Annotated in this window: 117 protein-coding genes and 1 pseudogene (1 of these 118 running past the window's edge); 67 read left to right on the forward strand and 51 right to left on the reverse strand. The window is 62.3% G+C overall.

All coding sequences use genetic code 11. From position 1 onward, the window contains the following. Positions 1-361 precede the first annotated feature (361 nt). Positions 362-1849 carry a lipopolysaccharide biosynthesis protein gene (locus ACLBWL_RS00005; protein ID WP_447791905.1) on the forward strand — a complete coding sequence of 496 codons (1488 nt, stop codon included), beginning with the start codon at positions 362-364 and terminating at the stop codon, positions 1847-1849. Between the two features lie 15 nt (positions 1850-1864). On the opposite strand, the gene ACLBWL_RS00010 is transcribed toward ACLBWL_RS00005, so the two are convergent. Next, a complete protein-coding gene (locus ACLBWL_RS00010; protein ID WP_447789089.1) occupies positions 1865-2293 on the reverse strand; it encodes a CBS domain-containing protein in 429 nt (142 codons plus the stop codon). Between the two features lie 71 nt (positions 2294-2364). Between ACLBWL_RS00010 and ACLBWL_RS00015 the strand changes: the two genes are divergently transcribed. Next, complete coding sequence (locus ACLBWL_RS00015) at positions 2365-2655, forward strand: hypothetical protein (protein ID WP_447789091.1); 291 nt, start codon at positions 2365-2367, stop codon at positions 2653-2655. A 118-nt stretch (positions 2656-2773) separates the two neighbouring features. Here the strand turns inward: ACLBWL_RS00015 and ACLBWL_RS00020 are convergent, their stop codons facing one another. From ACLBWL_RS00020 to hisS, 4 genes are all read right to left on the reverse strand, one after another. Continuing rightward, positions 2774-3982, reverse strand: coding sequence for a DUF4167 domain-containing protein (locus tag ACLBWL_RS00020; protein WP_447789092.1), 1209 nt, complete (start codon positions 3980-3982; stop codon positions 2774-2776). A gap of 242 nt (positions 3983-4224) precedes the next feature. Beyond that, entirely contained in the window at positions 4225-5085 is an 861-nt protein-coding gene (gene prmC, locus ACLBWL_RS00025) for a peptide chain release factor N(5)-glutamine methyltransferase (RefSeq protein ID WP_447789094.1), read from the reverse strand. Between the two features lie 84 nt (positions 5086-5169). Next, positions 5170-6243, reverse strand: a complete 1074-nt coding sequence (gene prfA, locus ACLBWL_RS00030) for a peptide chain release factor 1 (protein ID WP_132742440.1) — start codon at positions 6241-6243, stop codon at positions 5170-5172. A gap of 145 nt (positions 6244-6388) precedes the next feature. Then, on the reverse strand, positions 6389-7624 hold the full coding sequence (gene hisS / locus ACLBWL_RS00035) for a histidine--tRNA ligase (RefSeq protein ID WP_447789096.1): 1236 nt from the start codon (positions 7622-7624) through the stop codon (positions 6389-6391). A 49-nt stretch (positions 7625-7673) separates the two neighbouring features. On the opposite strand from hisS, the gene ACLBWL_RS00040 reads away from it, so the two are divergent. The 3 genes from ACLBWL_RS00040 to ppa all read left to right on the forward strand — a co-directional run bounded on the left by ACLBWL_RS00040 (position 7674) and on the right by ppa (position 11119). Then, the gene (locus ACLBWL_RS00040) at positions 7674-8327 is read left to right on the forward strand and encodes a DUF1345 domain-containing protein (protein WP_447789098.1); all 654 of its coding nucleotides are present in this window, start codon (positions 7674-7676) and stop codon (positions 8325-8327) included. Positions 8328-8540: 213 nt separating this feature from the next. Then, the gene (locus ACLBWL_RS00045; RefSeq protein WP_447789100.1) at positions 8541-10466 is read left to right on the forward strand and encodes a M61 family metallopeptidase; all 1926 of its coding nucleotides are present in this window, start codon (positions 8541-8543) and stop codon (positions 10464-10466) included. 74 nt (positions 10467-10540) lie between these two features. Beyond that, entirely contained in the window at positions 10541-11119 is a 579-nt protein-coding gene (gene ppa / locus ACLBWL_RS00050; protein WP_332797076.1) for an inorganic diphosphatase, read from the forward strand. Positions 11120-11293: 174 nt separating this feature from the next. Here the strand turns inward: ppa and ACLBWL_RS00055 are convergent, their stop codons facing one another. The 4 genes from ACLBWL_RS00055 to ispG form a co-directional block, all read right to left on the reverse strand. Beyond that, positions 11294-11770 (reverse strand): N-acetyltransferase family protein, encoded by a 477-nt coding sequence (locus ACLBWL_RS00055; RefSeq protein WP_447789102.1) that lies wholly within the window; start codon positions 11768-11770, stop codon positions 11294-11296. Next, on the reverse strand, positions 11767-12666 hold the full coding sequence (locus tag ACLBWL_RS00060) for a DMT family transporter (protein ID WP_447789104.1): 900 nt from the start codon (positions 12664-12666) through the stop codon (positions 11767-11769). Before ACLBWL_RS00060 ends, ACLBWL_RS00055 begins: the two co-directional genes overlap by 4 nt. 15 nt (positions 12667-12681) lie before the next feature. After that, a complete protein-coding gene (locus ACLBWL_RS00065; protein ID WP_447789106.1) occupies positions 12682-13008 on the reverse strand; it encodes a hypothetical protein in 327 nt (108 codons plus the stop codon). A gap of 435 nt (positions 13009-13443) precedes the next feature. Beyond that, positions 13444-14580: a flavodoxin-dependent (E)-4-hydroxy-3-methylbut-2-enyl-diphosphate synthase gene (ispG, locus tag ACLBWL_RS00070; protein ID WP_447789107.1), complete on the reverse strand. Its 1137-nt coding sequence runs from the start codon at positions 14578-14580 to the stop codon at positions 13444-13446. Positions 14581-14697: 117 nt separating this feature from the next. Here ispG and ACLBWL_RS00075 point away from each other — a divergent pair, with 117 nt between their 5' ends. The 4 genes from ACLBWL_RS00075 to ACLBWL_RS00090 all read left to right on the forward strand — a co-directional run bounded on the left by ACLBWL_RS00075 (position 14698) and on the right by ACLBWL_RS00090 (position 18206). Next, positions 14698-15219, forward strand: coding sequence for a DUF1993 domain-containing protein (locus ACLBWL_RS00075; protein WP_447789109.1), 522 nt, complete (start codon positions 14698-14700; stop codon positions 15217-15219). A gap of 82 nt (positions 15220-15301) precedes the next feature. Further along, complete coding sequence (locus tag ACLBWL_RS00080) at positions 15302-16441, forward strand: acyltransferase family protein (protein ID WP_447789111.1); 1140 nt, start codon at positions 15302-15304, stop codon at positions 16439-16441. After that, the gene (locus ACLBWL_RS00085) at positions 16438-17358 is read left to right on the forward strand and encodes an isoaspartyl peptidase/L-asparaginase family protein (RefSeq protein WP_447789113.1); all 921 of its coding nucleotides are present in this window, start codon (positions 16438-16440) and stop codon (positions 17356-17358) included. The genes ACLBWL_RS00080 and ACLBWL_RS00085 overlap by 4 nt, the downstream gene beginning before the upstream one ends. Further along, the gene (locus ACLBWL_RS00090; RefSeq protein WP_447789115.1) at positions 17355-18206 is read left to right on the forward strand and encodes a S1/P1 nuclease; all 852 of its coding nucleotides are present in this window, start codon (positions 17355-17357) and stop codon (positions 18204-18206) included. The genes ACLBWL_RS00085 and ACLBWL_RS00090 overlap by 4 nt, the downstream gene beginning before the upstream one ends. 169 nt (positions 18207-18375) lie before the next feature. Here the strand turns inward: ACLBWL_RS00090 and pal are convergent, their stop codons facing one another. The 9 genes from pal to ACLBWL_RS00135 form a co-directional block, all read right to left on the reverse strand. Continuing rightward, positions 18376-18903, reverse strand: coding sequence for a peptidoglycan-associated lipoprotein Pal (gene pal / locus ACLBWL_RS00095; protein WP_447789117.1), 528 nt, complete (start codon positions 18901-18903; stop codon positions 18376-18378). Between the two features lie 52 nt (positions 18904-18955). After that, on the reverse strand, positions 18956-20443 hold the full coding sequence (gene tolB, locus ACLBWL_RS00100) for a Tol-Pal system beta propeller repeat protein TolB (RefSeq protein WP_447789119.1): 1488 nt from the start codon (positions 20441-20443) through the stop codon (positions 18956-18958). 131 nt (positions 20444-20574) lie between these two features. Further along, positions 20575-21609 carry a cell envelope biogenesis protein TolA gene (locus ACLBWL_RS00105; protein ID WP_447789121.1) on the reverse strand — a complete coding sequence of 345 codons (1035 nt, stop codon included), beginning with the start codon at positions 21607-21609 and terminating at the stop codon, positions 20575-20577. Between the two features lie 13 nt (positions 21610-21622). Continuing rightward, the gene (gene tolR / locus ACLBWL_RS00110) at positions 21623-22060 is read right to left on the reverse strand and encodes a protein TolR (RefSeq protein WP_121886293.1); all 438 of its coding nucleotides are present in this window, start codon (positions 22058-22060) and stop codon (positions 21623-21625) included. A gap of 135 nt (positions 22061-22195) precedes the next feature. Then, positions 22196-22888 (reverse strand): protein TolQ, encoded by a 693-nt coding sequence (gene tolQ / locus ACLBWL_RS00115; RefSeq protein WP_447789123.1) that lies wholly within the window; start codon positions 22886-22888, stop codon positions 22196-22198. Further along, the gene (locus ACLBWL_RS00120) at positions 22885-23343 is read right to left on the reverse strand and encodes a YbgC/FadM family acyl-CoA thioesterase (RefSeq protein WP_447789125.1); all 459 of its coding nucleotides are present in this window, start codon (positions 23341-23343) and stop codon (positions 22885-22887) included. The genes tolQ and ACLBWL_RS00120 overlap by 4 nt, the downstream gene beginning before the upstream one ends. Positions 23344-23433: 90 nt before the next feature. Continuing rightward, positions 23434-24207: a hypothetical protein gene (locus ACLBWL_RS00125; protein ID WP_447789127.1), complete on the reverse strand. Its 774-nt coding sequence runs from the start codon at positions 24205-24207 to the stop codon at positions 23434-23436. Positions 24208-24510: 303 nt separating this feature from the next. After that, positions 24511-25497, reverse strand: coding sequence for an NAD(P)H-dependent flavin oxidoreductase (locus ACLBWL_RS00130; protein ID WP_447791907.1), 987 nt, complete (start codon positions 25495-25497; stop codon positions 24511-24513). Between the two features lie 136 nt (positions 25498-25633). Next, a complete protein-coding gene (locus ACLBWL_RS00135) occupies positions 25634-26887 on the reverse strand; it encodes an aspartate kinase (protein WP_447791909.1) in 1254 nt (417 codons plus the stop codon). Positions 26888-26939: 52 nt separating this feature from the next. Between ACLBWL_RS00135 and ubiG the strand changes: the two genes are divergently transcribed. Together ubiG and ACLBWL_RS00145 are read left to right on the forward strand one after the other, a co-directional pair. Next, a complete protein-coding gene (ubiG, locus tag ACLBWL_RS00140) occupies positions 26940-27680 on the forward strand; it encodes a bifunctional 2-polyprenyl-6-hydroxyphenol methylase/3-demethylubiquinol 3-O-methyltransferase UbiG (RefSeq protein WP_447789128.1) in 741 nt (246 codons plus the stop codon). Positions 27681-27913: 233 nt separating this feature from the next. Next, complete coding sequence (locus ACLBWL_RS00145) at positions 27914-29308, forward strand: DUF2029 domain-containing protein (RefSeq protein WP_447789130.1); 1395 nt, start codon at positions 27914-27916, stop codon at positions 29306-29308. Positions 29309-29331: 23 nt separating this feature from the next. Here ACLBWL_RS00145 and ACLBWL_RS00150 read toward each other — a convergent pair whose 3' ends face one another. Both ACLBWL_RS00150 and ACLBWL_RS00155 read right to left on the reverse strand, forming a co-directional pair. Next, complete coding sequence (locus tag ACLBWL_RS00150; protein WP_447789132.1) at positions 29332-29847, reverse strand: DUF2141 domain-containing protein; 516 nt, start codon at positions 29845-29847, stop codon at positions 29332-29334. Then, a complete protein-coding gene (locus ACLBWL_RS00155; protein ID WP_447789134.1) occupies positions 29844-30797 on the reverse strand; it encodes a hypothetical protein in 954 nt (317 codons plus the stop codon). The genes ACLBWL_RS00150 and ACLBWL_RS00155 overlap by 4 nt, the downstream gene beginning before the upstream one ends. Positions 30798-30979: 182 nt before the next feature. Between ACLBWL_RS00155 and ACLBWL_RS00160 the strand changes: the two genes are divergently transcribed. Next, positions 30980-32029, forward strand: coding sequence for a glycosyltransferase (locus ACLBWL_RS00160; protein ID WP_447789136.1), 1050 nt, complete (start codon positions 30980-30982; stop codon positions 32027-32029). A gap of 170 nt (positions 32030-32199) precedes the next feature. Here the strand turns inward: ACLBWL_RS00160 and ACLBWL_RS00165 are convergent, their stop codons facing one another. The 5 genes from ACLBWL_RS00165 to pyrE form a co-directional block, all read right to left on the reverse strand. After that, positions 32200-33234 (reverse strand): AI-2E family transporter, encoded by a 1035-nt coding sequence (locus ACLBWL_RS00165; RefSeq protein ID WP_447791911.1) that lies wholly within the window; start codon positions 33232-33234, stop codon positions 32200-32202. Between the two features lie 43 nt (positions 33235-33277). Next, entirely contained in the window at positions 33278-34273 is a 996-nt protein-coding gene (gene lepB / locus ACLBWL_RS00170; RefSeq protein WP_447789138.1) for a signal peptidase I, read from the reverse strand. Beyond that, complete coding sequence (gene acpS / locus ACLBWL_RS00175) at positions 34270-34704, reverse strand: holo-ACP synthase (protein ID WP_447789140.1); 435 nt, start codon at positions 34702-34704, stop codon at positions 34270-34272. Before acpS ends, lepB begins: the two co-directional genes overlap by 4 nt. A gap of 177 nt (positions 34705-34881) precedes the next feature. After that, positions 34882-35610 (reverse strand): pyridoxine 5'-phosphate synthase, encoded by a 729-nt coding sequence (locus tag ACLBWL_RS00180; protein ID WP_447789142.1) that lies wholly within the window; start codon positions 35608-35610, stop codon positions 34882-34884. Next, entirely contained in the window at positions 35607-36191 is a 585-nt protein-coding gene (gene pyrE, locus ACLBWL_RS00185; RefSeq protein WP_447789144.1) for an orotate phosphoribosyltransferase, read from the reverse strand. The genes ACLBWL_RS00180 and pyrE overlap by 4 nt, the downstream gene beginning before the upstream one ends. 344 nt (positions 36192-36535) lie before the next feature. On the opposite strand from pyrE, the gene coxB reads away from it, so the two are divergent. From coxB to ACLBWL_RS00240, 11 genes are all read left to right on the forward strand, one after another. Further along, positions 36536-37675 carry a cytochrome c oxidase subunit II gene (gene coxB, locus ACLBWL_RS00190; protein ID WP_447789145.1) on the forward strand — a complete coding sequence of 380 codons (1140 nt, stop codon included), beginning with the start codon at positions 36536-36538 and terminating at the stop codon, positions 37673-37675. A 1-nt stretch (position 37676) separates the two neighbouring features. Continuing rightward, entirely contained in the window at positions 37677-39341 is a 1665-nt protein-coding gene (gene ctaD, locus ACLBWL_RS00195) for a cytochrome c oxidase subunit I (RefSeq protein WP_447789147.1), read from the forward strand. Positions 39342-39760: 419 nt separating this feature from the next. Next, positions 39761-41233, forward strand: a complete 1473-nt coding sequence (locus ACLBWL_RS00200; RefSeq protein ID WP_447789149.1) for a hypothetical protein — start codon at positions 39761-39763, stop codon at positions 41231-41233. 54 nt (positions 41234-41287) lie between these two features. After that, positions 41288-42187, forward strand: a complete 900-nt coding sequence (locus ACLBWL_RS00205) for a heme o synthase (protein ID WP_447789151.1) — start codon at positions 41288-41290, stop codon at positions 42185-42187. Continuing rightward, positions 42184-42321 (forward strand): hypothetical protein, encoded by a 138-nt coding sequence (locus ACLBWL_RS00210; RefSeq protein ID WP_165886435.1) that lies wholly within the window; start codon positions 42184-42186, stop codon positions 42319-42321. The genes ACLBWL_RS00205 and ACLBWL_RS00210 overlap by 4 nt, the downstream gene beginning before the upstream one ends. Next, positions 42321-42872, forward strand: a complete 552-nt coding sequence (locus ACLBWL_RS00215) for a cytochrome c oxidase assembly protein (protein ID WP_447789153.1) — start codon at positions 42321-42323, stop codon at positions 42870-42872. The genes ACLBWL_RS00210 and ACLBWL_RS00215 overlap by 1 nt, the downstream gene beginning before the upstream one ends. A 29-nt stretch (positions 42873-42901) precedes the next feature. Then, a complete protein-coding gene (locus ACLBWL_RS00220) occupies positions 42902-43828 on the forward strand; it encodes a cytochrome c oxidase subunit 3 (protein WP_447789155.1) in 927 nt (308 codons plus the stop codon). A 233-nt stretch (positions 43829-44061) separates the two neighbouring features. After that, complete coding sequence (locus ACLBWL_RS00225) at positions 44062-44445, forward strand: DUF983 domain-containing protein (protein ID WP_447789157.1); 384 nt, start codon at positions 44062-44064, stop codon at positions 44443-44445. Continuing rightward, a complete protein-coding gene (locus tag ACLBWL_RS00230; RefSeq protein WP_447789159.1) occupies positions 44442-45062 on the forward strand; it encodes an SURF1 family cytochrome oxidase biogenesis protein in 621 nt (206 codons plus the stop codon). The genes ACLBWL_RS00225 and ACLBWL_RS00230 overlap by 4 nt, the downstream gene beginning before the upstream one ends. Before the next feature lie 167 nt (positions 45063-45229). Continuing rightward, complete coding sequence (gene thrC / locus ACLBWL_RS00235; RefSeq protein WP_447789161.1) at positions 45230-46630, forward strand: threonine synthase; 1401 nt, start codon at positions 45230-45232, stop codon at positions 46628-46630. After that, a complete protein-coding gene (locus ACLBWL_RS00240) occupies positions 46627-47496 on the forward strand; it encodes a class I SAM-dependent methyltransferase (protein ID WP_447789163.1) in 870 nt (289 codons plus the stop codon). Before thrC ends, ACLBWL_RS00240 begins: the two co-directional genes overlap by 4 nt. Positions 47497-47657: 161 nt before the next feature. Here the strand turns inward: ACLBWL_RS00240 and ACLBWL_RS00245 are convergent, their stop codons facing one another. From ACLBWL_RS00245 to ACLBWL_RS00260, 4 genes are all read right to left on the reverse strand, one after another. Beyond that, a complete protein-coding gene (locus tag ACLBWL_RS00245) occupies positions 47658-48632 on the reverse strand; it encodes an agmatine deiminase family protein (protein ID WP_447789165.1) in 975 nt (324 codons plus the stop codon). Next, positions 48633-50264 (reverse strand): M28 family peptidase, encoded by a 1632-nt coding sequence (locus ACLBWL_RS00250; protein ID WP_447789167.1) that lies wholly within the window; start codon positions 50262-50264, stop codon positions 48633-48635. It lies immediately after the preceding gene. Positions 50265-50451: 187 nt separating this feature from the next. Next, positions 50452-51066 carry a 30S ribosomal protein S4 gene (rpsD, locus tag ACLBWL_RS00255; protein WP_447789169.1) on the reverse strand — a complete coding sequence of 205 codons (615 nt, stop codon included), beginning with the start codon at positions 51064-51066 and terminating at the stop codon, positions 50452-50454. 206 nt (positions 51067-51272) lie between these two features. Beyond that, positions 51273-51527: a hypothetical protein gene (locus ACLBWL_RS00260; protein ID WP_447789171.1), complete on the reverse strand. Its 255-nt coding sequence runs from the start codon at positions 51525-51527 to the stop codon at positions 51273-51275. A 254-nt stretch (positions 51528-51781) separates the two neighbouring features. Here ACLBWL_RS00260 and ACLBWL_RS00265 point away from each other — a divergent pair, with 254 nt between their 5' ends. Further along, positions 51782-52048, forward strand: coding sequence for a chorismate mutase (locus tag ACLBWL_RS00265; RefSeq protein WP_447791913.1), 267 nt, complete (start codon positions 51782-51784; stop codon positions 52046-52048). Here ACLBWL_RS00265 and ACLBWL_RS00270 read toward each other — a convergent pair whose 3' ends face one another. From ACLBWL_RS00270 to rpiB, 6 genes are all read right to left on the reverse strand, one after another. Further along, on the reverse strand, positions 52049-52510 hold the full coding sequence (locus ACLBWL_RS00270; RefSeq protein ID WP_447789173.1) for a hypothetical protein: 462 nt from the start codon (positions 52508-52510) through the stop codon (positions 52049-52051). A gap of 145 nt (positions 52511-52655) precedes the next feature. Then, positions 52656-53840 (reverse strand): TrmH family RNA methyltransferase, encoded by a 1185-nt coding sequence (locus tag ACLBWL_RS00275; protein WP_447789175.1) that lies wholly within the window; start codon positions 53838-53840, stop codon positions 52656-52658. A gap of 174 nt (positions 53841-54014) precedes the next feature. Further along, positions 54015-54494, reverse strand: a complete 480-nt coding sequence (gene nrdR / locus ACLBWL_RS00280) for a transcriptional regulator NrdR (RefSeq protein ID WP_447789177.1) — start codon at positions 54492-54494, stop codon at positions 54015-54017. Beyond that, on the reverse strand, positions 54495-54674 hold the full coding sequence (locus ACLBWL_RS00285; protein ID WP_107964462.1) for a hypothetical protein: 180 nt from the start codon (positions 54672-54674) through the stop codon (positions 54495-54497). Between the two features lie 4 nt (positions 54675-54678). After that, entirely contained in the window at positions 54679-55989 is a 1311-nt protein-coding gene (gene glyA, locus ACLBWL_RS00290; protein WP_447789180.1) for a serine hydroxymethyltransferase, read from the reverse strand. Continuing rightward, positions 55986-56423: a ribose 5-phosphate isomerase B gene (rpiB, locus tag ACLBWL_RS00295; RefSeq protein WP_447791915.1), complete on the reverse strand. Its 438-nt coding sequence runs from the start codon at positions 56421-56423 to the stop codon at positions 55986-55988. Before rpiB ends, glyA begins: the two co-directional genes overlap by 4 nt. 216 nt (positions 56424-56639) lie before the next feature. Between rpiB and ACLBWL_RS00300 the strand changes: the two genes are divergently transcribed. From ACLBWL_RS00300 to ACLBWL_RS00320, 5 genes are read left to right on the forward strand one after another with little or no spacing between them, the layout of a single operon-like run. Further along, entirely contained in the window at positions 56640-57062 is a 423-nt protein-coding gene (locus ACLBWL_RS00300) for a hypothetical protein (RefSeq protein WP_447789182.1), read from the forward strand. Between the two features lie 10 nt (positions 57063-57072). Next, positions 57073-57642, forward strand: a complete 570-nt coding sequence (locus ACLBWL_RS00305; RefSeq protein ID WP_447789184.1) for a sigma-70 family RNA polymerase sigma factor — start codon at positions 57073-57075, stop codon at positions 57640-57642. Continuing rightward, positions 57635-58345 carry an anti-sigma factor gene (locus ACLBWL_RS00310; RefSeq protein WP_447789186.1) on the forward strand — a complete coding sequence of 237 codons (711 nt, stop codon included), beginning with the start codon at positions 57635-57637 and terminating at the stop codon, positions 58343-58345. The genes ACLBWL_RS00305 and ACLBWL_RS00310 overlap by 8 nt, the downstream gene beginning before the upstream one ends. A gap of 10 nt (positions 58346-58355) precedes the next feature. Beyond that, complete coding sequence (locus ACLBWL_RS00315; RefSeq protein WP_447789188.1) at positions 58356-58820, forward strand: DUF3429 domain-containing protein; 465 nt, start codon at positions 58356-58358, stop codon at positions 58818-58820. A 31-nt stretch (positions 58821-58851) separates the two neighbouring features. Beyond that, positions 58852-59424 carry a Uma2 family endonuclease gene (locus tag ACLBWL_RS00320; protein ID WP_447789190.1) on the forward strand — a complete coding sequence of 191 codons (573 nt, stop codon included), beginning with the start codon at positions 58852-58854 and terminating at the stop codon, positions 59422-59424. 3 nt (positions 59425-59427) lie between these two features. Here ACLBWL_RS00320 and hemA read toward each other — a convergent pair whose 3' ends face one another. Continuing rightward, a complete protein-coding gene (gene hemA, locus ACLBWL_RS00325; RefSeq protein ID WP_447789191.1) occupies positions 59428-60690 on the reverse strand; it encodes a 5-aminolevulinate synthase in 1263 nt (420 codons plus the stop codon). 136 nt (positions 60691-60826) lie between these two features. Then, positions 60827-61615, reverse strand: coding sequence for a glutamate racemase (gene murI / locus ACLBWL_RS00330; RefSeq protein ID WP_447789193.1), 789 nt, complete (start codon positions 61613-61615; stop codon positions 60827-60829). A 300-nt stretch (positions 61616-61915) separates the two neighbouring features. Here murI and plsY point away from each other — a divergent pair, with 300 nt between their 5' ends. From plsY to ACLBWL_RS00350, 4 genes and pseudogenes are all read left to right on the forward strand, one after another. Continuing rightward, the gene (plsY, locus tag ACLBWL_RS00335; RefSeq protein ID WP_447789195.1) at positions 61916-62545 is read left to right on the forward strand and encodes a glycerol-3-phosphate 1-O-acyltransferase PlsY; all 630 of its coding nucleotides are present in this window, start codon (positions 61916-61918) and stop codon (positions 62543-62545) included. Continuing rightward, entirely contained in the window at positions 62538-63512 is a 975-nt protein-coding gene (dprA, locus tag ACLBWL_RS00340; protein WP_447789197.1) for a DNA-processing protein DprA, read from the forward strand. Before plsY ends, dprA begins: the two co-directional genes overlap by 8 nt. Continuing rightward, positions 63457-64263: pseudogene (locus tag ACLBWL_RS00345) on the forward strand (recombinase family protein); the annotation flags it as partial. The gene dprA and the pseudogene ACLBWL_RS00345, both read left to right, overlap by 56 nt. Then, positions 64246-65163, forward strand: a complete 918-nt coding sequence (locus ACLBWL_RS00350) for a recombinase zinc beta ribbon domain-containing protein (protein ID WP_447791917.1) — start codon at positions 64246-64248, stop codon at positions 65161-65163. The pseudogene ACLBWL_RS00345 and the gene ACLBWL_RS00350, both read left to right, overlap by 18 nt. A gap of 203 nt (positions 65164-65366) precedes the next feature. Here the strand turns inward: ACLBWL_RS00350 and ACLBWL_RS00355 are convergent, their stop codons facing one another. Continuing rightward, positions 65367-65552, reverse strand: coding sequence for a hypothetical protein (locus tag ACLBWL_RS00355; protein WP_447789199.1), 186 nt, complete (start codon positions 65550-65552; stop codon positions 65367-65369). Between the two features lie 167 nt (positions 65553-65719). Between ACLBWL_RS00355 and ACLBWL_RS00360 the strand changes: the two genes are divergently transcribed. Continuing rightward, positions 65720-66079, forward strand: a complete 360-nt coding sequence (locus ACLBWL_RS00360) for a DUF2958 domain-containing protein (RefSeq protein ID WP_447789201.1) — start codon at positions 65720-65722, stop codon at positions 66077-66079. A 96-nt stretch (positions 66080-66175) separates the two neighbouring features. Here the strand turns inward: ACLBWL_RS00360 and ACLBWL_RS00365 are convergent, their stop codons facing one another. From ACLBWL_RS00365 to ACLBWL_RS00375, 3 genes are all read right to left on the reverse strand, one after another. Next, on the reverse strand, positions 66176-66796 hold the full coding sequence (locus ACLBWL_RS00365) for a hypothetical protein (protein WP_447789203.1): 621 nt from the start codon (positions 66794-66796) through the stop codon (positions 66176-66178). A gap of 110 nt (positions 66797-66906) precedes the next feature. Next, entirely contained in the window at positions 66907-67317 is a 411-nt protein-coding gene (locus ACLBWL_RS00370; protein WP_447789205.1) for a hypothetical protein, read from the reverse strand. A 78-nt stretch (positions 67318-67395) separates the two neighbouring features. Continuing rightward, positions 67396-67947 (reverse strand): tyrosine-type recombinase/integrase, encoded by a 552-nt coding sequence (locus tag ACLBWL_RS00375; RefSeq protein WP_447789207.1) that lies wholly within the window; start codon positions 67945-67947, stop codon positions 67396-67398. A gap of 158 nt (positions 67948-68105) precedes the next feature. On the opposite strand from ACLBWL_RS00375, the gene ACLBWL_RS00380 reads away from it, so the two are divergent. Further along, the gene (locus ACLBWL_RS00380) at positions 68106-68342 is read left to right on the forward strand and encodes a hypothetical protein (RefSeq protein WP_447789209.1); all 237 of its coding nucleotides are present in this window, start codon (positions 68106-68108) and stop codon (positions 68340-68342) included. On the opposite strand, the gene ACLBWL_RS00385 is transcribed toward ACLBWL_RS00380, so the two are convergent. Next, on the reverse strand, positions 68339-69187 hold the full coding sequence (locus ACLBWL_RS00385; protein WP_447789211.1) for a hypothetical protein: 849 nt from the start codon (positions 69185-69187) through the stop codon (positions 68339-68341). The genes ACLBWL_RS00380 and ACLBWL_RS00385 overlap by 4 nt on opposite strands. Before the next feature lie 263 nt (positions 69188-69450). On the opposite strand from ACLBWL_RS00385, the gene ACLBWL_RS00390 reads away from it, so the two are divergent. The 4 genes from ACLBWL_RS00390 to ACLBWL_RS00405 all read left to right on the forward strand — a co-directional run bounded on the left by ACLBWL_RS00390 (position 69451) and on the right by ACLBWL_RS00405 (position 72680). Beyond that, on the forward strand, positions 69451-69795 hold the full coding sequence (locus ACLBWL_RS00390; protein WP_447791919.1) for an HNH endonuclease: 345 nt from the start codon (positions 69451-69453) through the stop codon (positions 69793-69795). A gap of 65 nt (positions 69796-69860) precedes the next feature. Beyond that, complete coding sequence (locus ACLBWL_RS00395) at positions 69861-70361, forward strand: MucR family transcriptional regulator (protein ID WP_447789213.1); 501 nt, start codon at positions 69861-69863, stop codon at positions 70359-70361. Positions 70362-70434: 73 nt separating this feature from the next. Continuing rightward, complete coding sequence (locus ACLBWL_RS00400; RefSeq protein ID WP_447789215.1) at positions 70435-71079, forward strand: hypothetical protein; 645 nt, start codon at positions 70435-70437, stop codon at positions 71077-71079. 74 nt (positions 71080-71153) lie between these two features. Further along, positions 71154-72680 (forward strand): Shedu immune nuclease family protein, encoded by a 1527-nt coding sequence (locus tag ACLBWL_RS00405; RefSeq protein WP_447789217.1) that lies wholly within the window; start codon positions 71154-71156, stop codon positions 72678-72680. Between the two features lie 5 nt (positions 72681-72685). On the opposite strand, the gene ACLBWL_RS00410 is transcribed toward ACLBWL_RS00405, so the two are convergent. Then, positions 72686-73609 carry an STM4504/CBY_0614 family protein gene (locus ACLBWL_RS00410; protein ID WP_447789219.1) on the reverse strand — a complete coding sequence of 308 codons (924 nt, stop codon included), beginning with the start codon at positions 73607-73609 and terminating at the stop codon, positions 72686-72688. A 44-nt stretch (positions 73610-73653) separates the two neighbouring features. Here ACLBWL_RS00410 and ACLBWL_RS00415 point away from each other — a divergent pair, with 44 nt between their 5' ends. From ACLBWL_RS00415 to ACLBWL_RS00425, 3 genes are all read left to right on the forward strand, one after another. Continuing rightward, positions 73654-74199 (forward strand): terminase small subunit-like protein, encoded by a 546-nt coding sequence (locus tag ACLBWL_RS00415; protein ID WP_447789221.1) that lies wholly within the window; start codon positions 73654-73656, stop codon positions 74197-74199. A 72-nt stretch (positions 74200-74271) separates the two neighbouring features. Continuing rightward, positions 74272-74451, forward strand: a complete 180-nt coding sequence (locus tag ACLBWL_RS00420) for a hypothetical protein (RefSeq protein WP_447789223.1) — start codon at positions 74272-74274, stop codon at positions 74449-74451. 831 nt (positions 74452-75282) lie between these two features. Next, entirely contained in the window at positions 75283-76272 is a 990-nt protein-coding gene (locus tag ACLBWL_RS00425; RefSeq protein WP_447789225.1) for an HNH endonuclease, read from the forward strand. A 79-nt stretch (positions 76273-76351) separates the two neighbouring features. Here ACLBWL_RS00425 and ACLBWL_RS00430 read toward each other — a convergent pair whose 3' ends face one another. From ACLBWL_RS00430 to ACLBWL_RS00440, 3 genes are read right to left on the reverse strand one after another with little or no spacing between them, the layout of a single operon-like run. Continuing rightward, on the reverse strand, positions 76352-77611 hold the full coding sequence (locus tag ACLBWL_RS00430; protein ID WP_447789227.1) for an STAS-like domain-containing protein: 1260 nt from the start codon (positions 77609-77611) through the stop codon (positions 76352-76354). A gap of 52 nt (positions 77612-77663) precedes the next feature. After that, complete coding sequence (locus tag ACLBWL_RS00435; RefSeq protein WP_447789228.1) at positions 77664-78533, reverse strand: hypothetical protein; 870 nt, start codon at positions 78531-78533, stop codon at positions 77664-77666. After that, entirely contained in the window at positions 78530-78832 is a 303-nt protein-coding gene (locus ACLBWL_RS00440; RefSeq protein WP_447789230.1) for a hypothetical protein, read from the reverse strand. The genes ACLBWL_RS00435 and ACLBWL_RS00440 overlap by 4 nt, the downstream gene beginning before the upstream one ends. Positions 78833-79127: 295 nt before the next feature. Between ACLBWL_RS00440 and ACLBWL_RS00445 the strand changes: the two genes are divergently transcribed. The 15 genes from ACLBWL_RS00445 to ACLBWL_RS00515 all read left to right on the forward strand — a co-directional run bounded on the left by ACLBWL_RS00445 (position 79128) and on the right by ACLBWL_RS00515 (position 93450). Then, positions 79128-79637: a hypothetical protein gene (locus ACLBWL_RS00445; RefSeq protein ID WP_447789232.1), complete on the forward strand. Its 510-nt coding sequence runs from the start codon at positions 79128-79130 to the stop codon at positions 79635-79637. A gap of 370 nt (positions 79638-80007) precedes the next feature. Continuing rightward, positions 80008-81513 carry a phage terminase large subunit gene (locus ACLBWL_RS00450; protein WP_447789234.1) on the forward strand — a complete coding sequence of 502 codons (1506 nt, stop codon included), beginning with the start codon at positions 80008-80010 and terminating at the stop codon, positions 81511-81513. A 38-nt stretch (positions 81514-81551) separates the two neighbouring features. Next, positions 81552-82946: a DUF4055 domain-containing protein gene (locus tag ACLBWL_RS00455; protein ID WP_447789236.1), complete on the forward strand. Its 1395-nt coding sequence runs from the start codon at positions 81552-81554 to the stop codon at positions 82944-82946. A gap of 35 nt (positions 82947-82981) precedes the next feature. Further along, positions 82982-83674, forward strand: coding sequence for a kinesin (locus ACLBWL_RS00460; protein ID WP_447789238.1), 693 nt, complete (start codon positions 82982-82984; stop codon positions 83672-83674). A gap of 95 nt (positions 83675-83769) precedes the next feature. Continuing rightward, positions 83770-84723 carry a hypothetical protein gene (locus ACLBWL_RS00465; RefSeq protein WP_447789240.1) on the forward strand — a complete coding sequence of 318 codons (954 nt, stop codon included), beginning with the start codon at positions 83770-83772 and terminating at the stop codon, positions 84721-84723. A gap of 9 nt (positions 84724-84732) precedes the next feature. Then, on the forward strand, positions 84733-85185 hold the full coding sequence (locus ACLBWL_RS00470; protein ID WP_447789242.1) for a hypothetical protein: 453 nt from the start codon (positions 84733-84735) through the stop codon (positions 85183-85185). Further along, positions 85185-85532, forward strand: coding sequence for a hypothetical protein (locus ACLBWL_RS00475; protein WP_447789244.1), 348 nt, complete (start codon positions 85185-85187; stop codon positions 85530-85532). Before ACLBWL_RS00470 ends, ACLBWL_RS00475 begins: the two co-directional genes overlap by 1 nt. Next, a complete protein-coding gene (locus tag ACLBWL_RS00480; protein WP_447789246.1) occupies positions 85532-85933 on the forward strand; it encodes a hypothetical protein in 402 nt (133 codons plus the stop codon). Before ACLBWL_RS00475 ends, ACLBWL_RS00480 begins: the two co-directional genes overlap by 1 nt. Further along, positions 85933-86346 (forward strand): hypothetical protein, encoded by a 414-nt coding sequence (locus ACLBWL_RS00485; RefSeq protein ID WP_447789248.1) that lies wholly within the window; start codon positions 85933-85935, stop codon positions 86344-86346. Before ACLBWL_RS00480 ends, ACLBWL_RS00485 begins: the two co-directional genes overlap by 1 nt. Before the next feature lie 76 nt (positions 86347-86422). Then, entirely contained in the window at positions 86423-87370 is a 948-nt protein-coding gene (locus tag ACLBWL_RS00490; RefSeq protein ID WP_447789250.1) for a phage tail tube protein, read from the forward strand. 116 nt (positions 87371-87486) lie between these two features. Continuing rightward, positions 87487-87918 (forward strand): hypothetical protein, encoded by a 432-nt coding sequence (locus ACLBWL_RS00495; RefSeq protein WP_447789252.1) that lies wholly within the window; start codon positions 87487-87489, stop codon positions 87916-87918. A gap of 41 nt (positions 87919-87959) precedes the next feature. Further along, positions 87960-88286, forward strand: a complete 327-nt coding sequence (locus ACLBWL_RS00500) for a phage tail assembly chaperone (protein ID WP_447789254.1) — start codon at positions 87960-87962, stop codon at positions 88284-88286. Positions 88287-88323: 37 nt separating this feature from the next. Next, on the forward strand, positions 88324-92280 hold the full coding sequence (locus ACLBWL_RS00505) for a tape measure protein (RefSeq protein WP_447789256.1): 3957 nt from the start codon (positions 88324-88326) through the stop codon (positions 92278-92280). 19 nt (positions 92281-92299) lie between these two features. Further along, positions 92300-92671 carry a hypothetical protein gene (locus ACLBWL_RS00510; protein WP_447789258.1) on the forward strand — a complete coding sequence of 124 codons (372 nt, stop codon included), beginning with the start codon at positions 92300-92302 and terminating at the stop codon, positions 92669-92671. After that, positions 92668-93450, forward strand: coding sequence for a hypothetical protein (locus ACLBWL_RS00515; RefSeq protein WP_447789260.1), 783 nt, complete (start codon positions 92668-92670; stop codon positions 93448-93450). Before ACLBWL_RS00510 ends, ACLBWL_RS00515 begins: the two co-directional genes overlap by 4 nt. Before the next feature lie 29 nt (positions 93451-93479). Here the strand turns inward: ACLBWL_RS00515 and ACLBWL_RS00520 are convergent, their stop codons facing one another. Next, positions 93480-93926, reverse strand: a complete 447-nt coding sequence (locus ACLBWL_RS00520) for a hypothetical protein (RefSeq protein WP_447789262.1) — start codon at positions 93924-93926, stop codon at positions 93480-93482. 192 nt (positions 93927-94118) lie between these two features. Here ACLBWL_RS00520 and ACLBWL_RS00525 point away from each other — a divergent pair, with 192 nt between their 5' ends. The 7 genes from ACLBWL_RS00525 (at position 94119) to ACLBWL_RS00555 (ending at position 104254) form a co-directional block, all read left to right on the forward strand. Next, positions 94119-96833, forward strand: a complete 2715-nt coding sequence (locus ACLBWL_RS00525; protein WP_447789264.1) for a gp53-like domain-containing protein — start codon at positions 94119-94121, stop codon at positions 96831-96833. Between the two features lie 53 nt (positions 96834-96886). Continuing rightward, positions 96887-100669 (forward strand): hypothetical protein, encoded by a 3783-nt coding sequence (locus tag ACLBWL_RS00530; protein WP_447789266.1) that lies wholly within the window; start codon positions 96887-96889, stop codon positions 100667-100669. A 46-nt stretch (positions 100670-100715) separates the two neighbouring features. Beyond that, complete coding sequence (locus ACLBWL_RS00535; protein ID WP_447789268.1) at positions 100716-101069, forward strand: hypothetical protein; 354 nt, start codon at positions 100716-100718, stop codon at positions 101067-101069. Positions 101070-101071: 2 nt separating this feature from the next. Next, positions 101072-102829, forward strand: coding sequence for a hypothetical protein (locus ACLBWL_RS00540; RefSeq protein ID WP_447789270.1), 1758 nt, complete (start codon positions 101072-101074; stop codon positions 102827-102829). A 218-nt stretch (positions 102830-103047) separates the two neighbouring features. Continuing rightward, entirely contained in the window at positions 103048-103485 is a 438-nt protein-coding gene (locus ACLBWL_RS00545) for a hypothetical protein (RefSeq protein ID WP_447789272.1), read from the forward strand. A gap of 8 nt (positions 103486-103493) precedes the next feature. After that, entirely contained in the window at positions 103494-103892 is a 399-nt protein-coding gene (locus ACLBWL_RS00550; RefSeq protein WP_447789274.1) for a hypothetical protein, read from the forward strand. A 161-nt stretch (positions 103893-104053) separates the two neighbouring features. Continuing rightward, entirely contained in the window at positions 104054-104254 is a 201-nt protein-coding gene (locus ACLBWL_RS00555; protein WP_447789276.1) for a hypothetical protein, read from the forward strand. Positions 104255-104304: 50 nt separating this feature from the next. On the opposite strand, the gene ACLBWL_RS00560 is transcribed toward ACLBWL_RS00555, so the two are convergent. Both ACLBWL_RS00560 and ACLBWL_RS00565 read right to left on the reverse strand, forming a co-directional pair. After that, positions 104305-104688 carry a hypothetical protein gene (locus tag ACLBWL_RS00560; protein WP_447789278.1) on the reverse strand — a complete coding sequence of 128 codons (384 nt, stop codon included), beginning with the start codon at positions 104686-104688 and terminating at the stop codon, positions 104305-104307. Beyond that, complete coding sequence (locus ACLBWL_RS00565) at positions 104685-105260, reverse strand: NUMOD3 domain-containing DNA-binding protein (RefSeq protein WP_447789280.1); 576 nt, start codon at positions 105258-105260, stop codon at positions 104685-104687. Before ACLBWL_RS00565 ends, ACLBWL_RS00560 begins: the two co-directional genes overlap by 4 nt. 848 nt (positions 105261-106108) lie before the next feature. Between ACLBWL_RS00565 and ACLBWL_RS00570 the strand changes: the two genes are divergently transcribed. After that, positions 106109-106882, forward strand: coding sequence for a hypothetical protein (locus tag ACLBWL_RS00570; RefSeq protein WP_447789282.1), 774 nt, complete (start codon positions 106109-106111; stop codon positions 106880-106882). A gap of 89 nt (positions 106883-106971) precedes the next feature. On the opposite strand, the gene ACLBWL_RS00575 is transcribed toward ACLBWL_RS00570, so the two are convergent. Then, positions 106972-107403 (reverse strand): lysozyme, encoded by a 432-nt coding sequence (locus ACLBWL_RS00575; RefSeq protein ID WP_447789284.1) that lies wholly within the window; start codon positions 107401-107403, stop codon positions 106972-106974. Positions 107404-107515: 112 nt separating this feature from the next. Between ACLBWL_RS00575 and ACLBWL_RS00580 the strand changes: the two genes are divergently transcribed. Continuing rightward, complete coding sequence (locus ACLBWL_RS00580) at positions 107516-108259, forward strand: hypothetical protein (RefSeq protein ID WP_447789286.1); 744 nt, start codon at positions 107516-107518, stop codon at positions 108257-108259. 58 nt (positions 108260-108317) lie between these two features. Here the strand turns inward: ACLBWL_RS00580 and ACLBWL_RS00585 are convergent, their stop codons facing one another. Next, entirely contained in the window at positions 108318-108686 is a 369-nt protein-coding gene (locus ACLBWL_RS00585) for a hypothetical protein (protein WP_447789288.1), read from the reverse strand. A gap of 379 nt (positions 108687-109065) precedes the next feature. Here ACLBWL_RS00585 and ACLBWL_RS00590 point away from each other — a divergent pair, with 379 nt between their 5' ends. Continuing rightward, positions 109066-109256, forward strand: the 5' portion of a protein-coding gene (locus ACLBWL_RS00590) for a hypothetical protein (RefSeq protein ID WP_447789290.1). 31 nt of this gene lie beyond the right edge of the window; only the first 191 of its 222 coding nucleotides appear in the window; its start codon is at positions 109066-109068; the stop codon falls past the right edge of the window.

Genomic DNA, 109256 nt, shown 5'->3' on the forward strand with positions numbered 1-109256 from the left:
TTCATCTTAACCTACAATGTCAAAGAGCCGACAAAAATACCGACACTCGCATAACCTCCTCGGTAGAAGAAGCTTGCAGCATCTGGTTTTTTGCGACCGCCGCGGTAGCCGTTAAGGCCGTCCGCTGCGGTGACACCTCTCTAGGCGGCGTTCGCAGAACCGTCAAACACAATCTTTCATATTTGTGGCAATTTTTGCGGATTGGCGCGTTTAGGACGCCCTTGGGCCGATGGCACGCGCTTGGCAGTGCCTTGCGAATGAGCTGGTTCTGCCGTGACTTAGCTTGGCTCAGGTCACATTGCCATTTTAAGGCCTCGCCTTAATCCGTTGTGAAGGGGCATATCGCTACATGCCCGAGACGATGGATACCGTGCCCCCCGCCCCCGTGCCTGCAAACGACCAGCCTTCGCTTGCACGGCAGGTGCGTAGCGCGCTGATCTGGCGCTCGGGCAGCCAGATCGTCGCGCAACTGGTGCAGTGGAGCGCCACCTTCCTGGTGATCCGGATCCTGGCACCCGCGGACTACGGCCTGTTCGCGATGTGCCAGGTGATTCTCACCTTCATGGCGATGCTCAACGGCTATGGGCTGGCAAGTGGGCTGATCCAGCAAAAGGAGATCAGTCGCCGTGAAGTACGCCAGCTGTTCGGAATGCTGATCGTGCTTAACGTCGCGCTTGCGATCGCGCAGCTCTCGCTCGCGCCGCTCGCCGCGGCCTATTACCGCCAGCCGATCGTCGGCGACATGCTGCGGGTCCAGGCGCTGCTGTATCTGACGACTCCGTTCATCGCGCTCCCCTATGCGCTGCTGTCGCGAGCGATGGATTTCCGCCATCAGGCCAAGGCCAACATCACGGCATCGATCGCCTCGGCCAGCGCGGCACTCGGCGGCGCGCTGTACGGTTTCGGCGTCTGGACGCTGGTGCTTGCGCCGATCGTCCTGTTCAGCGTGCGCGGCGCGATGATGACCTGGTCGGCGCGCTCGCTCGTCTGGCCAAGCTTCGACTTTCGCGGCGCCGGGACGATCGCACGCTATGGCGGTGTGATGGCCGCGAGCCAGCTGTTCTGGTTCCTGCAAAGCCAGGCCGACGTGTTCATCGCCGGGCGCAGCTTTTCCCCGCACACGCTCGGCATCTACACGACCAGCCTGTTTCTGACGCAGATCTTCGTCTCGAAGTTCGTGCCGCCGCTGAACGAGGTCGCCTTCTCTGCCTATGCGCGGATGCAGCACGATCCGGCCGCGATCGGCCGCGCGTTCGTGCGCGGCGTGCGGATGGTGATGATTGTCGCGATGCCATTCTATATGGGACTGGCGGCGACGTCCGAACCGCTCGTGCTGACAATGCTGGGCGAGAAATGGCGCGAGACCGCCCCGGTCGTACACCTGCTCGCGCTCGCGATGCCGTTCATGACGCTGCAGGTACTGTTCACGCCGGCGTCGGACGCGCGAGGTCGCCCCGGAATCGGCGTGCGCAACGGCGCGACCGGCGCGATCATCCTGGCGTCCGCGTTCCTGGTCGGCGTCCACTGGGGCCCGACCGGCATGGCGACCGCGTGGATCATCGCCTATCCGCTGTATCTGGCGATCAGCGCGTGGCGGACGCTACCGGTGATCGGCGTGCGTTCGCGCGACGTGGCGTCGGCGGTCGCAGCGCCGGTCTTTGCAGGGATCGCGATGGCGCTGGTGGTCGGACTGGTCGACCGCAACCTCCCCCCGCTCGACGCGCACTGGCGGCTGGCGATCCTCGTGCCGATCGGCGCGGCGGTCTATGTCGGCTGGATGCTGGCCTTCGCGCGCGCGACAATCCGCGAGGTGATCGCGATCGCCCGGAAACAGCCGCTCCCCGCCTAGTCTGGCGGGCCTACGCTACGCCGACTGAATATACTCGCGCATCGCCGCGGCGTCCGCCTCGATCCGGTCGATGCGGTATTTGACGAGATCGCCGATCGAGACGAACCCGACCAGCGTATCGCCATCGATCACCGGCAAATGGCGGATCCGACGCTGGGTCATCAACGACAGCGCGCCGATCGCTGACTCGGTCGGGCCGACCGACTTCACTGCGGTGGTCATCACCGCACCGATCCGCCGGTCCAGCGCCGCGGCACCGTCCGATTGCAGACAGTGGATGACGTCGCGTTCGGAGAAGATGCCGACCACGCGGTCGCCGTCGAGCACCGGCGCCGCGCCGATCCGCTTCTCGGCGAGCAAAGCCACCGCCTCCGCCACAGTCGAGTCCGGGTGGAGCGACTCTATGCCGCCCTTTCGGTCCTTCAGGATCGCCGCGATCGTCATCTTCGCCTCTCCTCATATGCGTCTGGTGCGCGTGGCTTGAGGAAACCATGTTTGCGCGGCAATGTGAAGCGATGACCGATCGACTGCCTGAACCACCGGCCGGGTTGGACGACCCGCAGTATGCGGCGTTCGCATGGGCGCGGTTTCGTGCGATCATGGCGTGGATGGTGCTGGCGGCGGCGATCTGCGTCGCGGCGGTGATCGCGGCGATGGCGCATCTGCAGGGGCCGCTGCATCTGGTGACGATGCTGGCCGTGATCGGCGGGGTCGGCGGATCGGTGATGATGGCCGGGCTGCTGATGGGACTCGCGTTCCTCAGTTCGGGAAGCGGGCATGACGAGGATGTCGCGCGGATCGATTGAGCGGACGCCGATCATGACGCCGATCAGACGTCGAACATGAAAAAGGCCGGTGTCGCGTGACGCGGCACCGGCCTTTTCAGGTCTCAGCTATGCCCCGGACCAGTCCGGGATGACGGCTTCAGCCTGCGACCTCGTCCGGTACCGCACGAACGCGGCGACGGCGGGGTTTTTCTTCCGGCGCCGCGTCGGTAGCGGTCGCTTCGGTCGCCGGCGTTGGCGCGGGCGTTATGGCCGAGATGCCGAGCGATGGCGGCAGGCGGTCCGCATTGAATGCGGTGGGTGCTGCATCTTCGGTCGCAACGGGTGCGTCGAGGCTGCGATCGCGGCGCGGACGACCGCGACGGCGGGGCTGCTCCTCGGTGGCGGCGGCGACAGGCGTCGTCGTCTCGACGCCTTCGATCGGCTGGGCAACCTGCTCCGGGGCTTCGGTTACCGAACGGACCGCGTCGGCTTCCGAATCCTGGTTGGCGTTGGCGACCTGGACGCTGGCGCGCGGCGTACGACGGATCGTCTCACGCTGCCGCGCATCGCGGTAGTCGGAGCGCGGCTCGCGGACCTGCTCGTCGCGGGGCTGGGTCTCGCGCGCCTGGTTGTCACGGGCCTGGGCCTCGCGCGCCTGACCCTGCTCTTCGCCGCTACGCTCGTCGCGCTGCTGCGTATCGCGGGGAGCGTTGCGCTGGTTGCGCTGGCCTTCGCCACGGACGCGGTCTTCGCGCTGACCTTCGTTACGCGACTGGCCCTCGTTACGCTGGCCCTCGTTACGCTGGCCCTCATAGCGGGTGTTCTCGTACCGCGGGCGCTCTTCGCGCTGGGGCCGGTCGTCGCGCTGCGGACGATCTTCGCGGTTCTGCGTGTCGCGATTCTGCCGGGGCGCGTTCTGGTACTGGCCGTTCTGGCCGCCATTCTGCTCAGCCGAAGCTTGCCCCTGCTGCTCGCCCGAGCGGATCGGTTCGCCCTCGTCGCCGTAATCGTCGTCGCCGTCGAGATCGAACGGCTGCTGGCGACGCGGTTGCTGCTGCGCCTGCGGCTGGCTCTCTTCGAAGCGGGCGCGGGTTTCGCTCAGGACACGGAAATAATGATCCGCGAACTGGAGGTAATATTCGATGTTGACGCGGTCGCCCTGCTGCTGCGCGTCGCGCGCGAGGTTCTTGTACTTCTCGTACAGCTGGCTCGCGTTGCCGCGCGCGCGGCTGTCGATGCGGTTGCCGGTATCGCGACCACCCTGGCCACCGCCGCCGCCCTGGCGTTGACCGCCACCACCGCCACCGCCGCCATTATTATTGTTGCCACGACCGCGACGGCGGCCGGCTTGCCGGTTGTTGATCAAGCTTGTGTCCTCAGTCGTCGAACCAAAATCTGGTCGTGCTCCGAAATGCGGTGCAAACCCCCCGCCGCGCACCGACGATCTAAACGAGATCGGTGCGTCGAACTTGCCAGGGCCGCCGGACTGCAGCGACCTCAAAGCGAAGGATGCGGGTCATCGCTCTAAACCGACCAATCGTCGAGAGTGCGTGCCCCTGCCCGCGTGATAGCGGGCGGAAAGGCCATACTACAAGCGAAAACTACGAGTTAGCGCCGTATTCCTGTCGTCGCGACCAGCGCACGCGGGTTGTTTCCATGGTCGTGGTGGAGCGCGACGTGCAAACCCTGCGCTTCGAGCAGCGCGGTCACGGGTATGGCTTGCGTCGATCCGATCTCGATGACGGCCGCGCCACCGGGGGCGATCAGCGCGGGAAGTTGCTCGGCGACGATGCGGTAGTCGTCGAGGCCGTCGCTGCCGGCGAACAGCGCGGCATGCGGTTCGTGGTCATGGACTTCGGGCGGGAGCATCTCGTCGGTGGCGATGTAGGGCGGGTTGGCGAGGATCAGGTCGAACTGGCCGACGATCGCGCTGGCCCAGCTCCCGCGGATGAAGCGGGCGCGGTCGGTCATGCCGAGGGTGGCCGCGTTGGTGCGGGCGTAACCGAGCGCTTGGGCAGAATAGTCGACGCCGAGGCCTTGTGCGGGCCATTCGTCGAGCGCGGCGAGGAGCAATGTGCCGGGGCCGGTGCCGAGGTCGAGCACCGTCGTGGGGGCGCGGCCGGCGAAGTGCGCTTGCGCGGCGATCAGGAGGGTCTCGCTGTCGGCGCGGGGGACGAGTGCGCCGGGGCCGACTGCGAGGTCGATCGACCAGAAGCCGCGGGTGCCGGTGATGTAAGCGATCGGTTCGTGGCGGAGACGGCGTTCGACGAGCGCGGCGAAGGTCTCGGGGACGTCGTAGCGGGTCGGGTCGAGGAGGATCGCGTTGCGCTCGACGCCGAGTGCGTGCGCCATGAGGAGTTCCGCGTCGAGGCGCGGGGTGGCGGAGAAGCCGAACTGCGCGGCGGCGGTGACGATGGCGGCACTTACTGCTCCCCTTCCGCTTGCGGGAGGGGTCGGGGGAGGGGCCATCACCGGGCGATGCCCTTAGCGGGAAGCCCCTCCCCTAACCCCTCCCGCAAGCGGAAGGGGAATGCCGTCGCGGCTGGGGAGGGCTCAGCCATCCAGCTGCGCCAGGCGGTCGGCTTCGTCCTGCGCGATCAGTGCGCCGATCAGCTCGTCCATCTCGCCCGCGACGATCTCCGGCAGGCGGTGCAGCGTCAGGTTGATGCGGTGATCGGTCACGCGGCCTTGCGGGAAGTTGTACGTCCGGATGCGCTCCGAGCGATCCCCCGACCCCACCATCGACTTCCGTGCGCCTGCCCGCTCGGCGTGCAACCGGTCGCGCTCCGCCTCGTACAGCCGCGTCCGCAGCACGCGCAAAGCCTTGGCCTTGTTCTTGTGCTGCGACTTCTCGTCCTGCTGGATCACGGTCAGCCCGGTCGGGATGTGTACGATCCGCACCGCGGAATCCGTCGTGTTGACCGACTGCCCCCCCGGCCCCGACGAGCGATAGACGTCGATGCGGAGGTCCTTGTCGTCGATCTTGACGTCGACCTCCTCCGCCTCGGGCAGCACCGCGACGGTCGCCGCCGAGGTGTGAATCCGCCCGCCCGCTTCCGTGGTCGGCACGCGCTGGACGCGGTGCACGCCGCTCTCGAACTTGAGCTTGGCGAACACGCCTTGGCCGGTGACGCTGGCGACGACTTCCTTGAAGCCGCCCGCATCGGACGACGAGCCGGAGATCATCTCGACCCGCCAGCCCTGCGATTCGGCATAGCGCTGGTACATTCGGAACAGGTCGCCCGCGAACAGCGCCGCCTCGTCGCCACCGGTACCGGCGCGGACCTCGAGCATCGCCGAGCGCTCGTCGGCGGAGTCGCGCGGCAACAGCGCGAGCGCGAGCTTGCGGTCCGCGGTCTCGAGCAACGTGCGGTTCTCGTGCAGCTCGTCCGACGCCATCGCGCGGAGTTCGTCGTCGGCATCCTCGGCCATGAACGCAAGGCTCTCCGCCTCCTGCCGCAACCGGCGCACCTCGGTGGCGGCTTGGGCCACGGGTTCGAGCTCGGCATATTCCTTCGATACCGCGACGAAGCGGTCCGAGGGGAGATCACCGGTCGACATCAGCGCTTGCAGCTCGTCACGCCGCGCCTCGATCGCGCGGATGCGGTCGGGGGAGATCTGGGTCATGAAATCCTCCCCGGCACGGGGAGGGGGACCGCCCGCAGGGGGGTGGAGGGGGCGGGCCGCAAGTGTTGCGCGGCGTGGAAGCCCCCCTCCGTCAGTGCCGCGCACTGCCACCTCCCCGTGCCGGGGAGGATTTGCGGATGACCCATCACGACAGCAGCGTCTTCAATTTGGCCTCAAGACCTTCGGTTTCCGACCCGAGCATCTTCAACTTTCGGACGACTTCGCCGTCGACACGACGAACGCTCGCGATCGCCTGTGGGGTTGCCTTGACGGCCTTGTCGAAGCGTTTTTTCGGCGAACCGGAAGCAACCAGATCTGCGGACACTCCATTTCGCCGGAAGTCGGAAATTAGGGCGATCGCATCGAGACTTGAGTCGTCGTCCTCTGCAACGACGATGACCTGAGGACGCTGCTCAGTCGGCTCCTTCAGCAACATAGCCAACCGCTCAACACCCGCAGCCCAGCCAACGCCCGCCGTCTCGGGCCCGCCAAGCGATCCGATCAACCCGTCATACCGGCCGCCGGCCAGCACGGTACCCTGCGAGCCCAACCGATCAGTCACGAACTCGAAGGCGGTGTGGCGGTAGTAATCGAGGCCGCGGACCAGCCGCGCGTTGCGCTCCCACGCGACGCCCGCCGCATCGAGTCCTGCGGTCACCGCTTCGAAGAACGCGCGTGCCTCGGGCGTCAGATACGCGTCGATGTCCGGTGCGCTGTCGGCGATCGGGCGGTCGCGCGGGTCCTTCGAGTCGAGGATCCGCATCGGGTTCTTTTCGAGCCGGGTCAGGCTGTCTTCGGACAGTTCGCCGCGGTGCGCCTCGAAATGCGCCACCAGCGCCTCGCGCCATGCGTCGCGCGTCGCCGCGTCGCCCAACGTGTTGAGCTGCAACGTCACGCCCTCGGAAATGCCGAGTTCGCGGAGCAGCTGATCCGCCAGCACGAGCAGCTCGACGTCCGCCGCTGGTTCAGCCGCACCGATCACCTCGGCGTCGATCTGGTGAAACTGGCGGAAGCGGCCCTTTTGCGGGCGTTCGTAGCGGAACACCGGGCCGCTGGTGGTGAGCTTCAGCGGCGCGAACTGCTGCCAGCCTTCGGTCAGATACGCGCGCGCAATCCCGGCGGTGAACTCTGGGCGGAGCGTCAGCGAGTCCCCGCCGCGATCCTCGAACGTGTACATCTCCTTCGACACGACATCGGTCGTCTCGCCGAGCGAGCGCGCGAACACCGCCGTCGACTCGAACACCGGGATATCGACGCGCTGGAAGCAATACAGCGCCCGCACGCGTTCGAACGTGGCGAGGACGTGCGCGAACCGGCGCTGTTCGTCGCCGAAAATGTCCTGGGTGCCACGGATGCGGCGCGGGGTTTCTGTCTTGGCCATGATGCGCGCGTATCTAGGCGACGTGCCTGCGAAGCGCTAGCGCTGTGGCATGAACGACAAACCCAGATATTGGGGCCTCGGCCAACGCGTTGCCCCGCCGCGCTTCATCCTGTTCGTGCTGGTCTTCGCGATCGGCCTCGCCGCACTGATCCCGCGCTTCGGGCTCGGCCGCGGCACGATGGCGGCGTTCGACGTCGCCGCGGTCGTGTTCCTGATCGCGGTCTCGACGCTGTTCCGCAACGCCAGTGCCGATCGGATGCGCCGTGCGGCGGAAGAGAACGACGCCAACCGCGCGGTGCTGCTTGGGTTCAGCGGGACGATCATGCTGGTCATCCTGGTGGCGGTGGCGAAGGAATTGCAGGGCAAGAACGACGCGGTCGGGATTGCGCTGACGATTACGACGCTGGCGCTCGCGTGGCTGTTCTCGAACATGATCTACACGCTGCATTACGCGCATCTGTTCTATGTCGACGATCCCGCGGGTGAGGATGCCAAGGGCCTCGATTTCCCGAGCTGCGACGAGCCCGATTACTGGGATTTCGCCTATTTCGCGTTCACGCTGGGGATGACGTTCCAGACCTCGGACGTGCAAATCACCTCGCGCCGCGTGCGGAAGGCAGCGCTCGGCCAGTGCATGGCGGCGTTCGTGTTCAACATCGGCGTGCTGGCGTTCACGATCAACGTGCTCGGGAGTAGTGGCTGAGCCCTGCCCACCCGCTCCGTCATCCTGACGAAAGTCAGGCCCCAGGGTTACCGGCGCTGCACTGCGTGGCTCTGGGTCCTGACTTTCGTCAGGATGACGGTAGGGGGTTATGGTGAGCGTGGGGACCCGAACTTCCCCCGGTAAAGGACTGGACGGCTGCCCTTTATCGCGATTACACCTCGGGTCATCGTCTCTCAGCCGGAAGGCCCTTCCTTGATCCGCAAGCTTCTCGTCGCATCCCTGCTCGCGTCCGCAATGTCCGCCGCTGGCCCCGCCACCGCGCAGGTCCCCGCCGGCAACACCGCACCCCAGCCGGTGCCGTTTGTCGACACCATCCCCGACGCGGTCGACACGCCCTATCCGGGCACGCTGTTGCTAGACGTCGACGCGACCGATACCGAGCGTGGCATCTTCCGCGTCAAGCAGACGATCCCGGTCGCCAAGGCCGGCCCGATGGCGCTGCTGTATCCGAAATGGCTGCCCGGCGCGCACAGCCCCCGCGGCGAGATCGAGAAGCTCGCCGGCCTCGTGATCCGCGCCAACGGCAAGATCGTCCCCTGGACGCGCGATCCGGTCGACGTTTTCGCCTTCCACATCGATGTCCCCACCGGCGCGAAGACGCTGGTCGCCGAGTTCCAGTTCGTCTCCGCGACCAAACCCGATCAGGGCCGCGTGGTGATGACGCCGACGATGATCAGCCTCGAGCCCAATCTCGTCAGCCTGTACCCGGCCGGCTATTTCACGCGCCAGATCCCGATCAAGATGACCGTCACCTACCCGACCGGCTGGACCGCGGCGGGCGCGGTGCCGGCAAAGGTGTCGGGCTCGACCTACAGCTACGACACGACCAACTACGAGATCCTCGTCGATTCGCCGACGCTCGCGGGCAAATACGGCAAGGTCTGGCCGCTCAGCCCCCGCGTCGATCTCAACGTGTTCGCCGACAGCCCCGACCAGCTCGCCGCCAAGCCCGAGCAGATCGACGCGCACAAGCGCCTCGTCGACCAGGCGGTGAAGACGTTCGGCGCGCAGCATTACGATCATTACGAATTCCTGCTGTCGATTACCGACCAGCTTGGCGGGATCGGCCTGGAGCATCATCGCAGCTCCGAGAACGGCGTCCGCCCGGGCTATTTCACCGAGTGGGAAACCGGTGCCGCCGCGCGCAACCTGCTGCCGCACGAATACACGCACAGCTGGGACGGCAAGTTCCGCCGCGGCGCCGACCTGTGGACGCCCGACTTCCGCACGCCGATGCGCGATTCGCTGCTGTGGGTGTACGAAGGCCAGACGCAGTTCTGGGGCTATGTGCTCCAGGCGCGCTCGGGGCTGGTCAGCAAACAGGACACGCTCGACGGCTATGCCGCGATCCTGGGTATCTACGACAGCGCGAAGGGTCGCGAATGGCGCCCGCTGATCGACACGACCAACGATCCGGTGATCTCCGCGCGGAAACCGAAGGGCTGGACCAGCTGGCAGCGCTCGGAGGATTACTACAACGAGGGCCTGATGGTCTGGATGGAAGTCGACGCGATGCTCCGCCAGAAATCCGGCGGGACCAAGTCGATCGACGATTTCGCCAAGGCCTTCTTCGGCGTCCGCGACGGCGATTACGGCGAACTCACCTACACCTTCGCGGATGTTGCGAAGACGCTCAACGGCATCGTCCCCTATGACTGGGCGACGTTCCTCAACACCCGCCTCACCGAGACCGGCAAGCCCGCGCCGATCAACGGCTTCGCGATGAACGGCTACAAGCTGGTCTACAGCCCCGAGCAGAGCCCGTATTTGAAGCAGATCGAGAAGATCCGCGGCACCGATGTCAGCTATTCGCTCGGCATGGTCGTCAACAAGGAGGGCGTGGTCACCTCGTCGATCTGGGACAGCCCGGCGTTCAAGGCCGGCATCGACGTCGGCACCGAGATCGAGGCGGTCAACAGCGAGGCGTATTCGTCCGATCGGCTCAAGGCAGCGATCGTCGCAGCGAAGGGAACCAAGCTGCCGATTCGCCTCACGGTGAAGAACAACGACCGATTCCGGGATATCACGATCGATTACCATGACGGGCCGCGCTATCCGCGCCTTCAGAAGGTCGGTACAGGGGAAGGTGGGCTCGACCGGCTGCTGACGCCGCGCTGAGCCTTTGAAATCCTAACGGTGCCGGCCGCTCTCCAGATGAGGAGCGCCGGCATCGTCATATCGAAAGGACCGCCATGCGTATCGATCTCATCCCGACCGGCAAGAACCCGCCCGAGGACCTGAACGTCATCATCGAAGTGCCGACCGGCGGCGAGCCGGTGAAGTACGAGTTCGACAAGGCCTCGGGCGCGCTGTTCGTCGATCGCATCCTGCACACGCCGATGCGCTATCCGGCGAACTACGGCTTCGTGCCGCATACGCTCAGCCCCGATGGCGATCCGCTCGATGCGCTCGTGATCGCACGCTCGCCGTTCATCCCCGGCTGCGTCGTGCGCGCGCGGCCGATCGCGGTGCTGAACCTCGAAGACGAAGCCGGTGGCGACGAGAAGCTCGTCTGCGTCCCCGTCGACGCGGTGTTCCCGTATTACGCCAACATCGGCGAGCGTGCCGACATGCCCGAGATCGTGTTCGAGCAGATCGAGCACTTCTTCACCCACTACAAGGACCTCGAGAAGACGAAGTGGGTCCGCGTCGGCAAGTGGGGCGATGCCGAGGAAGCCAAGCGCGTCACGGTCGAGGCGATCGAGCGCTATGAGGCCGAGAAGGCGAAGGGCAAGGAGCCGATGAATTCGGACGACGCCGCAGGGCGCTGATCTGACGTCTGCCGGTCTATTGCCCAAATCCCCCCCGGCGCAGGCCGGGGTCCAAGTGGGAAGGTCGAAGTAACGGAGGACTATCCATCGTTTACCTCTGGCCCCCAATTGGGCCCCGGCCTGTGCCGGGGAGGTCGTATTAGACGGGATCGGTTCGGTGTGGCGGTGGCCCTCTTACCGCCCGGCCAGCGTCGCCAGCGCATCCCCCGACATCCGCTGGATCGTCCAGTCTTCCATCCCGACCGCGCCGACTTTCCGGTAGAACGCGATCGCATCGGCGTTCCAGTCGAGCACCGACCATTCGAACCGCGCGCACCCGCGATCGAGCGCCACGCCGGCCAGATGCGACAGCAACGCACCGCCGACCCCCTGCCCGCGCGCGTCCGGCGTTACGTACAGATCCTCAAGATACAGCCCGCGCTTGCCCGTCCACGTCGAGAAATTGTGGAAGAACAGCGCGAAGCCGAGCGGGCCATCGGCAATCTCCGCGATCAAGGCCTCCGCGGCGGGCCGCTCCCCGAACAGCGCCTCTTCCAGCATCGGCTCGGTCGCCTCGACCGCATCCGGCTCGCGCTCGAACGCCGCGAGCTCGCGGACGAAGCGCAGGATCGTGCCGACATCGGCGGGGGTGGCTGGACGGATGTGGGTCATGCACTAGCCTCGATCGATGTTTGCGCGATGTCACGCCGCCGCGCCGCGGACAGGCAGGCGACGACGATGATCGCCGCGCCCGCCAGCGTGAACGCCGATACCCGCTCGCCGAACACCGCGAAACCCAGCACCGCGGCGTAGACGAACGAGGTGTATTCGGTGGTCGCGAGATAGCCGGTGTCGCCGTGCCCGTACGCCCAGCCGAGCAGCCACAACGATGCGGTCGCGAGCGCGGCGGCGGCAAACAGCTTGGGCCAGGTCGCAGCGTCCGGCACCACCGCCAGCCACGGCGCGGCGAGCGCGAGCGTCAGCGTGATGACCACGGCCTGGAAGAACGCGATCTCGCCCGGTCGCGCCGCCTGGCTCTGGAGCCGTGCGATCACGAGGTTGACCGCATACAGCACCGCCGACCCGAGCACCGCGAGCGCCCCCTCGAGCGATGCCGCCGCCCCGGCTTCGCGACCATGCCCGATCATCACCACGCCGACGCCGCCGAGCGCCGCGATCGACGCGAACACGGTCTTGCGCCCGACCCGCTCACCCAGCGTCACCGCCGCCAGCAGCAGCGCGAGCATCGGCGCGATGTAGGTCAGCGTCACCGCCTGCGCCATCGGCACGCGCGCGAGCCCCCAGAAGAACAGCACCGCCATCCCCGTCGTCACCAACCCCCGCGCCAGATGCAGCTTGAGCGCCCGCCCGCTCGGTCGCCCGCTCTTCCCCAGCTTCCACGCAATCGCACCGAGGCCGACGCTGATCATCTGCCGCCACAGCAGCGCGTTGTAGACACCGATCGCCAGGACGAGCGACTTCATCACCGCGTCCATCATGGAGAACAATCCGATGCCGAGCGCGGCAACCGCGAAGGCCAAGGCGGGCGAAACGGTGCGACAGGTCATCGGAACAGGCGGATATCAGGCGCGATCGGCTGCCGCACCGATCCGCGCCAGTCGAAGCAGTTCGGGAAGCGCTGTCCGAACGGCCGCGATCAGCGCAGCATTTTCGTGCGACCGTCCATCGGCGGGGACAACATAGTCGTGATGCTGGATCGAGGTTGCCGCTACCACGCCGTGATAGGTCGAGCCGGAGAGATCATCATTGTCGTCGGATGTGTTTAGCTTCGTCGCGACAGCGGTCGCGCACGATGCATTGTCGTCGTCCAAGGCTCGCACATACCAAGGCCCGGGCGTCGCCGCCTGATCCAGCGCGGTCAGAGCATCGAGATCGGCGGCCGTCGTCATCAGTATCCCATACGCTGCATCGAACCGGCACGCCATCGCCCCGCGTTGCCCGAAAGGAGCGTCATTCGATGTGTCGATCCTCCACCGCCAGGGAAAGGTGGTTGGCACTTGCCAGACGGAGGGGGAGGTAAAGAGATCACCGCTGTTGCGTGTCCTCCCCCTCCGTCGCCTTTCGCGCCACCTCCCCCTGGCGGGGGAGGATCGGCCAGCGTCGGCGACAGTGCATTAGCACCGTTGCCCCGCGAAGGCGGGGGCCAGGAGCCGCAACCGTCATCGCCTTTTATCCTGGGCTCCCAACTTCGCGGGAGAACGAGAAGGAGCCTGCGCCCTATTCCTCGTCATCCTGACGAAAGTCAGGATCCAGAGCCATTGAGGTCCGCGTTCGTTACCCTGGATCCTGACTTTCGTAAGGATGACGGACCGCAGAGGTAGCCCCTATTCCGCCGCCACCGGCACCAGTGCCGCGGCCGCCTCGTCCGCCGCCTCGATTTCCGCGGCCTTCGCTTCGACCAGCCGGACGATGTGGTCGACCATGTCGGCGTCCTGGACGTGGTGGTCGGTGACACCCGACAGATACACCATGTGCTTCCCGTTGCCGCCGCCGGTGATGCCGATGTCGGTCTCGCGTGCCTCGCCGGGGCCGTTTACCACGCAGCCGAGCACCGACAGCGACATCGGCGTGCGGATATGCTGCAACCGCTCCTCCAGCGCCTGCACCGTCCGGATCACGTCGAAACCCTGCCGCGCGCACGATGGACACGACACGACGCGGACGCCGCGATTGCGGATGCCGAGTGCCTTGAGGATCTCGAACCCGACGCGGACTTCCTCTTCCGGCTCGGCGGAGAGCGACACGCGGATCGTGTCGCCGATCCCGTACCAGAGCAAACTCCCCATCCCGATCGCAGACTTGACCGTGCCGCCGACGAACCCGCCCGCCTCGGTGATGCCGAGATGCAGCGGGCAATCGACCTGTTCGGCAAGCTGCTGGTACGCTGCCACCGCGAGAAACAGGTCGGACGCCTTCACCGCGACCTTGAACTCGTGGAAGTCGTGGTCCTGCAACAGCTTGATATGATCGAGCGCCGACTCGACCAGTGCATCGGGGCAAGGCTCGCCGTATTTTTCGAGCAGGTGCCGCTCGAGCGAACCGCCGTTGACGCCGATCCGGATCGCGCAGCCATTGGACTTTGCCGCGTCGACGACTTCCTTCACGCGCGCCGCCGAACCGATATTGCCGGGATTGATCCGCAGGCAGGCCGCGCCAGCGTCCGCCGCTTCCAGCGCGCGCTTGTAGTGGAAATGGATGTCGGCGACGATCGGTACGCGGCTCGCACGAACGATCTGCTTCAGAGCCCCGGTCGATTCGACATCTGGGCAACTCACGCGGATGATGTCGACGCCGGCGTCTTCGCAACGACGAATCTGGTCGACCGTCGCGCGCACGTCGTCGGTCGGCGTGTTGGTCATCGTCTGCACCGTGACCGGCGCATCGCCACCGACGGGGACGTTGCCGACCATGATCTGGCGGCTCTTGCGGCGGGTGATATCGCGCCAGGGACGAAGGGACATGGAGATTCCTCGGGAGTTCGCCGCCGTATATAGCGACTTGCAGGCAGGAACGGAACATCGCTGGTCGACACTGCCGCCGTCGGTCATAGCAGCGCCTTCTTTGCAGGAGAGCGATCGATGACCTTTTCCCTCTACGACGCGACGATCCCGTCGAACCTCCAGATCCTTCGCGCGCTCGACGCGCTGATCGACAAGGCGGCGGCATTCGCGACCGAGCAGGGGATCGAGCCCGCGGCGTTGATCGACGCGAAGCTCGCCGACGACATGCTGCCGTTCGGCTACCAGGTGAAATCCTGCGCGGCGCATTCGGTCGGCGGGATCGAGGGCGTCCGGGGCGGCGTCTTCACTCCCGATCGAAGCGCGTGGCCGACCGATTTCGCAGGCCTGCACACGGTATTGCGCGACGCGATCGCGACGCTGGAGGCGATCGACAGGGACGACTTCGACACGCTGGCCGAGAGCGACACCAAGTTCGAATTCGGCACGTTCGTGATGCCCTTCACCGGCGCGAACTTCCTGTTGTCGTTCTCGCAGCCCAATTTCTATTTCCACGCGACCACGGCCTACGCGATCCTGCGCGCGAAGGGCGTGCCGATCGGCAAGCGCGACTTCCTCGGCACGCCGCGCATGAAGGCCTGAACCGAGAGGCCTGAACTGACACGGAGAACGGGTGGGCAGTCGCACGCTTGCGGCCCCGCTCCCCGCCCCGTAGGGCCGCGCGATGACCCGGCATTTCGGCATGGACTGGCTGCGGATCGGCGCGTTCGCCCTGCTGATCGTCTACCACATCGGCATGGTCTTCGTGCCGTGGAACTTCCACGTGAAGTCGCTCCATGTCGAGGACTGGGTGCGGCTGCCGATGCTCGCCAGCAATGCGTGGCGCCTGACGTTGCTGTTCGTCGTCTCGGGCTATGCGAGCCGCGCGCTGCTTGCCCGGTCGCGCGGCGTCGGCGGGTTCTTCGCCAATCGCTGTTCCCGGCTGCTGGTGCCTTTGCTGTTCGGGATCGCCGTCATCGTCCCGCCGCAACCCTGGGTCGAGCTGGTCACCAAACACGCTTATGCCGGCAGCTACTGGATGTTCTGGAGCCACGACTATTTCCGCTTCGGCACGCTCGCGGGGCTCACGCTGCCGACCTGGAACCACCTCTGGTTCGTCGTCTATCTCTGGGCCTACACCGCGGTCCTGACGCTCGGGCTGGTCGTCGTGCGCGGCGACTGGCTGCAACGCGCGTTCGATTGGGTGTTCGGCGGCTGGGGCGCAGTCGTACTGCCCGTCGCGTGGCTGATCTTCGTCCACGCCTGGTGGTTCCAGATGGCCGCCGAGACCCAAGAGCTGGTTGGCGACTGGGTCGCGCACGTCACCTATTTCCCCGCCTTCCTGTTCGGCTTCGGGCTTGCGCGGTCCGAAGCCGCGATGGCGGCGATAGCGGGGTGGTGGAAAGCGGGCGCGGGCGCGGCGGTGCTCGGATACCTCTTCATCATCGGCGTCGAACTGCACTGGCCCGGCGACATCGAAGCGCCGCGCTGGGTCTACATGCCCTACGGCGTCGCGCATGCGCTCGAGCAATGGGGCGCGATCATTGCGCTGATCGGGATCGCCGAACGCCACGGGAACCGCGACCATCGCTGGCGCCCGGTGCTGACCGAAGCCGTGTTCCCGTTCTACCTGATCCACCAGACGATTATCGTCCTCGGCATGTATACGCTGCTCCCCGCCGGTCTCCCGGGCTGGGCGGAGTTCGCGTGCCTGCTCGTCGCGACGATCGTCGGCAGCGTCGCCTTCTACCTGATCGGCCGCAGCATAACCCCGCTGCGCCCATTGATCGGCCTTCGCCCCCTCACCCCGAAAGCATCATCATGACCTGGACCCTCGTCATTCACGGCGGCGCCGGCAAGCTCGACGCCGAGATGGTTTCGCCCGACCAGGATGCGGGCGCGCGTGCCGGCCTGTCGCGCGCGCTCGACGCCGGGTCGGCGGTGCTGGCGGATGGTGGCAGCGCGCTCGACGCGGTCGAGGCGGCGGTCCGCGTGCTGGAGGACGATCCGCACTTCAACTCGGGACGCGGCGCGGTGTTCACGCATGACGGCACGCTGGAGCTCGACGCGGCGATCATGGACGGCCGCAGCCGAGCGGCAGGCGCTGTCGCGGCGGCCACCGCGACGCGCAACCCGGTCGGGCTCGCGCGCGCGATCCTCGACGACGGGCGCCACGTCTTCCTCGCCGGCGCGGGAGCCGACGCGTTCTCGCGCGATCGTGGATTGCCGCAAGCCGATACCGACTGGTTCGCGACCGACGAACGCCGCCGGCAGTTCGCCGAGTTCCAGGCCGATGGCGGCGGGTTCGACGTCGATATGAAATACGGCACGGTCGGCGCGGTCGCCTGCGACACGCACGGCCATGTCGCCGCCGCGACGTCGACCGGCGGCGTCACCGGCAAGCGCTGGGGCCGGATCGGCGATACGCCGGTAATCGGCGCGGGCACCTTCGCCGACGATCGTGCGTGCGCGGTATCGTGCACCGGCTCGGGCGAGTTCTTCCTGCGCGTCGGCGTCGGTCACGAGATTGCCGCGCGCGTGCGATTGGCGGGCGAATCGCTGCAAACCGCCGCTGACGCGGTACTCGCCGAAGTGAAGGCCTTAGGCGGTACCGGCGGGGTGATCGTCGCCGGGCCGGGCGGCGACATGGCGTGGGGTTTCAACACCGTCGGCATGTACCGCGGGCACGCAACATCGGCGGGTAGCAGGACGGTCGCGATCTACGCTAACGAGCCGGCATGAAGCGCTATCTCCTCGCCGCCTCGGCCCTGCTCGGCCTCGCCTCCCCCGCCACCGCATTCTGGGAGTACGGCCACCAGACCGTCGCACAGATCGCCTATGCCAACGTTACGCCCAAGACCAAGGCCGCGATCCGGAAGCTGCTCGCGCAACAGGCGTTGCTCGACACGCCCGAATGCCCGGCCGGCACGATCGAACAGGCGAGCGTCTGGGCGGACTGCATCAAGCCGCTGAAGACCGCCGACGGCAAGTCGCGCTTCGGGTTCGCCTATACCTGGCATTTCCAGGATGCCGACGTCTGCGCGCCGTTCGACCTCACCCCGTCGTGCAAGGACGGCAATTGCGTCTCGGTCCAGATCGATCGCGACGTAAAGCTGCTGCGGGATCGCGCCACCGCGCCGAAGGACCGCGTCCAGGCGCTGGCGTTCCTGATCCACTTCGTCGGCGATCTCCACCAACCGCTGCATGCGGGCGACCGCAACGACAAGGGCGGCAACGACGTGAAGGCGGATTACGGGATCTACGGCCCCGCGCGGTTTAACCTGCACTCGATCTGGGATGGCCCGCTGGCGGAGCGCGCGATCTCGACGCCGCCGTCGCTGGTGCGGCGCTATCCGGCCGCCGAGCGGGCGAAGATCGGGGCTGGGACGGTTACCGACTGGAGTCGGGAGAGCTGGGAAGCCGCGCATACGGCGTATGCCGCGGCGCTCGGCGGGGATGCGTGCGGCTCCGTGCCGGCACGGGTCAAGATGGACGAGGCGACGATCGCGAAGATGGTGCCGGTGTCGCGCGAGGAGGTGCGCCGCGGGGGTATCCGGCTGGCGAAACTGCTCGACAGAGCGTTGGGCTGACGCGCTTACCCTCTCCCCTCCGGGGAGAGGGAGGGGCCCGCGGGCTCTTGCACGTGGGAGGGTGAGGGGCTTGAGGCTCGGGACACTAATCCCAAAGCCCCTCACCCTTCCGTCGCCAAGCGGCTCCTCCCTCCCTCTCCCCGCAGGGGAGAGGGACTGCCGCAGCATCCTAGTTCAGCACCACCGTGACCGCGCGACGGTTCGCCGCCCAGCTCTGCTCGTCAGACCCCAGCGCCACCGGTCGTTCCTTGCCGTAGCTGATCGTCGTCATCCGGTCCGCCGACACGCCGCGCGCCGCCAGATAGTTCTTGGTCGCGTTCGCACGACGATCGCCGAGCGCCAGATTGTATTCGCGCGTCCCGCGCTCGTCGGCATGGCCTTCGATCGTGATCCGGCGATTCGGGAACTTCGCCAGCCACTGCGCCTGGCTGTCGAGGATCGCGCGCGCGGTCGGATCGATGTCGTACATGTCGAGCCCGAAATTCACCGTGTTCGAGCTGACCGAGCGCTGGAAGTCGGCATCCGACCCCGGCACGATCGCGCCGCCGACATTGCCGTTGTTCATGCCCGCATTGGGATCGACCGGTGCATTATTGTCCACCGGCGCCGGCGGGAGCACGGCGGGGCGCTTCTTGGCACAGCCCGACACGGCGATCAGCGCGGTACATGCAAGCAAGACGTTGGAAAGCTTCGACATAGACAGTCTCCCGTAGAAAATTATAGCCCCGATTACCGCCCCCATAGCAGATTTATGGGCGAAGCGGGCCCCATGCCGGATCCGAACCGTCGAGCGGCGTCGGAATCTTGCGCTCGTTCACACCCGTAAGGTCGACCGACCAGAGATCCGCCTTGCCGCCGCTGCCGCGTCCCGAACGATAGAAGTTGATCACGCGACCATTCGGCGACCAGCTCGGACCCTCGTCCTGCCAGTCGTTGGTGAGCAGCTTCTCGCCGCCGCCGCTCGGGCTCATGATGCCGATCCGGAACCCGCCACCAAGCTTGGTAAACGCGATCAGGTCGCCGCGCGGGCTCCAGACCGGCGTCGCATACCGCCCGCCGCCGAAGCTGATCCGCTGCTGGTTCGAGCCGTCGGCGTTCATCACGTAGATCTGCTGCCCGCCCGAGCGGTCGCTCTCGAACACGATCTTCGAGCCGTCGGGCGAATAGCTGCCGCCGGTATCGATCCCCGGCGAGTTGGTCAGGCGCTGCGGCGTGCCGCCCTGCGAGGACACGCGGTAGATATCGGTGTTGCCGCCCTGCGCCATCGAGAACAGGATGTTGCGGCCATCCGGCGAGAATCTTGGGGCAAACGTCAAATTGGCATTGGCCACCACGAGCCGCTGCCTGCCCGAACCGATGTCGTAGACATAGATCGCCGGGCGATTGTTCAGATAGCTCATATAGACGATCGACTGCTGGTTCGGCGCGAACCGCGGCGTCAGCACGATCGACTGGCCGTTGGTCAGGAAGCGGTGGTTGGCACCGTCCTGATCCATGATCGCGAGCCGCTTGATGCGGCGCCCCTTGGGGCCCGTCTCGGAGACGTAGACGACGCGGCTGTCGAAATACGCGCCTTCGCCGGTGAGGCGGGTGTAGACCATGTCGGCGCATTTATGCCCTGCGCGGCGCCAGTCGGATGGCGATACGACGAACCCGGTGCGCGTCAGCTCCGCCTTGGACGACACGTCGTAGAGGTAGCAGCCCACGGTGAGATTGCCGTCGCCGTTGGCGCGGATGAAGCCCTGCACCAGCGCCTGCGCGCCCGTGCTGCCCCAATAGTCGAACCCGGGCGCGGTGACTTCGGGGAAGCTGACCGGGCGAAGCTGGCCGGGGGAGAGCGGCGTGAACAGGCCGGAATTGCGCAGGTCGTTGGTGACGATGTCGGCGAGCTGGCGCCCGAGCGCGTCGGTCGAGCCTGCCGGGGTGGAGACGACCGCGGACGTCGGCATGACGGGAATCGCGATCGGCATCGGCGCGGAGATACCGCCGGTGACGTCGACCACGAGCCCGCCGGACTGATCGCCTGCTGGGGCGGCTGGCGCGGCTGGATCGGCGGGGGCCTGCTGGGGTACCGGCGCTGGTGCGGGTGCATCCTGAGCGTAGGCGGCACCGCCGGAGACGAACGCGAGCAGCCCGACCGAAGCCAGAACCGATCGTGCCCTATGCCCACCCGAAACCACCCCGGCGGAGGCCGGGGCCCAATTGGGGGACGCCGCTGAGGGAACGTTGCGCATCATTACATCGACCTTCCCAATTGGGCCCCGGCCTTCGCCGGGGTGGTTACCGTGCGACAGGTGGTCACCTGCAACCGGGACGGTCTGGCGCGAAGGGAAAAACCCCAGGATCAAACGGATCATAACGGACATCCTCAGCCGGGAAGTTTGTAGCGCAGGCTGAAATTGCTCCAGCCATGCGGCACGTCATATAGCTCGTCAGGCAAACCGCGTAGCGGCGAACACCCCACGAAGGTCGCAATCGCCAAATCGTCGACTCGCGCTACGTAGCGCTGGTTGTCCTCGTCGACCCCAGTATGCTCACTGATCGTCGGACGACCTGCAAGAGAGCCGTCGCGGTTCAGCCGCAGATTGATTTTTACACGAATGCGCTCAGCCCCAGGCCCCGGTGTCACCTGCCGATTGGCGCAGGGCTGTACCTGCCTAAGGATCGCCGAACCGATATTGGTCGCCGCTTTCGCATCCATCTTGGCCGCTCTCGGCGCCTCGGACTTGCTCGGCGACGGATCGGCCGAAAGCCCCTTCAGGAAATTGTCGCCGAGCCGCGAGCCGCGCGGGCGCGAGGTCTTGGCCTCCGCGGTCGAGCCGCTGCCCTTGGTCGAGGACGGCTTGGCGGATTTGGAAGAACTCGACGATGACTTGGCGGGCGAGTCCTTCGCCTTCGTCGTGGTCTTGGCTGGCGCCGATTTCTCGGGCGAGGCCTTGGTCGGTTTGGCTTTGGCAGGCGCCGGCTTGGGCTTCTCGACCGGCTTCTTCACCGGCGCCGGCTTGGCGGCGGGCTTGGGCGGGGCCGGCTTGGGTTTGGGCTGCGGTTTGGGCTCGGGCTTAGGTTCGGGCGCCGGTTGCGGTTTGGGCTTCGGCGGTGTCGGCCGGGGCTGCGGCGCGGGTGGCACCGGATCGGGCTTCGGCTCGGGTTCCGCCTGGTCAGGCGCCGGCGGCGCGGCATCCTCGGGCGCGCCTTCGTCAGGCGCGATCGACTGCGCCGGCACCTCGGTCGCTTGCGGCGCGGTCGCCTCCAGCGCCACGTCGGGGACGAGGCTCACGTCGATCGGCTGCTGCTGGATCTTCGGCGGTTCGGGCGCGCTGAGAAACCCGAGCGACAACAGCCCGAACAGCACCGCATGCCCGACGACGGCAACGCCTAAGCCGATCTTCTCCGAACGATCCATCAGCCGAGCGCCATCAGTTCTGATTACCCTCGACGGTCACCAGCGCGACGCGGTTCAGCCCGGCGCGGTTGAGTTCGCCCATCACGCGCATCACGCGGCCGTAATCGAGCTTCCGGTCCGCGCGCAGCAGTACCTGCGGTTCGTCCCCCACCGCACGGCTTGCAGCGATCGCAGCGAGCCGCACCGGCAGCGCGTCATCGGTCACCTGATCCTTGTCGATGAACAGCGCGCCGGCCCCATCCATCGAGATCTCGACCGGCTTCTGCTCCTGGTCGAGCGCCTTGGCGCGCGCATCGGGCAGGTTTACCGGCACGCCGGCGGTCATCAAGGGCGCGGTCACCATGAAGATGATCAGCAGCACCAGCATCACGTCGACGAGCGGCGTGACGTTGATATCCGCCATCGGCGCGCGCCGGCCGCGGCCGCGACTGGAGGGAAGGTTCATCGCCACCTTAAATCCTCCCCTGCAAGGGGAGGTGGCAGCCCGCAGGGCTGACGGAGGGGTGTCGCGCTATCGAGAGGGCATCACCCCTCCGCCTGGCTACGCCAGCCACCTCCCCTTGCAGGGGAGGATTTGCCAGCCCGCTCATCGCGAGCCGTCCAGTTGGCGCGACAGCGTCGTGTGGAAACCGTCGGCGAACCGGTTGAGGCTCGCCTCGATCCGGTTGATGCCGTGCGAGAACCGATTGTAGGCGATCACCGCGGGGATTGCCGCGAACAGGCCGATCGCGGTCGCGAACAAAGCCTCCGCAATGCCCGGCGCGACCACCGCGAGCGAGGTGTTCTGTGCCGCCGCGATGCTGGTGAAGCTCCGCATGATGCCCCACACCGTCCCGAACAGCCCGACGAACGGCGCGACCGAGCCGACCGTCGCCAGCACGTTGAGCCGATCCGACAGCTTGTCGATCTCGCCCGCGACGGCTGCGCCCATCGTCGTCGCCAGCCGCTCGCGCGTGCCGCTCTTGTCGATCGTGCCGCCCGCGGTCGAGCGCCGCCACTCGGTCACGCCGGCCGCGAACACGCGCGCCGACGGCAGGTCGTTCTCGCCCTCCGCCTTGTAGAAGACGTCGATATCCTCGGCCTTCCAGAAATCGCGCTCGAATCGGGTCATGCCTTTGCGCGTCCTGCCGATCCGCCGCCAGAACGCGAAGATCAACGCCCAGGTCCAGATGCTGGCGAGCAGCAGCCCGATCATCACGCCCTTCACGACCCAGTCGGCCTGCAGGAACAAGTGGATCGGCGACAGCGTCGCGCTCTCCATAGTCAACACCGGATTCATGCTTCCCCCTGCCAGACTAGGCGTTCGTAGATGTCGGTCCAGGCGCGCGGCTGGCGTACGGGACGGCCGCTGGTGGCAACGAGCGCCACCACCAGATCCGCCTCGGTCAAGACAACCGCGTCGCGCATGACTCGTTGATGAATGGACACCCCGGCCGCGCGGACCCGGGTCAGTCGCGTGACGACCAGCAGCGCGTCGTCGAGCTTTGCGGGTGCGGCGTAGCGGATCGCGAGGCTGGCGACCGCGTAGGCGCCCCCGCCCGCTTCGTGCACCGCGCGCTGGTCGATGCCGGCGACGCGCAGCATATCGGAGCGCGCGCGCTCCATATAGCGCAGATAATTGGCGTGATAGACGACGCCCGACAGGTCGGTGTCCTCGAAATACACGCGCACCGGAAACCGGTGCTCGCGTCCTTCGAAGCGGCCGCCGGTCGGTTGATCCTGTGCCTCTGCCATCGCCGCGGCTGTTAACCCAGTCTTTGCGACGAAGCCAACCTTAAGCCGTCAGGAAAGCGTTGCTGCGGCGAACGGACGACCGAAACGGCGTTATTGGAAGACGCTGGGGTCCAGCTTCAGCCGGGGCTGCGGCGGCGGTACCGGTTGCGAGATCGGCTGGAGCCGTGCCTGCGTGATCGTCTGGACGGTCATGTTCGACGCATATTGCCGCGAGGCCAGCACGGGTTGCGACCGCTGCGCGTACACCGGCGCTGCCACGGTACGACCGCGCCAGGCATCGAACGCACGATAGAAATCGGTGAACGGCCGCTCGAGGACGGGCAGTTGCTGTGCCGCGAACGCCGGCATCGCCTCGGCCGACACGCCAGCGCTCTGCGCTAGCACGGTGCTCGCCGCCGCACAGAAATCGTCGCGCGCGGGGGATTGCGAGAAGAAATTGTATAGCCGCGTCATCGCGTCGTCGTAGCGGTCCTGCCAGTCGCGGCCGCCCGACTTCCACTCGCTGGCGTAGGTCGCCTCGGCCTTGGCGAGCACCGGCTTCTGCGCCGACAGCATCGCGTTGTAGCTGGCGATGATCGCGCCTTCCTGCGGTCCGCGGCAGGCAAGCGCAGCGACGTTGAGCGCGGCGCGCAGGTGCCAGACCTTGGCGGCGGGAGTCAGGTTGCGATTCGGCGTGGGATAGGTCCCGTCTGGAAGCGCGACCGGGATCACCATCGTCGGCGACGCGCCCTTCGGCATGGCGGGCGCCGCAACCGGTGCCGCGACCTCCGGAGCCGCGACCACCGCAACCGTCTTGGGCTTCGGCGCGCACCCGGCCACGAGAACCAGCGCGGTGAAAGACAACAATGCAAACCGACGACTCATCGCAACCACCTCGTGATGTCCCCCGACGGGACATGTCTGGCACGGAGAAGGTTAACGATGCGTAAGCCGTACGCGATTTGCGGCGAGTGGAGAGCGGGTGGGGTTGGGGTTGGCTGCGCAAAAGGGACGCGCCTACCCACCAGACGACCACCCCGGCGAAGGCCGGGGCCCAATTGGAAAGGTCGGGGTGACGGAGCGCGCCGGCAATCAGCAACGTCCCCCAATTGGGCCCCGGCCTCCGCCGGGGTGGTGCCACTGAGACGACGCCCTCTCGATCCTCCACCGCAAGGGGGAGGATAAGGGCTAAACCGCGCGTGCCTCCAGCGCGGTAGCGGCCTGCGCCATCAACCCGGCGATGATGTCCGCGACCGGCTCCTCGCGCTTGACCATGCCGACCGACTGGCCCGCCATCACCGAGCCATGCTCGACATCGCCGTCGATCACTGCGCGGCGCAGCGCGCCCGCCCAGTAATGCTCGATCTGCAACTGCGCCTCGGCCATTTCCACGCGGCCACCATCGAGATGCCCGGCAACCTCGCGCTGCTTTGCCGTGAACAGCTCGCTCGACGCGTTCTTCAGCGCGCGGACCGGGATCACCGGCAGCCGCGGATCGATCTGCACGCTGGCGATCGCATCGCGCGCCGACGCCCGGATGAAGGCCTTCTTGAAATTGGCGTGCGCGATCGATTCGGTCGCGCACACGAACAGCGTGCCGAGCTGGACGCCCGCCGCGCCCATGTCGAGATAGCCCGCGATCGCCTCGCCGCGACCGATCCCGCCGGCGACGAACACGGGGACCTGCTCCGCGATCTCGGGTAGCATCTCCTGCGCGAGCACGCTGGTCGAGACCGGGCCGATATGGCCGCCGGCTTCCATGCCCTCGATCACCAGCGCGTCGACGCCGCTGCGGATCAGTTTCTTCGCGAGCGCCAGCGCCGGCGAGAACGCGATCAGCTTGGCGCCCGTTTCCTTGATCGCCTCGATGCTGCCCTTCGGCGGCAGGCCACCGGCGAGCACGATGTGGCCGACGTTATGCCTGGTGCAGACGGCGATCAGCTCGAACAGGTCGGGGTGCATCGTGATCAGGTTCACGCCGAACGGCTTGTCCGTCATCGCCTTGGTCGCGGCGATCTCGGTATCGAGCAGAGCGGGTGTCATCGCCCCGCACGCGATCACGCCGAACCCGCCCGCGTTGGAGATCGCGGAGACGAGGTGACGCTCGCTCACCCACGACATCGCGCCGCCGAGAATCGCGACCTCCGACCCGAGGAACGCGGCGCCACGCGCCATCCGGCGTTGCAGTCTCTGCTCCCCTCCCGTCTTGTGGGAGGGGTCGGGGGAGGGGTGTGCCTGAGGCGCGGACATATCGGTCATCACGACCGCCTAGCCCTCCCCCGACCCCTCCCGCAAGCGGGAGGGGAGAGTTTTACGCTGCATCCTCGGCATCGAGCCCGTACGCGGTGTGCAGCACGCGCACCGCGAGCTCGGTATAATCCTCTTCGATCAGCACGCTGACCTTGATCTCCGACGTCGCGATCGCCTGGATATTGATGCCGCGCTCGCCGAGCGTGGTGAACATCGTCGAGGCGACACCCGCGTGGCTGCGCATGCCGACGCCGACCACCGAGACCTTGGCGACGCGCGTGTCGTGGACGATCGTAGCATAGCCGATCGCAGCCTTCGCCTTGTCGAGGATATCGAGCGATCGCGCGAGGTCCGCCGCGGGCACCGTGAAGGTCACGTCGGTCGAGCCGGTCGAGTGCGCGACGTTCTGCACGATCATGTCGACGTTGATCCCGCCGTCCGCGAGCGGCGCGAAGATCGCCGCGACCGAACCCGGCCGGTCGCTGACCTGAGTCAGGGTGATCTTCGCCTCGTTCTTGTCGTGCGCGATGCCGGTGATGAGCTGGCGTTCCATATCGTCGATTTCCTCTTCGCCCACGATGAGCGTGCCACGATGTCCGTCATTGGTATCGCCGTCTTCGAACGAAGACAGCACGCGCACGCGCACATTCTCTTTCATCGCCAGGCCGACAGACCGCGTCTGCAACACCTTGGCGCCGACGCTGGCGAGTTCCAGCATCTCCTCATACGTCACCTTGCCGAGCTTCCGCGCGCGCGGGACGATCCGGGGGTCGGTCGTGTAGACGCCGTCGACATCGGTATAGATGTCGCAGCGATCGGCCTTCATCGCCGCAGCGATCGCCACCGCCGAGGTGTCCGATCCGCCGCGCCCCAAGGTGGTGACGCGCTGGCCGTCCGCGACGCCCTGAAAACCGGGGATCACCGCAACGATGCCGTCCGCGAGGCTCGCATCGAGCGCGGCCGTGTCGATCTCGCCGATGCGGGCCGAGCCGTGCGCGTCGGACGTATTGATCGGCAGCTGCCAGCCGAGCCAGCTCCGGGCCTTGCACCCGGCCGCCTGCAAGGCGATCGCGAGCAGGCCGCTCGTGATCTGCTCACCCGCCGAGACGACGACGTCATATTCCTTGGCATCGTACAGCGACGACGCCTCGCGGCAGAAGCCGACCAGCCGATCGGTCTCGCCGGCCATCGCCGAGACGACGACGGCGACCTGGTTGCCGGCATCGACTTCGCGCTTCACGCGCGCGGCGACGTTGCGGATGCGTTCGATCCCCGCCATCGACGTGCCGCCGAATTTCATCACGATACGGGCCATGAACTGCGCAAATCCCTTTGGGTCGAAGCGGCGGCCCTGATAGGTAGCGCGCATGATACTGGCAAGCGACACGCACAATAACGCAACAATCGATCCGCGCGAGGCTGCGCATTTCGGCACGATGGCGAAGGACTGGTGGGATCCGAAGGGCTCGTCCGGCCCGCTCCATAAGCTGAACCCGCCGCGGCTGTGCTACATCCGCGAGCAGGTCGACGCGCATTGGGGTGGCGACGGTACGAGCTTCACGCCGCTGGAGGGCAAGACCGCGCTCGACGTCGGGTGTGGCGCGGGGCTGCTGTGCGAACCGCTCGCCCGGCTCGGCGCGACAGTGACGGGGATCGACGCGGCGCCTGAGAATATTGCGGTCGCCGAGATCCATGCCGCGCAGAGTGGCCTCGCGATCGACTACCGCGCGGGAGGCGTAGAGGGGCTGGTCGGGCAGTTCGACCTCGTCACCAGCCTCGAGGTGATCGAACACGTCAGCGACCCGGCCGGTTTCGTGCGGGGCCTCGCGCGGACGCTGGCGGACGGCGGCCTGCTGATCCTGTCGACCCCTAACCGGACGCCGCTGTCGCGGCTCGCAATGATCACCGTGGCGGAGGGCACCGGGACCATTCCCAAGGGCACGCACGACTGGAACAAGTTCCTGACGCCCGAGGAATTGACCGCGCTGCTGAAGGACGCGGGGCTACGCGTGACGGATACGCGGGGGCTGAGCTTCTCGCCGGCGACGGGGTTCACGCTGAGCGACTCGACGAGCCTCGATTACTTCCTGACTGCGGTAAAAGCCTGACCCGTGGCCTCGTCCCCTCCACCCCGGCGAAGGCCGGGGCCCAATTGGGAAGGCCGGGGTAACCGAGCACCGCCCTCAATCATAACCGTCCCCCAATTGGGCCCCGGCCTCCGCCGGGGTGGTAGCGAGCTGGGTGGACCTGAGTAATGAAGCACACCGCTCCCCAACCCTGTTCACCCGCGAAGGCGGGTGCCCAGTCTGGGCACCCGCCTTCGCGGGTGAACACTCTTCTAATGCTCGCAGCGCTGGCGATCATCCTCATCACCCTCGCGCTCCTCCGCCCCGTCGACCACGACGAAAGCCAGTACGTCGCCGCCGCCGCGCTGACCGCGCACGGCCTGCTCCCGTACAGAGACTTCGCCTACCTCCAGACCCCGCTCCAGCCGTACCTGTTCGCACCTGTCGCACTCCTCGCCGGCATCTGGACTTGGCCAGCCCTACGCATCCTCAACGCCCTCCTCGGCGTCGCGACGATAGCCTGCGTACACACTGCCGCCCGCACCCTAGGTGCCAAACCCAAAGCCGCCCTCACCTGCGCAGCCCTGTTCGCGACCTGCGACATCCTCCTCTTCAGCATCGGCACCGCGCGCAACGACGCGCTCCCCGCCGCGCTGCTGGCCGCCGCACTCCCGCTGATCGCCCGCGCGGAAACCGGTCGCGCGACGCGGGACGGCGCGCTGCTGATCGGCCTGCTGCTCGCCAGCGCCGCCGCCGCGAAGGTTTCCTACGCGCTCCCCGCGCTAACCTACGGGCTCTACGCACTGATCCATCGCCGTCACCGCCCCGTCGCGGTCATGCTCGGCACGCTGCCGGTGATCGCGTTCGTCGTCTGGAGCTATGCCATCAGCCCGGCCGGTTTCGTGTTCGGGACGCTGACCTTCCCGGCGCGCGGGCCCGCCGAATATTACGCGTCTCGCCCCTGGAAGATGTCGCTTCCGGCCAAGGCGATCGACACGCTCAAGTTCCTCGCACTCGGCGCCGCGCTCCCCGCGCTGGTCCTGATCGCGCGAGACGCCAGGCGACGTCGCGCGACCGGGCTGTTCGACGCACTGATCCTCGCCGGGCTGATCGCCGCGTTGCTGCCGTTCCCGACCTGGCGGCAATATCTGCTCCCGGCCCTCCCCGCGCTGTTCGTCCGCCTCTCGTTGATCGCGCCACCAACCCGGCCGTGGCGGATCGCGCTCGCGATCTTCGCCGCCGCCGGGCTCGCGCCCTCGATCGCCGCGTTGGCCAGCCCGGACGGCCTCTCACTCGCCCAGGCCCTGCGCGAAGGGCACGCGGTCGGTCGGACGCTGGATCGAACCGGCATTCCCGGTCCGATCGCGACGCTGTCGCCACAGATGCTGCCCGCCGCGAACCGCCTGCCGGATCCCGCCTTCGCCACCGGCCCGTTCTACTTCCGCAGCACCCGCCTGCTCGACTGGCAACAGGAACGCACGCTCCACCTGATGTCCCGCGCACGCGCTTACCGGACCGGCGCACCGATCCTCACCGGCGGCGAAGGTCCGGAGACCAGCGGAGACGCCAGCCTCGACCGCGCACTCGCAATGTCGGCGATCCGCAACAGCTATCGCGCGATCCCCATGCCCGGCACGCGCTTCACGCTGTACGTGCCGCCCTCACACTAGCGACCGGCTTCACCGCGACGGGTTTACCCGATCGGCCCGAACCCGCCGAGCCCGCGCAGATATTGCGCGGTGATGGGCACGACCGTCACCCCCGCCCCCACCTCGACCAGCGCCTGCGCCACCTTCGGCCGCGACCGCCCGAGCCTGGCATTGCTCGCGAACCCGGCGCCATCGGTCCAGACACTGAACTTGTTCTTCCCGTCGCGATTGTGCGTCAGCAACAGCGCATAGCGCCCCGGCTTCGGCACCCGGATACAGAGCGTCGTCGGCCCGGTCGCGGGCGTCGGCACGGTCACCCGCCGGAACGTCTTGCCCGCCGCGATCAGCACGCGGTCGTCCTTGAGGAAATCGGCTTCCTCGCTCGGGTAGAGTTCGAGCTTCAACTCGCCGGTGCGATCCTTCAGCCCTCTGATCTCGACCGCGATCGCCGGCCCGCCACCCGGCTGGCACGCGGCCGCATCGCTGCCGAGGATCGTCTGCGCCGCCACCGGCGCCGCGACGACAAGCCCGATGCATAGGGCGATTCCCGAACGGATCACGATCGAGCCCGCTTCGAAACCGTGGCCGGCGTCCGCGTCGCGATCGCGTGCGCACCGAAGGCGACGATCAGCGCGACGTGCACGAGCAGCGTCAGCGCCGCGGTGAACGCGATCAGTTCGGACAGGGCCTGATCCTGACCGATCAGCAGGATCGCCGCGTTGGCGAACAACAGGTCCTTGTTCGGCACCAGCGGCAACCGCGACACGAGCAGACGCCCGGCGGCGAGAAACATCCACATGCCGATCGACACCGCGGGCAGCGCGTAATGCCAGGCGAGCGCGATCAGCACCGATCCGAGCAACAGCCGGATGCAATGCACCGAAAACACCCACCACAGCAGCGGCCGTGCCAGCGAAAACACCCGCCGCGAGAAGATCAGGAAGGGCAGCGATATCACGAACGTGACCCCCGCCGAGGCCAACACCGCGCGAAACTGATCCGCGGTCAACAGGTCCCGCCCGAACGGCAGCGCGATCGCGACCAGCAGCAGAGTCACCGCATTGCCCGCGATCGCCGACAGGATGCTGACGTCCTTCACCGCGCCAAACGGCGACGCGACCATCTGTGCCTTCGCGCGCGCCCAGGCGTAGAAATACGCGTCGCCCGAGTAGCCGAACACGACTTCGTTCGCGATCCGCTTCTTGATCAGCGCGACCAGCCCCCCGATCGGGATTGCCCATAGCCGGCGGAAGATGACGTAGTCGCCGGTCGGCGACGCCATGTAGAGCGCCGCGAAACACAGATAGAAGCGCGGATCTCCAGGGACCGACCGGCCGAGCCCCGCCAGGCCATGTCCGAACAGCTCGCGCGCCAGCCCGACGATCATCGCGCCGGTCAGCACCGCGCCGATGATCGCCGGCCAGCGGCTGCGGACCGTCTTCAACGGCGCGAGTCCGACACTGGAGACGTCGGCATAACCGGCGGTATCGGCCGCAGTCGGCGGTCGCATCGTCAATCGCTTGTCCTCACGCCATGTCTGCAAGGGTCGCACGTCGCCCCGGTCGAACCCGGTATCATGGCGCGACAATAGCCTTTGGCCGCCGGTCGTGCACGCAAAGTCGGTTTCATTCGGTCGCGATCTCCGCTCTACCAATCGTGCATTATGATGACTCCCATGTTTCAGTGTTGTGTATGTCGCCGGTCGCCCAGCACATCCTGACCTATGCCGAGGACCTCCGCGGCGGGGGGGTCGAACGCGCGCAACTGCGCCTCGCCCGCGGCTGGCTCGCAGCGGGGCGGCGCGTGACGCTGGCGATCGAGGATATTGCCGGGCCGCTGGCGGCGGAACTGCCCGAGGGGCTGGAGATCGTTTCGCCGTTTCGGTTGCTGACGTTGCCGAAGGTCGTGCGGCGTTTGTCGCCGGACGTGATCTTCTGCCCTGGCAATTTCTATACCTGGAGCGCAGCATGGACCCGGCTGCGACTGGGCAAGCACTGCCCGCCGATCGTCGCCAAGATGTCCAACGCCGCCACGCGCGCCGATCATGGACGAGCGGTGCATGCCGCGCACCAGATCTGGCTCGCGCGCCACGGCAGCTTCCTCGATCACCTCGTCGCGATGACCCCGGCAACCGCGGACGAGGCGGCGCGAGCGACGCACATGGTCGGACGCACCAGCGTCATCCCGAACCCGCCGGCGGTGCCGATCCGCGGGGCGACGCCGGACCTGCCCGATCGCTTCATCCTCGGGGTCGGTCGGCTCGAACCGCAGAAGCGCTGGGACCGACTGATCGCCGCGCTACCGCTGTTGGCGGACCGAACCATTCCGCTGGTGATCCTCGGCGAGGGCACCACGCGGACCGCGCTCGAAGCGCAGATCCGCGCGCTCGGCCTGACCTCTCGGGTGATCCTGCTCGGTCACAGCAGCGATCCGCTGCCGGCGATGGCGCGCGCCACAGTGCTGGCGCTGACCTCGGATTACGAAGGCGTGCCGGGCGTGTTGCGCGAGGCATTGTCGGTCGGCACACCGGTGGTGTCGACGGACTCGAGCGCAGCGGTTGCCGAGATCGTCGATCGTCGCGAGCGCGGTACGGTTGTCGGTCTGGACGATGCGGCGGCGTTGGTCGCAGCGCTGGATGCGTGGCTCGTGCGGACTGTTCAGCGACCGGAGCCGGTACCGCAACCCGGTGCGGACTCGGCTGATCGCTACCTCGCGCTCTTCGATCAGTTGGTGAGGCGGTAACTTCCTACCCGATTACCCGCCCCATTGACGTTCCAGGCCATCCCCCCCGTCATTCCCGCGGACGCGGGGACCCATACTGGCGAACTCGGAGGATATGGGTCCCCGCGTCCGCGGGGATGACGTAATGGGAGCTTGGACGTGGATTAGGTTGGAGGGGGCGCTAAACTGGATCAGGCCGTAGCCTCACCATCACTCGCCTCGGCCTTCTCCTCTTCCCGCTCCGACCGCCGCTCGAGCGCGGTCTTGATCATCGCGGTCATCGGATCGGCCAGCGCCAGCCCCAGGATCCCGAACAGCGCGCTCGCCATGATCTGCGCGCCGAGAGTCAGCGCGGGCGGCAAATCCACCGTGCGCTTCGCCACCATCGGCACGATCACGTACCCGTCGATCGTCTGCACGATCAGATACGTGCCGATCGCCCAATAGCCCGTGTCGACTCCCGCGCTGAACCCGACCGCGATCATCAGCACGCCGGTCACGATCGCGCCGACGTTCGGGATGAACGCCAGGATGCCCGCGATGATGCCGAGCAGCATTGCCATCGGCACGCCGCCGACCGCCAGCGCGATTCCGCTCGCGACGCCCTCGACCGCCATGCCGAGCAGGCGCCCGGCGAGCAGCTTGCGCAACGTCGTGCCCATCCTGTCCAGCGTCTTGGCGAATTCGGGGCGCAGATCGATCGGCACCATCCACTGTAGCCCGCGCGAATAGGTGCCCGGATCCATCGCGATGAACAGCCCGAGGATGAGCATCATGAACATGCTCGTGATCGCGCCGATCGCGCTGCCGACCCACGACGTAACGCGTCCAACCGACCCGAGCGCTTGCTTGGCGATGCCGTTGACGTCCGACGCACCAGGCATCAGCCCCTGCGACGACAGATAGGTGGTGAAGCGATTGGCCTGCGATTCCAGCGTCGAGCGCAGCTGCATGACCTGCTCGGTCACCTGCACGCCGGTCAGGATGAACGTGCCCACCAGGAACGCGAACGTCAGCAGCACGACGATCAGCAACCGCCAGCCGCGCCCGATCGGCAGTACCCGCCCGAGCAACCGCACGCCGCCGTCCAGCAACGCCGCGAATACGACGCCGGCAAAGATGATCAGCAACGGCTGCACCAGCACGATCAGCAGCGCGATCAGACAGGCGAGCCCGAGCCAGATGACCGCGCGCTTCAGCTCCTTGCGCAGAAACGGATCGCGCATCTCGACCGGGCTGAGTTCGGTGACGGCTTTATCGTCGGCCACCTCAATCGACCTTGGCGGGATGCAGCGAGGTACCGGCACGATCCGGGCGCAACGATCCCCACCAGGTCAGCGGGTTGAACGTTGCGTCGCCATCGAGGCTGAAGGTTATGAATTCCGCACGCCCGCCTAGATTCTCGTACGGTACCGGCCCGCCGAGGCCCAATTGGGTCAGCGGAAAGCGGCTGTCGGCGGAGCGATCGCGGTTGTCGCCCATCAGGAAGACATGGTTCGCGGGGATCGTGATCTCCGCGAAATTGTCGCCCTGGCTGTCCGATTCCAGATCGATCGTCTCGTAGCGTCGACCGTTCGGCAGCGTCTCGGTATAAGTCGGCAGGCGGCACATTGCGCGCCCGTCGGGCAGCGTCTCACGCGCGCCGGGATAGTCGATCTCGCTGCACGGGCTGTTCGTATCGACCGGGATCAGCGTGTCGTGCAGCGGGCCGCGCTTCACAGCGACGCCGTTGAGGAACACGATCCCGCCGCGCACGGCCAGCCTGTCGCCGGGCAGGCCGATGACGCGCTTGATATAGTCGTTATGCGTTCCCGGCGGCGTCACGATCACCACGTCGCCGCGCGTCGGCAGCGAGCCGAACAACCGGCCGTGGATGAACGGCAATTGCACGCTCCAGCTCTCTTCCTGCTGGCGCAGCACGACGCCCTTGAAAATCGCGATCGGGTCGGGAATCGTCGGCGAGACGAACGACCAGCCATAGGCGAACTTGGTCACCACCAGCCGGTCGCCGATCCGCAGGCCCGGCAGCATCGATTCGCTGGGGATATAGAAGGGCTTGGCGATGAAGCTGTGGAAGCCGAGCACGACCAGGATCAGCCAGAATATGCCCTTCACCTCGCCCCACCAGTCGGTGCCGCGGCGGCGGGTCGTTTCCGGTTTGGTGCCGGCCGTTGGCGCGGGATCGACCGCTGTGGTCTGCGCTAGGGGGGTCTGCGCGAGGGGCTTTTCCTGGAACTCGTTGCCGTCCAACGCCGCGTCCTTCATCGATTCGTATCCTGGCGCATGTCCGGGGATATCAGAGGTATAGCTTCGATGATCACAAAGGCCTGCGCCCACGGGTGATCATCGGTCATCGTCAGATGCACGCGCGCGGCGTGGCCTTCGGGGGTCAACGCGTCAAGCCTCGCTTTGGCGCCTCCGGTCAATGCCAATGTCGGCGCGCCACTCGGGGCGTTGACCACGCCGATGTCGCACATGAAAACGCCCGCCCGAAACCCGGTCCCCACCGCCTTCGAAAACGCCTCCTTGGCGGCGAACCGCTTCGCCAGCGTCCCGGCCTTGGTAAAAGGCCGCCGCGCCGCCTTCGCCCGCTCGACATCGGTAAACACCCGCTGCTCGAACCGCTCCCCGAACCGCTCGACCGACGCCGCGATCCGCTCGATGTTACACAGGTCCGACCCAAGCCCGATAATCACGATACGGCCTGGAGTCGGAAGACAAAATTAGATTTGCGCGCAGAGGCGCAGAGGCGCGGAGAGTATAAGGGCCGCAAAAGCGGCAAGATCGAGTTAGCATGCGAGAGAATCCAGCCATGGGCCAGCCCCCTCTTCTGCTCCGCGCCTCTGCGCCTCTGCGCGAACAAAACTGCCTGCCTACCGCGCGGCATCCATAGCCTCACGCATCAACCGAACGGCCTCGCCAAGCCCGACAAACAGCGCCTCCCCGACCAGGAAATGCCCGATGTTCAGCTCCCGAACCTGCCGGATCGCGGCGATCGGCGCGACGTTGTCGTAGGTCAGCCCGTGCCCCGCGTGCACCTCGATGCCGTTCTTTGCCGCCAGCGCCGCCGCATCGGTTAGCCGCCGCAGCTCAACCGTCCGCGCCTCACCCGACAGCTCCGCATACAGCCCGGTATGCAGCTCGACCACCGGCACCTTGAGCCGCACCGCCGCCTCGATCTGGCGCGCGTCCGGTTCGATGAACAGCGACACGCGGATGCCCGCCCCCGCCAGCGCATCGACCAGCCGCGCCATCCGGTCGTAATGCCCGGCGACGTCGAGCCCGCCCTCGGTGGTCAGTTCCTCGCGCTTTTCCGGCACGATGCACGCCGCGTGCGGCTTGTGGCGCAGCGCGATGCCGAGCATCTCGTCGGTCGCCGCCATCTCCAGGTTGAGCGGAATGGCCAGCTCCGCCGACAACCGCGCGATGTCGTCGTCGGTGACGTGCCGCCGATCCTCCCGCAGATGCGCGGTGATCCCGTCCGCGCCCGCGGCCGCAGCAACCAGCGCCGCGCGCACCGGATCGGGATACCCCGCCCCCCTTGCATTCCGCACCGTCGCGACGTGATCGATGTTGACGCCTAAACGCAGGTCCCGGCTCATGCCGCAGCCCTGCTGCCGGGCTTGATCGCAGGGATCGCGGCCAGTTCGCGCGGCAAGGCATCCGCCGGATAAGTCGGCACGTCGAGCCGAATCAGCGGGAAGAACGGCACGCCGAGATCCGCCGTCCCGTTCGAGCGATCGACCAACGCCGCTGCCGCCACGGTCACGCCGCCCGCGCGCCCGATCGCCGCGATCGCCTCGCGCGACGACAGCCCCGTGGTGACGACGTCCTCCATCATCAGCACGCGCTGGCCCGGCGCCAGGCGGAACCCGCGGCGCAGTTCGAACACGCCGTCGGGCCGCTCGAGGAATACCGCCTCGACACCCAGCGCGCGGCCCATTTCGTGGCCGGCGATCACACCGCCCATCGCCGGCGAGACGACGATATCGATCTGCGCAAGCAACTCGGCCGGGATCGACGCCACCAGCGCTTCCGACAACCGGGCGCCACGGGCGGGATCCATCAAGACCCGCGCGCATTGGAGGTAACGCGAGCTGCGCAGGCCGGAGGACAGGATGAAATGCCCTTCGAGCAACGCTTCGGCAGCGCGGAATTCGGCGAGCACGTCGTCTTCGGTCATCGCGGGTCATCGCTCCAAATGGTCTGCCCGCGCTGATACGAGCGCGGGAAACCGCACGCAACGACTACCGGTGCTTCAAGCATCACACGTCATCTACCCCGTCATCCTGACGAAAGTCAGGATCCAGAGCCACACGGGATGCCGTTTGTGATCCTGGGTCCTGACTTTCGGCAGGATGACGGGAGCGTGTAAGACGATGGTTAGAGACAAGACTTGAGGCAAGCCCCCCCGCTGGGTATAGCTCTTCCCAAATCATAAGAAGACATCCGCGCGTCCGGAATCGGGTTCGCTATAAACCGGGGTCAATAAAAACGATGCGCAAGATGGGGATGAGAGGATTTGCGATGGCAGCGGGGCTCGCACTGGCGAGTCTCGGTGGTGCCGGGCACGCGGCCCAGCCAACGCCAGCCGCACCGGCACCGCAGGCTGCTGCAGCACCCGCCGGAGTCTCGAACACGGCACCCACGACCGCCGCGGCAAAGCCGACCGCCAACCCGTCCAGCCCCGAGCTCGCGATGGACGGTGCGCCCGCGATGACGGTCAAGCCGATGATCGGCCAGCCCACGGACGGCCTGTTCGGGCTCCAGCCGCAGGTCACCAAGAACGGTCAGTTCGCGCACTGGATGCACAATTCGATCCTGGTGCCGACGATCACGATCATCTCGCTGTTCGTCCTCGCGCTGCTGTTCTGGGTCTCGTTCCGCTACCGCAAGGCGCGCAACCCGGTCGCGTCGAAGACCAGCCACAATACCTTCATCGAGATCATCTGGACGCTCGCGCCGGTCGTGATCCTGGTCCTGATCGCGGTCCCCTCGATCGGCCTGCTACAAGCCCAGTTCAAGCCGGCGCCCTCCGGCGCGGTGACGCTGAAGGCGATCGGCAACCAATGGTATTGGACCTACCAGTATCCGGACAATGGCGGCTTCGAGATTACCGCCAACATGCTGAAGGAAAAGGCTGACGTCGCCGCCGGCGAGCGGCCGCGCACCGATGCCGACGGCCCCAAGCTGCTCGCCACCGACAACCGCATCGTCCTCCCCGTCGGCGTGCCGATCCGCCTGATCACCACCTCGAACGACGTGATCCACAGCTGGGCGGTCCCCGCGTTCTGGATCAAGCTCGACGCGATCCCCGGCCGCCTGAACGAGACCAGCTTCACGATCGACAAGCCCGGCCTGTATTTCGGCCAGTGCTCGGAGCTTTGTGGCGCGCGCCACGGCTATATGCCGATCGCGGTCGAGGCGGTTCCGCCCGCCGAATACGCGGCCTGGGTCAAGGCGAAGGGCGGCACGATGCCCACCCCCGGCAAGGCGTCCGACAAGGTCATCCCGCAGCCCGGCGCCGACGGCTCCGCGGCGAAGGTCGAGGAGGCGGCGGAAACCGCCAACGCCACCGGCCCGGTCGAGAACGTGACCACTACAGCCCCCGCGACGACGCAGGGCGCGACCTCAAACCCGGCCGGCGCCGGCAACGCGGGACAGTAAGATGACCGACATCGCTCTCACCCCGTCGGCCTTCGTGTCCCACGAAGCGCACGACCATCACCACGACACCGATCACAAGCCGGGCTTCTTCGCGCGTTGGTTCATGTCGACCAACCACAAGGACATCGGCACGCTGTACCTGATCTTCGCGATCGTCGCGGGGATCATCGGCGGCTCGGTCTCGGGTCTCATGCGCGCCGAGCTCGCGCATCCCGGCATCCAGTATCTGCAGGGCTGGGCGTCGATGCTCCACGGCGGCCCCGCCAGCCTCGACGAATCGCTCCATCTCTGGAACGTGCTGATCACCGCGCATGGCCTGATCATGGTGTTCTTCATGGTCATGCCGGCGATGGTCGGCGGCTTCGGCAACTGGTTCGTGCCGATCATGATCGGTGCGCCCGACATGGCGTTCCCGCGAATGAACAACGTGTCGTTCTGGCTGCTGATCCCCGCGTTCACGCTGCTGCTGGCCTCGCCGTTCTTCGGTGGCGCGGGTAACGGCTGGACGCTCTACGCCCCGCTCTCGACCTATGGCGAGCCCGGGCCGTCGACCGACATGGCGATCCTCGCGCTGCATCTCGCAGGCGCATCGTCGATCCTCGGCGCGATCAACTTCATCACGACGATCTTCAACATGCGTGCGCCGGGCATGACCCTGCACAAGATGCCGCTGTTCGTGTGGTCGATGCTCGTCACCGCGTTCCTGCTGCTGCTGGCGCTGCCGGTCTTGGCTGCGGCCATCACGATGCTGCTGACCGATCGCAACTTCGGTACGACCTTCTTCGATCCGGCCGGCGGCGGCGATCCCGTCCTGTACCAGCATCTGTTCTGGTTCTTCGGCCATCCCGAAGTCTACATCATGATCCTGCCGGGCTTCGGCATCGTCAGCCAGATCATCTCGACGTTCAGCCGCAAGCCCGTCTTCGGCTATCTCGGCATGGCGTATGCCATGGTCGCGATCGGCGTGGTCGGGTTCGTCGTGTGGGCGCACCACATGTTCACGACGGGTCTCAGCGTGAATACCAAGATGTACTTCACCGCAGCGACGATGGTCATTGCGGTCCCGACCGGCATCAAGATCTTCTCGTGGATTGCGACTATGTGGGGCGGCTCGCTCACCTTCAAGACGCCGATGGTGTGGTCGATCGGGTTCATCTTCATGTTCACCGTCGGCGGCGTGACCGGCGTGGTGCTCGCGAACGGCGGCATCGACGATTACATGCAGGACACCTACTACGTGGTGGCGCATTTCCACTACGTGCTGTCGCTGGGTGCGGTGTTCTCGCTGTTCGCCGGGTTCTATTACTGGTTCCCGAAGATGACCGGCAAGATGTACAACGAGTTCCTCGGCCAGCTGCACTTCTGGGTGTTCTTCATCGGCGTGAACGTGATGTTCTTCCCGATGCACTTCCTGGGCTTGCAGGGCATGCCGCGCCGCATCCCGGACTACACGCCGCAGTACGAGCATTGGAACACGGTCGCATCGGTCGGCTACATGATCATGGCCGCGGGCATGGTGGTGTTCTTCGTCAACCTGATCTGGTCGCTGGCGGCCGGCAAGAAGGCAGGCGACAACCCCTGGGGCGACGGTGCGACGACGCTGGAGTGGACGATCTCCTCGCCACCGCCGTACCATCAGTTTGAGACCCTGCCGAAGATCGATTAGGATGCGAGGCCGCGTAGCGTCAGCTACGCGCCGGTGCGGCCCAGCCGCACGCATCCGACCGGCCGTCGCGGCAACGCCGCGTCCGACGACACGGGATTAACTCCCGTGTCGGGGCCAGCCAGTAACAAAAATGCCTCGGGGAAACCCGGGGCGTTTTTCGTTGAATTGCCGCCCCCCTTGTGTGTCCCCAAAAGTCGGGAACACAGCCTGGGCTCCCGCCTTCGCGGGAGGACAAGGAAGAAGCACTCCCCCCCAACGTCTTCCCAGCGAGAGGTGGGATCTCCCGCAGTGTCTCCGCGCCCGTACCAAACGGGAGACCCAGCTTTCGCTGGGGTGACGGGCCGGAACCGGGCGGCGGACGGGGCAGCGCCCCCCTCCCATTCACCATTCCACAGGACAATCGCGCTAACCCCGCCCCCATGCCGAGCGCACCGACCCCAGTCCGCCCCGACGCGCCGACCGCCACGCCGCGCTCGACCTTCGTGCTCCTCTCCGCGTTCGCCGCGTTCGCCTTCACGATCATCGTCCCCACCATGCTCCGCGACGGCGATACCGGCTGGCACATCGTCGCCGGCGCCTGGATCGTCGCGCATGCTGCGGTCCCGACCATCGATCCGTTCTCGTTCAGCGTCGCCGGGCGCCCCTGGGTCGCGCATGAATGGCTGGCCGAAGTGGCGATGTACGCGAGCTACCGGGCGGGCGGCTGGAGCGGCCTGATCGTCCTGGTCGGCGCGGCGATGGCGGCGCTGTTCGCGCTCGTCGCCGCAGAACTGCGTCGCTGGATGAGCGCGCGGGCGAGCATCGTCGCGCTGCTGATGCTCGCTACCGGGCTGATCCCGTCACTGGTCGCACGGCCGCACATGCTGGTGCTGCCGATCCTCGCCGGCTGGACGATCGCGCTGCTGCACGCGCGCGAGCAGGACCGGGCGCCACCGCTGCCGGTGGCTGCGGCGATGCTGATCTGGGCGAATGCGCATGGCAGCTATGTCTTCGGGCTGGCACTGGTCGGCGTGTTCGCGCTCGAGGCGCTGTTGACCGCCAAGCGCTCTGACCGCCGCGTTGTGATCCAGCGCTGGGTGCTGTTCGGGATCGTCGCGACGATCGCCGCCGCGGTGACGCCATGGGGGCCTCACGGCCTGACGTTCCCATTCTATCTCAACGACCTGAAGGCGCTCAGCGAGATCAACGAATGGCAGCCGTCCGACTTCACGCGCTTTTCAGGGTTCGAGGCCATCCTGCTCGTCGGTCTCGCGGTCCTGCTGGCCAGGCCGATCCGGATTCCGCCGATCCGCCTGCTGCTCGTGCTCGGCATGCTCCACATGACGCTGCAGCACACCCGCCACGAGATCATCCTCGTCACCGTCGGTCTTCTCGTGTTGGCCAAGCCGCTCGGCCAAGCGTGGCACCGCCACGATACCCACGCTTCGAAACCCCGCGGGCCAAGCCCGGACCGATTGACGATCGCGGTCCTGGTATCTGTCCTTGCAATCGGCCTGACTGCCTACCGCATCGCCGTGCCGGTCGTACGCGCCGAGACCAAGGGCATTCCCGTCACCGCGCTCGCACATCTGCCCGCGGCACTGCGCCACCAGCGCGTCTTCAACGAATACGGTTTCGGCGGGTCGCTGATCCTCGCAGGCATCCGTCCGTATATCGATGGACGGACCGACATGTACGGCGACGCGTTCACGCTCGGCTATTTCGCGATCGCCCGCGGCAACGCGGATCGCTGGCGCGCCGCGAACGCGAAATGGCGTTTCGGCTGGACCATCCTGCCGCCACGCTCGCGCCTGGTCTCGCTGCTCGACCACGATCCCGCATGGCGACGGATCTACGCGGACGACATCGCGGTCATCCACCAAGCCGTACCCGCGCATCCGGCAAACCGCTGAGCCGTCACGAAGGCTTTCCGACTTCAGCCGCACCGCGTATAGCGTACCCGAACCATGACTCCTGCCACTCCCCTCCTGCCACCGGCGCATTGGCGCGATTTCCTCGCGCTGACGAAGCCGCGCGTGATGACGCTCGTCGTCTTCACCGGGCTCTGCGGGATGCTGGCCGCGCCGGTCGGTGTCCATCCGGTGATCGGCTTCACCGCGATCCTGTGCATCGCGCTCGGTGCGGGTGCCGCGGGGGCGCTCAACCAATGGTATGAGTCGGACATCGACGCGGTCATGCGCCGCACGCAGAAGCGCCCGCTCCCCGATGGCCGCATGGAACGCCAGGCCGCGCTCCATTTCGGCGTCGGGCTCGGTGCGTTCTCGGTGCTGTTCATGGGGTTCGCGGTCAACGCGGTCGCCGCCGCCATCCTGACCGTCTCGATCCTGTTCTACGTGCTGGTCTACACCGTCTGGCTCAAGCGCCGCACGCCGCAGAACATCGTCATCGGTGGTGCAGCCGGCGCGTTCCCGCCGCTGATCGGCTGGGCCGCCGCGACCGGCGACATCGCGCTGCTCCCCGTCCTGCTGTTCCTGTTCGTGTTCCTCTGGACGCCGCCGCATTTCTGGGCGCTCGCGCTGTTCATGAAGAGCGATTACGCCGCCGCGGGCGTGCCGATGCTCCCCGTCGTGTCGGGCGAGCGGACCACGCGGACGCAGATCGGGCTCTACACGATCCCGATGGCCGCGGTCGCGATCCTGCCCTGGCCGCTCGGGCTGACGGGGCCGATCTACGGCATCGCCGCCATCCTGCTGACCGGCTGGTTCGCGCTGCTCGCCATTCGCGTCGCCAAGCGCACCACGCATGCCGACGATGCGATGAAACCGGAGAAGGCCTTGTTCAAATACTCGATCCTGTATCTGTTCGTGATGTTCGGCGCGCTGGTCGTCGACCGGTGGTTCGCATGAGCCTGCCCGATCCCGACCTGATCCGCAGCCGCCAGCGCGGTCGCGCGCGCGTCATGGCGTTGCTGCTCGGTGCGTTCGTCATCCTGGTCTTCGCGATCTCGATCGCCAAGATCCGCGCAGGCATGCCGCACTGATGGCGGCTTGGCGGACCATGTCGCGGACCAACCGTACTGCGGCGCTCGCGGTGCTCTTCATCTGCTTCATGACCGGGCTCGCCTGGGCCAGCGTGCCGCTCTACCGGCTGTTCTGCTCGGTCACCGGCCTCAACGGTACGACGCAGCGCGGGCTCGTCGCCCCCGGCGCGGTCGATCACAAGATCACGGTCGACTTCGACACCAACGTCAGCCCGAAACTCCCGTGGAAGTTCGTGCCCGAGAATCGCTCCGATACGATCGACGTCGGCGCGCGCGACATGGCGTTCTTCACCGCGACCAACACCTCGAACAAGCCGCTCACCGGCACCGCGACGTTCAACGTCCAGCCCGCGCAGGCCGGCAAGTATTTCACCAAGATCCAGTGCTTCTGCTTCACGCAGCAGACGCTCAAGCCCGGCGAGACCGCGCGGATGCCGGTGATCTTCTTCGTCGATCCAAAGATCCTCACCGATCCCGACGCCGCCGATATCCAGACGATCACGCTCAGCTATACGTTTTACCCGGTGGATTCCGCGAAAATCGCAAGCTAGGGTGCGGCAAAACGACTAGGGGAGTACCAATGGCTGGCGCCAAGAACCATGATTACCATATCCTGCCGCCGAGCATCTGGCCGCTGGTCGGATCGTTCTCGGCGCTGATCATGGCGGTGGGCGGCATCATGTGGATGCATGGCGGCCATATCGACAAGCCCAATGGCGGCGGCTGGATCTTCTTCATCGGCCTGACCGGGCTGCTCTTCACCTTCTACAGCTGGTGGGCGCAGGTCATCAAGGAAGCACACGACGGCGATCATACCCCCGTCGTCCAGCTTCATTTCCGCTACGGCATGATCCTGTTCATCGCCTCCGAAGTGATGTTCTTCGTCGGCTGGTTCTGGGCGTTCTTCGACTTCTCGCTTTTCCCGACCGCTATGACGTTCGCCGACGGCAGCGTCACGCGCGCCGTCGAAGGTGGGGCGGCGATCGTCGCGCAGTGGCCGCCCAAGGGCCTGACGGTCATCAACCCGTTCGAACTGCCGTTGCTCAACACGCTGATCCTGCTGACCTCGGGCACCACCGTGACGTGGGCGCACCACGCGCTGATCCACAACCAGCGCGGCGGCGAGAAGACCGGGCTGTGGGGCCTGATCGGCGTCGGCAACCGCGACGGTGTGCTCAAGGGCCTTTGGCTGACGGTAATCCTAGGCGCGCTGTTCAGCGCGATCCAGGCGTATGAATACGTCCACGCGCCGTTCCCGTTCAAGGGCATCAACTACGGCGCGTCGTTCTTCATGGCGACCGGCTTCCACGGCTTTCACGTCCTGATCGGCACGATCTTCCTGATCGTCTGCCTGGTCCGCGCGTACCGCGGCGACTTCACCCCGCGTCAGCATTTCGGCTTCGAGGCGGCGGCGTGGTACTGGCATTTCGTCGACGTCGTGTGGCTGTTCCTGTTCGTCACCGTCTACGTCTGGGGCGGCTGGGGCGCCCCCGTCCACGGCGGTTGAGGGTTACTACTAACCACCCCGGCGAAGGCCGGGGGCCCAATTGGTGAGGTTGCGATAACGAAGCGCAGTCCTCCGTTGGCAACGCCCCCCAATTGGGCCCCGGCCTCCGCCGGGGTGGTGGCGAATGGCACGGCACTGATCCAAGCCTATTCCCTTCCCTTGTTCTCCCGCGAAGGCGGGAGCCCAGTCTGGATCCCCGCCTTCGCGGGGAAACAAGGGAGAGTGCTGACCGCATGATTGAAGACCCATACCCCCTCGCCAACGCCCCCACGATCGCCCAGGTCGCGCTCAAAGGCCTGTGCCCCCGCTGCGGCAAGCAGACCCTCTTCGCCAAATGGTCCAACTTCGCCGACCGCTGCCCCAACTGCGGTCTCGACTTCAGCAAGTTCAATGTCGGCGACGGCCCCGCCGCCTTCCTCACCTTGATCCTCGGCGCCCTCGTCGTGGCCCTCGCGATCACGCTCGAACTCAAGGTCCACCCGCCACTCTGGCTGCACATGCTGATCTGGATCCCCTTCACCGCCGGCGGCGTCGTGCTGTCTCTCCGAGCAGCAAAAGGCGCGCTCATGTCCGCCGAATACCGCAACGCAGCCCGCGAAGGCCGAATCGACCCGTGACCAGACGCATCCCGATCATCCCGACCATCCTCGTCACGCTCGCGATCGCGGCGATGATCGCGCTCGGCCTGTGGCAGCTCCTCGACCGCCTCCCGAAAAAGGAAGCGTTCCTCGCCCAGCTCGCCGCCAACCCCGCCAAGCCGCCAATGGCGTTCCCGCGCTTCCCAGACGAGACGCTTCTGTTCCGCCGCGCCTCGGGCCTCTGCCTCCAGCCGACCGAGATCAAACTCGCTGGCGCCGGAAAATCCGGCTTCCGCGCGATCGCCGAATGCAAGACGGGCGCAGAAGGCCCCGGCATGATCGTCCAGCTCGGCACGACGCGCGATCCGATGGCCAAGGTCGCCTGGCCCGGCGGCGAAGTGTCCGGCTTTATCAGCCACGCACCCGACGGCCGCTCGCTGATCGGATCGCTGTTCGATCACACCCCGCAACGCTTGATGCTCGTCGCGGATACCCCGCAAGCCGGCCTCAACCCCAACGGCAAGCCCGACATCGCCTCGGTCCCGAACAACCACCTCGCCTATGCCGGCCAATGGTTCTTCTTCGCCGCCATCGCCGCGATCATCTACACCCTCGCGCTCCGCCGCCGCCCACGGATGGAAATGGAACCGCGCTGACTCGATCCTCCCCCGCAAGGGGGAGGATTGTAATAGGCCGTTCTCCTGCGAACGCAGGAGCCCAGGGTACCGCGCGCATCCCTGCGTAACCCTGGATTCCTGCGTCCGCAGGAAAACGGAAAGCGCGCAGCTTGTTCCCTTACGCTCAGCCCGCTAACCGCTTGGCCATGCGTTACATCAGCACCCGCGGCTCGGCGCCCATCCTGGATTTCGAAGCGGCGACGCTCGCCGGTCTCGCGTCCGATGGCGGCCTCTACCTCCCCGACGCGTGGCCGACGATGACCAGCGACGAGATCGCCGCGCTCGCGGGCCTGTCGTACGTCGACACCGCGGTCGCGGTGATGGCCCCGTTCGTGGGCGACGCGATGACGCGGGAGGAACTCAAGGCGCTCTGCGAGCAGGCCTATGGCCGCTTCTCGCACGCCGCGGTCGTCCCGCTGGTCCAGCTCGACCACGACCAGTGGCTGCTCGAACTCTTTCACGGCCCGACGCTCGCGTTCAAGGACGTCGCGCTCCAGCTGCTCGGGCTGTTCTTCGAGCGCTTCCTCGCCGGCACGGACAAGCGCCTGACGATCGTCGGCGCGACCAGCGGCGACACCGGCTCGGCGGCGATCGACGCGGTTGCGGGCCGCGAGGGCATCGATATCTTCATGCTCCACCCGGTCGGCCGCATCTCCGACGTGCAGCGCCGCCAGATGACCACGGTGCTTAGCCCCAACGTCTACAACATCGCCATCGAGGGCAGCTTCGACGATGCCCAAGCACTCGTGAAGGCGATGTTCAACGACCGCGCCTTCTCGACCAAGTTCGCGCTGTCGGCGGTCAATTCGATCAACTGGGCCCGGCTGATGGCGCAGGTGGTGTATTTCTTCTACGCCGCCGTCCGCCTCGGCGCGCCCGATCGCGAGGTCGCGTTCGCGGTCCCGACCGGCAATTTCGGCGACGTGTTCGCAGGCTATGTCGCGGCGCGGATGGGGCTTCCGGTGGCCAAGCTGGTGGTCGCGACCAACGTCAACGACATCCTCCACCGCGCGCTCAGCACCGGCGACTATTCGAAGGGCGGCGTCCAGCAGACCCCGACCCCGTCGATGGACATCCAGGTCAGCTCGAACTTCGAACGCCTGTTGTTCGACCTCGGCGACCGCGATGGAGCAGCGCTCGCCGCACAGATGGTCGGCTTCGAGTCCTCCGGGGCCATGCGTCTCACCAACGCGCAGTCGCAGGGTGCCTCGGCGCTGTTCCAGAGCGAACGCATCGACCTCGACGACATGACGCTGGCGATGCGCTGGGCACACGAGCATGCGGGCCAGGTGATCGACCCGCACACCGCGATCGGCCTCGCGGCTGCGCTGCGTACCGAAGTTCCGGTGGGCGTTCCCATCGTGACGCTCGCCACCGCGCACCCCGCCAAGTTCGGCGACGCGGTCGAGCGTGCGACCGGGGTCCGTCCGTCGCTCCCCACCCGGGTCGGCGACCTGTTCCAGCGCGAGGAGCGCTACGCCACGCTGCCGGCGACGTTCGAGGCGGTCACCGCGTACATTGCCGACCGCGCGACCCCGTCGGCATGAAGCTCCACACCCTCATCGGCGAACCCTGGGCGGACTACGGCCTGATCGACTCCGGCCATGGCAAGAAGCTCGAACGCTATGGCCGCTTCCGCTTCATCCGCCCCGAGCCGCAGGCGATGTGGGCGCCCGCCTCGGCCGACTGGCAGGCGCAGGGCGAATTCGTCCCCGGCTCGGACGAGGACGGCGGCGGCCGCTGGGAATTCTCCGAGCCCGTCCCCCGCGAAGGCTGGACGCTCAGGTGGAACGAGGTGTCGTACACCGCGCAGACCACCCCGTTCCGCCACCTCGGCTTCTTCCCCGACATGGCACCGGTGTGGAGCTGGATGCGCGAGCGCGTCGCCGGTCTCGACAGCCCCGAATGCATGAACCTGTTCGGCTATACCGGCGTCGGCACGCTGGCGATGGCGACCAAGGGCGTCCGCATGGTGCACGTCGACGCGTCGAAGAAGTCGGTCGAGGCGGCCAAGGCCAACGCTAAACTGTCCGGTATGGCCGATGCGCCGATCCGCTGGATGACCGACGACGCGGCGAAGTTCGTCGCGCGAGAGGTGCGGCGTGGGCGGCGGTATGACGGGATCCTGCTCGATCCGCCGAAATATGGGCGTGGCCCGGAGGGCGAAGTCTGGCGCTTGGAGGAGGACCTTCCCAAGCTCATCGCCGATTGCCGCAAGCTGCTCGACGAGAACTCGCGCTTCCTGTTCCTCACAGTCTACGCGGTGCGGATGTCCGCGCTGGCGATCGGCGAGCTGCTGAACCAGGTCTTCGCGGATTTGCCGGGCAAGGTGGAAGTCGGCGAACTCGGCGTCCGCGAAGAAGCCCGCGGGCTGACGCTCCCCACCGCGATCTGGGCTCGCTGGAGCCGCTGAGCCTACCTGTTTAACTACCACCCCGGCGAAGGCCGGGGCCCAAGTGGAAAGGTTGCAGCAACGGCGAGCAGCGCTTCGTTAGCGACGTCCCCCAGTTGGGCCCCGGCCTTCGCCGGGGTGGTGGTGGGCTCAGAGGGTCTCGCACGCCCAAATCGAAGGAATCACCCCGGAATCTGCTGCGAGATGCAGTGGAAGCTCCCACCCCCCGTCAGGATATGATCCGCGCGCTGCCCAACCACCTCGCGGTCCGGAAACAGCGCCTGTATCGCCACGACCGCCGCCGCATCGTTCTCAGCCCCATATAACGGCACCACCACCGCGGCATTGCCGATATAGAAGTTCATGTAGCTCGCCGGCACGATCTCCTCGTCGCGCAGCACGCGGCCCGGCGATGGGATCGTCACCACCTCCAGCCCGGCTGCCTCGGCATCGCGCGCGGCGTTCTGATACACCTGCCAGTTCGGATCGTTGTCGGTCGCCTTCGGGATCGCCACGCGCCCCTCGCCAACGAACCGCGCGAGGTTGTCGACATGGCCATCGGTGTGATCGTTGACCAGCCCGTCGCCCAACCAGACGACGCGAGTGTACCCCAGGTCGGACGCCAGCCGCGCCTCGATCTCCGCCTTGGTCAGCGACGGATTGCGATTGCGGTTGAGCAGGCACTGTTGCGTCGTCACGACCGTCCCGGTGCCATCGCCATCGATCGCACCGCCCTCGAGCACCCAATCGCACGCCTCGACCCGCGTGTGCCGGCTCGCCGCCAGCCGCTGCCCGATCGTGTCGTCACCCGGCAGGTCGTACTTGCCGCCCCAGCCATTGAACCGGAAATCGCGCGCACTGCCGTCGCCGACGATGATCGGCGCGGTATCGCGCAGCCAGATATCGCCGAACGGCTCGACCACCACCTGTGCGAACGGCGCCAGCTTCTTGGCGGTGGTCGCCGAACCGACGTCCGCCGCAACCAGGATCACCGTCTCACCCTTGCCGCCCGCATGCACGGCCTTGGCGAACGCGACGATCTCGTCCCGCGCCGGCTCCAGATCCTCAAGCCACAGGTCCGCATGGCTCGGAAAGCCGATCCAGACAGCCTTGTGGTGCGCCCATTCGGCTGGGGTCGAGACGGCGGATGTGGTCACTTACTTGGCTCCTGCGCGATCGCGGTCACGGATGCCGCGGAATTCGGCGGTCTTATACCAGTTCGGCCACAGACTGGTATCGTCCGCGAGCTTGCGCCCGAGCCCGTAATAGATCGTCAAATCCTCGACCGCACCCGACCAGTCCCACTTCGCATCATATTCGTCCGCGGGCTTGTGATACCGGTGCGCGACATAATCCTCGCGCTTGGCATGCCCCGCCGCGGTGCCGCCAACGACGAGGTCCTCGCCGCTGCCGCCGTCGAGCATCGGCACGCCCAATTTGGCAAAACTGAAGTGATCCGACCGATAATAGCCGCCGCGTTCCGGGTTCGCCTCGACGCCGATCACGCGGCCCTCGGCAGCGACGAACGGCTTCACCAGATCCTCGATCTCGGACTTGCCCGCGCCGGTCAGCACGAAGTCCTTCGCGCGGCCGTCGACGTTCAGCACGTCCATGTTCACCCCGCCGACGGTATGCGCGAGCGGATAGATCGGATGCTCGGCATAATAGCGCGAGCCGAGCAGCCCGGACTCCTCCGCCGTCACCGCCAGGAACGCGATCGAGCGCTTGGCCGGCCCCGCCTTCACCTGAGCCTCGGCCAACGCCACCAGCCCCGCGACACCGGTCGCGTTATCCGCCGCCCCGTTGCAGATGTCATCGCCATCGACCGCGTCGCAACGCCCGAGATGGTCCCAATGCGCCGAATACATCACGTAATCATTGGGCGCGGCCGTCCCCGGCAGCACGCCGATGACGTTCTTCGATGCCTGCCGCTTGATCGTGTTGTCGAACCCACCGCCGAACTTCAGCCCGAGCGGCACCGCCTTGAACCCCTTAACCTTGGCCGCCGCCGCCAGCGTCGCGTAATCCTTGCCTGCGCTCGCGAACACGCGCTCCGCCGCTGGCCTCTGCATCCAGCCGACGATCTGCGACTGGTCGAGATGATCGCCCTTCTCGTCCAGTTCGAGCTGCGGCCCGGTCCACGACGACTGCACCACCGCCCACGGATACGCCGCCGGCTCGGTATCATGGACGATGATCGCCGCCGCCGCGCCGTGCTTCGCCGCATTCTCGAACTTGTACGGCCAGCGCCCGTACCACGTCATCGCGCGGCCCTCGAACGGCCCCTCACGCGACATCGTCTGCCAGTCGGCATCATTGATGAGGATGACCACCGTCTTCCCCTTCACATCGGTGCCGGCATAGTCGTCCCAGCCCTTTTCAGGCGCAGTGATGCCGTAGCCGACGAACACGACGTCGCTGTTCGCCACCGACACCTTCGGCACGACGCGGTAGGTGCCCGCGACCATGTCAGTGCGGAAGTTCAGGCTGACGGGCGCCTTGCCGCCGGAAAACACGTACGGCTGCACGTTGCCTGCGGTGATCTGCACCATCGGCACGTCCTGTGTCCAAGACCCCTTGTTGCCGGGCTTCAAGCCCGCCGCCTTCATCCGCTCGACGATATAGGCCACCGTCTTCGCCTCCGCGGGCGTAGTCGGCGCGCGGCCTTCATACGCGTCCGACGAGAGAACCTGCGTGACGGTCTTCAACGTCTCGACCGAGATCGCGGGGGTGGTCTGCGCGGACGCGGCGGTCCCCAGCAGCAACAGAGACAGGATGGCAGCGCGCATGGTCATTTCCCCATTTGGTTGCGCGCGTTCTGGCAAAGCCCGCCGCGCATGTCCACGATGCGAAATGGGCAACGAAAAAGGGCGGCCCCAACGGGACCGCCCTTTTCTGTTCCAAACCGCGCCGTGGCAAAGCCACGTCGTCGGACGGTGCCTGAGCACCGCCGGCCGGTCGACGAATTTTTTCGGCTTAACGCGAGTAAAATTCGACGACCAGGTTAGGCTCCATCTTCACCGGATAAGGCACTTCGTCGAGCGTCGGGACGCGCGTGAAGGTGACCTTGGCCGCACCATCGGGAGCGACGTAATCGGGGATCTCGCGCTCGGCGAGGCTCTGGGCTTCCATGACCAGCGCCATTTCCTGCGCCTTCGAACCCAGCGTGATCTCGTCGCCGACGAAGCAGCGACGCGAGGCGATGTTGCACTTCACGCCGTTGACGCGAATGTGGCCATGCGAGACGATCTGGCGAGCCGCGAAGATCGTCGGCGCGAACTTGGCGCGGTAGACGATCATGTCGAGGCGCTGCTCGAGCAGGCCGATCAGGTTCTGGCTGGTATCGCCCTTCATGCGCGCGGCTTCGAAATAGCAGGCGCGGAACTGCTTCTCGGTCACGTCGCCGTAATAGCCCTTGAGCTTCTGCTTGGCGCGCAGCTGGATCCCGAAATCGCTGACCTTGCCCTTGCGGCGCTGGCCGTGCTGGCCCGGGCCGTATTCGCGCTTGTTGACCGGCGACTTGGGACGACCCCAGATGTTCTCGCCCATACGGCGATCGAGTTTGTACTTCGCGCTTTGACGCTTCGACATAGTAAGTCCTTGGCAATAGCTTGTAACGAGCCTGCCCCATCTCTGGAACACGCTATTCCCGGTATCGCCTGCTGGCCACGAACCAGGTCCGTGGGGCAGGGCATCCGCTTCACCGGGGTGCGGCGCCTGTCGCGAAGCGCGGGCCTATGTCCCAAACGCGGGCCAAGGTCAAGACGATGGCCGTATCGTCCGCTGCACGAATGGCGTTAGCCGCCGCGCCCGCTCAGGCTGGGCAGGCCAGGATTGGTCGTCTGGTCGCGGAAATTGTCGCGGCCGCCCGACTCCGACTTGGTCATCGCCGACCATTCGGCGCGCGTATGACACACGCGACGGCCCATGATGCTGCCGGTCGCCGTCTCCTTGCGGCATATCGTCTTGTTGGGATCCGCGGCGAGTTTCACCGCACCCGGTGCGGGTGTCGCCTGCATCGCCAGACCAGACAGCAGCATCACTAGCATCATCGCGGATCTCGATTCGACTGGAGGTGATCAATGGCAGCATGTTTGACGTACTGCCGGCGCGATCGCAATCGCAACGCAATCGGCCGAAACGAAGCCGGCCAAAGCCAAAACACCGGCGCCGGGCCATGCGGTACGTTGGATAGCGGACCGGACCGGACTATGGACGCATCATGTCAGACCGTATCCCTTCCGGCTCCGCCGTTTCCGGCGCGACCACGCCCGCCCCGATCCTCCCCGGTAGCGAGTGCACGACCATGACCGAGGTCCGCGCAGGCGTCGACGCGCTCGACCGCGAACTGGTCGCACTGCTCGCCAGGCGCTTTGCGTACATGGACGCCGCCGCGCGCATCAAGCCCGCGCGCGGGCATGTGCGGGACGAGGCACGGAAGACGCAGGTGATCGACAACGCGCGGGCGGAAGCGGTCAAGCTCGGCGTTCCCGAAGCCGTGGTCGCAGACCTGTGGGAGCGCCTTGTCGAAGCCTCGATCGCCTACGAACTGGTGGCGTTCGACCGTCGCTGATCAGGCGTCGAGCTCCAGCACTTCAGGCAACGCCTTCAGGCTGGCGATGACGTTGGGCAGGTCTTTTTCGATCGTTCCGTCGAGTGCTGCGTTAATCTGCTCGCGCATGTTGCGAAAATCGCTTTCTCGGCGGGCTTCGCACATTCCGCAATTTTCGGCCTGAAAATCGCCGAATTGGAACGCAGATCCTTGATTAGCACTAGCAGCTGTAAAAGCGGTGGTCAGATCATCGCGCCAGTACTCTTGCCCTACGACGACGATCGCGATGCTACGAACGATGCGTCCTGTTGCTGTCCAGTGACAGCGGCGATCATCGAACGGATGGTCCCATGTCGCCCCCTTGCCGCTTTCCGACCAAGAAAAATCGCCATACCCTTGCCAATGGGCTTTGAAGGTGATGGCCGATTTGTCCCTAAGGCGGGCATTGAGGATCCGAAAATTGCCATTGAGCTCTTCCGACATATTCGTGTTCCCGGGCTAAGACTTGCGAAGCTTCGGGGTTTCCCGAACCTTGACCAGAGGAACACAACGGAGAGGTGGGCTCAATCGGAACTGTATCCGGATCGGCGTAGTCTATGTCGGTTTGGCAATGTTCACTCGCGGCCGCTCATACACGCGGCTTCTTTCCTGCCAGCGACGACAGCACGCCGCGGAGAGTCCGGATCTCCTGGCTCGACCAGCCCGGCTTGGTCAGCAACGTCCGGAGCGTCCGCCGCGTCGACTGCATCTTGTCGGGCAGATGGAAGAACCCCGCCCCGACCAGCATCGCATCGAGCTGCCCGATCATCCCGTCGAGCTCCTCCTGCGGCGCGGGCGGCATGATCGGGTTGATCGACGGCTGCGACAGCTCGCGCTCGGCGGTCAGTCCCTTCGACCATTCATAGGCGACCAGGATCACCGCCTGGGCGAGGTTGAGCGACCCGAACTCGGGGTTGATCGGCACGGTGATGATCGTCCGCGCGACCGCGACGTCGTCGGTCTCCAGGCCGGAGCGCTCGGGCCCGAACAAGATCGCTGAGCGACCGGGGGCTGCGTGGATTTCTGCCGACGACTGTTCGGGGGTCACGACCGGCTTGGTCACGCCGCGCTTGCGGACCGTGGTGGCGTAGATCTGCGCGCAATCGGCGGTGGCAGCGGCGACGCTGTCGTACACCTTTGCGTTCTGGAGGACGATGTCCGCACCGCTGGCGGCCGGGCCGGCGGAGGGGTTGGGCCAGCCGTCGCGGGGGGAGACGAGGCGCATTTCGGTCAGCCCGAAATTGAGCATGGCGCGCGCGGCCTTGCCGATGTTTTCGCCGAGTTGCGGGCGGACCAGGATTATGACGGGGGGTGGGGTTTCGTCCGCCAAGGTGCTTCGACTTCGCTCAGCACGAACGGGAGGGGGAGATGAGGGCTCCTTCCCCTGTTCCGATCGGACACGGCTGTCCCCTTCCGAGAGGATACGCTTCTCCCCTGCCGAGAGGATGCCCTCCCCCCCTTCCGTTCGCCCTGAGCGAAGTCGAAGGGCACGTTCCCGCGGGGGGATCGCAGCATCGTGCAGGTCCGCCCAATCCTCCCGCGCGAGCGCTTCCTTCTTGCGCCGCGACCAGCCCTTCACCTGGAACTCCGCGGCGAGCGCTTCCTGCCGGCTGCCGAAGTCCTGGCACCACAACAAGGTCACGGGGCGGCGCGTCTGCGTGTATCCCGAAATCTCGCCGAGGTTATGCTGGCCCATCCTGCGCTCCAGGTTATCGGTGTGTCCGGTGTAATAACTGTCGTCGGCGCAGCGCACCACGTAGGCCCAGAATGTCATGGTCGCGGCTTACGCGGGGGCGTGGTGCTCGGACAAGTCCTTCGACTTCGCTCAGGACGAACGGGCTGGGAGGTGGATCACTATCGAGGACGGCCATCACGCCCATCCTCACCCCTCCTTTGGCCCTGAGCGAAGTCGAAGGGTACCTCACTTAGGCCGGAAGACAGGCCCAGATCACTCAGCCCGCCCAACCTCCTCCACACTCCCGGCAAACGCCTCGAAGTCCTTCGCCTCGCTAAAATCCCGGTACACGCTCGCAAACCGGATATATGCGACCGAATCGAGCCCCTTGAGCCCGTCCATCACCATCTCGCCGATCCGCTTCGACGTGACGTCGTTCTCCCCCAGTGTCTCCAGGCGACGCTGGATCCCGCTCACCAATTTCTCGATCCGCCCCGGATCGATCGCCCGCTTCCTGGTCGCGATCGACAGCGACCGGATCAGCTTCTCGCGGTCGAACGGCTCCCGGCGCACCCCACCTTCTGAACCGGCGCTCTTCAACACGAACAGCTCGCGCAGCTGGATGCGCTCGAACGTCGTGAAACGCGCGGCGCAGCCCTCGCACTGGCGCCGGCGCCGGATCGCCGCCCCGTCTTCGGTGGGGCGGCTGTCCTTGACCTGGCTGTCTTCATGTCCGCAGAAGGGGCAGCGCATTCAGACCTTCTTCTTGCCCTTGTAATAGGCGTAGCCCGCGCCTGCGAGTGCGCCGAAGATCGGGCCGATCACCGGCACCGGGATCGCGACGACCGCGCCGAGCGCACTCCACTTGGCCATGCTCTTGCCGAGGCCCGGCGTTGCCTTGATGTCGTTCTGGAGGTCGTCGATCTTCGACATGCTCTTATCCTTGATAGATCGGGAAGCGCGCGCAGAGCGCCCGCACGCGGGTCCGAACGTCCGCCTCGACGTCCGGGTCCCCATGCTCGCCCTTTTTCGCGAGGCCGTCCAGCACGTCGGCGACCATGTTGCCGATCTCGCGGAACTCGGCCGGCCCGAAGCCGCGCGTCGTCCCCGCGGGCGAGCCGACGCGGATGCCGCTGGTCTTCATCGGCGGCAGCGGATCGTTGGGGATGCCGTTCTTGTTGCAGGTGATCCCCGCCCGCTCCAGCGCCTCGTCCGCATCGCGCCCGGTGATGCCGAGCGGGGTGAGGTCGATCAGCGCGAGATGCGTGTCGGTGCCACCCGAGACGACGTCCGAGCCACGCTCCTTGAGCGTGGCCGCCAGCACCTTCGCGTTCTCGACGACCGCCGCGATATAGCTCTTGAAATCAGGCTGCAGCGCCTCGCCGAACGCGACCGCCTTCGCCGCGATCACGTGCATCAGCGGCCCACCCTGGAGCCCCGGGAACACCGCCGAGTTGAACTTCTTCGCCAGCGCCTCGTCGTTGGTCATGATCATGCCGCCGCGCGGGCCCCGCAGCGTCTTGTGCGTGGTGGTCGTCACGACATGCGCATGGCCGAACGGCGTCGGGTGCAGGCCGGCTGCGACGATCCCGGCGAAATGCGCCATGTCGACCATGAAATACGCGCCGACCTTGTCCGCGATCGCCCGGAAGCGCGCGAAGTCGATCGTCCGCGGATAGGCCGAACCACCCGCGATGATCAGTTTCGGCTGATGCTCGACCGCCAGCGCCTCGACCTGGTCATAGTCGATCAGGTGCGTGGTCGCGTCGACGCCGTACTGGATCGCGTTGAACCACTTGCCCGACATCGCGGGCTTGGCGCCATGCGTCAGGTGACCGCCGGCATCGAGGCTCATACCGAGGATCGTGTCGCCGGGCTTCACCAGCGCGAGCATCACCGCGCCGTTCGCCTGCGCGCCCGAATGCGGCTGTACATTGACGAAGCCGCAGCCGAAGATCTGCTTGGCGCGATCGATCGCGAGCTGCTCGACGACGTCCGACGGACCGCAGCCCTGGTAGTAGCGCTTGCCCGGATAGCCCTCGGCGTACTTGTTCGTGAACACCGACCCTTGCGCCTCGAGCACCGCCTTCGAGACGATGTTCTCGGACGCGATAAGCTCGATCTGCGTCTGCTCGCGTTCGAGCTCGGCGGCTATCCCGGCGAACACCGCCGAATCGGCATCGGCCAGGGTACGCGTGAAGAAACCGTCCGGCTGGACGTCGTGGAGGTCGCGGGGTTGGGAGCTCATGCGGGGACCTTTGCAAGCTTGTCGACACGGTGTTGATGACGGCCGCCGGCGAACTCGGCGGACAGGAAAGCTTCGACGCACGCCTTGGCCATTTCCTCGCCGATCAGGCGCGCGCCCATCGCGATGGCGTTGGCGTCGTTATGGATGCGCGCAAGGCTCGCCGACAACGGTTCGGACACGAGCGCGCAGCGGCAGGCGGGGTTGCGGTTGGCGGCAATCGAAATGCCGATCCCGGAGCCGCACAGTGCGATACCGCGCTCGGCGCTACCATCGGCGATCGCCGACGCGAGCTTGAACCCGTAGTCGGGATAATCGACGCTGGCCGTCCCCTCAGGGCCCAGATCGAGCACGTCGTGACCCACCTCGCGCAGCCAAGTGGCGAGCGCCGCTTTCAGCGAAACGGCAGCGTGATCGGACGCGATGGCGATGCGCACCTGGCGTGTTCCTGTGGCGGGAGATCGGGTGCTCAGCCCCTTACCCACCCGAGCCGGAATTTGCCACACCTGTTCGCGGGCACTGCCGTCATCCTGACGAAAGTCAGGACCCACGGTAACATACCGCAACCCCTATGGCGCTGCGTCCTGACTTTCGTCAGGATGACGCGTTAAGGTGCCGACTTGCGCAGAACGCCGACCGTGAAGGAGACATCCATGAAAGCCCTCACCCTGCTCGCCACTGCCGCGCTGACCGCCTGTTCCGGCGCCGCGCCCGATACGAGCCGAGATAGCAACATGACCTCCGCAGGCGCGGTCGAGCGCAACGTCGCCGCCCCCGTTGCGGCGGCCCGCGACTATAGCGGCCGGTGGCTTGGCGTGGAGGGCATGTATCTCGACATCGCCAAAGCAGGGTCGCCCGGCCGCTATACGCTGACGATGCAATGGGATCTCGACAACAAGGGCACGTTCGTCGGCACCGCCAGCGGCGACACGATATCGTTCGATCGCAACGGTCTACGCGAAACGCTGCGCCCGACCGACGGCAATGCGACCGGCCTGAAATATCTTGCCGGCAAAACCGACTGTCTCACCGTCAAACCCGGCGAAGGCTATTGCCGCGACGGACTTAGCCGCTAGGTTCGTCGTCGTGACAACCGCACACCTCAACGCAGACGCCGCCCGCGCGCACCTCTCCGAAGTGCTGCTGCGTACCGGCCAGGAGGATCGCGACGCGTTTCGCGAACTCTACACGCTGACCAGCGCGAAGCTTTTCGGCATCACCCACCGTATCTGTGGCAACGCCCAAGCCGCGGAGGATGTGCTGCACGAGGTCTATCTCACGATCTGGAAACGCGCCGGTGCCTGGGAACCCGGCCGCGCGAGCCCGATAACCTGGTTGGCGACGATCGCGCGCAACCGTGCCATCGACTGGCAGCGCGCGCAGGGCGTCCGTCGCACCAGCCCGCTCGACGACGCGCCCGACATCGCCGATCCCGGCGAAGGCGCTGAGGCAACTTTGCTCGCCACCGAATCGTCGCGCGAACTGATCGAATGCCTCGACGGTCTCGAACCGCAGCAGCGCGATGCGATCCGCACCGCGTTCTTCGACGGCGTCACCTATGCCGAACTGGCGATCAAGCGGGCGGTCCCGCTCGGCACGATGAAGAGCTGGGTCCGCCGCGGTCTCGCGCGGCTGAAGGATTGCCTCGATGGTTGATCCGACCGACGATACCCGCATCCCCGACGACGTTGCCGCCGCCGAACTCGCGCTCGGGTTGCTCGAGGGCGAAGAGCGCGGGGCAGCGCTGCGCCGCGTGCTCGCCGAGCCCGGGTTCGCCGCGCAGGTCGAGTGGTGGCGTTCGCGTCTGGCCGCGTTGTTCGACCTGTGGCCCGAACGCGCGGCGCCGCCGCATCTCGCCGCGCGGATCGAAGCCAGCCTCGACGGTGCTGCGAAGTCCGCAACCGTCAGCCGCTTCCCGTGGCCTGCGCTCGCCGCGGTCACCAGTGCGCTTGCCGCCTGTCTGCTGCTGTTCGTGATGGTCCGCCCCGAGCCCACCGTCCCCGTTTCGCAGCCGACCCCCGTCGCGCGCCCGACCAGCGTGCTCGTGGCGATGCTCGGCGATGCGAAGTCACCGGTCGCCGCGGTCTACGATCCCACCAATGGCGCACTCCGCGTCGCCGCGGGGCCTGGCGTGCCGAACGCCCGCGTCGCGCAGCTCTGGGTGATAGGTGGCGACGGCGTACCGCATTCGCTCGGCCTGCTGTCGGGCCAGCCGACCGTACTCGCACCCAAGGGCGTCGATCGCGGTCGGATAACCGCGGGGGCGACGCTCGCCATCTCGGTCGAACCGCTCGGCGGCTCCCCGACGGGCCTGCCGACCGGTCCGGTGGTCGCCACCGGCGTCGTCGCCCGCGTCTGATGCTAGGGTGATGGCCGAGCGGCCCGCAGCGACCGGCGGCATCCCGCCGATCGCCCGCCTGCTCGGGCTGAGCGGCCTCCTCCCGCAACTCGCGGCGGTCGCGCTGTTGCTGAGCGGTGATCCGCAAAGCCGGTTCTCCGCGCTGGCGATCGCCTACGCCTATGCCGCGATCATCCTGAGCTTCCTCGGCGGCCTCTGGTGGGGTCTCGCCGCACGCACCGACCCGCCGCCGCGCTGGCTCTGGTTCGCGAGCGTCGCGCCGTCGCTGATCGCGCTGGTCACCGCCTGGCCCTGGATGGTCGGCCTGCGCTGGCCCGGCCCCTCGCTCGTCGTGCTCGGCATCAGCCTGATCGCTGCGCTACTGGTCGACCGCGCGCTGGTCCGCGCCGGCATCGCCCCATCCGGTTGGATGGCCTTGCGCATACCTTTGTCGATCGGCCTCGGCGTCCTGACGTTACTGGCGGCTATACTGTGACTCGGGTGCGGGAAAATGCTATACTAACGCTATGAGCGTTGCCGAACACATCACTCAATTGGCTTCCGGGCCCGCGCGTTTCACCACCGCCGAGTTCATGGAGCTCGTCCGTCATCCGCCGATTGCCGACTGGCTGGGCAAGGTCGAACTGGTCAACGGGGAGATTATGCGGATGTCACCGGCAAAAATACCGCACTGGAACGCGCAGCGCATTGCTTTCCTGCGCTTACAGTCCGCCTTCGCCGCGCTCGGCACCGAATGGATCGTCGGGCAGGAACCGACCGTCCGCCTGACCGCCGACACGCTGCGCGAACCGGATGTGGCGGTGCTTCGCGACCCCGATCTACGCGCAACATTGTTCGACCGCGTTGCGCTGTTCCTCGCTGTCGAGATCGCCGATACGAGCCTAGCGCTCGATCTCGGTGCCAAGCGGAGCGATTATGCCGAGGCGTTCGTGCCGCATTACTGGGTCGTCGATATCAACGCGCGTCGGACGCACGTGATGGCTAAGCCCCGCGCTGGCGATTACGAGGACAAACGACTGATCCCGTTTGGCCACCCCATCGCAATCCCCGAACTGAACATCGACATCGTCGTCGACTGAGCCTCAAGCCGCCTTGCGCAAGTCCAGCCGGCTCCAAATCTCCACCAGCGCATCGGTCAGTTCGCGCATCATCGCCTCGGTATGCGCAGGCCCCGGCGTGAACCGCAGCCGCTCCGTGCCGCGCGGCACCGTCGGATAGTTGATCGGCTGCACGTACACGCCGTATTCGGCGAGCAGCACGTCGCTGATCTTCTTCGCCTTGACCGGATCGCCAACCATCAGCGGCACGATATGCGTATCGCCGATCATCACCGGCAGTCCGGCGTCCTTGAGCATCGCCTTCAGCATTGCAGCGGACGCCTGCTGCCCCTCGCGCTCCACGCTCGACGCCTTCAGATGCCGCACGCTCGCGAGCACGCCAGCCACCAGCACCGGTGACAGCGAGGTCGTGAAGATGAACCCTGGCGCATACGAGCGGATCACATCGACGATCGTGCGATCGGCGGCGATATAGCCCCCCATCACGCCGAACGCCTTGCCCAGCGTCCCCTCAAGGATCGTGATCCGGTGCGCGACCTCGTCCCGCTCCGAAATGCCGCCGCCGCGCGCGCCGTACATCCCAACCGCATGGACTTCGTCGCAATAGGTCAGCGCGTTATACCGGTCGGCGAGGTCGCACACCGCGGAGATCGGCGCGATGTCGCCCTCCATCGAATACACGCTCTCGAACGCGATCAACTTCGGTGTCGCCGGATCTTCCGCGGCCAGCAATTCCTCGAGATGCGCGAGATCGTTGTGGCGGAATACCCGCTTCTCGCAGCCCGAATTGCGGATGCCCGCGATCATCGACGCATGGTTCAATTCGTCGGAAAAGATGATGCAGCCCGGCAATACCTTCGCCAGCGTCGCCAAGGTCGCCTCGTTCGAGACATACCCGCTGGTGAACAGCAACGCCGCCTCCTTGCCGTGCAGGTCGGCGAGTTCGCCCTCCAGGTCGACATGGTAATGCGTGTTGCCGCCGATGTTGCGCGTGCCGCCCGAGCCCGCGCCGACATCGTGCAGCGCCTCTTCCATCGCCGCGATCACCTTGGGGTGCTGGCCCATCGCGAGATAATCGTTCGAACACCACACCGTGATCGGCTTGGGCCCGTTATGCCCGGCGAAACAGCGCGCGTTCGGAAACGCGCCCTTGTTGCGGAGAATGTCGATGAACACGCGGTAGCGCCCCTCGGCATGCAACCGGTCGATCGCCTGCGTGAACACGCGCGAATAATCGACTCGCGGACCACTGATGCCGTCCGTCGCCGTTTTGCCGTCGATACTCATAGGCTTGGGCACTACGCCTCACTTTCACTCAGTTCCAGCGTAATACCGCTCTTACGGTGATCGCTTTCCTCGTCCTGGGCGCACATTGCCACGATGCGCGCCCGAAGCAAGGTGCCACATTGTCCCAGGTTAACGCTTAAAGCTGCTCGATCCGCGCAAATCCCCGCGCCGCCAACGCCGAAGACAGCGCCCGTTCGTCGCCGCCGAGCCGGGTGAATACCGCCGTTCCCTCTCCCGCTCCGCGCCAGTGCTGCCCCTGCATCAGGTGAACGATCCGCCGCGCGATCCCCGGCCCCCCGTCGACGAACCGCACACCGGGCGCCGCCGCGGCCAACTCCGCCTCGACCAGCGGGAAATGCGTGCAGGCGTTGACGATCACGTCGATCCGCTCGCCGCCGAGTTGCGAAAACAACCCGTCCAGCACTGCTGCATAGCGCTCCCGTGCGACCGGCCGGCCGTGCAGCTTTGCCTCCGCCATCTCGACCAACGCCGCCGATCCATAACGCAACACCGTGCAATCGCCCGCGAACTTGGCCGCCAGATCGTCGACATACGCCTGCCGCACGGTCGCCTCGGTCCCCAGCACGCCGATCGTCCGCGTCCCCGAAAGCAGCGCGGCCGGCTTGATCGCCGGCACCGTCCCGACCACCGGCAGGTCGAGCGCCGCGCGCACCACCGGCAATGCGATCGTCGACGCGGTATTGCACGCGATCACGATCAACCGCGGCCGATACCGCTCCGCCAACCGCCCAAGCAACACCGGCACCCGCGCCGCAATCTCCGCCTCGCTCTTGGTCCCGTACGGAAACCCGGCCGAGTCGGCGGCGTATACGAACGGCGCATCCGGAAGCGCGGCGCGCGCCGGTCCGACGATCGACAGCCCGCCGACACCGGAATCGAAAAACAGGATGGGGCGCTGGTCCATATCCGCCCCTTTAAGACGGATCGCCCCGGTCAAACCAGCGCCGATCGATCCGCACGGTGGTCAAAACCCAACGATCCTCCCCCGCCAGGGGGAGGTGGCTGGCCCTTGCCAGGCGGAGGGGAGGAAAGGGCAACCGGGGTTCCTTGTCCTCTAACTCCGACGCCTCCGGCGCCACCTCCCCCTTGCGGGGGAGGATCGCAGAACGCGATGCCCGGTCGGGTCGCACCAAGCCTCGCCAACCGCGGCCATTTGCCGTCCGCTCCGCGTCGCCTATAAGCACCGCCAGAACGGGGGACATACTTGCAGACGGAAATTCTCTGGGTCGCGCCCACGCTATCGCTCGTGCTGAGCTACCTGCTCGGCGCGATCCCGTTCGGCGTCATCCTGACTCGGCTCGGCGGCGCGGGCGATCTGCGGACGATCGGCTCGGGCAACATCGGCGCGACCAACGTCCTGCGCACCGGTCGCAAGGGCCTCGCCGCCGCGACGCTGCTGCTCGACATGGCCAAGGGCGCGGTTGCCGTCCTGCTGGTTGCGCACCTGTTCCCCGGCCCCCCTTCTTCCAGTGGGGCGCTGCTCGCCGCGGCCGGCGCGTTCATCGGCCATTGCTATCCCGTCTGGCTCAGGTTCAAGGGGGGCAAGGGCGTCGCCACGCTGATGGGTATCGTCGTCGCGCTCTACTGGCCACTGGGGCTGGTCTACGCCGTCGTCTGGCTCGGATTGCTCGCAGGGATACGCATCTCCTCGGTCGCCGGCATGGCCGCCGCGCTCAGCGCACCGTTTGCGGCCGCGCTGTTCGGGAGGTTCGACCTCGTCCTGCTACTCCTCGCCCTTTCGCTGATCGTCCTGTGGAAGCACCGCGAGAACGTCGAGCGCCTGTTCGCGGGCAGCGAGCCACGCATCGGCGCCAACCGGAAAACGCGTGACTGACCCGACGGTCTCAAGACTTCGGCTCATCCGCACGACCGGGATCGGACCGGTCACCTATCGCCAGCTCATCGCCCGGTTCGGCAGCGCTGACGCCGCGATCGACGCCCTCCCCCTGCTCGCCCGACGCGGCGGCGGACACAGCCCCCGGATTGCTGACGCAGCCCTCGCCGAGCGCGAGATCGCCGCTACCGCAAAGCTCGGCGCGCGCTATCTCTTCGTCGACGACCCCGACTATCCCCGCCTCCTCGCCGAAATCGAAACCGCCCCGCCCGCCCTCATTTTCCGCGGCGACCTCGCCCACGCCACCCGCCCCTGCATCGCGATGGTCGGCGCGCGCAACGCCTCCGCCGCCGCCTGCCGCTTCGCCCGCCAGCTCGCGCTGCAACTCGCCGAGGAAGGCACCACCATCGTCTCCGGCCTCGCCCGCGGCATAGACACAGCGGCGCACATCGGCGCACTCGGCGGAGGCTCGAGCGGCGCCACGATTGGCGTGATCGCCAGCGGTATCGACATCGCCTACCCGCCCGACAACACCGCGTTGCAGGAGCGCATCGCCACCGACGGCCTGCTGCTCGCCGAACAGCCCCCCGGCACCGAGCCCAAGGCGCGCAACTTCCCTTCACGCAACCGGATCATCGCCGGCCTCGCGATCGGCACGGTGGTGGTCGAGGCCGTCCCCAAATCCGGCTCGCTCATCACCGCGCGCCTCGCCAACGAGTCCGGCCGCGAAGTCATGGCCGTCCCCGGCAGCCCGCTCGACCCGCGCGCGCAAGGCTGCAACCTGCTGATCAAGCATAATGGAGTTGCCCTATGGGTCCGCAGACGCTTTAACTCTGGTTATGACGCTCCCCGCTTTTCTCTACGCTCGGTATTCCTCGCTCGAACAAGGGAGGGGCACCTCGCTTGTCCGGCAGTTCGAAAACGGCCGAAAGTATGCGGAGAAAAAGGGATGGTTGCTCGATCCTGACCGAGAAATATCCGACAAAGGCCGTTCAGCCTTTCATGGTGCGAATCGGTCTGAGGGCGGCGAACTGTATTCGTTCGAACGTCAGGTAGAAAAGGGATTCTACCGGAATGGTGCGGTGTTCGTGTGTGAGCATTTCGACCGCATAAGCCGCCAGGGTTGGGAAGAAGTTCACGCCTTCCTGAAAGTCTGCGTTGAAAACGGCGTCAGTGTCGCGACCATCGACGGCGACCGCTATTATCCAGCCGGTCAGCGCATCGATGGCGGCACCATCATGGAGTTGGTCTTCAAGAGTGAGGGCGCTCGTGAGGAGAGCAACAAAAAGAGTGAGCGAGGGCTGTTCAACTGGTCTGAGAAGATCAAGGCCATTGAAGCCGGTGATCGCAAGGCGAAGATCGGTTTGCCCCCCGGCTGGATGATGCGCGATCCCGAGACCGACGATGTGGTCCTGCATCCACATCGCAGCGCGGTCCTACGTGAGATTTACGACCTGTATGTCGAGGGGCATGGTCTGCCCAGTATCGTGGCCAAGCTGAATGCGCGTAAGGAGCCAAGCTGGTCAGTCGGCAAAAAGGACAAGGGCAACGGCTGGAACACAGCCTATCTCCACAAGCTACTGACCAACCGCGCCGTGCTTGGTGAATACATTCCCATGTCGCGAACCCATGGCGGGATCAACGAAACTAGCAAGGGCATCGTTAAGCCCGACCACTACCCCCAAGCCATCCCAGCCGAGTTGTTCGCTCGGGTAGAATCTGTCCGCAAGCTGCGCCAATTCTCAGGTGGTCCAGCGGAGGCCAATGTCAGCAACCTCTTCTCCGGATCAGCTTTCTGCACCTGTGGTGCGCCCATGTATTTCCAGAGCCAGCAGAAGGTCGGTCGACCGACTGGCCATAAAAGCAAGCTGGACGGTCGGAAGCTCAGCTATGTCAGTGGAGTCAATCGTAGCTATCTGAGGTGCAATAACAACCGGCGAAAACACGATTGTCAGAACAACAAGTCGTTCCGGTATGAGGCCCTCGAACCCGCGATCCTTGATGCCGTTCTGGCAGTTGCGATTGATGATAAGAAGTTCACTGTCCCCGATCATGTCGCAGCGATGGGCGCTAACGTAGCGGAAGCCGAACGGCTGCTTCAAAGCAAGCGCCAGAACCTGCAATCCATCGTGGACACGCTGGGTGAGTATTTCATTCGAGCCCTTGCGGTTAAAGCGGCAGAGATCGAAGCGGAGATCGATGTCGAGGAAGCCAAGCTGCGCGAAATGCAGGATGAGCTATCGCGCCAGCAGGGAGGTGCAAACCCGATTGAGCATCTGGCCCGAGTGCGCGAGGTCAAGGACAGCATCAACAGCGAGGACAAGGAAGCCCGTTACAGTGCGAGGGTTCGTGTCAAACAGGCGCTCGCGTTCCTCACTCGCGGCACGTTCACGCCCGATGGTGTCGTGACGGTGATGTTGCAGAACGGTATGATGGCATGGCGCTTCGACCAGCAGGGCGTGATGATTGGGGAGCCAGTGGACCTACGTAACCGGCTCGACCTTCACAGGGGCCTACCCGGTCCCAAGCAGATGATTGACGATGTGCGTAACCGCATGGAGCAGCCTGCGCGACCGGTCGTGGACCCATCGGAGCAGACTTGGAAGCACCGGGCCTAAGACGCCCTAGGAAAACCGAGACAGGTAAGCGCAGCGTTGGATAGCTGCGCTTCCTGTCTGGGCTTGAGAGAGGCTCTATGGGCGTCTCTGGCGCTGTCTGTGGACCCACGTGGCCAGTTTGTTTGCGGGTGGCTGGACTAGCCCTGCTGGACGTTGTTTGAGGAAGCCCATTAAGCGCGGGTTAGCTTGGCTGATCGGCGGCATTAGCAGCGCGGCAGATTGTGCTGGTCGTTACCAACGTGAACGACGAAGTGGCTGCGCTTGCGCTCGACGTAGATCCGCTGGTCGTCAAACGTGACCGCGAACGCATCATCCTCAAAGTCCGCACTGTAGTCGAAAGTGCTGAGTGCGTAATCAGCGAATGCATTAAGGTCGATCTGTGTAAGCATTTGGGCAACTCCTGTTTGCCCACTCTATCAATAGCCTTTTGGCATCCTTTCCTACACCAGACTTGCCATTCCAGTCAGATTTTTGGTGTCTTTGCGGCATGCCATTCTTCGGTTGATTTGCTCTTCAAGTGGCGCTTGATGTTCTTGTGGCAACAAGGAGAAGCCACATGAACAAAGACCTGATCGCGATGCTTACGCCGGAGATAGTCCAGAAGCTGAACGCCAATCACCACGAGCAGCTACCCCTCAAGGGCACTCGGCGTGAGCGAGATTTCGAGCCAGTAGCAAAGATATTTCTGCCGTGGGCTGGGGCGACATGGTTGTTGTCAGAACTGGACGATGACGGACTGGCGTTTGGCCTGGCTGACACGGGTAGCCCTGAACTCGGCTACATATCCCTTGATGAGATTTGGGAGGTCGTCGGACCGGGTGGGCTCCGTGTTGAACGCGATATCCACTTCAAACCCAGCAAGCCCCTGAGCGAGTATGCGCGGGAAGCGAGGGCAAAGGGCCGTATCATGGCCTAGCTAAGTAGATGCACGACCAGCCGGGGTTTCTGTCAATTTCCCGGCTGGCCGTTGTAGGCATGGGAGCCAGATCACGTTCGTGGTCTGGCTCTTCCTTCACGTCGGGACGTAGTCGGATCGCAGCACAGGAAGAAGCCGCTGCTCGATAACGATAATGGCTTCTGTGACCCTCGTTGCAACGGGGTCTTTCACGCCGTCCAAGGTCAACCCTCGCCACATATCAGCCCTAATTTGCTTGGTGAACTCTGCGTCACTGCCGTCATCCTCTCCGTAGGAATCGGCTGACACGCTGACAATCTGGCGCTGCCGTGCAAGCTGCTCCAATTGTGCTTCGATTTCGGCTCCGAAGTAGGCGTTTGCTATAGGCATCACCGCGAAAAGTTCGTCCCAATCGGCCTTGTATGCGTTGATGCGGTTGAAGATGGCCTGTGAATGGGCAAGCCGCCGTTGGCGAGCATCGGAAAACCCAACGACGTCGGGATAGTCCGTCTTGAGCTTGTTCATGGCTCGCGTCAGTTCCGCCGATGTCATGAGATTTGCGCGTATGCCGTCGAGTGAGGTGCGAGCCTTGTAAGCCGCGGTCAGCACGCGCTCTGCTGCACCGATGGCCCGTTCGTCCTGCTTCTGTGTCCGCCAGTCTGCGACCGCATCGCGGCCCTGCTTCGTGGCCCAGATGACACCGGCTACAGCCAGGAAACCGCCGATGCCTTGCATCATCGATCCCGTGGCGTCCCAATCGATCGCAGAACTGCAAACTGAAAGCATCTCGTCCCCACGTGGAAAGCCCCGGCGTTAACCAGGGCTTGTATCACTCTGAGTGAGCTTTGTTAGGCGGTCGGTGCAGCTTCCTTTTTGCCCCGGCGTGTCTCGCCCATGCGCTCGCTGCGGCTTTTGACCTGCTTCTCGATCGCCTCAAGCTGGTCCTTAAACGCGCCCTTCTCGATGTCGGCCTTTATGGCCTTCAACACGTCCACGAACTGCGCCTGAGGAACCGCAAGTTCCTTTTCCTCACCGACCAGCTTGAGTGGGCTGTTGGCGTAGCGGATCATGAAGGCCACGTTGCCGCCCTCAACGCGGAACGTCCTGCGCCCCTCGGCCTTGGGCTTGCCATACAATTCGATCTGCTTGTCGATGCTGGCCATCACGACCGCCGATGCCGTGCGCGCAGAACCAGCGGCCTTGGCCTTTGCGAAGCCCTCGACCGTGTGAGCAGGCTTTACAGTCTTTTTCCAGTCCATTGTAAGTCTCCAGCTAGTGCAGCAACGCTGCTGCTGTTGGGACTAAAAGACATCGCCTGACTTTCAGAGCAACCGCTTTCAGGCATAAAGTGCCCGACGCATCATATTGTCCGTTACGCCGACGTAGGATTGCGTGGTCGCGATGCTGCTATGGCCGAGCAACTTACTAACGATGGCGATATTCACGTCCCGATCTACGAGGCTGGTAGCGAGGGTCCGACGACCACTGTAGCAGGAGCCCTCAACGCCTGCGCGTTTGTAGAGCCGCCGCATAGCTTCGCTGATCCCGTTGGCCGTGAACACGTCCCCTGTCTTGTTGCGGAACACGCGCCCTGCGCTGCCCTGCGTGTGGGCGGCCAACGCGTCCAGAATCTCATCGCATAGGGGCAAGCTGCGACCTTGCTTGCGCTTGCTATGACCGAGCGGGATGCGGAGTTCGTCACCACGGAACCAGCTAGTATCTAGCCCAGCGATCTCCATGGGGCGCAGGCCCAGCTTAATGCTCAGCAGCATCATCAGCCGATACATTGCAGGGCGACTGGTCGTCGCAGCATAATCGAGAACAGTTTCAAACTCGGACTGCTTCTTAATCAGTGCGCGCATCTGCTGAACTCCTTTGCTGTTCAGCATGTTTGCAGTCACCTGACGGCCATTCCTACCAAAACCAGACCAAGAACGTCAGAAACCGACGAGTTGTTGCGAGGTAAATATCTGGGACGGAAACAAACAGGTGCTTACATGAATGACCAGCTCTTTACCCTCCTCGTCAATCCCATGCAGACCAGCCGGTGAGCGAACAACCCTACAAGGCCATATTCCATCACTCTTGGACCTCTGCACAGGAACGAGCGCAGCACTGGACGCGCCTAGCGGGACAGGTTGGAAGCTGGCTGATCGAGAACGGTCGGCAGTCCCATTACGTGATGCGCTACGTTAACGTGGACGATCTTGCGGGCACCAGCGAGATGGTCGTCGTCCTGAATGATCAGAACACGGCTCTTATGATGAAGCTGGCGCTGGCCTAACGACGCAAGAACGCCATGACGATCAGGGCGCCCACGGCGAGCCAGAGCGGCGTAACGAGCCTCCCGAGCGCAGTTTCGATCCTCCGCGTCGCGTCCATGACCTCGATATGCTCGCGGGGTGGATCATAGGGCAATTCAGCCTTGGGCGGTTTCTTGTCGAACAGCCGTTCCTTGCGATGGAAGTCGGATGACCAATCCTCTTTCTGCCAGACGAGCGACGCGGACAGCACGGGCAATTCACCCTCGCCATCCCACTTGATGCTCCGGCCCATGAACTCGTGGCTTTCGACGGTGCCTTGGGGAAAGGCGACGTTCAGACCGATTTGGAAGTCATATTTTTTGAAATCGAGAAGCCGTTCCCGAACAAGCGCGAAGTTATCGGCTCCAAGGCATGTCCAAGTCGTCACGGTGGGCCGCTTGTCGTTGACCACGCCGTCTGAGGTATTGATGCGCGGATAGTAGTGGAAGCGCCCCAGGACGGGCGATCCCTCGTTCTTGGCTGCGCTCTCTTGGAGCCACGTTTCATCGACGCGATACAAGGTCAGCATGACGGGCACATCACCAAGCCGCCAGCCGGTGTCCTGCTCAACGGGCTTGCCGTCCTCTTGGTCTGTTTCCTCGTCCTCGTAATGGGTGACGCGCGGATGCTCCTCACTGCCAATGGTGACGTTGAGGCCAAAGAGGTCGGGCGAGAACCAGCACTTCAACTCGATGGTCGATTGATCGACGCGCTTTAGGTCCGCGTTTTCCACGAATATCCGCCCGCCATAGGGCGACAGCTTGAGCGTAACCTCGTGCTTCATCCGATCGAGCGTTTCGCTCAACCGGCTTTCTGGCTCTGCCATAACTTGCTCCACCCCTGTTTCGCGCAAGATGCCCTCCGTCATCGCCCGAGTAAACCACTCAGATAACTATCTGCGTGACAGACACATTCAACTGCACAGAAGATGAAGACCGGCGTTTTGGCTGTCGAGAGCTTCGGCCTTGCGAATATCCCGGCTGCGACCGCATGAATAAGGGCGGCTATCAGGCTCTTTGCGAACGCCACTATAGCGCGCGACGCGCGGCGAAGCTGCCCACGTTATTTCACGCTGACAAGCCCGAACCAATGGGGCGATATGAAAACCGGCAGACCGGCTATATCCTGCTTCGCGACAAAGCGCACCCTTTGGCCAGCAAGCAGGGCTACGTTTACGAGCATCGCGCGGTTGCTTTCCAGAAGTATGGTCCGGGATCGCAAACGTGCCATTGGTGCAATTCAGGTATCAAGTGGTCAGACCTGCACGTAGATCACTTGGACTGGGACCGAGTGAACAATACCTTCGCTAACCTCGTGACAAGTTGCCCTGATTGTAATGTGAACCGAAATAGCCCCAAAGCTGCCGAACCAGTGGACTGCCCAAACGAGAACAGGACCAAGCTGCGGAACCTCATTCGTCGATTGAACGATTAGCAGGCCCTGTGGGTTGTTCCTCACAATTCCCGGCCTTAGATGCGCGGAATAATTGGAGCCCCTGCATGTCTGACGATACCTACACCCCCAACGCTGTTGAACTCGCGACGGAGTTGACGATCGCTTGGTTGAGCAATCCCAACACGCGCACGAACGCCGATGACGTGCCGGCTTTCCTCGCCTCGATGCACGCCAGCGTTCAGAACCTCGTCGGTGGCTCCACGGAAGCCGCTGGACCAGCGGATGAGGCAAAGGAATACGTGGGCGCCGTGACGGCCCGTAAGAGCCTTGCGAGCCCTGACCACATCATCAGCATGATCGACGGCAAGCCCTACAAGACCCTGCGTCGTCACCTCGCGACCAATGGCCTGACGCCTGAGCAGTATCGGGAGCGGTATAACCTCAAGGCCGATTATCCCATGGTCGCCCCAACATATTCGGCTGCTCGTCAGGAAATGGCCAAGAAGATCGGTTTGGGTCGTAAGCCGGGTCAGACGAATGCCGCGAAGGCCGAAGCTGCAAAGCCCGCTCCACGTAAGCGCAAGGCCGACGACACCGCGGAATGAACGACTGGGCTGGCTTTCCACGGAAAGCCAGCCTTTTAACCCTTGGGCAATCGTGGGCCGGTAGATCGGCCAGATGAACAATCTAGTCCGTGACGCCCTGATGGCCCACTTGCCCCCAGGCACCAGAGGCAGGCCCTACAACGGCGCAACCAAATACACCTTCGACTGTCCCGGTTGCATCCCTCGTGGCCATAGCCGCGACCGCACCAAACGAGGGTCGGTGTTCGTCAATCCCGACGGCAGCACGGGGTATGACTGCTTCCAATGCCAACTGAGAACGCGGCAGGACCCCAACAAGCCACTAACCAAAAAGATGGACGAGCTACTGGGCTACATGGGCATGAGCGAGGAAGATCGGCTCAAGCTGGGCTTCCACGTTGGTCAGGCGATATTTGCGCGCAACAATGGCCCTACGATCAAGAAGCGCGACCTACCCAGCGGTGCGATCCTCATAAAGCACCTCGTGGCCAATCCACCGGATGACCAGAACTTCCGCGATGTCATGGCTGACTTGGCCGACATGAGCGAAGAGATACGAGACTCATATTATTGGACGGCTGAACCCGGAGCGAGTGGCGACATGAACCGTCGTTATATCTGGTTCTTTGGCACGACCCATGACCCCGTGGGCTGGGCGGCAAAAACCATTGATGACCGAGACGCCGAGGACATTCTCAGCGACCCCAATATCTGGCTTCACGACGATGGAGATCGCTAGACCGGCGCTCCCGTCCCCGATAGCCTGTCGAAAAAATAGGGGTGTTGATCTTGGCAGACGATGGGACGATTGCAATGGATCAGCACGACCTATTCGCCACCCCCGCAGCTACCGAACCGCGGCTGATCGTTGATGTCTTGGACGAGGTCGTCAACGTCATATTGCGATTACCCGATGCCGTCGAAGAACGGGTTTCGAAGATCTTTCTCGACGGCGAGCCTCCCAAGCCTCGCCGTATTTTGAGCTTTGATTTTCACGCTGGTGAACTAAGTATCTTCCCGCAACTAACGCTTGAGACGGCGAAGTTGTATCGTCAGAAATACCGCCGCCTCAAAGAGATCGTGGTTGACTTGGACACCCGGTCTAATAAGCCCGAAGATCACTTTGCAGTCCTCGGCTTTCTAGATGACTTGCCTAGTGGGCTTATGCGTGACCCCGAATGGGGCTTCGGTTTTATCAAAGAGATGAAGCCGCTAGTTCAATCTATTGAACAGATTGAGGGGGTAACGCGGCTCGTTATTGGAGAATTTGAGACAACGCGTGTGGAAGGAAACACCTTCTTTATGGGCGAGGGTGAATACCTGACTCTTCGAAGCGGCATGAACCGCATTGCACGCCGCGCTCAACAGCAGAGCCTTACGGATCGCGCCATATTAGCCCACAATGCGTCGATCCATATCGCCCAACCCGGCAAGTTCTCATTTAAGGAACGGCCGTATGAGCCCGGCACGATATTTCGGCTGTTAGGCGGCTCAAAATCGAGTGGTATCAAGCTGAGGGGCAAAGACAGAGCGGGTATGCTGGCTGCATTTGCCAACAACGCGAGTGCAATAGCGCAGCGCGATCCTAAGGAATTTGTCCAGCTTCAAAAAGATATCGAGCTTGTCAGCTTAGACAGGCTTATAGCGAACTTCGAAATGCGTTTGAGGAAAAATAGCGCAGAAGCCGAGTGGCAACGGCTCCTCGAACTTAACCCGTTCATTCTGTCGATGCTCTTTGGTCAGCCTATTATTGTTATTCAAGCTGGAGCGTCTGTTGGCGGCCAGACCGTAATAGGGAGTGGCACCAAAATAGCCGACTTCCTCGCCAAGAACCCTATCAGTCATAACGCCGTGCTCGTAGAGCTAAAGACACCAAAAACACCATTACTCGGTCAGGAGTATCGTAAAGGGGTTTTCGGTCCATCGTCAGCAATCATGGGGTCAATCATTCAGCTCCTTGATCAACGACTCAAGCTGACTACCGGCATCATGGCTACTCGCTACAACAACAGTGAAAATGACAACATCAGCAACCTGGATGTATCTGCGGTGGACTGCGTGGTCGTTGCCGGGACCACCCCCGCCGAAAAGGACAAGCGGACTTCCTTTGAGCTAATGAGAAACCAGCTAAAAGACGCGCGTGTTATCACTTTTGACGAGCTTCTTGAGCGACTTCAGTTGCTTCGAGAGCTGTTGTCAGGAGAGAGGTATGTTTCCGAAATTCAAGATGACGAAATAGACGAGCTCGATGAGGAGTTAGGGGCGGTTGGGACGACTCTCGAACTCGCCGATGAGATTGTTGACGAAGGCGAAGACGAAGCCGAACAACTCCCCTTTTAAAGCCCTCAGCCCGCCGCTCTGATCAGAAACAGGATCGCGGCAGCGGTTTGCTGGACCATATATTCTGCAAAGTGTTTCTCAACGACCCGCGGAGCCGTGCCCGCTCCATGGCCACCTTCGTTATTACGCATCGTTGGAATGCCCTGCAGGACGGACCTTAGCCCTGTAAACTGGGATTGCAGATGCTGCGGGATCAGTTCTTTCTCGAACATCAGATTGATTAGCACTGCGGCGCGATCGCTCGGCTTCGTTGCCCAACCCTTTTTAGCAGCAATGACTTTTAACGTGCTTTCAAGAGCGTTGCCGCAATCCGCAATGCAGTCGTCGTAATTGCCACCCCGCAACTCTGACAGAGCGTCCCTGAATTCCTGATCTACGGCGGCAAAGTCCTTGTGGGCTATTAGGCCAAGAACGGGGGCGATAGCAGCATCATAGAGGAACTCCGATGTGACCTCGATGACCTGGCCCTTTTCGAACCGATAGCCAAAGCCATCCTCGGCCATTCTCGCGTTGATTTCACGAATGATGTTACGGATCTCGTCAGCAGGGCCGTAAGCCATATGCGGCTCTGTAGCGCGCAGCTCTTGAATATATTCGAAGGGGTAGGCGCAGGCAATTTCAACAGCGTCCACTCTCAAGTCGCGGCTTTCATCATTGAAATGGGTCTCGGACATCCACCACCAATAGAACTCCTCTTGAAAGGTGTTGCTATTGTTCAGCGCCATTACGCCAAGCTCATTCCGCAAGTGGGCGATGAGCGCGCGAAAAAGCGGCTCACTCCTGCTGTCCAAATGGTTGTCCACAACCAGAAACGCCTGAAAAAGCTGATTGAGCAGCTTCGTCCCAAATGGAAATGTCCTCAGTTCCGTGGTCTTACCTTCCTGCTCGCGGGTGCGCTTCCGTCGCGAGTAAGTCTGAGGAAGAGCCATTGGTGCCGTCGCCTGAAATGTGATGCCAGCGATTAAATAGCTGTATGGCACAAAAGAAACTACCCAAGCTGGACGAACAATCGAAGCGAGCGATCCAATACGCGGCCCGCACCGCCGAGAGCGCCAAGACCCTGAGCGAGTTGGCAGATCGCAACCTAGCTGAGAGCGACACCAATGCGTGGCGTAAGGTCAGCGAGGAGCACAAAGAGATCATTCTCTACCGCATACGTGGTGGCCATATCCTTTCCACCGTCTGCCGTGAGATCGGTGTCGACCCCGCGACCATCCGCAACCTCGCGGCGATCGATGAGGAGTTCGACAAGCGCCTAGCCATCGCCAGTTCGCATGGGCAATCAGCTCAGGTCGAGAAGCTGTATGAGATCCCCTATGACACCACTTTGAGTGACGCGGCCAAGAAGCTGCTCAGCGACAACATCAAATGGATTGCGGCTCGATCTAACCGCAAGGCATGGGGCGACAGCCTACAGGTGGACCAGAATGTCGCTGTATCGGTATCCATGCCCCAGTGGGGCCTTGGTGGACCAGTCATCGACGGCAATGTAATCGAAGACCCAGATCAAGACGATTAATGGACTTCTAAAGTCTTCGGTATATTAGACCAGTGGGCGACTATACAAGCATGATAAGCAAAGGGGATTGTCATGCAGTTGTATTTGATCGTTGATAATACGGACTACCAGAACTGGCTGGGCAACCTGATGCGGGCTATCTACCACACTCCCAGTGAGCCAATGCCTCAGGACTTGAAAGACCTCATTCTCAGCATTGATGCCGATGAAGTAGAAGGCCATCTGTGCCGCGCCATGGCTATGGGCCTCTAATACGTCACTGATGCCCTGTAAGGGTCTGTGAGGGTCAAGGGCTGGTCCTAGGGTAGTTGGGTAGCTGAGCGCCCCAAAGACCCTGTGCGACGCTCATGTTCCTGGCCCCGATCAGTCAATCAGTCGGTGTGTTACCTAGGTAGTATGGTTACTGTGGCGGTAGTCTCATTCGAGACTATGTGGGCCTAGATTGGAAGACATGCCTCCACCCTAGCAAACTAACATCAAGTGACAAACCGTCAGCCAGAATGCGACGAGTTGTTGAACTCTTTTGCCATGTGGATCTGCAAAGAGTCACGCTCCTGCTCAGTCACACTATACTCACAATAGAGCAAATCAACCACTCAATGGCGGTATGGACAATCTATCTAAACCAGACCACATAGCGGTCGGTTGAGTGATAGATATCTTTCGTCAAGCCCCAAAGATATATCTGCGCGGCTTGCTCTTTGACAGGTGTGGCAACATAGTGAATGGGTAGTAGAGCAACCTCCTACCTCAGGCCACTTGACACCCCCAACAGCAACGGCTCGTCGCAAATATAGAAAGATATCTATCTGACTCCCTGAGCGGTTGATTTGCAGATCTGCGGCTATAGTGTGACTGGTAGAGATGCGACTTCGTTGGTTGAACCGATATCCAAAAAAGAATGCGTCAAGTCCAAAGATCGGTTGCTCTTTGGATCAGGTGAGTTGGTGGAGGGCATACGCCCCTTTCTCACGGTGCTCTGCGAGCCTCAGGATTTCTATAAGGTAACCTGAGATTTGATGCCGGGCTTTCGCCGCGCGATCGCTTCACGCTACAACCGCGGGAAACTAGGAGGGGGTTTGCGTGTCGCTGTCAGACGTAACGAAGGGTTCGATTTTGGAAACCCTGGAAGAGTATCGGACACTAGGAGCAGACAAGTTCCATAAAAAATGGGGCGGATCTGACAAAAACGTGGACTACCATGTCGTGTGGGAAGGTGGCTTCTATCCGTCAAAGGCAATTGTCAACGCGGCACACTATCGATCGATAGGCGACCTAGCCATGGAGCATCGCGGCTATAGCGGCGGACTGGCAACAATGATCCCTGTGCTGGAAAGGCACGGTTTTGACTACACCGAAGGGAAAGTAAATTGGGATCGCGAGGAGATGATTCTCGCGCTTGATCTTTACTTTCGCAGCCCTCAACCGGGAAAGACGAGCAAGTCGATTGCCGAGGTATCCGACCTTCTTCGCAAACGAGCCGGGCAACTAGGCCGCGCAGTGCCTCCGCGCTTTCGAAACGGCGATGGCGTTTACCTCAAGATGATGAATTTCCGTCGGTATGACCCTAGCCAACTGGCCAAGGGCAACAAAGGAATGGAGCGAGGAGCCAAGCTAGAAGCGATCGTCTGGCAAGAGTGGTCGGGAAAGCCCGATCGTTTGCGTGAGGCTGCATCCGCAATCCGTTTGAGTATCCAGAATGGGATTGAGGTTGGAGAAGCATTCTCAGATGACATGGATGCCGACCTTGCGGCTGAGGGTGGCTACGAATATCGCAAGCATCGCCGCTACGAACGCAACCCAATCAATGTGCGCCGAAAGAAGGCGAGCATTCGAAACGCCGGGTTACCCCTCGCGTGCGAGGCATGTGACTTCGATTTCGAAGAAGCCTACGGCGAGCGCGGGGCCGACTATATCGAAGTTCATCACAAGAAGCCCATCCATACGGTCAAAGCGGGCACGGTGCCAAAGCTGTCGGACCTGGCCTTGCTCTGCTCAAACTGCCACCGCATGGCCCATCGCTGGGGTAAGTTGATGTCTGTCGAAGACATCGCCAGTCTGCGGGGAAGCTGACGCTTGAACCAACAAGACTGCGCGTCCTTGCTCGCGGAAGCCTGCCAGGCTCAGATTTTGTTTAAGACCATCCTGAACTTCAGTTACTGGCTTGATTAGCCTCGGGGAGCCGCTGGCGGATTGCCCGGTCGATCAGTAACTTAATTGTTCGGTCCATATTGGTAAAGCGGCAGAGGGTGTTGAACCTATCCTCGCCTAGTTCAACAAGTAGCTTTCCAAAGACCTCGTCTGCGTAGCTGCTCGATATGACAAAGACCTCCTCAAAATCAAACGTCACGGGAACCGTGAAGTTATCCATGAGGTTGACGGCCTTGTTTCTAGACTCGCGACCCGCCTCCCGCGTGCCGAACGAATAGCTTTCTTCTTTTACTTTGAAAAGAATGCTGTCATCGTCAGCCTCGTAGTATTTCTCTATGATATCAAACGAGGGCACATGAGCTTTGCCCTTGAAGACCAAGGCCTCTTCCAAGAGTCGGTTGTAGTCCCAGTTGATGCATGCCCTAACAAAAGTGCCGTTGAATGGTATTGGCGCAGTCTTAACGATGGTTGTTGCCGACTGATATCGACTAGCAGGTCGATTTTTAAGAGACACGTTGCCCGACAAAATATCAAACTCGCCGCCGCTGACCTCGCAGCACCTAAATGTGCCAAACAATCCATTCCCGCGGTTCGTCTGTTTATTTTTTGTAACCCCTTCGTTGATTGCCTGACGTAGTGCAATCGCGTCGTTGTCATATCCATACTCGGACTGCCGTAGCGAACGGGGTATGGTCATGCCCGCATCGCAAACGTAGAACTCGATTTGCTTGCGCTTTGGATAGGTCATAACCTGTATGATGCCTCCCACTGGCGAGGCGGCATGGTTGAGGACGTTATCAACTACCTCGTCAATTGCCCATTGGAGAGCAACAATCCGGCTCCGATCCAATCCGCTTACTAATCCGAGCACCATTCTAATACTCGTATCCACCGCGTCGTGAGCTTGCGTAGCTGTTGCAAAAGCAGTTGCAGAGAGATTTCTTTTGCTTGCACCTGCCATCGATCCGTATGTCTTGGGATCTATCAAGTGCGCCCAATCGGTATTTTGAAGAAGGCGTGCGCCTGTCGAAAGAGAGGGCAGTATCAAATCAAAGTCAAAGTCACTTAGCCGGTATTTTCGGCACATAACAACAATCGGCAATATGTAAGGGGCGGACACAAATGTGGCCTGGTCAAAATCGAGAACAACGTCGGAGTAGCCCTGCTTGGTAAGCACTGTATGTAATGCTGCGAGAACTGGCAGCGGGTCGCCACCGACGTTGCCCGAGAACGTAAATACGTTACCGTCGCTTCTAAACAAATTCCATGCCCCCGAGTGATTTGACTGTGCCCAACGGTGGCCACCGAATTTGTCATTCTAGATGAGTAAGCTCTTCTGGCCGACGACCATCCCATCCTCCCGCCAGTTCGTCCAGTTGGAAACCGCATTCATTTTCGATGCGATCGACCTGGCCTTGAAAGTGCCGGCGATGCTCATGCGTGTCCCGCTGTCCGGTCCTGCAATAGCGGGCTTCCATCATGCTCCGACCATCCAAATACGCCGTTAGCATCAACACCGGCGTCGTCATGCCGCTTCGCCAAGCCTCCCAGCGGATCGCATCTTTGCGCCCCTGCCACGTGAGGAACTGATGAGCGGCAAAGGGTAGCACGGCTTTATTCGGGGGTAGATCGTCCGGTAGTTCATCGGGTGTAGGCAATGGCACGACCTGATAGCCCTGCCGGTCCTGCTCATTCAGAACCCGGCCCCGATCTCTGAGGTTGGTTAGCAGGTCCATATGCTCTTCACGCTCCCCTGCTAGGCTCGCGTGAGCAACCTGCGTCCAGATAGCGCCCTGAGGATCACTGAGCAGCTGATCCCGCCCATACAGCTTCTCAGCCTTGTCCCTAATTGCCCTGTGCTGCTCGCGCGTCAGGCGCATCACGACGTAGCCGTCCAGCTTCTCGTCCCTGAGGAGGTCGATCGGCGCGACATCATTGGCCGCAACGCCATGGTAGGCAGGTGTGCCGCGTCGGAACTGTCGGCGGAAGTCGGTTGCCGTGCGTCCGCAAGCCAGCAACACCACGGGATGCTCAACCGCGCTTTCGCGGATTGCCGCGTCTAGCTGTTCCGTCGCGCCTGTCGTGCGCGCCAATTGCAGGGCTTGGACGATCTGCTCGCCGTATTGCTCAGTGGGCCGCTTGGTCCGCTGGACGTGGAAATAGCGTTGGTCGCTCGATCTCATTCTTTGCCGCGCCTAAGCTGCCAGCTAGTCGCGTAGTTCATTGCCCTGATAATTCGCGTCATGCGCTCCGTAGGCTCCACCTCTTTGATGTCACCAGGCTGAGCCAATAAGCGCGCCATCAGCACTTTGTCACCAGCCTTATGCGCCTCCGCCATCAGGGTATTATTCCAAATCTCGTCTTGCTTGGTGTGCTTAGGGTTGCCCCCAATGATGGCGGCGGCGGGATCGTATCTCATCGTCAGATCGATCAGATCACGCGCCACAAGATCCATGGCGTTATCGTTGTTTTGGTCGGTCATAGGCCCTCACTCTGAGTGACCCATTTGCCCTGACGGCGGTTTACAGACGGCTAATTAGGGGATGGAGCAACCCATTGATTTCCTCGCCCTGTTCCGCGCCTTTGCACGCGATTTTGGCCGCTACGAACACCACGTCGACCTCATGGGATTAGCCGAGGCCCGAGCGCATCAGCGGGGCGAGAACGTGGGTGTCAGGGTTCGGCGCAGAGATAGCAGACGATAAGTTAGCCATCGTTTGCTTGCCTTTCAGATCAAGCAGATGCGATCCTCCCGCTGCATAGCAGTTGGAGGCATAATGGGGATCGAAGCGCTCACCGTGAGTCAGCTCAAGGACAATGTCCGACGTTATCGGGAAAAGGGCGTCACAACCGGAGGGCATTATTCCCTCGCGGCACTGCTTCAGGAACTCAACAACCGGGTGAAGCCGGGGGTGTTTGGCACGGTGGAAACCGCCCGAAAGATCATCGATCTGAGCAGCCAGTTTAAAGATGGGTTGATCAGCTACGGCGATCTCTGGAGATCATTTCGCCCCAACGAGCCGTGGAGTGTGTTCAAGTCACGAAAAGCCGTCACCGATGCGCTGGCACAGGTCGGCTATTACTGCGTTCGTCACAAGCTGCCGCTGATCATCACATTGGTGGTCAACGCGGGGAAGAATGCTCTGACCGATGAGGCAAAGGACAACATCTACGAAACATGGACTGAGCGTGGGCTTGATCCGGCTGGCGATCGAGATGCTTTTATCGCGAGACAGCAGGAACTCTCTCGACAGTTGACCGCTAATCAGCTTCCTGACGATAAATAATCGACCAGGGCGTGCTGCTAGTCTCCTATCCAGTCCGTTTGTCGCGGGATCGTGGACATGCCCCAGCTGCTCATCCCACGGCTCCCGAGCGTAATGATTGAAGGCCCCCGATGAGTGAACGCGGTGCAGCATCGTCCCTTTGAGGGCATATACCGTCCAAGCTAGGGAATGACAGAAATGGCCGGGGCAACCCGGCCATTTGCACCTCTGATCCCTTGAGAAGCCCTACGAGGGCCTAGCCACCTCAGCCGCTACCCTGGCATCCGCAGCCTGCGTAGGCAGCGCGTCGGTTGCCCAAAGGGCGAGTAAAGCAACCGTCGACGTTGCTAGGGCATCGCGCCAACCCAGCGGCTTAATTGCACGTCCCATAATGACCATTCTCCCGTTGCTTGCGGGAGTTCGTATTGTCGCAGGTAAGTCGCGTCATCCGCTAAGGCGACTCAAACAGAGAAAAGCACTGCATCCGCTTAAATATGGGATGAAAGAGCCATTCTACCGCAAAGAGTTCAATCCCAACCCCAAACAGATCAAGCTGACACAGCTTATCTGGCATGATCCTTTGGTTGAGAACGTGCTGGCCTATGGCCCCAGCCGATCGGGAAAGAGCGCCATCATCACCGCGAATATCATCAATCGAGCCATCGCATACCCCGGCACTAAGCACGCTATATTCCGACTGACCATGCGAAGCTGCCGGAGCCACTTGTTCAACGGCACGTTCCCCGAAATCATGAAGATGATCTACCCCGACCTTTGGGAGTGGATGCAAAAGAATAACAAGGTCAACCGCGCTGAAAGCTGGGTTGAGTTGCCCAATGGCAGCAAGATCCACTTCGAGGGCCTTGATCCCAACAACATAGATAAGGTCCTGGGTGCCCAATATGCTACGGCGTGGGTCAACGAGTGCAACGAAATTCAGGATTACGATATTATTCAGCAATTGGCCTCACGTATGGCCGATACTGCGCCATTGGTGGATGGCAACACGGGTAAGCCCATCTTGGACGCCAGTGGCCAGGTTCAAATGCTGCGCCCCTTGATGATTTTCGACTGCAATCCAGATGTAAAGACCGATTGGGATTTCCTGTGCTTTAAAGCCAAGCAGCATCCCCTAACCGGGAAGCCGTTCAAGCCTGAGGCGCTGGCCAAATGGCGTAGGGTCAAGCTGCCCACGTCGGAGAATGCGGCCAACATCGCCAAGGGCTACGTTGAGGGTTTGGAAGACCGTTACGACGGCTCGCCCGACATGGCCGCTCGTTTCCTTGAGGGCGAATGGCGCGACGACAACCCTGACGCGCTGTTCCGCAAAAGCATGTTCAAATACCGGGAGTGCCCGAAAAGCGACTTCCTGCTCCGTATCATCGTGGCCGTCGATCCCTCGGGAAACGAGGGCAACAGTGGCGACTATACGGGCATCTGCGTCGTCGGGCTTGGCATGGACGGCTGCGCCTACATTTTGGAAGATGCGAGCGTGAAGGGCTCGACAGATTCATGGTCAGCCAAAGTGTCAGAAATGTATGACCGCTGGGATGCAGACCTGATTGTCGCGGAGAAGAACTTCGGCGGCACCATGGTTACAAATACGATCCAGCAGTATCGCAGAAACCTGCCGGTCAAACTCGTCAGTGCAAGTCGAGGCAAGCTGGTTCGTGCCGAACCAGTCGCAATGGCCTATCATCAGAGCAAAGTGTTCCATACCGATCATGATAATGGCTTCAAAGAGCTTGAAAGTCAGATGTGCGCCTACAAGGAAGGAACGAAGAAGTCACCGGACCGAATGGATGCTCTTGTCTGGGGCGTCAGCGAGGTCCTGAAAATCGGTAATTCTACGGGCGCAGTATCCAAGAGCAAGAAGGGCGGCCTCCCCGGCTGGTAAAAATAAATACCCGACAACTAATTTGTCGAGGTATCCTAGTGTCCGTTAACACCCCAGAAGATAACATCGCGAAGCAGCTTACGCGCTGGCGCACGGCCCGCGATGTGGTGTCCGGCGCATACGCAATTAAGGCCCGCAGCACCGGGCAAACCTATCTGCCTCTTGCTTACCGCGACCAAGATACCGTCGCTTACGAAGCATACCAGAAGGCCACTCCTTTCTATCCAGCAGCCAGCCGAACCCTAGACGGTATCGTGGGCCTGATGATGCGTAAGGAGCCGGTTCTGGAAACGGATGGTTTGGCCAAGGAGATCAAGGGCGTCATTACATCCAACGGAGATAGCGTCGACGAGCTAGCGCGCATTGCGTGCCGCGAGGCGCTGACCACCAACTATTGCGGCCTGTTCACGGATTACCCAGAAGGTGAAGCCAGCAGCCTCGGCGCTATGCTGGACGAGGGCATTCGCCCTTTCATCAACTTCTATCCGGCTGAGAGCATCCTGGAGTGCAAGCCGGGTGTGGTGCGCAACCAGCGCGTTCCCGTTCGCGTCCGCCTGCTCGACAATGAGAACCGTGTTCGCATCCTCAAGCTAGTCGATGGCTACGTGGTTATCGAGATCTACGACGCCAAAGGCGGCGCGTTCCCGGTCGAGGGCCAGCCTACCAAGCGATACGAACCCAAGGCTAATGGCAATCGCCTGACCGAGATCCCATTCGACCTCATCACCACGGACAACAGCTTCACTCCGAGTGGTGCGCAGTTGGACAACGTGGTCACACTGAACTTGGATCACTACGTGACTCAGGGCCTTCTCACCCGCCAGATCATGTATGGCATTTCGCCCATGCTGTTCATCGCTGGCGTTGAGCAGAAGGAGGGCGAGACGTTCGAGTGGATTCCAGGTCAGGTTTACACGACCGACAACGCAGACGCGAAGCCCTACGTCATCAACGTGCCCAGCGATGCAGCAGTGCCGCTGGAGCACCAGCTTGAGAAGCTGGAGGATCGCATGGCAACTGTCGCCAGCCGCATCCTGGCTCGTCAGAAATCGGTTGCGGAAGCCGCTGAGACCGAGGCAGTCCGCCAAGGCGCAGAAAACAGCATCGTAGCTATGATCGCAAACGCCGTCAGCGCCCGCTTCGAACGTGCCATCGGACGCGTAAACGCTTTCGATGGTGGCACTGATTCTGTGCGTTTCCAGATCAACACCGACTACCTGCCTACGAATATCAGCCCTCAGGAAATCACTGCGCTGTTGGGTCTGCGAGAGGCAAACGAGATTAGCGCAAAGAGCCTCTTCTACAGGTTCCGCACTGCTGGCCTCTTCAACGAGACGCTGACATTTGAAGAAGAGCAGCTTCGCAAGGCTGAAATTCCAGCAACGCCAGCTCCAAAGGCAGCGGCTCTAACAACGACGCCCCGGGAAATATAATAATCCCGCACTTTCGCTAAATACTTTGCCGCCCGATGGCGGGCAGCATTTTTTTGGCGATGGTGCTAACTAACCATTCGATGGAGGATGGAATGACTAATGAACTAGAGAAGCGTATTGAAGCGCTCGAAGCTGCTCTGACCAAGGCTGAAGATGAGAAGAAGGCCGCACTTGGTGAGAAGTTCAAGGCGACTACTGCACTCAGAAAGCTACAAGACGACCAGGAATCCGCAATCGAGGACGCGAAGGCCGCAACCGGCACCGAGCTCGAAAAGGCTCTCAACGAAATCAAAAAGCTAACCAAGCAGGTCAATGACCTGACGGGCGAACGCGACACCTTTGCATCGGACCTAAAGACCATTCGCGTCGATAACGAAGTAAAAAGCGCAATTGCGGCAGCGAATATCCGCCCAGAGCTAGTGCCAGCAATTGAAGCCCTACTGCTCCGCAACGCAAATTATGAAGATGGCGCGGCGACGATCGATGGCAAGTCGATTGGCGATCACGCTAAGTCTTTCTTTAAGAGCAAGGAGGGCAGCTACTTTGTTCGCGCTCCTGAGAGCAGCGGCAGTGGCGCAACCGGCAATGATGGCGCGGTAGCAAACACCTTCGCAAAACCACCCGTCACCGATGCTGAATGGAACACATTCGATCGTCTTGCAAATGATGATCCTGCAATGCGTAACAGCCTTGCTGATAAGTGGAACCTGCCAGACCTAAAGGTATAAAACATCTACCACAAGCAATGGCATAAATAACGGGCAAGCCAGATGCTTGCCCGGCTCCGACTGTGGGCCGCGGTTCACAGTTGGAGTTAGCAAAAATGGCTATTACAAATACCAAGATCACTGATCTGGTTCCTAATGAGAAGGCACTAGACGTCGCGGTCAACCTGATCCTTCCTGCGAAGAACGAACTCGTCAATTCCGGTCTGACCGCACGTGGACCGGAAGTAGACGCGGTTGCAGGCGGTGGCCCTCGCAAGGCATCGCTCGCATACATCAATCCGCTCGGCACCGACGAAGTCAACGTCTCGACTGACAACATCCTCGATGAAGGTAACATCGGCAGCATGACAGCTGACGAGTTCATGGTCCTTCGTCACGACCTTAATTACGGCTGGGGCTTTGCTGACTTGACCCGCATGGTCACTCAGTATGATGCACAGGGCGGCATCCGCGCTGGTATCGCGCAGTATTGGGCGACCCAATACATGAAGCTGCTGACTTCGACCCTCAAGGGCATCAAGGGCGTCGTTGGCGAAACCTCTGTTACCGGCGACTTCGACATGCAGGCAATCTACGACGAGGCTGCGAAGGCTGGCATGCTCCAGGATCAGTTTAACGTCCTGATGGTTAGCCCAGCGCGTTACGCGAAACTACAGGGTCAGGAACAGAACGGCTTTATCCCAGCCAGCAAGACCAACACCAACATCGCTAACTTCCAGGGCTTTAGCGTGCTTCGCACTGCTACCCTGACCGCAGACGAAGTGACCATCGGTCGCACCGGTGCGCTGTCCTTTGGTGAGGGCGTTCCCACTGGCCTAGTTGCGTCGGAAATCGAGCGTCGGGCAAACGCCGCTAACGGTGGTGGTGCAGACATCCTGCACTCGCGTCGCAGCGTTGTGGTCCACCCACAGGGTTTCAGCTACGTTGGCGCAATCCCAGGCAAGACCACAGACGTTTTCGCTAACCTAGCGAAGACTGCATCGTGGACCCTAGAAGTTCCACCTGAGCAGGTTGGCTTCCGCTTTGTGAAGTTCAACAAGACCGCTTAAATTGCAGCGTTGGACAATACAGAAGCCCTGCTGAAAACAGCAGGGCTTCGCCATGTCTGGTGTAAATACAGCATGGACATTCAGACTGCTGACGCATTTCATCTGGCGCGCGACAACGCTGACTGGGCAGGCACGTCGACTGAGAAATCAGCCGCTATCGTGAGGGCTCAGGACTACATCGCGGCCTATTACCGGCTCAAGCCCGACACGCCTGCGGATCATCCGCTGTTGGTGCGTGCAACGATGTTTCTGGCCCTGCAATTCCTCAACGGCTTCGACCCGATCAAACAGGAAGCCAGCGTAACGCGCAGCAAGATCGTCGTTGAAGGCGCGGTCACGGAGGAGTTCGAATACGCCGACGCGCCTGATCCTCTAGAACGCTATCCCTTCGTCACGTTCACCTTGCAGCCCATTCTAGCCGGTGGCTCTGGTGGCCTGACCATGATGCGGATCGTGCGCTAATGGAGCAGCTTTACGCGCGCAGCAGGAAGGTCGTTCAGGACAGCATCGTCAAGTATGGTGGTCCTGCAATCATCACACGCACCGAGGGCGGTTACGACGACGAGGGCAACCAGATCCCCGTCACGACCGGCACACCGAAGAAGATCCGAGGCATCTATCGGGATGCATCGTTCTTCAACGCAGGGTCTTACCTCGCTGGCAAAGCCAGCCTGTTGATAGACTACACCTACAAGCCTGCTCCTCAGGATACCGTCACGATGGGCGGTGAGACGTGGACCATTGATAGCGTCGTGCCGGTCAAACCCGATGGTGTCACAGTCATCAGCTACACTCTGGTTCTCGAATAATGGCCAGGTCGGGCGTCTCGAACCTGGGCGGCGTGGTCAAAAGCCTAGCAGCCGCAAAGCGTAAGGCGCTCGCTGATGCTCAGCAGGTCGTCCGTAATACCGCGTCGGGCATTCTTACAGGGGTCGTGCAGGGCACGCCTGAGGATACCAGCACCGCAATCGGTGATTGGCAGGTCGGGCTTGAGACAACGCCTGAGAGTCTTGTGGATAAGCCCGATCCCGGTGGCGCAGCCGCGCTGGCCAAGGGCGCGGCGACGATTGCCACGGCCAAGCTGGGTCAGAACATCAACATCGTCAACAACCAGCCATACGTCGAAGGCCTGAACGCAGGCAAAGCGGTCAGCAAGCCTAGTGGCTGGATCGAGGCGGCAATCGACAACGCAACACGAGGTAGCCGCTAATGGGTCACAGCACAGATATTGAATTGCTACGCAAGCGCATGGCGAGTGGCTGGAAAGCCCTCGCTATCCCCAATGTGCCGCTACTCTACGACAACGCCAAGGCCGGTGCGTCTCTACCCGATAAGTTCGTTCGCTTCTCCGTTCGTCCAAGCATTCAGGAACAGCGTAACCTCGGCAACGAGCGCATCCGCGTCGTTTGTGAAGGTCGCGTGTGGCTGCAAGTTGCCGTTCCCGTTGGCACACCTGACGCTGACGCTTGGGCGCTCGCTGATAAGGCAACCGGCATATTCAACCTATGGCGCAGTCCCGATGGCGCGCTGCTCTGTGGGGAAACGAAGCCAACGGTTGTTCCCGATGACAAGTATTACGTCATTTCTACCAGTGTGTTCTACCGCTCCACGCGTTCAACCTGAACGGCAAGCCAGAACGGCGACCTAACTAAATATGCTGAGGCCATTCAGCGGCCCGCTTTTATTTAGGAGGCCCTGAATGGCTATTAACCCATCTGATACAGAATTTGCGGTTGTCCGCGAGACTGTTGCTGGCACTACGCCAACAACTCCCGCGTTCAAGCGTCTCGAAACCATTGTTGGTTCGAACCTCAACGCAACTGCCGATCCGATCGTCAGCGCAACCCGCCGTAAGGGCCGCACCAATGCCGGTCAGCGTCTCGTCAATCCTCGCGTTGAAGGCACGCTCAACACGGAATTCACCGCCAATGACGCAGCAACCGAATTGCTGCTCGAGAGCGCGTTTTCGGGTCGCTTCGATAACAACGGTTTGTTGAAGGCTGGCACCACGGAAACCGATCTGACCGTTGAGCGTCGTTGGATCGACGGCAACACCAGCATGTTCAGCCGCTTCTTCGGCTGTCAGGTCACGGAGTTTGCCCTGAACGCAGAGTTCGGCGGCATCGTCACTGCCGACTTCACGGTCCTTGGTCGCGGTCGTGCCGATCCGGCCACCACGATCATCACGGGCGCTGCCTATACCAACGCATCGGACAGCACGAAGTTCGCTGGCCCAGACATCAAGAACATCAACATCGTTGGCCTTGGTGAAGTCGATTACTCGACGCTTTCCCTGACTGTCTCGCAGGACCGCGCAACGCAGGGCAAGCTAGGTTCGGCCTATGCTCGCGGCATTGGCACCAGCGGCAAGAGCATCGAACTACAGGTCATGCTTTACCGTAAGGACTTCGGCCCTGAGGCGCTGATCAAGAACGGTATCGAGAACCCTGCGGTTTCGATCTCCTTTGACGCAGTGTTCGACGGCGAAGGCTATCGTTTCACTCTGCCAAAGGCGCAGCCCTCGTTCCCCGAAGATAGCGAAGACGGCGCAAACCAGATGGTAGCAGTTGCGTTCGTTCCACAGGGCGATAACGTCAGTGGCACGGACATCATGATTCAGAAGCTGACCGACGACGTTACTCCGTAACTTCTAAAAATCGGCCAATGACGCGGGAGCGGTGGTTTCAGGTCCACCGCTCCCGTTGCCGTCTCAGCTAAATATCAGGCAGCAAACAATGCTGTAGAAAACCTGAGGTATCTACAATGGAATTTGAGTTTGATCTTCCCACTTTCGACGCTGACGACGCTCGCGAAATTGAAGTGGTCAAAGACGGCAAGAGCTATGGCGTCTTCTACGTGAAGCACCAGTTCGTTGGTTCGCCCAAGTGGCTTCTAGACTACAAGCGCGCGACCGCAAAGCTGAGCAACAATGAAAAGAAGCGCATTGACGAACTGAACACCGAGGACGACATTCTGCTTCGTCGTAAGGTCCTCATCCGCATGTTCGTTGAGAAGTATGTCACGGACAGCAAGAGCCTACCGGTCAAGGGCGGAACGTGGAAGCACTCTACTGAGGCGCTGATCAAGTTCTTCATGCTACCGCAGGCGTTCTTCGTTTATCAGGAACTGGACGCATTTTCGGCCGATGAAAGCAATTTCCAGACTGCTCAGGTCGTCACCGAAAAAAACTCCTAAGCGAGTTCCTAGCTTGGCAACTGTCTCCCGCTAAAGTCCGATTGGACAAAGCGGAGGCAGATGCCCAAGCGGCTATCAAGCGCGGACAATACGAACACTCGTCGGTCCTGCTTTATGAGGAAGAGCTATTAAAGGCTCCCTCGCTCCCCCGACATTGTGAGTTCTACTGGACCGCATTTCAAGCGATCAACTCCATGCGCCCCGTTGGCATGGCAGCAGGCAAGTTGCGCTGGGACGATACAATGAAGCTGGCAGACCATTACGGCTTGACGTTCCAAGAGAAAGAAAATCTCTGGTTCATCATCCGCTCAATGGATGCCGTAGTGCTCTCCGAGTCAGACAAGAAAAGCAGTGGCCCCGCTAAATAGTTGGTCGTCCCCAACTATCGCGGAGCCTTGCCTATAAATGTCTGACACTACAGTCCGCATTGTTATCGATGCTTCGGGAGCCGCGCGCGGCGGTTCAACAGCAGAACGAGCACTTGATCGAGTTGGCAATGCCAGCCGCCGTCTGGACGCCTCTCTGGGCCGCACGACGGTCAATGTCAGGACTTTTAGCAGCACCCTGAGCAGCCTCAAGGGCGCAGCGGCGATCGGCATTTTGACCGGCTTGACCAAGAAGGCCATGGAGTTTGCTGACGCCAGCAGCCTCATGGACGCCAAGCTGAAGCTGGCAGTGGCGAACTGGGGCAACTACGGACAGGCGCAAGCCGACGTGTCGCGCATCAGCGCCGTCACTCGAAGTGAGCTGACCAGCACTGCCGTTCTCTATGGCAAGATGGCCGCAAGCGGTAAGAACCTGAACGCCAGTCAGGCACAGGTCGCACGCGCAACCGAGACCGTTACCAAGTCCTTGAAGGTCAGTGGTGCATCCGCTGGCGAGACGGCATCGACCGTGTTGCAGCTTGGTCAGGCGTTGTCGTCGGGCAAGCTGAACGGCGACGAATTCCGCTCCCTCGCTGAGAACGCGCCTCGCTTGATGAAGCTGATGGCCGACAGCATGGGCGTGCCCATTGGCGCACTCAAGAAGATGGCCAGTGAGGGCAAGCTGACCAGCGAAAAGCTGTTCCGCGCCTTCACGGACCCCAAGTATTTTGCGGCACTCGACGCCGAGGCCAAGCAGATCCCCGCCACCTTTGGTGACGCATTCACGGCCGTTGAGAACGTAGCGACGCGCACCTTTGGCGCGTTCGATAGCGGCGGCGGTTTCAGTCAGGCGCTCTACAATTTCGCCAATCAGGGCACCGAGAACATGAACAGCATCACCAAGCGCGCAGCAGACGCGGGTGGTGAAATTCGTGATGCGTTCGCGGGTCTTGGCGATGCTTTCCAGCCGCTTCTCAATGGTGCCAACGGCGTCTTTGACGCTCTGGGTATCCGCATCGGCACGGTAAAGGAGCAGATCGGCGGTCTGTTGGGCATCATGGACAACATCGCCAACGCTCCGATCAAGTTGCAGAACTGGGCCAACGACGTTGACCGCAGTATGCGTCCTGAGTGGGCGCAGGCCGGTATCCCAAAGAACCAGCCGCTCCAGAACATGAAGGGCGACTTTGACGCCGGGTTTGAAAAGAGCCGTCGTGATCGCGCGCTCGACAAGCTGATTGCCAACACCCGTATGGTGACCGGCGACAGCAGCTTCACCGGCAAGGGCATGACCCCCAAGGCGATCTTCGATAAGTTCTGGCAGGCAATGCCCGCGTATAAGGCTCGTCAGGGTGGCACTGGCCAGCTTCGTGCCGCGCCGGGAACGTCGACCAGCACGGGCAGCGGCGGCGGTCGTTCGCGCCGTGATGTCGATGACATCATGAACAGTATCGGTGCCCGCGTTACCAGCGGCTACCGGACCTACGAGCATAACAAGGAGGTCGGTGGACAGCCCAACAGCTATCACCTGACCGGCAACGCCCGCGATATCGCGAAGACCAAGGGCATGACGCTCGGCAAGGTCGTCAGCGCGCTCAAGGAGCAGGGCTACGATGTGGTGGAGAAGCTGGACGAGGGCGATCACTTCCACGTCGCGTGGAAGGGCAAGGGCGACAAGTCCAAGTCTGAATCTGAGAAGGCTGCGATTTCAGCGCAGCGTGAGGCCGAGAATCTAGCCGAGCGTCGTCAGAAGCAGGAAACTGAATTGTGGTCCACCATGGACAACCAGCTCGCATTGGCGAAGCTGATGCCTGCCGAGGCCGAGAAGCTGAACGCTGAGCAGGAACTGACCCATATCCGCGGTGCCGAGATCACCAAGCAGGATAAGGAGCGCATGGCGCTCCTTATGGACCAGACCCGTGCTGCCAAGCTGCTCACGGAGGTCACGGCGGCAAACGATAACGGCGCTGCTGAACTTGAGTTCGCAAAGCGCAAGCTGGGCATGACCGACAAGGAAGCGGCCATGGCCGAAGCCGCGTGGGAGATTGAGAGCAAGGCGCTACAGGACAAAGTCGATATCACGTCTGACCTGTTCCAGACTCAGATTGCGATTGCCAAGGCCCGCGCTGGCGAGACGTTTGAAATCGAAAAGCAGAACCGGATGCTCAAGGACCGGGACAGCTTGCTCAGTGAGTATAGCCCTCGTGAAGCTGACAACCAGCGCCTCGACCAGATCAACGCTGATCGTAATCGCCTCACGCTTCTGCGTAGCAAGCCGGTTGCCGACGGCGGGATCACAGAAGAGCAGTATCGTCGCGCCCTTGATGGCGTGGAGAAGGCCAGCGTTGAGATTGCGACCCGTTGGGAACGTGAGTTTGGTGGTAAAATCGACCAGCTTGGCGAGCAGCTAGGCGGCGTCTTTGGTGCGGCAGTCGGCAAATTCGGCAAGCTGATTAGCGGTCTGGCCGATGCAGCCAGTGGCAAATTCGGTGGCCTTGGCCCCCTAGGTAGCGTCATCGACCTGCTGGGCACTAAGAGTGACGGCACCGCCAACGCTCTGGGCAAGGCGGCAGCAGACGCCAGCAAAAAGAGCCTCGATCAGCTACTTGGTCGGAACGGTGAGACCAGCGCGTTCAAGAATCCGCTCAAGTCGCTGAGCACCGGCTTCGACGGCTTCAAGACCGACCTCAAGGGCATCTTCGGCAAGAACGGTGATTTCACAAAGAGCATGGGCAGCGTGCTGGGCAAGGCCGCTGGTGGTATGCAGATGGGCGAGACAGCCGACGGCTTGATGAAGGCCATTGGGTTGAAGTCGAGCAAGCTGGGTAGCCAGATTGGCGGCGCTATCGGTGGTGCGGTGGCTGGCCCACTAGGCTCCATCGTCGGCGGCATCGCTGGCGGTCTGTTCGGTGGCCTGTTCAAGAAGTCCAAGCAGGGCAGCGCGGGCCTCCAGATGGACAGCTTCGGCAACCTCGTTGGCATGAACGCCACGGGTCGTGGTGCCAAGGAAAAGGCAGCAGCGGAGGCACTTGCCAACAGCGTGGCGAGCGGCCTCAACAGCATCGCGTCGCAGCTTGGCGGCACCCTGACTGGCACTGGCGGTATCAGCGTTGGTTATCGTCCTGGCCACAAGGCTGGTGCGTATCGCGTCGATCCAACGGGTAGCGGTGCGGTCAAGGGCGGCAGCGTCATGGCCTTTGAAGATGAAGCCGACGCGATTGCAGCGGCTATCAAGCTGGCCTTGAAGTCAGGCATTCTCGATGGCGTGTCGGATTTCAGCAAGCGCCTATTGAGCGCGACTGAGAACCTAGATTCTGCTCTGGCACTTGCGACGACCTACGAGAATATCCTCAAGGAACTGGCTGCAATCGATGATCCCATTGGCGCCCCGCTAAAGGAACTCAACGAGCAGTTTGAGAAGCTGAACAAGAGCATGACGGCCAACGGTGCAACCGCTGGCGAACTTGCGAATGTGGATCGCTATTACATGGTCCAGCGCCAGAAGATGCTTGAGGATCAGCTTTCCAGCATCAAGAGCCTACAGGATAAGTTGAACGGCGCAGACAGCGGCGTGTCGAGCAAGAGCCGTCTGGATAAGCAGCTAAAGGAATTCCGCGCTTACGAGGACACGATCGCAAAGGGCGGCAGCGTTGACCCAAGCAAGTTCGCTGAACTGGGCTCTTCGATCTTCGACATCGCACGGGACCTCTATGGCACGTCCGGTCCGCTTTTCCAGAACATCAGGAACGAACTCCTGAACGCGAGCGATGCGATGACCAAGAATGTCGAGTCCATGTATGGGACGAGCGGCGACAGCACGACCGTTGTTCAAGCCGTGGATACCCAGACACAGCTTATCGCGCAGCAGATCAAGGAACAGCAGAAGGGCAACGCAATTCAGGAGCGCATCGCACAGGCACTTGAAGCGGCCAATGATGTTGAGGGCTACCTGAACGGCAACAAGGCAGTCAACGGCTACCAGCGCGGAACAGTGTAAATACTGTAGGAGGTAGCCAATGGCCATTGATAACAATCGCGGTTCGTTCGTTAAACAGGAATACCGCTACGAAACCGAGGATGCGCCTGCGGTCCTAATCAAACAACCGAACGCTCGCACGATCAAGTTGGAAACCAACCTGGATAGCACGGCTGCGAAAGCACTGGCTGTCGAGTTGCTGACCGAACACAAGCATGTCGCGCAGGCTTACCGCGTCCAGGTAGCTGGCGTCGATGTCGCAGGTGACGACAAGTGGATTGATAGTCCACCGACATTCTCATGCGTGTTTCCAGATTGGCCGATTAGCCAAACCGACGTGTTGCGAACCGTCACAACAACGACGGATTACAACGAGTTTACGACGACCATTACAGCGAAGGGGCCGCAATGATCGCAGAGCCATTCCTATTGACCAGCAATCCACTGTTCTACGAATCCACAGGCGTTCAGCTCGCCAGTTCGCCGGTCGAGAATCTGACCAACGACAACATGGATATGGAGTGGGGTTCGCTGGGCCTCAACGATGTCTATTTCGTCCTCCGCAATGTGGGTGCCGTTGATACGGTCGCCCTGTTGTTCAGCAACCTACGTCCCGGCGACACACTCAGAGTGAGGGCCGCGAATAGCGTCTCAGCACTCCTGTCAGCCCCTCTATGGGATAGCGGGGCGATCCCGGCAGTCGTGGGCACCCTTGTTGCGCCCTACACAGCAAAGACCCTCATTGACGTTCCTAAGGGGACACAGGCCACCTACTGGCGCTTTGATTTCTCGGCTCCCAGCAATCCTGACGGTCAGGTCAAAGCCTCGCGCGTCGTCATGGGCGAACGCCTCGTCATTGGCAGTGGTATCGACTACGAATGGTCGAAGAGCGTTATTGATGACAGCCCAGTAACTACAGCGCCCAACTATGAAGACGTGCAGGAGTTTCCGAGCCGTCCATCGGTTCAGGCGACTTTTGGCCAGATGAATGAGCAGAACTTCAACACACTCGACGCCTTCATGATGCGTGTTGGCGTGAAGCGCCCTGTGTTGTTCGCACCAGAACCCGACAACCTCGATAGCGTTCAAAGCTGGACAGTTTATGGGCGCATGAAGGTCGCCTACAAGGGCGTAAACCTCTACCACAACCTGTGGGAGAGTGATCTAGAGGTTGCTGGACTGAAAGCATAAAAATGGGGGCCCGAAGGCCCCCATCTCGCTTAGTCGAGGTCAAAATACCGACGAAGGCTCGCAAACGTGACATCAGTAACGCCATATCGTCCTGGGTGGTCTTCGTATTCATTCCAATCATCCCAGCCTAGCAAAGTCGCGCCCTCGACCTTTGTGACCGTGCGGGCGCGCTTCGTCGTTGCGCCTTGGAAGTCTCGAAGGGTTGTTACATCGGATCCTTCAAGCAAATCCTGGCCCCAGACGGCGGGTCCGTTGATTGCGATATACTTTATGCCACTTCGAACAGCGTCCGAGGGTGTCTCCATATAGTGCTGAACTTGGTTCAGACTCAAATCGACAGGGCTTCCGTGGACGACCGGATTTGCGTCTTGCTCGGCCTCCTTCGCGGCTCGGGTTGGCGTCAAAAGGGACAAGATATCCGCTACCGTTTCGGGCCGCAGTTTGCTAAAGTCGCTCTCGTTCAACAGCATCTTCATTGGGTAAGCCTCATATTAAGTCGTTGACATAGCGAGTATCCAACTGGAACTTGGTCTCGCCAAACCCTGTTAGGCCAGTGCTCGCCGCTGGTCAACAGGTGTTTGCCTGATCCAACCCGGATTTGGCAAATTGTAAGGAAAGGCGCCGAATCGGCCCGCTGCTAAATATCCGACAGGATATGGGGTGCGGAGTTGCGACAGGTCTTTCTAGCAGAAATTACGGCATACGATCCCCGCGAAGATGAGCTTGTAACGCTCCGCATGTGTTCCGGTGGTCAAGGCCATGTGGCCTTCCCTGAGTTTGCCGACGAGCAGTATATTCCCTGCATTGCATCCGCGCCTACGCAGACCCGCACTGTCACGGACAATGGCATCCCCGGCCAGATCACGATCGATTACGGCGCTATCTCGATCAGGTTTACCCGCGATCACCGCAACACCCATTGGCGTCGTTACGACTTCGACGGCTATCCCTGCCGCCTTCTCTATGGCGAGTATGGCGCGCCCTACAGCACCTACAAACAGATCCCCGCTGGTCGCGTCGGCTCCCTCGATGTCCAGACGGCCAATCTGGGTGAACTGGCTCTGCTGGGTCCTGACGTTGAACTCAAGAAAGACGTGCTGACAGCCAGCTACGCGGGCACCGGCGGCGCGGAAGGCCAAGAGGAATTGAAGGGCACGCTAAAGCCCTTTGCCATTGGCCGATGCGAGAACATCCAAGCTCTGCTCATCGACCCAGTGAACCTCATCTGGCAGTATCATGGCTATGGTCCCACGCAGGATGTGGAAACCGCCTATGAGAATGCGCTGACGCTCGGACCCGCCAAGCTGGTTGCCGCGACCTATGACGAGTTGGCCGGTTACACGGCTGAACAGCTACCGCCTGGCACATGGGCAAAGGCCCCGGCTGTTGGCATGTTCCGCTTCGGTGGCGAACCCATTGGCAAGGTGACTGCTGATGTCGTGGGCGTTCTAGACAACGGCTTTGCCCCTGAATCAGTCGGCGCAATCTGCTCCTATATGCTGCGCGTTTTCGGTGGCATTCCACAGGCGCTTATCGACAGGGCATCAGCGGCCAAGATGGATCGCGACTTTCCCCACACGTGGGGCAGCTACATCGACGCCCGATCCAAGCCCGAGGATGCCGACGAAAACGAGCCCAGCTACAGCGTAGGTGATTTTGTCCGTGAGGCGACTAGCCATTTGGCGGGCTACCTGTTCGCTGACGCACTTGGCGTGTGGCATTTTGGCCGTAATGTCTCGACCAAGGAACCGACGCTGTTGCGCTCCGGTCGGGGTGGTAAGCCGGTTGTAATCGATATCGCCGCCCCCGCGACATCAACTCGCGTTCACCGTGTCCGCGTTGGTGGCCGTCGCTGCTTCTCAGTTCATAGCGACAGTGAGATTTCCAGCGCGTTGAAAGACGCCGTCGAGGGCACGCTTGATGTCATCGGTGGTGTAAAGCAGGACATTGAAAAGGCGAACGAGAACGCAAACGCGATCAAGCACCAGTTGCCCGATCTTGTCGGTCCGCTTCTCCGCGCGCCAATCGACAGACTATCCGCGCTGAACCTCGAATATGGAACAGCAGGAGTTAAACTCAGTCAGGCACTCAACACGGAGAATCTGGTTGCCATTCGGGCAATCGGCACGCGCGTCGATGAAGCGGGTAGCAAGATCGCAGAAGAAGTCTTGCAGCTAACCGCGCGCCTTTCCGACAACGAGAAGGCCGTCGCGGGTATCGACATCAAGGGTCCGATTGAGGCTGGGTTGAGTGAACTCAGGCGTGCGATTGCGAATGCCAACTACGCCAGTAGCGAGGTCGTGGACGTTAAGATCGCCAACTATGGCAATGGCGTCACGGCTTGGCAGACCAACGAGGAGCGTGTTCGTTCTGAACGAGACAAGGCGATCGCCGAAGACATCGAAAAGATGGGCGTCAGGATCACGGACGAGGTTGGCGGAGTTAAAACCTCGCTGGAAGGCTCGTTCAACGATCTTCGCGAACTTGTCGTCGAGGACGGCGAAGCGACTGCCAAGCGCATCGACGAAATGGGCACGCGCATCACCACGGAGGTTGATGGCGTCACGAAAGCCTACGAGGGCGCGATCCGAACGATTGAGGAAACTCGCGCCGAAGATGGACGAGCAACCGCTGGTCGCATCGACACCATTTCCAGCAGCGTTGATGGCATTATTGGTCCCAATGGCATCATTCAGAATATCCAGAAAACTCAAGCGGATGACAACAGCGCTCGCGCTGAGGAAACTCGCAACCTGCAATCAAAGCTGGATAATCTGAACATCGCTTCTCTCGAAGAGAAGCTGAATACATACGCGACGAAGACCGACGGCATTGGCGCTCAATACGTATTGAAGCTGCAAACCGACAGTAACGGCGTCCGGTCCATTGCAGGTATGGGTCTAGCAATCGAAGATAACGTGTCCGCAATCTCGTTCACCGCTGATAGCTTCCGACTCACGACACCGGGCTCGTTCCCCCAGCAGGTCTTTTACGCAGACTCTGAGGGCGTTTACATGCCCAACGTCCGCGTTGACAAACTGACCTATGGGGCACTGGTTGACCAGTTTGCAAAGAACCAATCAATTCTTGACCCTATTTCGGGATATCAGCAGATTCCCGGTGGTCCAATGATGATGTGGGGGCGTTTTCGTCAGCGAATCACTTACGAATCCACGTTCTCTGTTTCTTTCCCCATTCCGTTCCCAAACCAGTGCCTGTGCTTCAACGCGACGCCATATCTTGCCGTCTTTAATAATGAACGAGACCTTTGGATTCAGAACATCGGGCAGACCAGTCGTTTCGGTGCAACGGTCGCAACACAGGCTGCTCGTCGTGACGACCAGTATCTCGACGGCTTTGACTGGATCGCTTTTGGCTACTGACCTTACAACCTGTGCGCCCCGCTAAATATCGGAAACGATCTTTAGGGGGCCGCATGGCAACTATCTTTGAAAACAGTGGAACTATCAGCCTGACCAGCGGCTCCCGCACGGTTACCGGTTCTGGCACGTCGTGGCTTGTCGACTATGACGGCATCGCTCTTAACGTCGGCGGGTTGAGCTTTCCTGTCGCGACGATCGACAGTCTCAGCAGCTTGACGCTGGTGGAGCCCTACAATGGCGAAACCGCATCGGGCATCCGCTACACGTTCATGCCCTTGCAGCCCAACAACTACGAGATTTCCAAGAAGGTCCAGCAGATCATCGACATCGCTGGCGACCTCGTTGATGCGAAGGTCGGTCCAACCGGCCCAGCCGGTCCCAGCGGCCCCGCCGGTCCATCGGGCAAGAACGGCGATGCCGGCTTTGGCGCAATCATCAACTTGAACGAGGTTGCAGGCCAGATCGCTGGTAGCAGCGGCTCTTACGTCCTTATTCCCATTAATAGCGGTGATCCCGGTATCACGCTCACGCAGGAAGCGACCGTCTTCCTTCCCGGCGACAAGCCATCGGCTACCGGCGCGCTCTATGCGCGAACCCGCGTCATCGGTGGCGTCTCCGGTCTCGCGATCACCATCGGCCTCGCGAACGCTCCCGAACCCCAGCCCGAAGTCCCAACGGAGCCTGTCGATCTCTCGGGTAGCAGCACCATTTACGGCTCCCCCGGCACGATCATTCCTCTTGGTATCAACCTCGGCGGCAGCAAGGCGAACTTCACCGTAAACACGCCAGAAGAGCTACCTGTGATGATCGAGCGCAGGGTCGATATCGTGACGCCAACAAGCAGCACTTGGACGCTTGGCGGTTCTGGCGCTCCCTATGCGGTCGTCGGTAACGCGGTCAGCACAACGGCTGGCCTGAACAAGAGCGGCACCGGCTTCAACTTCCGCAACGGTCACGTGGTCGTCAATCAGGGCAGCTACCTGTTCAGTGAGGCGCTGGCGATGGAGTTCAAGACCAGCACCAACGACATCATCACCCAGACCCCGCCGTCACTCCGAATGAGCTGGAAGGGCGTCGTCCCTGCTTCGACCTTCGAGGCTCCGATTCTGAATCTCATGGATTACGGAACGGGCGGCATGACGCTTCGCATCCATTGGGAAGGCAACACGCTCCAGCTACAGCTTCACCGCAACGGCTCCAGCGAGAACATCATCAGCCCAGAAGCAAGGAACCGCGTTCTTGGCACGAACCAGCTTTACGAAGCGGAATGGAATGACAATCCCAGCGGAGACGGTGGCACGGTCACATTCTACATCGACGGCGTTCAGCTTGGATCGCCAGTGGCAACATCGAGCAAGCCGCGCATCGCGCCAGCAGCCTCGCTGGAAATCAACGCATCGGCAGGCAACACCTCGCAGGGCATCAACGATGTTGAGATTGAGTCCGTGAAGCTGTCCGTTGGTAAGCCGGGCATTAAGAGCAATTACGAAGCGGTCAAGGATGGCGTTATCAGCGTCACGGACTTGCAGAATCTGGTCGTGGATGCGCGCAATATCTCGGGCAACCAAACTGCACGACACCTGACATACACGGCTAACGGCTTGCAGACATACGATGTCGAGATTGTCGTTGGTGAGATGCAGCTACCAGCAGGTCGCGCTTACAAGGCGGTCCTTGAGGACTGGTCGAGCGGTTCGGCTGTTGAGCATCCCAACCACCTCGTCATGACCAAGCCGAGCGCGCAGAACTGCAAGTTCGAAGATGCTTCGCTCTACGGCAGTCAGGCAACATGGACTGAGGTTTTGCCGCAGGGACCAGTGCCGAGCATTAACGGCATCAACTACTATTGCGAGGGCATCCGCATCGGAACGTATGTCCAGTTCCAGTTTGGTTACGACTGGAACACTGCGACCATGCCCAACGCGCCCTTTGGCGATCCATCGGGCAAGGACAGCTACATGGTCCCGCATAAGTGGAAGATCCTAGACAGCACGGGCGCAGTCATTGCCCGAGTGGAAAAGCCCAACGGCGAGCCCCTGAACGCGACGAGCACCCCCGCTACATGGCAGGGCACGTATGATGGTCGCGGCGTGGCGCAGATCACCGCTGCCAACCCGTTCTATCCACATGGCACGACCCGCAGCGGCGTTATCTGGCGCAGTCACGATCCCGTGGAATACACCCAGCAGCAGATTTGGAGCACGGTCCCGGTTTACGACTTCCGCGTCCCGTTTGCGTCCAAGACCGGCTTCTCGGTTAACGGCGGCGACATGAGGATTTTCAGCGACGGTCAGGCAAACGGCTTTGCGAACTACCGCGTCATGTCGTGGGAGCCGACGACCTATCAGGACATTCAGGCACAAACGGCGGCTACCAAGGACCCTTGGAAGGGCAGCGTTTACAATCCCGATGGCGCAGTGCCCAACGCGGGTGTCTGGCTCAAATACACGCCATTCAACCAGATGGGCCGCAGTCCAATCACCGGTCCTGGTGGCGTGAGGGATGACCGTCAGGTTATGCCGGAAATGGTCGCCCTGTATGCCCGCGATGTCACGTCCAAGCGTCCGCACGACCAGCGCCCAATGAAGCAAATCGCGCTCGATTACCTCACCGGCTACGTCAGCGATCCATATCACGCCTTCGAGAACGGCAGGAACAAGCCGCTCTACAAGGGCAACATGCGCCGTAACATCACGATGCGTAACCACTACTATGGACCGGGACAGGCTGCGACGCCCGCGAGCCAAGCCTACTACGTGCAGGGTGGACGACCCTACGAATGGTCCAACGGTAGCAGCCCACTCAGAGTGAAGGTGCCCTATGGCGGTATGGTTGCGTCCAAGCCGATCTTCGGCACCAACCAAATTGACGAAGCGCACGGCCATCAGCTTCCCCACTGGGGATCGCTGCTATTCCAGACGCCTGAATTTGCGTTCTTGGGTCACAGGTTCTTCGATCAGGTCAAACTCTACGACAACGTGATTCTGGGCAAGAACGATAGCTGCACCGAGTTCTACGAGCGTGGCGCAGCGTGGAAGTTCCTACAGAGCGCAATGGCATGGAAGACCGCGAGTGCGAACAGCGACCGACTCTACAGCCGTGCCGAGGTTATGGATTTCGTGACGTTCGATTTTGAGACCTTCTACGATCTCTGGTATGCCAGCACTCCCGGCTTCCTCAATCCGCCAACCAACATCATGTCGGGTGGAGAGATTGATCAGCGCAAGGCCGTGTTCGCGGGTGCAGCGCGCTTTGGACCGGTCCAGCTTACCGACGCTGGCATTCACTGCCACGACTTCTTTAGCGGCTACTGGCTGAGCGCACTCCATGTCGCACACCGCATCGGCTTCCTTGAAGCGTTGAAGGCCGCGAGCCCCAAGGTCAAAGCTGTCGTGGAATGGCTGCTGGCATGTCATCGCAACCGCACAATTGGCCGTATCAATGACGGCTACCTGATCAACGCCTATCAGGGCACCGATTACCTCACCAGCTACTGGACTGAGGCCGAAATTAAGGCTGCTGGCGGCGATGTATCAAAGCTGCACCAGAACATGGCTCAGGTCGCAGCAGCGCGACCAGCGCCAAGCTGGGACACCTACAAAGACGGCACCACTGTTGGTATTCGCGACGGTCAGGCAATGGACCAGCTTCTCGCTGGCCCTGCGCTGCTCAAGGACATGGGCATGACAGGTGCTGATGTCGACAAGGCAGTGGCGACCGCTGAACAGCGTTTCCAAGAAAAGCTGACGAGCGAGACAGCCAAGGGTCCTACAGTAGCGGGCTCGGAGTGGTTCAAGTATCACCAAGCCACGAACAACAGGCCGGTGAGGCCCTGAGAGACAGTATCCAACTAAATATCCGTGATAACTGTGAGGTCACGGAATGGCGTTGGATACTGCACCTATTGAACTACGAGCATACAATCCTGCGTCCGCTGGATCATTGGTTTTCAATCGAATTTGGGGGCTGGTCACTCAGAGTGAGCCAGTCTCCGCTTCCGTCGTTGAAGCCTTTTTCCACGTCCGTGACAATGGCCGCACCAAGCTAGAGCTATCGCTTGGTGAGGGGCTGACTTGGGACGACACAGCCAAGTCAATTCATATCCAGATCACCAATGAGCAAGTGGCTTTCATCCGGGCAACGTCTGAGATGGATTACAGCTTCTATATCGTTTGGGATCATGGCGCAGTCCAGACCCTCAAAGAAGGAACCGTAACAGCGGTCAAGGTGGCCTAAACATGAGTTCGGGAAAAGAAGTCGAGATTACCGACCTGCTCGTAGAAGCTGAATACGAAATTCTAGAAGTCGCAGCGGGTCTGGTATCCGTGCCCGGTCCTCAGGGCGATCGAGGCGAAACCGGTCCCGCTGGCCCAATTGGTCCCGCTGGACGCGATGGCGTTGATGGATTGCCGGGTCGTGATGGCGTCGACGGACTGCCAGGCCGAAATGGCGTTGATGGCCTTCCCGGTCGCGATGGTCGCGATGGCCTCGATGGTCTGGACGGCCAGCGGGGTCCAGCAGGCGCAGACGGCCTCAATGGCGTAAACGGTGCGGACGGCAAGGACGGTGCTCAGGGTCTGCCCGGTATTCCCGGCAGCAAAGGCGACAAGGGCGATCCTGGCGCAAATGGTCGTGATGGTGTCGATGGAGCAGCAGGCGAACCCGGTGCAACCGGTCCGGTAGGTCCAGCGGGTGCCGACGGTCCAGCAGGAGCCAAGGGCGACATCGGAGCAACCGGCGCAAAGGGTGACGCAGGAACGCCCGGTGAAGCGGGCGCAGACGGCCAGCAAGGGCCAATCGGCCCCAAGGGTGATACTGGTAGCCCCGGCGCCACAGGCCCTAAGGGTGACGCTGGCGCAGCGGGTGCGAAGGGCGATACCGGCGCGACCGGTGCAGCAGGAACCAACGGCACCAACGGAACGAATGGTCAGGGTGTCCCAACGGGCGGCGCTGCTGGTCAGGTGCTGAGCAAGGTCAACGCGACCGACTACAACACCACATGGGTAACTCCAGCGAGCAGTGGCAGCGCAGCTAACGGATTGCCAACGGGCGGCACGACCAACCAGATTCTGACCAAGACTAGCGCCACCGATTACGCGGCAAGCTGGCAGACCAAGACGTTTCTGGCGACCAACGGCACTGGCAGGGAAGTCCAATACCGCAACGGTGCGGCTCTCGCAGGTGCCAGCAAGGTATCTGTTCACACTGACGGCAACTTGATCTTCGGCGGCGACGCGGTGGTCCGTGGTGCGAACATCGCCAACCGATCGCACCTCAGCGTCAGCAGCCAGTATGCTCTCCAGAGCCAGTTTCCACTTGGCGTCTCGACCGGCTTCTCGACTCAGAGGGAATGGCAAGCGCACGGCGAAACCCTGAGCGTTCACACCAAGGCATTTGACCCCGCGTATCAGGGCACGGCTGTTGCGGTGCCGATGAGCCCAACTGCTCAGCTTTGCGAGCCCCAGATCACCTATGAGACGGCAGCAGCGGCCAGCTCCATTGCGTCGCTGACGTGCCTCAATCCCGTGATGAAGCCAACGACTACCAACGTCGCGGGCTTCTTCGTCTCCTTGCGCCTTCGCATTCCTGCATGGACTGCTGGCCAGCGTTGGTTCGTCGGACTGACCGACAATCCAAACGCGCCAGTCGATCAAGACCCCAGCGGCATCACCAACTTCATGGGTTTTGGCGTCAACAGCGCAGACAGCAATCTACAATACATGGTTCGCTCTACCGGCACGCTGACGAAGAATGACCTAAACATGCCTGCTGCCGTGGGCAACAACCTCTATACTTTCATGTTCTTTTGCCCAGTGGACTCCTCGAACATCACCGCAACAGTGATCAACGACGTCTATAGCATGGGCGGCAGTAGCACGGCGGTATCTGGCACCAAGCTATACCTAAAAGCATGGATTGGCACGGGTTCAACGACGACCAAGGCGTCCATCAGCTTTAGCCGCGGCTACATGGAACACATCTACTACACATTCTAATTGGAGGGGATTGCCACTGGCATCCAGAGCGAAATGAACAAAACCCAGCTAATCAAGATGGTCAAAGCTGTCGTTGCTAACCCGGTTGTCCGAATTGCGGCAGTCCGGGTTTTCGATATTCTGCTGAACAAGCTGACCAAGGCCAAGCGGTAACTGCGATGCCCCACGGTCCATTCCCGCAGAGTTTCGACGGCTCCCCCATTCTGTTTGGATGGGCGTTGTTCAGCCTTATCCTCATGCCCTCGCTGGCTATGATGATTGGCAGCTATTTGGCTCGCGATCTGTGGAAGGATCGCAGACGCGGCGTCGACGCCGTGTCGGCTCTGCGAAGCCTCGTTACCGCTGTCTGTGTCACGATCCTGCTTCGATGCATTCCTGAGGTCGTTTACATGATCTGCTACGCCGAGGCGCTGCCGGAAACGATCGCCGTTATCCTCACAATCAAACGGGTCTGCGACATCAGCAGCTTGGTCCCAGTGATGTTCTGGATGGGCACGTTCTGGCTCTGGTATCCAGACATCGTTCTCAAGCTACGCAGTCCTGTAAATCTCGTATGGGCCGACAGGCGTTGGCCGCGCCTGAGCCGCTTCTCAGGTGTCTCGTTCCTATGCGCGGCCTTCGCGGCTACGGTCGCTCTAGGTCGGGCTTTCTCTTAAATACGGGAGTGTTCGACCGCATCAGCCTGACCGGCCTCGTCCTCACGTCGGCTGGAACGGCGGGTCTGGCGACGGCTCAAACAGCCACGCCTTATGAGGTCTGGGCACCGCTTATGTGCGGCTGTCTCGCAGCCCTCATTGTCCGAGGCATCGCAATTACGACACCGAGCCGGAAGAAGCGGGTCATGGTCTTTGAGGTGCTGGTAACGCTGCTATCCGTGCTGCTCACGGGGGCCATTATCTTCGACCGCCAATATACCATTATGTATGCGACATTCGCGGGCATGGGCATTGGCGCACTCGGAGTGGGCGTTATCGGCATGGCGCGCACATGGGCGAAAACCATGTTGCAGAACATCGCCAAGAGCTATCTCGCGGCCAGCGACCCCAAGAAGCTCGACCCTTAAAATACTAGCACCTTCACCGCCGGCCTGAACCCAGACGGGCTAGAACAGCACTGTCTGCGGACAAGCTGCTTCACCAAATCGCCGAGATGCAAGCGCCTAGATGTCACATATATGAAATCTGATGTTTGGCTGAAAATGGTGTTCGCCGGTATAGTGCTGGCATGCGCCAACATCTCGACCTCATGGACCGCGTGCCGCTGGCACGGAAAGAGCGAAACCGCTTCAAAGAGGTGGAAACCGTAAGGCTTTTCACCGCTTCCGGCCACCCATGGATAGCTTTTGCGGCACTGGTGGTCTGGCGCTTACCGTTCCCCGCACTGGCAGTAGCGATGTTGATCTACGCCAAGAACGCTATGCTTTGAACGATCGCCACCTGCTGATCCTCCGGTTTGGTGAAGGACAAGACCGAAAGTCAGCGACCCCCAAAGGTCAGCTTGAAAAGCATCGCCAGTTTTTTATCGGAAACGCTGATCGACAACGCGGGGTTATCGACAAATGGCGTCCAACTAAGCGGATGGACGTCAAACTCAGCATCCTGCTTAACCAGCCAGATAACCTCAGGCGACTTGAATGCAATTCTGAGGGCTTCGGTTTTCAGGGCCTGATGATACGCGGCGTTCCATTTCGCCCGTTGATAGCCGTTGAGTGAGTTGTAGTCGGCTACTAGGTCTGATCCAATCTCTAGCGCGGCGTGATTTCTCGCGCGAGAGTCCACATCGGTATCGTCCACGGGCAGTTCGAGTTGGAAGACCTGATACGTTTTGTTGCTCAGCGCCCCATTGTGCGACAGCCTCATGCGTCACCTCGCGATGCCTGTAGGCGCTCCCATGCGGCAGTTTCAGTGGCCCGGCGCTGCTGGGTCTGGGCCGCTTTCTTTGCTGCAAGCTGGTTGCGACGGGCCTGTTTGCGCTCGTCGGTCCATGGCTCTTTGGCCTTGCCCTTGTTGGCTTCGCCAATGGCCTTCTTATGCTCCTCACTCTTGGTGAGGCCCGTTAGGGCCTCAGAGATTGCCTGCTTGTGACCGTCGCGCAGCTTATCACCAGCCTGCGGCAAATTGATCTGGGCACTTTTCTGGCGCGAGCAGACAGTTGCGGTGTCCTTGTTCAGCTTTCCCGTAGAGCAGGCAGCGTAGCTCTTCCACGTAAGCACGAATGCAAAAGGATTGGTGTCACGCATCTGGTAGCGGATACGGTTTGCATCGATTGCGCGCTGTAGGCTGTCAAGCTGTTCAGGGGCGAAGAGATCAACGAAGTCCTGAAACGGAAGATCGACCTCGATACCAGCGGCAATCTGCTTTGTGGTTGCCGTTGTGTGCCACGATTGCAGGTAAGCTGTTAGCCTCTGCGATAGATTCTGAATGTCTGTCATGTGATGCTCTTTCAACAAGAAACCCCAGCGGGAGCATCACCAACCGCTGGGGTTCACGTAATCCGGTTCGACCGGAAACCTAAACTATCTGGAACACTTGGGTGATGCTCTGTGTCCGATCTACTTATCTGGAATCTCTTAGAATGGGCTCATATGGTCCATATTCATACTATGCTGTCTGCGGGGCTCTGGCGTCTATATCCCTCTATCCAATAGAGTAGGTTTATATAGTATTAAGTAGGTCATCCCACGTGACATTGGTGATTAACCAATAGAATAGGTATATTACTCTGTAGAGTAATTATACCCATCCCATTGACTAACCCCCAAAATCACATGAAATGAGTAGTGCCACGCGGTTCCCGCGTGCTCCGCGCCTTCGCTTTGCTCAGGTGCTCGCACGGGAAACCCGCTTGTCACATGGCTTCTCAGGTAATCGCTCTGGCTTTCGCCAGACCCAGTAGTCCTGCGGACGGCTAACGCTCCGCTTATCCCCAGGAGGTGTTGAGAGAAAGCTGGCTGCGCCGAGGGAGCCCGCGCCGCACGAAACCCGCATCCGTTTACCCGGCGTTTACCTGCTGCCCGATAAGCCGATTGTCTGGGGGCAACCTCAGACGCTCTTTGACAGACATCGGTTCGCAAGCTGGCTGGGTAATCAGTCGTCACTCTTAGTGGCGGCAATGTCTGGGATTCACGTCCTTTGCAGGTCAGCGCAGCGGTTGGTCAGAGACCTGAGGCCGTGCCTCAGGCCGACAAGGCTTGTCCTTACCATACGCTGAAGATCGGGAGTTGCGTCAGTAATGGCGCGCACGGCTGCTCGATCACCAAGCTGGCAAAGGAACCATATTATGTCGATCGAGAACAACACCACCACCGAAACTCCGGCACTCAACCCGGTTGAACTGCTTGTTCAGGACTTTCAGGGCCGCATGGCCTCGGACGAAACGACGTTGCAGGACTTCCAGATTAAGGGATGGCAAGTCGTCTGGAATCAGGTTCAGGAAGCATATCGCGTCTCGCGTCTCATCATCCTCGATGACGAGAACAAGGCGTTCTACAAGGCGGCTTTGGAAAAGGCCGGTTTGAAGCTGCCGACCGAAACTGCAAACCAGTGGCTTCCAGTTACGAAGTTGCTGTTTGGGAAGTGGGATGCCGTGAACAGCATCTTCACTCCCGATCGCAGCGCGGAGAAGTATGCAAATTATTTCCGCTATTTCGACCTCAACGGCGTTCCCGCTGACGAGGTTGTCGACACCATTCGTGGTGCCGTGCATGGCGATCTTCGCTACCTCAAGGCCATCGAAAAGATGGACCGTGAGGACAACGGGGTCGCTACGAAGGGGTTCACGCCTGAGGCAAAGCTGAAGGCTGGACTGAACCGCAATGCGCCCGACGTGTTCAAGATCGAAAAGCCTGCTCTTGTGGATTCATCCACAAAGTATGGCGTTTTGGTTTTCGAACGCGACGGCGACGACATCGTGATCATCACGTCAGAAGAACTCACCAAGGATGCCTTCGAGGCAAAGGCCCGCAAGCGCGGTGCCAGCTTGCTTTCGAAGGTCAACGATTTGGGCAAGGATATCGCGCTCAAGTTGGCTCTTGGCGAAAAGGTGGCGGCGTAAAAGGAAATCCCCGGAAGGCTTAACCGCTTTCCGGGGGTTTTTTATTGGACGGTTGAGCAGTCCGGGAATGTCCTCAGGGGACGTGATATTCACGTCTTGAGGAACAGCGCGGCTTCTGCTGCGCGTCGCTTTGTAAGCCCTGCAAGCACCTTACCACCTGCCTTGTTCCAGCGCGCGAACTGCGCTGCCGCACCCGAGTAATCGCCCCCGTTTAGCAGTCTGAGCAGCGTTGAGGACGCAAGCGCGCCCGATCCCAGATTGTATGCGAACGAGGTCAGCGCACCCAGTTGGTTGGCCGTCAGTGGGACTTTGACGATCCGACGAACCCGAGCCTCGAACTCGTCATACTCCTCAACCACCCACGCATCGGCCTGTGCCTGCGTGATCTTCTGGCCCAGCTTGACGCCGGTTGTTCGCCCATAGCCGATCGTCGGAACGCCAGCGGGGCAGAGATAGGCTGTTAGTTTGCAGCCTTCAAAAGTCTTTACGAGGCCAAGACCGGCACGGGATGATGTTGTCATCCCGTATCTATCAAATCAGCCCGTTTGACCCCGTTTCAGGGCACTTTTCGGGGTTTCTCCATAAATACTTGACGGGAAGACAGACCCGCAATGCTTACAATGGAGAATCTACATGACGACAGTTACACTGACCCGCTTCGAGAAGTCCGCACGATGCTTTACCGGCATGGACACTTACAAGGCTTGCCTCAGCAACGCAGACGAGAACTGCGCTCCCATTCAGGGCTACATGGACGGCTTGATCCGACAGCTACACAACCATGCCGACGAGCCAACGGGCTGGTCGTTCGCCTCGTGGCGCAAGGGAACCAACGTCGCGAGCAACCTCATTGGTGCGAACGCGATCATGTTGGAATATGCCCTAAGCCGCGACGACACTGAGATTGTTCAGCGGCTCCACGACAGGGCCGAAGATCTAGGTTGGGCGCATTTCCTTATCGATACCGAGGCCAAGAGAGGAAACACCATCACGATCGTTTTTCCCCTGACCAGTTCGATTGACCAAGCCCAGTATGCGCGGCTGGCCTCGATCCTCGCAGAGCAGTTGGACGAATACCGCATGGAGCATGGCTGTTTGGCGGCCACGCATATCGTTCAGGTTCACCGCACCACCTCACCAGTCGTGTTCCACGGCACGGCAATGGACCCACTGAAAGAAATTAAGCGCACGGCCAAGATGTATCAGCGCCTGAACGCTCGCAAATACGAAGGCACGCGACCCAGCGGCAAGCTGCTCACTCAGAACGAGGATGCCCCCCAGGCAATCGAGGACGGCTTGTTCGTGTTCTTCGAAACGCCTCAGGAAAAGACACAGCGGGAAGCCCTTGAGGTCATGGCCCAGTATGGCTTTCAGTAGAACTGTTTAATCCACAGGATTCACAGCATGGCGTCGGGAACCCGCCGACGCCATTGCCCTATCTTCTCTCAAACTGGGCAAACGCGTCCGTGAGGACTCGAGCCTCTAGGAGAACCGTTTCGATCTTCTCCATTCCGATGCCCGACAAAGTGAGTTCGTCGTCCACATCCCCGTCTCCATCCCCAACGATGAGCCCTTGGACGGTAAGGTGTCTGAGCCACCTCGATAGCACGGCGGGTGATGTCCCACGGCGTTCAGCCACCATCCTTGCCGTAATTGGTTCGCCCGCGGCATCAGCAACGAAGACCTCCAGTAGCAATTCCCAAGCCGGTTCGCCAAAAATGTCCGGTGTGAGGACTTTTTCGCGGAACCGTCGGAACCGCAGGATCGAAGCAGCCAGCTGGGCGGCTTGATCATTCCCCTTCATGTGTTGCTCCCGTTTCTCTCGGTAGCATTATCAGCGGAAACCCTAACGTAAAGCAACACGCTTATACGGGAATGTGTGTTTCCCGAAGGTGTTCGTGCGCCTGAACGAGCCACGCGGCCAGAACGTAATCCTGCTTTTTCTCCGCAAACTCGATCATATGCTCAAGTTGTTTCGAGAGAACGCGTGGGCAGTCCTCACTTTCGTTCTCATTCATTTTGGTTATTCCTCAACAGACACCGCGCCAAGTGCGTCTTTGCCTGACACGCGGCTTGGATGACTTGATCACCTGACGCAAGCGTCAAATAGCTAATGCCGATTGAGCGTTAGCAGATCGGGATAAAGAGCTAGACGAATCAGAACGAAAAGAGAACAAGGGGGTATGGAACACGCCCCCGAGTCGATGCGCGACGGCGCACAGCCCTACAGTCAGACCCACAACCTGATTGCTGAAATCCTTCCGCATATTCGTCCCTGCGAAATGCAGACGATCTATTTTCAGGCCATGGAAGATGGGCCGCAGTCGCTGCTCGCACCGATCGAAGCTGAATTCGCAAGGCGTGGATTGTCTCC

The sequence above is a fragment of the Sphingomonas sp. M1A8_2b genome (assembly GCF_053345535.1).

What these genes read in the sequence shown, in the direction of transcription:
- ACLBWL_RS00480 (WP_447789246.1), top strand. Translation starts at nt 85,532, where the DNA reads ATGGCCAGGTCGGGCGTCTCGAACCTGGGCGGCGTGGTCAAAAGCCTA.
- ACLBWL_RS00210 (WP_165886435.1), top strand. Translation starts at nt 42,184, where the DNA reads ATGAGCCTGCCCGATCCCGACCTGATCCGCAGCCGCCAGCGCGGTCGC.
- tolB (WP_447789119.1), bottom strand. Translation starts at nt 20,443, where the DNA reads ATGATGCGCAACGTTCCCTCAGCGGCGTCCCCCAATTGGGCCCCGGCC.
- coxB (WP_447789145.1), top strand. Translation starts at nt 36,536, where the DNA reads ATGGCAGCGGGGCTCGCACTGGCGAGTCTCGGTGGTGCCGGGCACGCG.
- ACLBWL_RS00410 (WP_447789219.1), bottom strand. Translation starts at nt 73,609, where the DNA reads ATGGCTCTTCCTCAGACTTACTCGCGACGGAAGCGCACCCGCGAGCAG.
- ACLBWL_RS00065 (WP_447789106.1), bottom strand. Translation starts at nt 13,008, where the DNA reads ATGACGACGGCCGCCGATCTCGATGCTCTGACCGCGCTGGATCAGGCG.
- ACLBWL_RS00505 (WP_447789256.1), top strand. Translation starts at nt 88,324, where the DNA reads ATGTCTGACACTACAGTCCGCATTGTTATCGATGCTTCGGGAGCCGCG.
- ACLBWL_RS00575 (WP_447789284.1), bottom strand. Translation starts at nt 107,403, where the DNA reads ATGACAACATCATCCCGTGCCGGTCTTGGCCTCGTAAAGACTTTTGAA.
- ACLBWL_RS00125 (WP_447789127.1), bottom strand. Translation starts at nt 24,207, where the DNA reads ATGAGTCGTCGGTTTGCATTGTTGTCTTTCACCGCGCTGGTTCTCGTG.
- ACLBWL_RS00495 (WP_447789252.1), top strand. Translation starts at nt 87,487, where the DNA reads ATGGAATTTGAGTTTGATCTTCCCACTTTCGACGCTGACGACGCTCGC.
- ACLBWL_RS00275 (WP_447789175.1), bottom strand. Translation starts at nt 53,840, where the DNA reads ATGACATTCTGGGCCTACGTGGTGCGCTGCGCCGACGACAGTTATTAC.
- ACLBWL_RS00040 (WP_447789098.1), top strand. Translation starts at nt 7,674, where the DNA reads ATGAACGACAAACCCAGATATTGGGGCCTCGGCCAACGCGTTGCCCCG.
- ACLBWL_RS00555 (WP_447789276.1), top strand. Translation starts at nt 104,054, where the DNA reads ATGCGCCAACATCTCGACCTCATGGACCGCGTGCCGCTGGCACGGAAA.
- ACLBWL_RS00365 (WP_447789203.1), bottom strand. Translation starts at nt 66,796, where the DNA reads ATGATGCAAGGCATCGGCGGTTTCCTGGCTGTAGCCGGTGTCATCTGG.
- ACLBWL_RS00075 (WP_447789109.1), top strand. Translation starts at nt 14,698, where the DNA reads ATGACCTTTTCCCTCTACGACGCGACGATCCCGTCGAACCTCCAGATC.
- ACLBWL_RS00265 (WP_447791913.1), top strand. Translation starts at nt 51,782, where the DNA reads ATGACCGAGGTCCGCGCAGGCGTCGACGCGCTCGACCGCGAACTGGTC.
- ACLBWL_RS00355 (WP_447789199.1), bottom strand. Translation starts at nt 65,552, where the DNA reads ATGCTTACACAGATCGACCTTAATGCATTCGCTGATTACGCACTCAGC.
- ACLBWL_RS00420 (WP_447789223.1), top strand. Translation starts at nt 74,272, where the DNA reads ATGCAGTTGTATTTGATCGTTGATAATACGGACTACCAGAACTGGCTG.
- nrdR (WP_447789177.1), bottom strand. Translation starts at nt 54,494, where the DNA reads ATGCGCTGCCCCTTCTGCGGACATGAAGACAGCCAGGTCAAGGACAGC.
- ACLBWL_RS00120 (WP_447789125.1), bottom strand. Translation starts at nt 23,343, where the DNA reads ATGGCAGAGGCACAGGATCAACCGACCGGCGGCCGCTTCGAAGGACGC.
- ACLBWL_RS00055 (WP_447789102.1), bottom strand. Translation starts at nt 11,770, where the DNA reads ATGACCCACATCCGTCCAGCCACCCCCGCCGATGTCGGCACGATCCTG.
- ACLBWL_RS00165 (WP_447791911.1), bottom strand. Translation starts at nt 33,234, where the DNA reads ATGCGCGATCCGTTTCTGCGCAAGGAGCTGAAGCGCGCGGTCATCTGG.
- ACLBWL_RS00390 (WP_447791919.1), top strand. Translation starts at nt 69,451, where the DNA reads ATGGGGCGATATGAAAACCGGCAGACCGGCTATATCCTGCTTCGCGAC.
- ACLBWL_RS00585 (WP_447789288.1), bottom strand. Translation starts at nt 108,686, where the DNA reads ATGAAGGGGAATGATCAAGCCGCCCAGCTGGCTGCTTCGATCCTGCGG.
- ACLBWL_RS00540 (WP_447789270.1), top strand. Translation starts at nt 101,072, where the DNA reads ATGAGTTCGGGAAAAGAAGTCGAGATTACCGACCTGCTCGTAGAAGCT.
- hisS (WP_447789096.1), bottom strand. Translation starts at nt 7,624, where the DNA reads ATGGCCAAGACAGAAACCCCGCGCCGCATCCGTGGCACCCAGGACATT.
- murI (WP_447789193.1), bottom strand. Translation starts at nt 61,615, where the DNA reads ATGGACCAGCGCCCCATCCTGTTTTTCGATTCCGGTGTCGGCGGGCTG.
- ACLBWL_RS00415 (WP_447789221.1), top strand. Translation starts at nt 73,654, where the DNA reads ATGGCACAAAAGAAACTACCCAAGCTGGACGAACAATCGAAGCGAGCG.
- ACLBWL_RS00440 (WP_447789230.1), bottom strand. Translation starts at nt 78,832, where the DNA reads ATGACCGACCAAAACAACGATAACGCCATGGATCTTGTGGCGCGTGAT.
- glyA (WP_447789180.1), bottom strand. Translation starts at nt 55,989, where the DNA reads ATGAGCTCCCAACCCCGCGACCTCCACGACGTCCAGCCGGACGGTTTC.
- ACLBWL_RS00510 (WP_447789258.1), top strand. Translation starts at nt 92,300, where the DNA reads ATGGCCATTGATAACAATCGCGGTTCGTTCGTTAAACAGGAATACCGC.
- ACLBWL_RS00160 (WP_447789136.1), top strand. Translation starts at nt 30,980, where the DNA reads ATGTCGCCGGTCGCCCAGCACATCCTGACCTATGCCGAGGACCTCCGC.
- ACLBWL_RS00270 (WP_447789173.1), bottom strand. Translation starts at nt 52,510, where the DNA reads ATGTCGGAAGAGCTCAATGGCAATTTTCGGATCCTCAATGCCCGCCTT.
- ACLBWL_RS00240 (WP_447789163.1), top strand. Translation starts at nt 46,627, where the DNA reads ATGAAGCTCCACACCCTCATCGGCGAACCCTGGGCGGACTACGGCCTG.
- ACLBWL_RS00215 (WP_447789153.1), top strand. Translation starts at nt 42,321, where the DNA reads ATGGCGGCTTGGCGGACCATGTCGCGGACCAACCGTACTGCGGCGCTC.
- ACLBWL_RS00080 (WP_447789111.1), top strand. Translation starts at nt 15,302, where the DNA reads ATGACCCGGCATTTCGGCATGGACTGGCTGCGGATCGGCGCGTTCGCC.
- ACLBWL_RS00475 (WP_447789244.1), top strand. Translation starts at nt 85,185, where the DNA reads ATGGAGCAGCTTTACGCGCGCAGCAGGAAGGTCGTTCAGGACAGCATC.
- tolQ (WP_447789123.1), bottom strand. Translation starts at nt 22,888, where the DNA reads ATGAATCCGGTGTTGACTATGGAGAGCGCGACGCTGTCGCCGATCCAC.
- lepB (WP_447789138.1), bottom strand. Translation starts at nt 34,273, where the DNA reads ATGAAGGACGCGGCGTTGGACGGCAACGAGTTCCAGGAAAAGCCCCTC.
- ACLBWL_RS00465 (WP_447789240.1), top strand. Translation starts at nt 83,770, where the DNA reads ATGGCTATTACAAATACCAAGATCACTGATCTGGTTCCTAATGAGAAG.
- ACLBWL_RS00205 (WP_447789151.1), top strand. Translation starts at nt 41,288, where the DNA reads ATGACTCCTGCCACTCCCCTCCTGCCACCGGCGCATTGGCGCGATTTC.
- ACLBWL_RS00220 (WP_447789155.1), top strand. Translation starts at nt 42,902, where the DNA reads ATGGCTGGCGCCAAGAACCATGATTACCATATCCTGCCGCCGAGCATC.
- ACLBWL_RS00200 (WP_447789149.1), top strand. Translation starts at nt 39,761, where the DNA reads ATGCCGAGCGCACCGACCCCAGTCCGCCCCGACGCGCCGACCGCCACG.
- ACLBWL_RS00445 (WP_447789232.1), top strand. Translation starts at nt 79,128, where the DNA reads ATGGGGATCGAAGCGCTCACCGTGAGTCAGCTCAAGGACAATGTCCGA.
- ppa (WP_332797076.1), top strand. Translation starts at nt 10,541, where the DNA reads ATGCGTATCGATCTCATCCCGACCGGCAAGAACCCGCCCGAGGACCTG.
- ACLBWL_RS00260 (WP_447789171.1), bottom strand. Translation starts at nt 51,527, where the DNA reads ATGATGCTAGTGATGCTGCTGTCTGGTCTGGCGATGCAGGCGACACCC.
- ACLBWL_RS00490 (WP_447789250.1), top strand. Translation starts at nt 86,423, where the DNA reads ATGGCTATTAACCCATCTGATACAGAATTTGCGGTTGTCCGCGAGACT.
- ACLBWL_RS00385 (WP_447789211.1), bottom strand. Translation starts at nt 69,187, where the DNA reads ATGGCAGAGCCAGAAAGCCGGTTGAGCGAAACGCTCGATCGGATGAAG.
- ACLBWL_RS00005 (WP_447791905.1), top strand. Translation starts at nt 362, where the DNA reads ATGGATACCGTGCCCCCCGCCCCCGTGCCTGCAAACGACCAGCCTTCG.
- ACLBWL_RS00090 (WP_447789115.1), top strand. Translation starts at nt 17,355, where the DNA reads ATGAAGCGCTATCTCCTCGCCGCCTCGGCCCTGCTCGGCCTCGCCTCC.
- ACLBWL_RS00320 (WP_447789190.1), top strand. Translation starts at nt 58,852, where the DNA reads ATGAGCGTTGCCGAACACATCACTCAATTGGCTTCCGGGCCCGCGCGT.
- ctaD (WP_447789147.1), top strand. Translation starts at nt 37,677, where the DNA reads ATGACCGACATCGCTCTCACCCCGTCGGCCTTCGTGTCCCACGAAGCG.
- ACLBWL_RS00435 (WP_447789228.1), bottom strand. Translation starts at nt 78,533, where the DNA reads ATGAGATCGAGCGACCAACGCTATTTCCACGTCCAGCGGACCAAGCGG.
- ACLBWL_RS00060 (WP_447789104.1), bottom strand. Translation starts at nt 12,666, where the DNA reads ATGACCTGTCGCACCGTTTCGCCCGCCTTGGCCTTCGCGGTTGCCGCG.
- ACLBWL_RS00375 (WP_447789207.1), bottom strand. Translation starts at nt 67,947, where the DNA reads ATGCTGAACAGCAAAGGAGTTCAGCAGATGCGCGCACTGATTAAGAAG.
- ACLBWL_RS00560 (WP_447789278.1), bottom strand. Translation starts at nt 104,688, where the DNA reads ATGAGGCTGTCGCACAATGGGGCGCTGAGCAACAAAACGTATCAGGTC.
- ACLBWL_RS00315 (WP_447789188.1), top strand. Translation starts at nt 58,356, where the DNA reads ATGGCCGAGCGGCCCGCAGCGACCGGCGGCATCCCGCCGATCGCCCGC.
- ACLBWL_RS00155 (WP_447789134.1), bottom strand. Translation starts at nt 30,797, where the DNA reads ATGCGACCGCCGACTGCGGCCGATACCGCCGGTTATGCCGACGTCTCC.
- ACLBWL_RS00580 (WP_447789286.1), top strand. Translation starts at nt 107,516, where the DNA reads ATGACGACAGTTACACTGACCCGCTTCGAGAAGTCCGCACGATGCTTT.
- hemA (WP_447789191.1), bottom strand. Translation starts at nt 60,690, where the DNA reads ATGAGTATCGACGGCAAAACGGCGACGGACGGCATCAGTGGTCCGCGA.
- prfA (WP_132742440.1), bottom strand. Translation starts at nt 6,243, where the DNA reads ATGACCCAGATCTCCCCCGACCGCATCCGCGCGATCGAGGCGCGGCGT.
- rpsD (WP_447789169.1), bottom strand. Translation starts at nt 51,066, where the DNA reads ATGTCGAAGCGTCAAAGCGCGAAGTACAAACTCGATCGCCGTATGGGC.
- prmC (WP_447789094.1), bottom strand. Translation starts at nt 5,085, where the DNA reads ATGGCCCCTCCCCCGACCCCTCCCGCAAGCGGAAGGGGAGCAGTAAGT.
- ACLBWL_RS00085 (WP_447789113.1), top strand. Translation starts at nt 16,438, where the DNA reads ATGACCTGGACCCTCGTCATTCACGGCGGCGCCGGCAAGCTCGACGCC.
- ACLBWL_RS00285 (WP_107964462.1), bottom strand. Translation starts at nt 54,674, where the DNA reads ATGTCGAAGATCGACGACCTCCAGAACGACATCAAGGCAACGCCGGGC.
- ACLBWL_RS00395 (WP_447789213.1), top strand. Translation starts at nt 69,861, where the DNA reads ATGTCTGACGATACCTACACCCCCAACGCTGTTGAACTCGCGACGGAG.
- ACLBWL_RS00250 (WP_447789167.1), bottom strand. Translation starts at nt 50,264, where the DNA reads ATGCGCGCTGCCATCCTGTCTCTGTTGCTGCTGGGGACCGCCGCGTCC.
- ACLBWL_RS00485 (WP_447789248.1), top strand. Translation starts at nt 85,933, where the DNA reads ATGGGTCACAGCACAGATATTGAATTGCTACGCAAGCGCATGGCGAGT.
- ACLBWL_RS00520 (WP_447789262.1), bottom strand. Translation starts at nt 93,926, where the DNA reads ATGAAGATGCTGTTGAACGAGAGCGACTTTAGCAAACTGCGGCCCGAA.
- ACLBWL_RS00530 (WP_447789266.1), top strand. Translation starts at nt 96,887, where the DNA reads ATGGCAACTATCTTTGAAAACAGTGGAACTATCAGCCTGACCAGCGGC.
- ACLBWL_RS00535 (WP_447789268.1), top strand. Translation starts at nt 100,716, where the DNA reads ATGGCGTTGGATACTGCACCTATTGAACTACGAGCATACAATCCTGCG.
- ACLBWL_RS00400 (WP_447789215.1), top strand. Translation starts at nt 70,435, where the DNA reads ATGAACAATCTAGTCCGTGACGCCCTGATGGCCCACTTGCCCCCAGGC.
- ubiG (WP_447789128.1), top strand. Translation starts at nt 26,940, where the DNA reads ATGATACTGGCAAGCGACACGCACAATAACGCAACAATCGATCCGCGC.
- ACLBWL_RS00310 (WP_447789186.1), top strand. Translation starts at nt 57,635, where the DNA reads ATGGTTGATCCGACCGACGATACCCGCATCCCCGACGACGTTGCCGCC.
- ACLBWL_RS00180 (WP_447789142.1), bottom strand. Translation starts at nt 35,610, where the DNA reads ATGAGCCGGGACCTGCGTTTAGGCGTCAACATCGATCACGTCGCGACG.
- ACLBWL_RS00405 (WP_447789217.1), top strand. Translation starts at nt 71,154, where the DNA reads ATGGATCAGCACGACCTATTCGCCACCCCCGCAGCTACCGAACCGCGG.
- ACLBWL_RS00300 (WP_447789182.1), top strand. Translation starts at nt 56,640, where the DNA reads ATGAAAGCCCTCACCCTGCTCGCCACTGCCGCGCTGACCGCCTGTTCC.
- thrC (WP_447789161.1), top strand. Translation starts at nt 45,230, where the DNA reads ATGCGTTACATCAGCACCCGCGGCTCGGCGCCCATCCTGGATTTCGAA.
- pyrE (WP_447789144.1), bottom strand. Translation starts at nt 36,191, where the DNA reads ATGACCGAAGACGACGTGCTCGCCGAATTCCGCGCTGCCGAAGCGTTG.
- ACLBWL_RS00145 (WP_447789130.1), top strand. Translation starts at nt 27,914, where the DNA reads ATGCTCGCAGCGCTGGCGATCATCCTCATCACCCTCGCGCTCCTCCGC.
- ACLBWL_RS00130 (WP_447791907.1), bottom strand. Translation starts at nt 25,497, where the DNA reads ATGGCGCGTGGCGCCGCGTTCCTCGGGTCGGAGGTCGCGATTCTCGGC.
- ACLBWL_RS00105 (WP_447789121.1), bottom strand. Translation starts at nt 21,609, where the DNA reads ATGGATCGTTCGGAGAAGATCGGCTTAGGCGTTGCCGTCGTCGGGCAT.
- ACLBWL_RS00565 (WP_447789280.1), bottom strand. Translation starts at nt 105,260, where the DNA reads ATGACAGACATTCAGAATCTATCGCAGAGGCTAACAGCTTACCTGCAA.
- ACLBWL_RS00225 (WP_447789157.1), top strand. Translation starts at nt 44,062, where the DNA reads ATGATTGAAGACCCATACCCCCTCGCCAACGCCCCCACGATCGCCCAG.
- ACLBWL_RS00450 (WP_447789234.1), top strand. Translation starts at nt 80,008, where the DNA reads ATGACCATTCTCCCGTTGCTTGCGGGAGTTCGTATTGTCGCAGGTAAG.
- ACLBWL_RS00570 (WP_447789282.1), top strand. Translation starts at nt 106,109, where the DNA reads ATGTCGATCGAGAACAACACCACCACCGAAACTCCGGCACTCAACCCG.
- ispG (WP_447789107.1), bottom strand. Translation starts at nt 14,580, where the DNA reads ATGTCCCTTCGTCCCTGGCGCGATATCACCCGCCGCAAGAGCCGCCAG.
- ACLBWL_RS00370 (WP_447789205.1), bottom strand. Translation starts at nt 67,317, where the DNA reads ATGGACTGGAAAAAGACTGTAAAGCCTGCTCACACGGTCGAGGGCTTC.
- ACLBWL_RS00135 (WP_447791909.1), bottom strand. Translation starts at nt 26,887, where the DNA reads ATGGCCCGTATCGTGATGAAATTCGGCGGCACGTCGATGGCGGGGATC.
- ACLBWL_RS00460 (WP_447789238.1), top strand. Translation starts at nt 82,982, where the DNA reads ATGGCGGGCAGCATTTTTTTGGCGATGGTGCTAACTAACCATTCGATG.
- ACLBWL_RS00010 (WP_447789089.1), bottom strand. Translation starts at nt 2,293, where the DNA reads ATGACGATCGCGGCGATCCTGAAGGACCGAAAGGGCGGCATAGAGTCG.
- ACLBWL_RS00515 (WP_447789260.1), top strand. Translation starts at nt 92,668, where the DNA reads ATGATCGCAGAGCCATTCCTATTGACCAGCAATCCACTGTTCTACGAA.
- ACLBWL_RS00360 (WP_447789201.1), top strand. Translation starts at nt 65,720, where the DNA reads ATGAACAAAGACCTGATCGCGATGCTTACGCCGGAGATAGTCCAGAAG.
- pal (WP_447789117.1), bottom strand. Translation starts at nt 18,903, where the DNA reads ATGTCGAAGCTTTCCAACGTCTTGCTTGCATGTACCGCGCTGATCGCC.
- ACLBWL_RS00015 (WP_447789091.1), top strand. Translation starts at nt 2,365, where the DNA reads ATGACCGATCGACTGCCTGAACCACCGGCCGGGTTGGACGACCCGCAG.